Below are 89,950 nucleotides of genomic sequence, written 5' to 3'. Positions count from 1 at the left end.
GGACTCATAGCTCAGCTGGATAGAGTACTCGGCTACGAACCGAGCGGTCGCAGGTTCGAATCCTGCTGAGTCCGCCATACATCAAGAAGCCCGCTCAATTAGAGCGGGCTTTTTGTTTTTCTGGCGCGCTGAATTGTCACGGATGTCCATCTACGCTGTTCTGTAGATGCTCCCGGAAGGGAGCGGCGCTGCCAATCGAACCGGCACACGACCAATGTGCTTTTCACGCCAGAGCGACCGTCGCACTGATGGCTTCGAGCGTTGTCACAGCTTTAGCGCGCAAACGATTGTTCTGGCCAAAAATTTAAGCGATCCGACAGCTTACACAGTGTATGATTGCGCCCGTCAGCCCCGCCGGGGCTTGTGGAATCCCACCATGGACTTACCCAGTAGTTACTCGCTAACACGCTTCATACAGCCAGATCTGACCGATTGATTCTCCCGGCGTGCTCCGCTGCTGGGAGTGGAGTTCGCCTATGACCGAAATCGAAGTAAAGAAAGCCCAAGACAGCCTGCAGGATCGCCTGGCCCAGGTGATCGAACTGCTGCAGCGCCAGCGGGTGGTCGAGGACCTGACGCACCGTCAGGAAGGTCATCACCATGACCTGGTGGAAAACCTCGTCCACCGCCAGAACCTTGTCGAACTGCAGCGCAAGCTCGACGACCTGCACCCCGCCGACATCGCCTATATCCTCGAAGCCTTGCCTCTGGACGACCGCCTGACGGTCTGGCAGCTGGTGCGCTCGGATCGCGACGGCGACATCCTGCTCGAAGTCTCCGACGCCGTGCGTCAGACCCTGATCGCCGACATGGACGATCACGAGCTGCTGGCCGCCGCCAAGGAGATGGACGCCGACGAACTCGCCGACCTGGCGCCGGAGTTGCCCCGCGACGTCGTCCACGAGCTCATGGAAACCCTTGATGCTCAGCAGCGCGAGCGCGTGCGTTCGGCCCTGAGCTACGACGAGGAGCAGGTGGGTGCGCTGATGGACTTCGAGATGGTCACCATCCGCGAAGACGTCAGTCTCGAGGTGGTATTGCGCTACCTGCGTCGGCTCAAGGAGCTGCCGGGGCACACCGACAAGCTGTTCGTCGTCGATTACGATGGCATTCTCAAGGGCGTGCTGCCGATCAAGCGGTTGCTGGTCAACGACCCGGACAAGAAAGTCGCGGAGGTCATGGCCAATGACCCGGTGACCTTCCACCCCGAGGAAGATGCCTACGACGCCGCCCTGGCCTTCGAGCGTTATGACCTGGTTTCCGCCCCCGTGGTGGACAAGAACGAGCGCCTGATCGGCCGTCTGACCATCGATGAAATGGTCGACCTGATTCGTGAAGAGAGCGAGAGCGAAGTGCTCAACATGGCCGGTCTGCGCGAGGAGGAGGACATCTTCGCCTCGGTCTGGCGCTCGCTGCGCAACCGTTGGGCTTGGCTGGCCATCAACCTGATCACCGCATTCGTCGCCTCGCGGGTGATCGGCCTGTTCGAGGGCTCCATCGAGAAGCTGGTGGCGCTGGCGGCATTGATGCCGATCGTGGCGGGTATTGGTGGCAATTCGGGCAACCAGACCATCACCATGATCGTGCGCGCCATGGCCCTCGACCAGGTGTCGCCGGGCAATACCAGCCGCCTGATGCGCAAGGAGCTGGCGGTGTCGCTGCTCAATGGCCTGATCTGGGGTGGCGTGATCGGTGTCGTGGCGTTCTGGCTTTACGGTAGCTGGTCGCTGGGCCTGGTGATGACCGCGGCGATGACCCTGAACCTGTTGCTGGCCGCCTTGATGGGCGTGCTGATCCCGATGACGCTGACGCGCCTGGGGCGTGATCCGGCGATGGGGTCGAGTGTGATGATCACTGCGGTCACCGACAGTGGCGGCTTCTTTATTTTCCTCGGCCTGGCCACGCTGTTCCTGCTGTAAGCGTTAGGTGAAGGCCATGCGCAACCCCCTGTAGGAGCGGCACAAGGCCGCTCCTACAGTAGGGGTGTGCGTGACTCAGCAACCAGATGCAAAAAAGCCAGCTTGCGCTGGCTTTTTTGTGGGCGATGTCCCGGCCTGGATCAGGACGCGTCGGCGGCCATTTCCACATCGTGAGCGATGAGGGCGACCAGCGCATTCTGCTGGCGGTGGGACAGCTGGCGGAAGCGCTGCAGCAGTTCACGTTCGTGGAGGCTGAGCTCTGGGCTGTCCAGGCGCATGCTCAGTTCGTCACCCAGGGCACCTTCCTGGATAAGGCTCTGCTCCAGGCGGGCGATGATTTCGGAGTTCATGCTGCGGTGATGGTTGCGCGCTACCTCGGCAATGCGCTCACGCATCCCGTCTGGCAGGCGGACGACGAACTTGTCAGCGGTGCGGCTCGAATAGATAGCCTGTTTCATTGGGCGCATATAAATTGACCGGTTGTTCTGGTTCAGGGGGAGCGGTTCGCAAATTGGCCGCACGGTGGAAGTACGACCGCGGCGACGACAAAATGTTCAACCGTGATTTGATTTTGGTTCTTCATCTTGCCTCAGGGTCGCCGTTTCCTTGGCGTCAATTCTGTGACAAATAGTGATCTCGATAAAGGCTTTTTGCCAGTACCAATTATCAGAAATGAGCACTGGTTTGAAAAGTTTCACATTCATCGAATTGCACCGGCGTCAGACAAATGCCGTCAAAATCTGGTAAAAGACGGTAAAGGTCTGGGGAAAATCCTGGAATACGCTGGTTTCCCACACATTGAGCATAGTGGCTATGCAATATGACGCAAGCGGTGGGGCGGCCTCAAGGGGGCGCCTGATATTCCTCATGGGACCGTCGGGTTCGGGAAAAGATTCCCTGATCGATGCGGCGCGTGAGCGATTGTTCGCCCAAGGCGTCGAGGTCGCCCGGCGGGTCATCACGCGCTCGGCGGAGGCCAAGGGCGAAGCCGCGCTTGGGGTGAGTGTCGAGCGCTTCGAGGCGATGCGCGAGGCGGGGGCATTTGCCCTGGATTGGCAGGCGAACGGCTTGAGCTATGGCATCCCCGCACAGTTGGACGCATGGCTTGCTGCGGGGCGGTCGGTGCTGGTCAATGGTTCGCGTGCCTACCTGGCCAACGCCCGGCAGCGCTATCCCGACTTGGTGGCCGTGGGGCTGACGGTTTCCCAGCAAGCGCTACGGCAGCGATTGCTGGCCAGGGGGCGGGAGAGCAATGAAGAGATCGAGCAGCGCCTGGCCCGCAACTTCAGGTTGCAGGCCTATGATCCCGGCGTGCATGTCGTGGACAACTCCGCTTCGCTGGCCAGCGCGGTCGAGGCGTTGCTCGCGCTGTTGCGCAGCGAAGGCGTGATCGCAGACGCGGCGGGGAAAAAGCCGACGTGCAAAATGCCCGATTGATACATGACAAATGCCCACACGCTGGTTAACATGCTCGCCGTCCCCGCCGCACAGCGTCTGTTGTCGGCTCCAGTGTCTCAGTAGCTCAATTGGATAGAGCATCCCCCTCCTAAGGGGAAGGTTGGCAGTTCGAACCTGCCCTGGGACGCCATCTCCCCCCATTCCCCTTGTCTTCGTTCAACGAGCCTGAACGCTTGCCTGCGGCTGCCGCGTCGTGCGGCTGTAGCTCAGGGCGAAGTGTGCCGCCAGCCCGAAGATCAGCCCCCAGAACGCGGCGCCAAGACCGAGCAGGCTCATGCCCGATGCGGTGACCAGGAAGGTGATCAGCGCCGGCTCCCGCTGTTTCTCGTCACTCATGGCGCCCGCCAGGCCGTTGGCAATGGCACCGAACAGTGCCAGGCCGGCGAGGGCGGCGATCAGTTCCCTCGGCAGGGCGGCGAACACCGAGGCCAGCGTGGCACCGAAGCTGCCCATCAGCAGGTAGAAGGCACCGCAGGCCATGCCGGCGATGTAGCGCTTGTCCGGGTTCTCGTGGGCCTCGCGGCCGGTGCAGATGGCGGCGGTGATCGCCGCCAGGTTGACGCCGTGGCAGCCGAACGGCGCCAGCAGCAGCGAACCCAGGGCGGTGACCGAGACGATCGGGCGTGCCGGCACCTGGTAGCCGGAGGTGCGCAGCACGGCGATACCGGGCACCGACTGGCCGGTGAGTGACACCAGGGCCAGGGGCAGGCCGATATTGATGATGGCCTGCCAGCTCCACTGCGGGCTGGTCCAGGTCGGGACGGTCATTTCCAGCACCAGGGCCTGGGTGTCCAGCTGGCCCAGGCCGGCGGCGAGGCCGCAACCGACGATCAGCACCGAAAGAATCGCGTAGCGCGGCGACAAGCGCTTGAACAGCAGGTAGCTCGCCAGCATCGACAGTACCAGCACGGGCTGCAGGCGGATCGAGCTGAACAGCTCGGCGCCGAAGCGGAACAGGATGCCGGCCAGCATCGCCGCGGCAATGGCCTTGGGCAGGCGATTCATCAGCTTGTCGAAGGCGCCGCTCAGGGCGATCACGGCAATCAGCAGCGAGGCGACGATGTAGGCGCCCACCGCCTGGGCCAGTGACACACTCGGTAGCATCGACACCAGCAGCGCCGCGCCGGGCGTGGACCACGCGGTGATCACCGGCACCCGCAGTTTCCAGCTCAGCAGCAGGCCGGTCAGGCCGCTGCCGATGGAGATGGCCCAGATCCACGAAGCGGTCGCGGCGTTGTCCAGGCCTGCCTGGTCGGCGGCCTGGAATACGATGATCAAGGGGCCTGCGTAGGAGATGATCACGGCGATCAGGCCGGCGACCAGGGCGGAGAGGGAAAAATCCTTTCTGAGGTTGTCCATGGCGAGTCCAGGTGAGTTGATTGATTCGATTGAGTCGATTCAAATTGAATCTATACGGTAACGAGACCTGAATTCAAGTGGGGCAGCTCCCACGCGGGTGATGCTTACAACTTGAATCGCTCGGAGGATCGACTCAAGTTGGCCTGTGTGTTCAAATTTCAATCATTTTCAGCCCGGTAGCCGTCTCATGTGGGTTCCACGGATCAGCGAAAGCAATCAGCCTGTCTACCTGTCCATTGCCGATGCGCTGGCGCACGATATCGCCAGCGGCGCGCTGCGGCGTGGCGAGCGCTTGCCGACGCTGCGCGAACTGGCGCAGGCGCTGGATGTCACGCCAGGCACCATCAGTCGCGCCTACACCGAGGCGTCGCGCCGTGGACTGACCCAGGGCGAGGTGGGGCGTGGCACCTACGTCCTCGACCGGATCGCCGAGACGGGCGAGGCCCCCATTACCGCCCGAACTGCACCTGCAGCCCGCGGCGAAGCACTCGACCTGTCGATCATCAAGCCCTACGGCGAAACCCTGCAGTACTGGTTGCGTAACGCCTTGACCGAGCTGGCCAATACCTCACGGCTGGAGCAGGTGCTGGACTACGCCCCCGACGGCGGCCATCCGGCGCATCGCGAGGCGGGCGCACAATGGTTGCGCCAGTGGCTACCGGGTGCGCAGTGGCAGCAGGTGGTCATCACCAGCGGCGCCCAGCATGGGTTGATGGTGGCGATCAGCGCCCTGACCGGAGCGGGCGACCTGGTGCTGTGCGAGTCGCTGTGCTACCCGGGCATCATTTCCGTGGCCCATGGCCTGGGCCGCCGTCTGCGTGGCGTGCCGATGGACGAGCAGGGCATCATCCCCGAGGCCTTGCGCGAGATCTGCCAGCGCGAGCGGCCCGCCATGCTGGTGTGCGTGGCGACCTGCCAGAACCCGACCACGGCAATCATGTCCAACGAGCGCCGCGCCCAGATCGCGGCGCTGGCGGAGGAGTTCGATTTCCTGCTGCTGGATGATGACATCTACGGCTTCCTCGCCACCGACCCGCAGACCCGGCCGCTGGCGACCTTCGCCCCGGAGCGTTCAATCTACCTCACCAGCCTGTCCAAGTCGGTCATGCCGGCGCTGCGCATCGGCTACCTGTATAGCCCGCCGAAGCTGCTGTCACGCCTGACCGCCATGGTGCGCAGCACGGTGTGGATGCCTTCGCCGTTGACCGCGCAACTGGCCAGCCATGTGATCGGCGAAGGGTTGGACAGCCAGTTGATCCGCATGCACCGCGCCGAGGCGGCGGCACGTCAGGCCATCGCCCGTGAAGTCTTCGCCAGTGTGTCGCTGCAGAGCCAGCCGCACAGCTATCACCTCTGGCTCAACCTGCCCGAGCCGTGGCGCAGCGACGAGTTCGCCCTGCTGGCGCGGGCCAATGGCGTGGTGGTCATGAGCGCCAGCCAGTTCCAGGTGGAACGCACGGGCGATCCACGTGGTGTGCGGGTCGTGCTGATGTCGCCGACCAGCCGGGAGGAGTTGCGCTTCGCCCTGACCCAGCTGGCCAGCCTGCTCGAGTCAGGGGATCCGAAGCGCTTTTACTGACGTATGGCGGGCGCTAGTGTCCTGTCTCGGAAATACGTTCTCTTTTGGCGAGTGGCTTGGGTGTTCGGGCAAGGCGCCGCGACGAGTCATAGCAGGGCTATGGCGAGGAGTGGCAACGCAGGCCGGGCGCCCAAGACGCCGCCAAAAGTGAACAGCTTATTTCCGAGACAGGACACTAGAGCTCGGCGGTGTACTTTCGCTCGATGTCGCGCTCATCCGCCGAGGTCATGCTGCCCTGGGCACGTTGCGCCTGCTGCTCGAGCTTGGCCTGGGTCTTCATCTCGGCCTCTTCCTGCATGCGTTGGGCGATCTGTTGATCGATTATCATTTTCCTTTCTGGCGGTAGGGCGTCGTATTCCTCCTCGCTCAGGCCAAGCTCCGCGAGCAGCTTTTCCTTGATCTTCTCCGCTGGTGACTTGGCCATGTAGTCGCGAAATTCCTGCAAGGCGCCGGTGCCTTCCTGTTTGCCTACGCTGGCCTGCTCACGCCTTGCCGCGTCCGGGTTCTGCAACATGACCATCAGCTTGGCGAAGGCTTCCTTGCGGTTGTCTTCGGCCTGTTGCTCGGACGTGCTGCCTTGACTGTCCTGTTGCGCCGAAGCCTTGCCGCTGGCGATGACCTGTTGGAACGGGACCAGCGAGGCCGCGGACTGATCGTTGCCGGTGCGCTGTTGTTGTTGCACGGCCTGCCAACCCAGGCCGTTCGCGGTAATAAACATGATTCCTCCTTGGACGGATCTGAAGACACGACGAAAGGGGCAAAAGCTGTGCCAGCAGTGGTACCGGGGCGAAATAGGCCGTTAGGACTATTCCGGCAGCCTGTTGCTCGGAATATGCTTGGCCGGCAGAGGAACAGGATTGCCGCTTGCGGCAAATACAAGCATGTGTCGGCAGCACCGGGTGCGGGGCGCAGTTGCTGGACAACAGGGAGCGCGTCCATGAGTCAGGCAACAAAGCCGTTACCGGCTGGATTCACCGAGCAGCAATTGCACACCTTGTTCGATCTGATCAGCGACGGTATCTGGGACTGGGATGCCAACAACGGCTATGTCTACCGCAATCCGGGCTGGTACGCGATGCTGGGCTACGCCAGCCATTCGCTGGACAATTCCGTGCTGACCTGGGAAAGCGTGATTCACCCCGAGGATTATCCACGGGTGATGGCGCATTTCGAGGCTTACATCAATCAGCGCAACGAGCGTTATCTCATCGAGTACCGTTGCCGCTGCCAGGATGGCAGCTACCTGTGGATCGAGGACAGCGGCCATGTCATAGCCCGCAATGCCGACGGTTCGGTGGCGCGCATGCTCGGCGCCCACCGCAATATCGACGCGGGCAAGCGCCTGGTAGCGGAGCTCGAGCAGCGCAACCTGTCCCTGGAAGGCCTGGTGGCCGAGCGCACCCGCGAACTGTCGTGGGTCAACCAGCAGTTGCAGCGCCAGCTCGACGAGAATCGCGAGTTGGCCGAGCGCGACGCCCTGACCCGTACCGCCAATCGCTACCGCCTGGAAAAGACCCTGGAGCAGGCGTGCGAGCGTGCCCGGCGCTTCCGTGAACCGCTGGCGTTGATCGCCATGGACCTGGACGACTTCAAGCCGATCAACGACCTGCACGGCCATGCCCGTGGCGATGCGGCGTTGGTCGAGGTCACCGAGCGGATCCGCCAGTGTCTGGGAGAGCAGGACTTGTTGGCACGCTGGGGCGGCGATGAATTCGTGGTGGTCTTGCCACGGACCTCGCAGGAACAGGCACGCGAAGCGGCGCAGCGGATTCAGGAGGCCTTGGCCGAAGTGGCGCCGATTGGCCTGTGCCAGCTGACCATGAGCTATGGCGTGGTGCAGTGGCGGGAAGGAGAGGAGCGGCACGACCTGCTGGCCCGTGCCGACAAGGCGCTGTACCGGGCCAAGGCAGCTGGCAAGAACGCTGTCGCCGAATGAAAAAAGACCCGCGGCGCCAGGGGCGCAGCGGGCCAAATCGGCGATTGCCGCTTCAGTGTCAGGTCAGATGTGCAGGGCGTGGCCCAGGGCGCGCAGCGCTGCTTCCTGCACCGCCTCGCCCAGGGTCGGGTGGGCGTGGATGGTGCCGGCGATGTCTTCCAGGCGTGCACCCATCTCCAGCGACTGGGCGAAGGCGGTGGACAGTTCCGACACCGCCACGCCCACTGCCTGCCAGCCGAGGATCAGGTGGTTGTCACGGCGGGCCACCACGCGCACGAAGCCGGTCTTCGATTCCAGGCTCATGGCCCGGCCGTTGGCGGCGAAGGGGAACTGCGCGACGATGCAGTCCACGCCCTGCTGGCTGGCTTGTTCCGGGGTCTGGCCGACCACCACCACTTCCGGATCGGTGAAGCACACCGCGGCGATTGCGCTGGGCTCGAAGCGTCGGCTCTTGCCGGCGATGATCTCGGCGACCATCTCGCCCTGGGCCATGGCCCGGTGCGCCAGCATCGGCTCGCCGGCCACGTCGCCGATGGCCCAGACGTTGCGCATGCTGGTCTGGCAGCGCTCGTCGATGGCGATGGCCGCGCCGTTCATCTTCAGGTCCAGGCTTTCCAGGCCGAAGCCCTTGGTGCGTGGGCGGCGACCCACGGCCACCAGCACCTGGTCAGCCTCCAGGCGCAGTTGCCCGCCCTGGCCGTCGCTGGCCAACAGGCAGCCGTCGGCATAGCCTTCGACACTGTGGCCCAGGTACAGGGCGATGCCGAGTTTCCTGATCGAGTCGGCCACCGGCGCGGTGAGTTCCGCGTCGTAGGTCGGCAGGATGCGTTCGCGGGCTTCCACCACGCTGACCTTGGCGCCGAGCTTGCGGTAGGCGATACCCAGTTCCAGGCCGATGTAACCGCCGCCGACCACCACCAGGTGCTGGGGCAGCGCCTTGGGCGCCAGGGCCTCGGTGGACGAGATGATCGGCCCGCCGATCGGCAGCAACGGCAGTTCGACGCTGTTCGAGCCGGTGGCCAGCAGCAGGTGCTCGCACTGGATGCGCTGGCCGTCGACCTCGACGCTCTTGCCGTCGAGGATCTTCGCCCAGCCATGGATTACCTTCACGCCGTGCTTTTTCAGCAAGGCGGCGACGCCGCTGGTGAGGCGGTCGACGATGCCGTCCTTCCACTCGACGCTGCGGCTGATGTCCAGGCGCGGCGAGGATACGCTGATGCCCAGCGGCGAAGGCTCGGTGTAGCGGCTGGCCTGGTGGAACTGCTCGGCCACATGGATCAGCGCTTTCGAGGGAATGCAGCCGATGTTCAGGCAGGTGCCGCCCAGGGCCTGGCCTTCGACCAGCACGGTGGGGATGCCCAGCTGCCCGGCGCGGATGGCGGCCACGTAGCCGCCGGGGCCGCCGCCGATGATCAGCAGGGTGGTGTTGATGAGCTCTTGCATGATCACTCCACGAACAGGCAGGCAGGCTGTTCCAGCAGGCCGCGCACGGCCTGGATGAACAGTGCGGCATCCATGCCGTCGACCACGCGATGGTCGAACGAGCTGGACAGGTTCATCATCTTGCGCACGACGATCTGGCCGTCGATCACCACCGGCCGTTCGACCATGCGGTTGACGCCGATGATCGCCACTTCCGGGGTATTGACCACCGGGGTGCTGACGATGCCGCCCAAGGCGCCGAGGCTGGTCAGGGTGATGGTCGAGCCGGTCAGTTCCTCGCGAGTGGCCTTGTTGTTGCGCGCGGCGTGGGCGACACGGGCAATCTCGCCGGCGTTGCTCCACAGGTTGCCGGCCTCGGCGTGGCGCAGTACCGGCACCATCAGGCCGTTGTCACCCTGGGTGGCGATGCCGACATGTACCGCGCCGTGGCGGGTGATGACCTGGGCTTCGTCGTCGTAGGTGGCGTTGATCTGCGGGAAGTCGCGCAGGGCGACGACCATGGCGCGCACCAGGAACGGCAGCAGAGTCAGCTTGCCGCGGCTGTCGCCGTACTTGGCGTTGAGTTGCTGGCGCAAGGCTTCCAGGTTGGTGACGTCGATTTCCTCGACGTAGCTGAAGTGGGCGACGCGGCGCTTGGCGTCCTGCATGCGCTGGGCGATCTTGCGGCGCAGGCCGATCACCGGTACCTGCTCGCTGTCTGTACGCTTGCCGTAGCCCCCTGGTGCCTGACCGGCGCCGGTCTGCGGCTTGCTGATGAAGGCATCGAGGTCTTCATGCAGGATGCGCCCGGCCGGGCCGCTGCCATGCACGTAGCGCAGCTCGATCCCGGCGTCCAGGGCGCGCTTGCGCACGGCTGGGGAGGCCAGTGGCTTGTCGTGGGCTTCGCGCGGCACGATAGGCGCGGCGGCATGGGTCGCGGCAACCTGGGGTTGTGCTTCGATGCGTGGCTCGGGTTGGGCCACGGCCTTGACCGGCGCAGGTTCCGGCTCCGCCGGCTTGGCCTGGGGCACGTCGACATGGTTGCCGCTGCCTTCGACCTCGATGCGGATCAGCTCGCTGCCGACCGCCATCACCTCACCGGGCTGGCCGCCCAGGGCCAGCACCTTGCCGCTGACCGGCGAAGGGATTTCCACGGTGGCCTTGTCGGTCATGACATCGGCCACCACCTGGTCCTCGGCGATCATGTCACCGACCTTGACGAACCATTCCACCAACTCGACTTGCGCGATGCCTTCACCGATATCCGGCATCTTGATGACGTGCGTGCCCATTCAGACCTCCATGACCCGTTTCAGTGCCGCGCCTACCCGCGAAGGGCCGGGGAAGTAGGCCCATTCCTGTGCGTGAGGGTAGGGGGTGTCCCAGCCGGTGACGCGCTCGATGGGCGCCTCGAGGTGATGGAAGCAGTGCTCCTGGACCAGCGACACCAGTTCGGCGCCGAAGCCACAGGTACGGGTGGCCTCGTGCACGACCACGCAGCGTCCGGTCTTCTTCACCGACGCGACGATGGTTTCCAGGTCCAGCGGCCAGAGGCTGCGCAGGTCGATGACCTCGGCGTCGACGCCGCTCTCCTCGGCGGCCACCTGCGAGACATACACGGTGGTGCCGTAGGTCAGCACGGTGACGTCGTTGCCTGGGCGGGTGATCACCGCCTTGTCCAGCGGCACGCTGTAGTAGCCATCAGGCACGGCGCTGTGCGGGTGCTTGGACCACGGGGTTACCGGGCGGTCGTGGTGGCCGTCGAACGGGCCGTTGTACAGGCGCTTGGGCTCGAGGAAGATCACCGGGTCGTCGCATTCGATCGAGGCGATCAGCAGCCCCTTGGCGTCGTATGGGTTGGACGGCATCACGGTGCGCAGGCCGCAGACCTGGGTGAACATCGCCTCGGGGCTCTGGCTGTGGGTCTGGCCGCCGTAGATGCCGCCGCCGCAGGGCATGCGCAGGGTCAGCGGCGAGATGAACTCGCCGGCCGAGCGATAGCGCAGGCGGGCCATCTCCGAGACGATCTGGTCGGAGGCGGGGTAGAAGTAGTCGGCGAACTGGATCTCGACCACCGGGCGCAGGCCGTAGGCACCCATGCCCACGGCGGTGCCGACGATGCCGCTCTCGGAGATCGGCGCGTCGAACACGCGGGACTTGCCGTACTTGGTCTGCAGGCCTTCGGTGCAGCGGAACACGCCGCCGAAGTAGCCAACGTCCTGGCCATAGACCACCACGTTGTCATCGCGCTCGAGCATGACATCCATGGCCGAGCGCAGGGCCTGGATCATGGTCATGGTGGTGGTGGACATGGCGTTTTCCAGATGGATGCTGTTGTTGTGATCGTTCATCTCAGACCCCCAGTTCCTGGCGCTGACGGCGCAGGTGGTCGGGCATTTCCTTGTACACGTCCTCGAACATCGAGGCGGCGCTGGGGATATGGCCATTGCTCAGGGTGCCGAACTGCTCGGCGTCCTTCTGCGCCTTGATCACCTCGGCCTCGAGCTCGGCGGTGACCGCCTGGTGCTCTTCCTCGGACCAGTGGCCGAGCTTGATCAGGTGCTGCTTGAGGCGGGCGATCGGGTCGCCCAGCGGGAAGTGGCTCCAGTCGTCGGCCGGGCGGTACTTGGACGGGTCGTCCGAGGTCGAGTGCGGGCCGGCACGGTAGGTGACCCACTCGATCAGTGTCGGGCCCAGGCCACGGCGGGCGCGTTCGGCGGCCCAGCGCGAGGCGGCGTAGACGGCGATGAAGTCGTTGCCGTCGACCCGCAGCGAGGCGATGCCACAACCCACGCCACGACCGGCGAAGGTGGTCGACTCGCCACCGGCAATGGCCTGGAAGGTCGAGATCGCCCACTGGTTGTTGACCACGTTGAGGATCACCGGGGCGCGGTAGACGTGGGCGAAAGTCAGGGCGGTGTGGAAGTCGGACTCGGCGGTGGCGCCGTCGCCGATCCACGCCGAGGCGATCTTGGTATCGCCCTTGATCGCCGAGGCCATGGCCCAGCCGACCGCCTGGACGAACTGGGTGGCCAGGTTGCCGCTGATGGTGAAGAAGCCGGCTTCGCGCACCGAGTACATGATCGGCAGCTGACGGCCCTTGAGCGGGTCACGGGTGTTGGACAGCAGCTGGCAGATCATGTCCACCAGCGACACCTCGCGGGCCATCAGGATGCTCTGCTGGCGGTAGGTGGGGAAGCACATGTCGGTGCGGTTCAGGGCCAGGGCCTGGCCGCTGCCGATGGCTTCCTCGCCCAGGCTCTGCATGTAGAAGGACATCTTCTTCTGGCGCTGGGCGACTACCATGCGGCTGTCGAAGATGCGCGTCTTGAGCATGGCGTGCATGCCCTGGCGCAGCACCTGCGGCTCGATGCCCTCGGCCCAGGGGCCGACGGCGTCGCCATGCTCGTTGAGCACGCGCACGAGGCTGTAGGAGAGGTCCGCCGTGTCGGCAGGCTCCACATCGATAGGGGGTTTACGGACTTGACCGGCGTCGTTCAGGCGCAGGTAGGAGAAATCGGTCTGGCAGCCTGGCCGGCCTGTAGGCTCGGGCACATGCAGACGCAGGGGGGCGTACTCGTTCATGCTTTTTACGCTCGCTCGAATGTTGTTTTTGTGAGCTTTGAAGCGGCCGCCGCTGACTGCCGGCTCGTGACTGGCAGGTCAGCGTCTTTTTACATCATAGGGGGATGGCAGGAGAATTTTTCTCTCAAGTTCATTGCCTTTGTCCGGCGGCGCAGATAAACATTCCGTACAAACACAAAAACCAGGTCAATTTCTCTCATGCGTAAACTGGATCGAACGGATATCGGCATCCTCAACAGCCTGCAGGAAAACGCCCGGATCACCAATGCAGAGCTGGCGCGCTCGGTCAACCTGTCGCCCACGCCGTGCTTCAACCGGGTCAAGGCCATGGAGGAGCTGGGGGTGATCCGCCAGCAGGTCACGCTGCTGTCGCCCGAAGCGCTGGGTCTGGATGTGAATGTGTTCATCCACGTCAGCCTGGAGAAGCAGGTCGAGCAGTCGCTGCATCGCTTCGAGGAGGAGATTGCCGAGCGCCCGGAGGTCATGGAGTGCTACCTGATGACCGGGGATCCGGATTACCTGCTGCGGGTGCTGCTGCCGAGCATCCAGGCGCTGGAGCGTTTCCTCGACTACCTGACGCGCTTGCCCGGGGTGGCGAACATTCGCTCCAGCTTTGCCTTGAAGCAGGTGCGCTACAAGACCGCGCTGCCGTTGCCGGCCAATGGCATGACGTTGCGTGAGCAATGATCCGGGCGCGGTGCCTGGGGTGCTTGATATTTTAAACACCCCCGGCCTATGTTGTGTGCGTCGCCATTCCCGGCATGCGAACACAACAAGAAGGACAGCGTCATGACGACCGAAGGCCCACGCAACCAGGCAGCGTTCCTGAAGGGCATCGATGAAATCGAGTGCGTCACCCCCGACCTCAACGGCGTGCCCCGCGGCAAGGTGATGACCGCCGAGGGCTTCCTCGAAGGTCGTCGCCTGCAGATGGCCCGCGGCGTTCTGCTGCAGTGCATCATGGGCGGCTACCCGGCGGCCAAGTACTACGGCAGTGACGACGGCGACCTGGCGTTGGTGGCCGAGCCTTCGCAGATCCACCGCCTGCCCTGGAGCGACGAGCCTCGGGCACTGGCCATCTGCGACGCGGTGGAACTCGACGGCACGCCCTCGGGGCTGTCCAGCCGTGGGCTGCTCAAGGCGGTGATCGCCCGCTATGCCGAGCGCGGGCTGGCGCCGGTGGTGGCGACGGAACTGGAGTTCTTCGTCTTCGCCGCCAACAGCGACCCGAGCCAGCCGTTCCAGCCGCCGCTGGGCAAGGACGGACGCCGGGAAATGGGCCACTCGGCCTTCAGTGTCAGCTCCAACAACGGCCTGCGCCCGTTCTTCAGCGAGGTGTACCGCTGCATGGCGGCGCTGGGCCTGCCGCGTGACACCTTCATGCACGAGATGGGCGTTAGCCAGTTCGAGATCAACCTGCTGCACGGCGATCCCTTGCTGCTGGCCGACCAGACCTTCCTGTTCAAGCACCTGCTCAAGGAGGTCGCGCTCAAGCATGGCCTGACCGTGGTGTGCATGGCCAAGCCGCTGGCGCACACCCCTGGAAGCTCCATGCATATCCACCAGAGTCTGGTCGACAGCGCCAGCGGGCGCAACGTGTTCAGCGACGAGCAGGGCAGGGCGACCGACACCTTCCACCATTTCATCGGTGGCCTGCAGGCCTGCCTGGCCGACTTCACCGTGCTGTTCGCGCCGAACGTCAATTCCTACCAGCGGCTGTGCCACCCCTATGCGTCGCCGAACAATGCCTGCTGGTCCGAGGACAATCGCGCAGCGGGCCTGCGCATCCCGGCCAGTTCGCCTGCGGCGCGGCGGGTGGAAAACCGCCTGCCGGGCGCCGATGCCAACCCCTACCTGGCCCTCGCCGCGAGCCTAGCCGCCGGCCTGCATGGCATCGAGCGGCAGCTTGCGCCGACGCCGGCGATCCAGGGCGAGTTTGAAGTCCCCGAGCACCTGAGCCTGCCTTGCACCCTGCACGCCGCGCTGGAGCGCCTCAAGCGCAGCAACCTGGCGCGGGAACTGTTCGGCAGGGAGTTCATCGAAGGCTACATCGCCACCAAGACCCTGGAGCTGAGCGATTTCTTCGATGAGATCACGCCCTGGGAGCGCCGCGTGCTCGCCGCGCAAGCCTGAGCGCGACACGACCGCTACTGGATGCGCCCCCGGCGGCCGATTTCGCCGTCGGGGGCCTGCGCCGCGGTGGATTTGCTTTTATGCTTGGCAGCAACCCCGCGCCACCAGATCAAGGAGCTTGACGGGACGTATGCGAAATATCTGGAAGCCGTTTCAGTCGTTGTACTTCGCCGCCCTGATGATGCTGATCGGTTCGGGCCTGCTCAGTACCTACCTGGCCCTGCGCCTGGCCGCCGACCATGTCGACAGCCTGTGGATTGGTGCGTTGATGGCGGCCAACTACTTCGGCCTGGCGGTGGGCGGCAAGGTCGGGCACCGCCTGATCGGCCGGGTCGGGCATATCCGTGCCTACGCCACCTGTGCCGGCATCGTCGGCGCGGCGGTGCTCGGGCACGGGCTGACCAGCTGGCTGCCGGTGTGGATCGGGCTGCGGATGATCGTTGGCCTGGGAATGATGTGCCAGTACATGGTCATCGAGAGCTGGCTCAACGAGCAGGCCGATGCCAAGCATCGCGGCGCGGTGTTCAGTGGCTACATGATCGCCTCGTATCTTGGGTTGGTGCTTGGCCAGTTGATCCTGGTGGTGCATCCGCAGCTGGGGCCTGAGTTGCTGATGCTGGTGGCGATGTGCTTTGCCCTGTGCCTGGTGCCGGTGGCCATGACCCGGCGCATCCACCCCGCGCCGTTGCGGCCGGCGCCGATGGAGCCGAAGTTCTTCATCAAGCGCGTGCCGCAGTCGCTGTCCACGGTGCTCGGTTCGGGTCTGATCGTCGGTTCGTTCTATGGCTTGGCGCCGTTGTATGCGTCCAGTCAGGGGTTGTCCACCGAGCAGATCGGCCTGTTCATGGGCAGCTGCATCTTTGCCGGCCTGCTGGTGCAGTGGCCGCTGGGCTGGTTGTCCGACCGTTATGATCGCGCCGTGCTGATCCGCAGCGTGGCGATCGGCCTGGCGCTGGCCTCGGCGCCGCTGGCGATCCTGCCAGGCGTGCCGTTGGCGCTGTTGTTCGGTATCGGTTTCGTCATATCGCTGTTGCAGTTCTGCCTGTATCCGCTGGCGGTGGCGTTTTCCAACGACCATGTGGAAAGCGAGCGGCGGGTCTCGTTGACGGCCATGCTGCTGGTCACCTATGGCGTGGGCGCCTGTATCGGGCCGTTGGCGGCGGGGGTGCTGATGAAGCTGCTGGGCGCGCAGATGCTGTACGCCTTCTTCGTGTTCTTCGCCCTGGTGCTGGTCTGGCGCATTCGGCCCAAGGCGGTCACCGGGCTGCACCAGGTCCAGGATGCGCCGCTGGGGCACGTGGCCATGCCGGCGGCGGGCTCGCCCTTGTCGGCGGCCCTTGACCCTCGGGTGGACGAGCAGACCGTGCAGGAGGTGATGCAGGCGCCGGTGGCGGCGGAGGATACCGAAGAGGAGGCCGGCGCGGAGCGCGAAGGCGAGGTGAGCAAATCCTAGCCTGTTGGTGTTGGGCCTGAATGAAAAACGCCACCCATTGGGTGGCGTTTTTCATGTCCTGGCGACGCTCAATAGTCGTCTTTGTCGAACCGCCGCGCCTCGCGCTGCAGCTGGTAGACGAAACTCTCGATCTTGCGCTGCGCCTGGCCGTTGAGGTTGTGGAAGCGCACCCCGGCGAAGGTAGTGTTGATGCGTTCCTCGAAGTGCAGGTGGCGCAGTTCGACCAGGGTGTCGGTCAGCCCCAGTGGGGTGCTGGCCTTGAAGCGTTCATAGACCTGGCCCAGTTGCAGGCGGTCCTCGACGTTGCCGTCGAAACGCAGCTTGCAGCCGGTGGCGGAAATGTCCAGCAGCTTGCCGCGCAGGGCACCGTTGCCCTTGAGGTGGGTACCGTCAAGGACGATGTCGACCAGTTGCGACAGCTTCAGCGCGGCGCGAAAGGCGTTGCGGCGCTGGTGGTAAGTCACTTCCTCGGGCAGCGGGCCACGGTAGCAGCGGTTGCCGTCGATCTCGCCGATGGTCAGCGCGGTGTTGGATTCCCAGGCGATGCGCACACCGTCATGGAAGCCTTCGACACGGAACGGTTCACCGTTCTCGATGTACTTCTCGCCGTCGCGGGGGATCATTTCATCCAGCGCCAGGACGCCGCTGTCCCGGTCGACATGCACCACGTAGCTCTGAAACCGCTGGCTGCGCTCATGGAAGCTGATGATCAGCGGGTCGTGGCTCTCCAGCAGCTGGCGCAAGTTGGCCGTGATCTCCAAAGGGGTGCTCAGCACCTTTGGTGGCTGGGGAGCATCGGATTCATTGAACACGGGTAATCAATCTCCAGGCAAATACGGCACACGCAAGTAACGGCATTATGCCAGTATGTTCCGTGCCTTGATCAGGGTCAATCAGACTTGGCCGATGGCCCTGGGCTTGTCCATTGGCGAGGTGGCGCCGCGGCTGTCATAGAGCGACGGAGAGTCGCCGCCCATGAGGATTCTGATCTGGTTGGCCGTGGCGTACTGCTGCATCTGGATGATCCGGCCATTGTTCTCGTTGACCTTCTGGCAGGCATCCATCAGCTGGGTGAGCTCATTGAGCTGCTGCATGATGAGTTCGCCGTTGGCCGACTGGTCGGCCACCGCCTGCACGCCCGCGCGGTCGGCGCTGAGGCCGAGATCGATGAGCAACTGGTTGCGCCGTTGTCCCTGCTGCTCGAGCAGCACGACCAGCGACTGCTTGCGCGCAAGGATATGCTCCAGCGCCATGATTTCCCGGCCATGCAGGGAAACTGCCTCCTTTTGCAGAAGGTCGAGCAGTTCCTGGGTCGGCGCGATGTCGTCTTCGATCAGTTGCAGCAGGGTGATGTCGTGCATGGCTAACTCTTGGCGTTTTGCGTCCTTGAAGTCAGCGCCCCTGGAGGTCAGCGCTGGGCTTCGAAATCAAGCAGTTTGCTGGCGACCCGGTCGGCATCGACCTTGTAGCTGCCATCTGCGATGGCCTGTTTCAACTCGGCCACGCGGGCGCTGTTGACGGTCGGCTGATCGCGCAGCTTGTCGCTGATCTTCTGCAATTGCTGGGCCTCTGGGCTCAGGTGTACCGCTTCTCCGCTGGCACTGGCGTGCTTGGGCGCTGCGCTGGCCTCGCCGGATTTGTCGGCGTTGCCCGGCGCGGCATTGCCGCGAACGCCGCCCGTGACGGACGGAGAATTGTTGAGACGACTGAAGTCGATGACCATGTTCAGAACCCCTGGGAATTAGGACGCATGCCTTGCTTTCGGCCTACCCGAGCAAAACTTTAGGCGTGAATGCATCACCGCCTCTCGGCACACGTGCGCAACCCGATCTGTGACACAGTTTAGGGGGCGCGGTTCCACATCGCCAGCGTTGCGTCACTATCCCGACGCAGTGCAGCCCTACATGGCCACCTCGACCTGCCCCGGGCCCGTGACGCGGGCCTTGACCACGCGTTTCGAGTTCAGGTTGCGTACCCGGATCTGCGTCTGCAGGCCACCTTTGTCCAGGGCCTCGCCGGGCATGCGTACGCTCAGGCTGCCGCTACGGGCGATGATCACCACGTGATCACCCTTGCGCACCACATCGGCCTGCTCCAGGTGCTGTTGCGTCAGCACCTGGTCGAGCACCGTGGGTCGCAACAGCTTCAAGCCCACGGCCTGGTCAAGCTGGGTCAGGTAGCCGACGCCGAGGGTGCCCACATCGCGTTCGCGCAGGGCCACATCGCCTTCACCCACCACGCTTTCACGTTTCAGGGGGCGAGTCATGACCACCACGTCGCGCATCAGGCGCACCTGGGCGGGGACGAATACCGTCCAGGGCGCCGTGCCGTCGCAGCGGACCCGTACCGTGACCCGTCCCAGGGGCGTCGAGCCTTCCAGCGAGGCGTCCAACTGCTGGCTGCACAGCGGCATGCGCAGGCGTGGGTCGAGGTTGTTGACCTGGATCTCGTAGCGGCCTGGGGTCTGGGTGGTCGCCAGGTAATCCTCCACGGTGAATTCAAGAAACCCTTGAGTGACACCGATAAGCTGTTCAGGCAAGGTAAAAGAGTCCGCCAGCGTACGAATGCCGGGTGCCAGCAGGCACAGGGCGGCCAGTGAGCCGGTCAACAGGCGCGTCAGTCGTCGGAAATTTGTCGTTTTCGTGTACATGGCGTTCAAAAAAGCAAAGCCCGTGCCGATTCGGTACATAGGCAATCGTTGAAGGAGTCTGGCATGGCTGGAGTGATGGATTCGGTCAACCAGCGCACGCAACTGGTGGGGCAGAATCGCCTGGAGCTGCTGTTGTTTCGCCTCAATGGCGATCAGCTCTACGGCATCAATGTGTTCAAGGTGCGGGAGGTGCTGCAGTGCCCGGACCTGACACTGCTGCCCAGGTCCCACCCGGTGGTGCGCGGCGTGGCCAACATTCGGGGGGCGACCATCCCGATCCTGGACCTGTCGATGGCCACCGGCCTTCCGCAGTTGAAGGAAGAAACGCGCAACAGTTTCGTGATCATCACCGAGTACAACACCAAGACTCAGGGCTTCCTGGTGCATTCGGTCGAGCGCATCGTCAACATGAACTGGGAAGAGATCCATCCGCCACCCAAGGGTACCGGACGCGATCACTACCTGACAGCCGTGACCCGGGTCGACAACCGCATGGTCGAGATCATCGATGTGGAGAAGGTGCTGGCCGAGGTGGCGCCTTCGTCCGAGTCGGTGTCCGATGGCGTGATCGATGCCGAAGTGCAGGACAAGGCGGTGATGCTGCGGGTGCTGACGGTCGATGACTCGTCGGTGGCGCGCAAGCAGGTGAGCCGTTGCCTGCAGACCGTGGGGGTCGAGGTGGTGGCGCTCAACGACGGTCGCCAGGCCCTGGATTACCTGCGCAAGCTGGTGGACGAGGGCAAGCGTCCGGAGGAAGAGTTCCTCATGATGATCTCGGATATTGAAATGCCGGAAATGGACGGCTATACCCTCACGGCGGAGATCCGCAGCGATCCGCGCATGCAAAAACTGCACATCTGCCTGCATACTTCGCTGTCCGGGGTATTCAACCAGGCGATGGTCAAGAAAGTCGGTGCCGATGACTTCCTGGCCAAGTTCAGGCCGGATGACCTCGCCCAGCGCGTGGTCGATCGGATCAAGGCAAGTCATTGAAACGGCCGGGGCCCGTCCCCGGCGCTAGCGATTTAAGAAGAGGCGGCAGCATTGTCTACGGGTAATTTGGATTTCGAACAGTTCCGGGTCTTCCTGGAGAAAGCCTGTGGCATCCTGCTGGGCGAGAATAAGCAGTACCTGGTCTCCAGCCGTCTCAACAAGCTGATGGAGCAACAGGGCATCAAGTCGCTGGGCGAACTGGTGCAGCGCATCCAGACCCAGCCACGCAGTGGCCTGCGCGAACAGGTGGTCGATGCCATGACCACCAACGAGACGCTGTGGTTTCGCGACACCTACCCGTTCGAGGTGCTCAAGAGCAAGGTGATCCCGGAGTTCATCAAGAACAACCCGGGCCAGCGCCTGCGCATCTGGTCGGCGGCCTGTTCGTCCGGTCAGGAGCCGTACTCGATCTCGATGTCGATCGACGAGTTCGAGCGCACCAACCTCGGCCAGCTGAAGATGGGGGCGCAGATCGTCGCTACCGACCTGTCGGGTGCCATGCTCAACAACTGCAAGACCGGCGAGTACGACAGCCTGGCCATCGCCCGCGGCTTGTCGCAGGAGCGCCTGCAGCGGTACTTCGACCCAAAGGGGCCGGGGCGCTGGGCGATCAAGTCGCCGATCCGCAGCCGCGTCGAGTTCCGTTCGTACAACCTGCTCGACAGCTATGCGCCGCTGGGCAAGTTCGACATCGTGTTCTGCCGCAACGTGCTGATCTACTTCTCGGCCCAGGTCAAGAAGGACATCCTCATGCGCATTCACGGCACCCTCAAGCCCGGTGGCTATCTGTTCCTGGGGGCGTCCGAGGCGCTCAACGGGCTGCCTGACCATTACCAGATGGTCCAGTGCAGCCCGGGGATCATCTACCAGGCCAAGTAAGGCTGGGCGAAAAAAGGCCGGTATCCTGCGATACCGGCCTTTTTGTTTTCGCTGCGGGCTTGCCTGTGATGGCGTGTCAGAACGCGTAGCGCAGCCTGGCCGAGAACACGTCGGCATCGAAGCCCGATTTGCCCACGTAGTCATAGCTGACGCCGACGCTCACCGCACCCAGTTTGTAGTCCGCACCCAGCCCGGCCTCGTAGCTGTTACGCGCCACGCTGGCGCCATGGCTGACGAAAGGTGTGGTGCCCAGCACGAAGGTCGCGGTGTTCTGCACAGGATCCGCGGCAAAGTCGTGGTAGGCCATGACTTTCACCTGCGGCTCCAGGATGCCGGCGCCGAGCGGCAGTTGGCTGGCCACGCGCACGCCGGCGCCCAGCTCGATGGCCTCGTAGCGCTGCGCCTCGACCTTGAGTGCGGCGGCCGAGCCTTTCTCGTTGAAGCGGTCGATGTCGACGCGGCTGTAGCGCGCTGCCAGGCGCGGCTCGACCAGCAGTCGCGGATTCAGCTGCCAGCTGTAGCCGCCGACCAGGTTCAGGCCCAGCAGGTTGCTGTCATAGTCCGACTTGGCCCGTGTGCCCGCGACCTCTCGCTTGCCTTGGTTGTCGTTGAAACCGTAGGTCAGGCTGGCGTCGACGAAGTAGTTGTCCAGGGTGTAGCTGCCATACAGCGAGAAGGCGTGGCTCTGTACCTGGGTCTTGTTGCCGCGTTTGCCGTTGACGTCAGTGTCGATGAAGCTGTAGGCCGCACCGAGGGTGAGCTGGTCGTCCAGCTGGCCATCGGCGCCGACCGCCACGCCGCGGCTGTAGGCGTTGTAACCGGCAATGCCATCGCGCTGCTGCTGGCTGGCGTCGCTGTACAGCGACTGCATCCACACGCCGGAGGCGCGGCGTGCCTCGTCGGCGCGAGGGGCGCGCAGGCTGCTGGAGCGGTTGTCGATGGCGTTGCCGATCAGTCGCTGGCTGGCCATGGCGGCCTGGCGGGCGCCGTCGCTGACGTCCGGCGCCAGTTGCTCGGCGAGCCTGGCCAGTTGCGCCTCGTCGGCGCTGGCGGCGGCGAGGAACAGTGGGTCCTGGTTGCCCAGGCGTGCCAGCAGGCCGGCTTCGGCCAGGTTGCCCAGGGCACGCTGTGCATTGCTGTCGCCACCCTGTTGGGCGACGATCTGCTCAAGGTCCTCGGTCGGCTTGGTGCTGACGGTGACGTAGACCTTGTTGTCATCGAGCGTGCTGCTCAGCACGTTGAGCATGGCCGAGGTGCTGGCGACCAGGGGCTTGGCGTTGACCTGCAGGCCGTTGGCGTCGAGGACCTGCACCTGGCCGGCCTCGAGCAGCAGGTAGCGGCTGCCGCTGGCCTCGAAGTCGGTGTCCTCCGGCTCCAGCAGGATCCGCGCGTTCTGGGCGAACTCGGCGATGCCGCTGACCTTGAGCACTGCCGTGTCCGGGTCGGTGCTGCTTGCCAGCCACAGGCCCAGCGCCGAGTTATCGGCAATCCTCAGGTTGCCGTCGAGGGTGGTGTGAAGGCTGTGCAGGGTGAAGGTGGTGGGTGGCTCGCTGCTGTCGCCCACATCGATCCAGCCACCGTTTGCCAGGCGGATGCTGTTGCTGCCGGGGGGGGCGTAGGCGACGCCATAGGTGCTGTCGCCTTCGACCTCGATGTTGGCCAGGCCGACAAGGTCGCCGTAGATCTTGCTGCCCTGGCGCATGATCAGCTCGACCGGGCGGTTGCTGGCGGTGGCGTCGATGGCGACTTTGGCCCAGATCTCGCCGCTGTTGAAGATGTTCAGGTCACCGTTGGCCTTGTACCCGGGTTGCAGGCCGGGGCCGTCAAAGGCGGTATTGCCAATGCGGATGGCGGTGTCGCCGGCCACGATCCTGCCGCTGTTTTCGATATGGCGTCCCAGGCTGTCGAACAGGGTCGCGCCGTCGAGCACGATGGCTTGGGAGCCTTGGTCGCCAGCGAAAATCTGGCCCTGGTTGTCGATGCCGGCCAGTACGGTCGGCCGGTTGGCGGCATCCGTGGTGGCGTGGATGGCGATGGCGCCCGGGCCCGTCGCGCTGATCTCGCCGCGGTTGACCACCCGCTCTTCCAGGTTCGCCCCTGCCAGGTTGATGGCCCGTGAGTTGCGGCCGGTGGCGATGATGCGGGCGCCTGCGGTATTGATCAGGCCGCCGTGGATGCGGCTGATGTTGCTACCGGGGCTGGACAGGTCGATGCCGTAGGTGGGGCCGCCATTGTTGTACGAGAAGCTGGTGCCGGCCTTGAGCAGCCCTTCGTTGGTCAGGTCGTCGTCGACGGTGCTGGCGCTCAGGCGCAGGGCGGCACCGTCGAGGCTGGTGCTGACAACATTGCCGCGGTTGGTCAGGAAGCCGCCGATGTTGGTGCCGCTGATACGGATACCGTCGCTGCGATGGATCAGGTCGACAGCGTTCGTGTCGTTGTCGTTGATTGCACTGCCAAGCGTCATGTTGCCCGCCACCAGGCTGTTCGCGAGGGCGATCGCGTCCTGCTGGTAGCCGGTGAAGCTGCCGGTGAACTCGAGGTCGTCGGCAAAGGACTGGTGGTCACCCCTGTAGCCGGCATGGGTGAGTGCAATGGTCTGGGGCAAAGCCAGGGCGGGGGCGGGAATGGCGCCGATCAGGAGGGCCAGGAGGGTCTTGCGCAGGTTAAGCGGTGGCACGGTTTCGTTCCTTTGAAATCGTAATGAAAGCGGCGCGCATCCATGCGGGCGACAACCGTGATGGCGTGGGCTGGTGCGCGAGGACGCGGATGCTATCGCGATTGGTGGCTAAATGACATGTCGAATTGACGTCAATTTTTTGTTTTGCCGCTTTTGCCGCCTGGCAATTGCCGCTTGCCGAGTTCGATGCGGAAGCACATTGCCGCTTTTCTGGCATCGCCAGTGTCCTGATATCTGGCTAGCCCCCGCTTTACTGGGGTTGCGCAGGTTGGCACAGCCCTTGCTAAAGCCTAAGCCAACGAAACTCTGGTCAACCTTTGAAGGTTTCCCCGATATGAGCATCAGCTTCGACAAGGCGCTTGGCATCCACGAAAAGGCACTGGGCTTCCGTGCCCAGCGTGCCGAGGTGCTGGCCAACAACATCGCCAACGCCGACACGCCCAACTACAAGGCGCGCGACATGGACTTCTCGTCGGTGCTCGCCGCCGAGGCCGACAAGCAGCAGAAGGGGCGCATCGCCCTGGACCGCACCAACAGCCGCCACATCGAGGCCGAAGGCCTGGCGATGATGGATGACACCCTGCAGTACCGCACGCCGATGCAGCCGTCGATCGACCAGAACACCGTGGATGCGCAGATCGAGCAGTCGAACTACGCGGAAAACGCCGTTGGCTTCCAGGCCAGCTTCACCCTGCTCAACAGTAAATTCAAAGGGCTGGTATCGGCCCTGCGTGGAGAGTGACCATGTCCCTTGCCAGTGTCTTCAACATCGCCGGTAGCGGCATGAGCGCGCAGAACACGCGCCTGAACACCGTTGCCTCGAACATCGCCAACGCCGAGACGGTGTCCTCGAGCATCGACCAGACCTACCGCGCCCGCCATCCGGTGTTCGCCACCACCTTCCAGAACGCGCAGAACGGCATGGGCCAGTCGCTGTTCGAGGAGCAGGGCGAGGCCGGACAGGGCGTCCAGGTCAAGGGCATCATCGAGGACCAGAGCAACCTCGAGGCGCGCTACGAGCCCAATCATCCGTCGGCGAACAAGGACGGCTACGTCTATTACCCGAATGTCAACGTGGTCGAGGAGATGGCCGACATGATCTCCGCCAGCCGTGCGTTCCAGACCAACGCCGAGCTGATGAACACCGCCAAGAACATGATGCAGAAAGTGCTGACCCTGGGTCAGTGATAAGGAATCCCGACCATGGCAGTCGAAAACCCCAGCGTGAACCTCAATGATGTGCTGACGAAGTCCGGGGTCAGCACCGGCACCAAGAAAACCACCACCGAGCCTGTCGACAAGAACGCGCTGGGCAAGGATGCGTTTCTCAAGCTGCTGGTCACCCAGATGCAGCACCAGAACCCGCTGGATCCCCAGGACAACGGTCAGTTCATCGCCCAGCTGGCGCAGTTCAGCAGCCTGGAAGGCATCCAGACCCTGAACAGCTCGGTCAACTCGATCATCAGCGGCATGGGCTCGTCCCAGGCGCTGCAGGCTTCCTCCCTGGTAGGGCGTTCGGTGATCGTGCAGAACGACAAGGCCCTCTTCGATCCGAAGGAAAGCCTCAATGGCCAGGTGGTCGTGCCGCAGAACATCACCGACGGCAAGGTGACCATCAAGGACAAGGATGGCAACGTGGTCAAGACCATCCAGTTGGGCGAGCAGAAGAAAGGCACAGCCGATTTCATCTGGGACGGCACCAACGACAAGGGCGAAAAAGTCGCAGCGGGTACCTATACCTTTACCGCCACCACCACTGTCGACGGCAAGTCGCAGGAGATGTACACGATGCTGCCGGCCAAGGTCACCAGTGTCAGCTTCCAGAACGGCGGCGAGATGATGCTCAACCTTGCCGGGATCGGCAAGCTGGGCATCTCCAAAGTACAAACCATCGGAATCTAAGGCCGCTAGCACGGCATAAGGAGTGAATGCATGTCTTTCAATATCGGCCTTAGCGGTCTCTACGCCGCCAACAAGAAGCTGGACGTCACCGGCAACAACATCGCCAACTCCGAGACCGTCGGCTTCAAGTCGTCGCGCGCCGAGTTCGCCGACGTCTATGCCGGCGCCAACCGCCTGGGCGTGGGCAAGAACCAGGTCGGCAACGGCGTGCGTCTGGCCACGGTTTCCCAGCAGTTCGGCCAGGGCGACGTCAACAACACCGGCAACGTACTGGACATGGGCATCCAGGGCCAGGGCTTCTTCGTCCTGTCCGACAACGGCTCGCTGAGCTATACCCGCGCCGGTGCGTTCCAGACCAACAAGGACGGCTATGTCGTCACCTCCGATGGCTTGGGCCTGCAAGGCTATGGGGTCGATGCCAATGGCAAGATCATGAAGGGCGTGCTGACCGACCTGCGGATCGATACCTCGGCAATGGCGCCGAAGGCGACCACCCTGATCGACCAGGGCATCAACCTGAACTCCTCGGCCCCCGACATTCCGCTGGAAGTCCCGGACAATTCCACGCCGCCCAAGATGGTGCCGAACAAGCCGTTCGATCCGAAGGATCAGGCCACCTATACCAAGTCGTTCCCGACCAAGGTGTACGACAGCCAGGGCAACGAACACGTCATGGAGCAGTTCTACCGCAAGACCGGCGAGAACCAGTGGACCATGTACACCCTGGTGGATGGCCGCAACCCCTACGACCCGAGCAAAACCACGCCGCTCATTGGCAACATCGACTTCAACCCCGACGGCAGCGTCAAGGCCATGACCGCCAGCCCTGACAACGTGCCGACCACGCCGGTGGGGACGTTCGACTGGAGCGTGGTCAACAATACCTTCACCATGAAGGGCTGGATCCCGGCCGCCAAGGACGCCGCGGGCAACTGGGGCTCCAACGGCTCGGTGGGCAACGCCGACGGTATGCGCCTGTCGATGAACAGCACAACCTCCTACAACCTCGAGACCGCGCGCAGCTCGCAGTCCCAGGACGGTTATGCAACGGGTGTCCTGTCGAACCTGTCGATCGACTCCACCGGCGTGATGTTCGCCAGTTTCAGCAACCAGCAGTCCCGCGCCATCGGCCAGGTAGCCATCGCCAGCTTCGCCAACGAGCAGGGCCTGCAGCAGGTGGGCGGTACCCGCTGGAAGGAAACCTTCGCCTCGGGTATTCCAGGTATCGACGCGCCAAAGACTGGCACCCTGGGCTCGGTGGAGTCCAACTCGCTGGAGGCTTCCAACGTCAACCTGACCAAGGAGCTGGTCGAGCTGATCAAGGCGCAGAGCTTCTATCAGGCCAACGCCAAGACCATCTCCACCGAAAGCACCATCATGCAGACCACCATCCAGATGACCTGATGGTCGCTGGCTGAACGTTTGTCGACGAACCCCTTTGCACGAAGGGGTTCGTCGTTTTCGAGGAGAGGCTCCATGAAAAAGCTGGTCGCTGCCGCTGTTGCGGCATTCTGCCTGCTCCAGGCGCAGGCCGCGATGGCCCCCTGGTGGCGCTGGGAAAGCCAGGCCGACGGGCGCCTGGTATGTTCGCAATGGTCGCCAGGCGAGGGCTGGAAACGCTTTGCCGGGCCGTTCGACAATGCTGGTTGCAGGTCGCTTTGACCCAAGGCAAAAAATGATGGCTTGAGGCCATCGATTGGCGGATTTGCTTCAGGTATGATCCGCGCCATCTCACCCGTTCGGGTGACTGGCAAGCGTCATTTTCCAAGGATCGGAACTCTTGAAAAGCAGTAAGGATACTGGCGCGAGCGTGCTGCCGGCTGCGCTTCGCGTGGCCTTGAAGAAGGGCCTGGTCGGCGCCGCCCTGTTCTCCGGCGTGATCAACCTGCTGGCGTTGATCGGCCCCCTGTTCATGCTCGAGGTCTATGACCGGGTCATCCCCAGTCGCAGCCTGCCCACCCTGGTGGCGCTGGGGTTGCTGGTGGCGGGTGCGTACCTGGTGTTCGCCGTGCTCGACATCATTCGCTCGCGAGTCATGTCGCGGATCGCCGGCATGGTGGATGGGGCGCTTTCGACGCAGGTGTTCAGGGTCATCGCCGGCACGCCGCTGAAGATCGCCCTGAACCAGGACCCGCTCAAGCCCGCCCATGAGCTTGAACAGATCCGCGCCTTCATCGCCGGCCCCGGGCTCATGGCGTTCTTCGACTTGCCGTGGATGCCGGTATACCTCGCGGTCAGCTTCTATATCCATCCGTCACTGGGCTGGCTGGCGCTGGGCATGATCGTGCTGATGGTGCTGCTGACCTGGCTCACCGACCGTGGTACGCGCCAAGCCATGCGCGACAGCGCGATACTGGCGAGCCAGCGCAATCGCCTGGGGCAACAGGCTCATGTTGGTGCCGAAGTGCTCGCCGCGATGGGCATCACCGAGCGCGCCGCCGCCCGCTGGCAGGTACTGCAGGAGCAGTACGCCACGTTGCAGCGGCGCAGCGCCGATGTCGGCAGCTTCTATGGTGGTATCACCAAGGCCCTGCGCCAGTTGGTGCAATCGGCGTCCCTGGGTGTGGGTGCCTGGTTGGTGATCGGGGGCGATCTCAGCGGCGGTGCGATTGTCGCCGCCTCGATCATCGTTGCCCGCACCCTGGCCCCGGCCGAGCAGATCATCGGCACCTGGCGCAGCCTGGTGTCCGCGCGGCTGGCCTGGCAGCAGTTGCGCGGCGTGCTGGCGATCTTTCCGGCACCCGCGCACAGGACTGCGCTACCAGGTGCTCGCAGCCAAGTCCAGGTGAGCGGCCTGTGCGTGGCGCCGCCGGGTGTGCAGCGTCTGGTGCTGCAAGGGGTGAATTTCAGCCTGGCTGCCGGCAGCTCGCTGGCGGTGATCGGCCCCAGCGCCTCGGGCAAGTCGTCACTGGCGCGGGCCTTGGTCGGCGCGTGGCCGGCGCTGCGTGGCCAGGTCTGCCTGGATGGCGCGGCGCTGGATCTCTGGCCGGATGCGGCGCGGGCGGCCATGACCGGCTACCTGCCGCAGAGTGTCGATCTGTTCGAGGCGAGCGTGGGGCAGAACATCGCGCGTCTGGATCCGCAGGCCGACGACGCGGCGATTGTCACGGCGGCGCGTCAGGCCGGTGTCCATGAGCTGATCCTGCAACTCCCACAGGGCTATGACACGCCGGTCGGTGAGGGCGGTGTCAATCTTTCGGCAGGGCAGCGGCAGCGTATCGGTCTCGCCCGCGCGTTGTATGGCGAGCCGTTCCTGGTGGTGCTCGACGAGCCCAATGCCAACCTCGATGCCGAGGGTGAACGGGCGTTGGCCCGGGCGATCGAGGGGGTCAAGGCGCGCGGTGGGGTGGTGGTGGCCATCGCCCACCGTTCCGGGCTGCTGGCGGTGATGGACCAGGTGCTGGTGCTTGAGCAGGGGGCGCAGGCGGCATTTGGCCCGCGCGATACCGTGCTGGCGCGACCGGTGGCGCTCGCCGAGCCGCGAGTGGCCAAGGGAGGTGTGCAAGCATGATGCGGATCGATGATGAGCAGGGGCTGCTGCGTTCGCTGCGTGGCCACCTGTGGGCCGGTGCCGGGGTCGTGGTGGTGTTGCTGGGCGGTGCGCTGTTGTGGTCGGCCGTCACTGAACTGGCCGGCGCGGTGATTGCGCCGGGGGCGGTGGCGGTGCAGGACAGCGTGAAGAAAGTCCAGCATCCCAGTGGTGGCGTGGTGGCGCAGTTGCTGGTTGGCGAGGGGCAATCGGTACAGGCCGGTGACGTGCTGCTGCGACTGGATGCGACCTTGCAGGAGGCCAGTCATGCCATCGTCGCCAAGGCCCTCGACCAGGCCTTGGCGCGCCAGGCTCGGCTTGAGGCGGAGCGCGATGGCCTGGCGCGGGTGGACACGCCGTCGCGGCTTGTCGCGCGCGAGGGTGAGGCACAGGTGCAGGCGGTGTTGGCCAGTGAGCGGCAGTTGTTCGTCGACCGCCGCCAGTCGCGGGATGGTCAGAAGCAGCAGTTGCGCGAGCGCATCGAGCAACTGACCCAGACCATCGCCGGTCATGACCTGCAGCAGCGCACAAAGGGCGAGGAGATTCGTCTGATCGACGAGGAATACCAGGCCGTCAAGATCTTGCAGAAGAAGGGCCTGATGACCCTCGACCGGGTCAATGCCCTGGCCCGCGGCATCGCTCGCCTGCAGGGTGAGCGTGGGCAGTTGGTCGCGGCCATCGCCGAGGCGCGGGCGCGCATTGCCGAAACGCGTCTGGAGCTGTTGCAGGTGGACCAGCGGTTCCGCGAGCAGGTCTCCGGCGAGCTGCGTGACCTGATGGCGCAGCAGGGCGAATGGGTGGAGCGCGAGGTTGCTGCGGCCGATCAGCTCAAGCGCGTAGAAGTGCTGGCGCCCAGTACCGGACGGGTCCAGCAGTTGGCGGTACACACCGTGGGCGGTGTGATCTCGCCGGCCGAGACCTTGATGCAGATCGTCCCGCTGGATGACGAACTGTTGGTCGAGGCACGCATCAGCCCGCAGGACATCGACCAGGTCGTGCTCGGCCAGGAGGCGTTGCTGCGCTTCAGTGCGTTCAATCGCGCGACCACCCCCGAAGTGCTCGGGCGGGTGGTGCGTCTTTCCGCCGACCTGGTAACCGACCCGCAGAGCGGGCTCGGCTTCTACCGCGCTGGCATTCATATCGACAAGGCCGAGCAGCGCAAGCTGGACGGCCTCACGCTGGTGCCGGGCATGCCGGTGGAATCGATGATCCAGACGGGTCGTCGCACCGTGCTGTCCTATCTGCTCAAGCCAGTAGGCGACCATGCGCAACGGGCATTCAGGGAAGGATGAGCGCCAACCGGAGGGTGGGCGTAGTCATGCAGGGATTGTTCAACCATTGGCAAGGAATGAGTAGACATGGCTGTTATCCAGGGAACCGAAGGCGCCGACAATCTGGTCGGCACCAGTGCGGACGATCAGATTTTTGGCAAGGGTGGCGATGACATCATCAATGGCGGTGATGGCAACGACACGCTATACGGTGGCGCGGGTGCCGATCGCTTTATCGGTGGTGCGGGCAACGACACAGTGTCGTACACCGATGCCGGCGCCGGCATCACGCTGAACTTCAAGACCGGCGTGCATACTGGCATTGCCGCTGGCGACACCTTTGAAAGCATCGAGGTGTTCCAGGGCTCGAACTATGCCGACACCTTCATCAGCGATGTGCGCGCGCAGACGTTCAATGGCGGTCTGAACGACACGATGGACTATTCGCTGTCCGAACAGGCGGTGACGATCACGGTCGATGGGCTGGGTGGCGCCGGCCAGGGTGGTGATGCGCAGGGCGACAAGTTCACCGGCATGTACAGTGTCATCGGCAGCAGCCAGAACGACACCTTCATCATGCAGGCGACGGGTTCCAGCAAGAGTTTTGCCGGTGGTGCGGGCAACGACGTGTACTACCTGCACGGCGCTGCCGGCGTGTTCGAGCAGGCCGGTGGCGGCATCGACGAGGTGCGCACCTCCCTGGCCAGCTACACCCTGACCAACGAGGTGGAAAACCTCACCTACATCGGTAGCGGCAACTTCACCGGTGCCGGCAACGCCAGCGACAACACCATCACCGGCGGCAGCGGCAACGACGTGATGCGTGGCGGCGCTGGTGCCGACCGCTTCATCGGCGGCGCGGGCAACGACACCGTTTCGTACACCGATGCCAGCGCCGGCATCAGCCTGAACTTCAAGACCGGCGTGCACACCGGCATCGCCGCCGGCGACACCTTCGACAGCATCGAAGTGTTCCAGGGGTCGAACTACGCCGACACCTTCATCAGCGATGCGCGCGCGCAGACCTTCGAAGGCGGCTTGAACGACACGATGGACTATTCGCTGTCCGAACAGGCGGTGACGATCACGGTCGATGGGTTGGGTGGTGCCGGCCAGGGTGGTGATGCGCAGGGCGACAAGTTCACCGGCATGTACAGTGTCATCGGCAGCAGCCAGAACGACACCTTCATCATGCAGACGACGGGTTTGAGCAAGAACTTCACCGGTGGCGCCGGTAACGACGTGTACTACCTGCATGGCGCCGCTGGCGTGATCGAGCAGGCCGGCGGCGGCATCGACGAGGTGCGCACCTCCCTGGCCAGCTACACCCTGACCAACGAAGTGGAAAACCTTACCTACATCGGTAGCGGCAACTTCACCGGTGTCGGCAATGCCAGCGACAACATCATCACCGGCGGCAATGGCAACGATGTGATGCGCGGCGGTGCTGGTGCCGACCGTTTCATCGGCGGCGCGGGCAATGACATCGTGTCGTACACCGATGCCAGCGCCGGTATTACCCTGAACTTCAAGACCGGCGCGCACACCGGCATCGCCGCTGGCGACACCTTCGACAGCATCGAAGTGTTCCAGGGCTCGAACTACGCCGACACCTTCATCAGCGATGCGCGCGCGCAGACCTTCGAAGGCGGCTTGAACGACACGATGGACTATTCGCTGTCCGAACAGGCGGTGACGATCACGGTCGATGGGTTGGGTGGTGCCGGCCAGGGTGGTGATGCGCAGGGCGACAAGTTCACCGGCATGTACAGTGTCATCGGCAGCAGCCAGAACGACACCTTCATCATGCAGACGACGGGTTTGAGCAAGAACTTCACCGGTGGCGCCGGTAACGACGTGTACTACCTGCATGGCGCCGCTGGCGTGATCGAGCAGGCCGGCGGCGGCATCGACGAGGTGCGCACCTCCCTGGCCAGCTACACCCTGACCAACGAGGTGGAAAACCTCACCTACATCGGTAGCGGCAACTTCACCGGTGTCGGCAATGCCAGCGACAACATCATCACCGGCGGCAATGGCAACGACGTGATGCGCGGCGGCGCCGGTGCCGACCGTTTCATCGGCGGCGCGGGCAATGACATCGTGTCGTACACCGATGCCAGCGCCGGCATCACGCTGAACTTCAAGACCGGCGTGCATGGCGGCATCGCCGCTGGCGATACCTTCGACAGCATCGAGGTGTTCCAGGGCTCGAACTATGCCGACACCTTCATCAGCGACGCGCGCGCGCAAACCTTCGATGGCGGCCTGAACGACACGATGGACTACTCGCTGTCCGACCAGGCGGTGACGATCACCATCGACAACACCGGCGGCAAGGGCCAGGGCGGCGACGCCGAGGGCGACAAGTTCACCGGCATGTACAGTGTCATCGGCAGCAGCCAGAACGACACCTTCATCATGCAGGCGACAGGTTCGAGCAAGAGCTTTGCCGGTGGTGCGGGCAACGACGTGTACTACCTGCATGGCGCGGCCGGCGTGTTCGAGCAGGCCGGTGGCGGCATCGACGAGGTGCGCACCTCCCTGGCCAGCTACACCCTGACCAACGAAGTGGAAAACCTTACCTACATCGGTAGCGGCAACTTCACCGGTGTCGGCAATGCCAGCGACAACACCATCACTGGTGGCAGCGGCAACGACGTGATGCGCGGCGGTGCTGGTGCCGACCGTTTCATCGGCGGCGCGGGCAATGACACCGTGTCGTACACCGATGCCAGCGCCGGCATCACGCTGAACTTCAAGACCGGCGTGCACACCGGCATCGCCGCCGGCGACACCTTCGACAGCATCGAGGTGTTCCAGGGCTCGAACTATGCCGACACCTTCATCAGCGATGCCCGCGCGCAGACGTTCGAAGGCGGGCTGAACGACACAATGGACTATTCGCTGTCCGACCAGGCTGTGACGATCACCATTGAAGGGTTTGGTGGTACCGGCCAGGGTGGTGATGCGCAGGGCGACAAGTTCACCGGCATGTACAGTGTCATCGGCAGCAGCCAGAACGACACCTTCATCATGCAGACGACGGGCTCCAGCAAGAGCTTTGCCGGTGGCGCCGGCAACGATGTGTACTACCTGTACGGCGCGGCCGGTGTGGTCGAGCGTGCTGGTGGCGGCATCGATGAGGTGCGTACGACGCTGGCCAACTACACCCTGACCAGTGAAGTGGAAAACCTCACCTACATCGGCTCTGGCAATTTCATCGGTTACGGCAATGCCAGCAACAATGTGATTGTCGGTGGCGCTGGCAATGACACCTTGTTTGGCGGTGCCGGTGCCGACCGATTTGTCGGTGGCGCGGGTATCGACACTGTTTCGTATGACGACAGCACTGCGGGTATCCTCCTGAATCTCAAGACCGGCGTGCATGGCGGCATTGCCGAGGGCGATACCTTCGAGGGCATCGAGAAGTTCGTCGGCTCGTCGTTGGGCGACGTCTTCGTGGTCAACGATCAGCCAAATGACTTCAATGGCTCGCTAGGTGTCGATCTGTTGACGTTCGCCGGTGAGGGCGCGGGCGTCACGCTCGACCTGAATGCCACTGGCAACGACCTCTTTACCAGCATCGAGAGCTTCGAGGGCACCGCATTCAACGATACCTTCGTGGGGACCACTGCGAACGAGAACTTCATTGGCGGTGCGGGTGCGGATGTGATCAATGGTGGGGCCGGTCGGGATTCGGCCTGGTACATCTCGAGCAATGCTGGCGTGTCGATTGATCTTGCCGCAGGCACCGTGGCGGGAGGGCATGCCGAAGGTGATGTGCTGAGTGGAATCGAAGGGCTGGCGGGCTCCGCGTTCGCCGATGTGCTCAATGGCGATGCCGGTGCGAACACGCTGCATGGCGCCGAAGGCGATGATGTCATCAATGGCGGTGCGGGCAATGACGTCCTCTACGGGGATGGCATCTACTCCACCGAATTCGGTGCCCTGGCGCGCCCGGCGAACACCCAGGTCGCCCAGGCAGATGTCGTCAATGGCGGTGACGGCGACGACACCATCACCGGTGCGCTGAACGACACGGGTTCCGTCTACCATGGCGATGCCGGCAACGACACCATCCAGACCACCAACGGCAAGGCGTATGGTGATGATGGCAACGATCGCCTGGTCGGTAACGGCTTTGCCTACGAACTCTATGGTGGTGCCGGCGCAGACCGCCTGGACATGATGTCGGCCGGCTACGCCTTTGGTGGCGAGGGCAGCGATGTCTACACGATCTACTCCAAAGCGGGGGTGGTGATCCAGGATACCGGTAGCGCAGGTGTCGACGTGGTGGTGCTGAAGAACATCCAGACCTTCCAGGATGTCGTGGTGCAGAATGATGGCGTCAATGCCTTCATTTTTTCCAAGGCTGACTGGAATGCCGGCAACCTCGATTCGGGGGTGATGCTCAGCAACTGGTACGCCGGCTCGAACACCATCGAGTCGTTCCAGACCAACAACGGTGACACCTTCACCATCACCTGACAGGCAAGCGTCGCCTGACGGCGGCCGCAGGCGGCCAAGCCTTGCCGCTGTCAGGCACCCGCCGCCGAGATTTTGTCTCTCTGTCAGCGTGCTTTTCGGCAAAGGCCCCGTAAACCGGGGTCTTTGTCGTTTCTATGGCAATTGGCGCGAAACTTGCTCGAAGCTTGGTATAGCCACGGCGACCGGCAATCGATCGCCCGTGCAGCGGAGGATGACTGTGGACAAGATGCTTTACGTGGCCATGACCGGCGCCAGCCAGAACGCGCTGGCGCAGAAGGCCCATGCCAACAACCTGGCGAACGTTTCCACCAACGGCTTCCAGCGTGATCTGGAGCAGGCCCGTTCGATGCCGGTGTTCGGCGACAGCTTTCCGGCGCGTGCGTTTGCCATGAGCGAACGGCCGGCCACCGATTTCAGTGCCGGCCCGCTGGTGGAAACCGGTCGCGAGCTTGATGTGGCGGTCAGCGGCAACGGCTTTATCGCCGTGCAGGCCCCCGATGGCAGCGAGGCCTACGTGCGCACTGGCGGCCTGAACATTGACGCCCTTGGTGTGTTGCGCGCCGGCAATGGCATGGCGGTAATCGGCAATGGCGGTCCGATCGCCATACCACCAGAGCAGAAGGTCGAGATCGGCGATGACGGCACCATCAGCATCCGCGCCATGGGCGAGGACCCGCGGGTGATGGCCGAGGTCGACCGGATCAAGCTGGTCAACCCTGACATCAAGGGCATGACCAAGGGCCAGGACGGGCTGATCCGTACTGCCAGCGGTCAGCCGGCCGACATGGACGTGAACGTGCGCGTGGTGTCGGGCTTCCTCGAGGGCAGTAACGTCAATGCCGTGGAGGAGATGACATCGGTGCTGGCGCTGTCCCGACAGTTCGAGTTGCACGTCAAGATGATGAAAGCGGCCGAGGAAGGCGATCAAGCCATGGCTCGGGTTTTGCAGATCGGTTAATCACATTTGAACGGGTGCCGTAAAACAGGCGCACGAGGAGAACACTAAATGCTTCCGGCTCTTTGGGTCGCTAAAACCGGCCTGTCCGCCCAGGATACCAACCTGGCGGTCATCTCGAACAACCTGGCCAACGTCTCGACCACTGGTTTCAAGCGTGATCGCGCCGAGTTTCAGGACCTCTTGTACCAGATCAAGCGCCAGCCAGGTGCGCAGTCCACCCAGGACAGCGAGCTGCCTTCGGGCCTGCAGGTCGGTACCGGTGTACGTATCGTCGGCACCCAGAAGAACTTCCAGACCGGCAGCCTGCAGACGACCGAGAATCCGCTGGACATGGCGGTCAACGGTCGCGGCTTCTTCCAGGTGCTGCAGCCTGACGGCACCGTCTCCTATACCCGCGACGGTACCTTCCACCTGAACTCCGACGGCCAGGTCGTAACCGCCAACGGCTTCGCCCTGGAACCTGCGGTCGTCGTACCGCCGGATGCCCAGACCTTCACCGTCGGCCAGGACGGCACGGTGTCGATCACTACCCCCGGCAACCCGGCCGCGCAGGTCATCGGCAACATCCAGACCGCCGACTTCATCAACCCGGCGGGCCTGCAGGCCATCGGCGGCAACCTGTTCCTCGAGACCGCCGCCAGCGGTGCGCCGCAGATTGGCACGCCAGGCCTGAACGGCTTCGGCCCCACCCTGCAGAAAACCCTGGAGGCGTCCAACGTCAGCACCGTGGAAGAGATGGTCAACATGATCACCACCCAGCGTGCCTACGAGATGAACTCCAAGGTCATCTCCGCCGCCGACAAGATGCTGTCGTTCGTCACCCAGCAGCTGTAAGCCCTGGCGGCCCGATCAAGGCGGGCCGCTGATCATCCGCTCGCTGTTGCAGCGCCTGTTTCACCATGAGGTAAGTGTCATGAGCCGTCTGTTGTCCGTATTCGCCCTGGGGGGGGTGGTGTTGCTGGCTGGTTGCGTTGCGCCGACGCCCAAGCCAAACGACCCGTATTATGCGCCGGTCCTGCCGCGCACCCCGTTGCCGGCAGCGGCCAACAACGGCTCGATCTACCAGGCCGGCTTCGAGCAGGGCCTGTACACCGATCGCAAGGCGTTCCGGGTCGGTGACATCATCACCATCACCCTCAACGAGCGTACCTCGGCGAGCAAGAACGCCGGTTCCCAGATCCAGAAGAACAGCAAGGCCGATATCGGCCTGACCTCGCTGTTCGGCACCGTGCCCAACACCAACAACCCGCTGGGTAGCGGCGACCTCACGCTCGAAGCCGGTTACAGCGGCGACCGCTCCACCAAGGGCGACAGCAAGGCCACTCAGGGCAACACCCTGACCGGTTCCATCACGGTGACCGTGGCCGAGGTGCTGCCCAACGGCATCATCGCCGTGCGCGGCGAGAAGTGGATGACCCTGAACACCGGCGAGGAACTGGTGCGCATTGCCGGCCTGATCCGTGCCGACGACATCGCCACCGACAACACCGTGCCGTCCACTCGCGTGGCCGACGCGCGCATCACCTATTCGGGCACCGGCTCGTTCGCCGATGCCAGCCAGCCCGGTTGGCTGGACCGTTTCTTCATCAGCCCGCTCTGGCCCTTCTGAGTACGGATGACCATGTTCAACGCTAGGCGGTTGATTGCCGCGACCCTGCTTCTGTCCTGTGCGTTCGGTGCTCACGCCGAGCGCCTGAAGGATATCGCCAGCATTTCCGGCGTGCGCGCCAACCAGCTGATCGGCTATGGCCTGGTGGTGGGCCTCAACGGCACGGGTGACCAGACCACCCAGACACCGTTCACCCTGCAGACCTTCAACAACATGTTGTCGCAGTTTGGTATCAAGGTGCCGCCGGGGTCGGGCAACGTGCAGTTGAAGAACGTTGCTGCTGTGTCGGTGCATGCCGACTTGCCGGCATTCGCCAAGCCCGGCCAGGTGGTCGACATCACCGTGTCTTCCATCGGCAACTCCAAGAGCCTGCGTGGCGGCAGTCTGTTGATGACGCCGCTCAAGGGTATCGACGGCAACGTCTATGCCATCGCCCAGGGCAATCTGGTGGTGGGCGGCTTCGATGCCGAAGGTCGCGACGGCTCGAAGATCACCGTCAACGTTCCGTCGGCTGGTCGCATTCCCGGCGGTGCCTCGGTCGAGCGCGCGGTGCCGAGCGGATTCAACCAGGGCAACAGCCTGACGCTCAATCTCAATCGTCCGGACTTCACCACTGCCAAGCGCATCGTCGACAAGGTCAACGAGCTGCTCGGCCCGGGCGTGGCCCAGGCCGTCGATGGCGGTTCGGTGCGGGTCACCGCGCCGATGGACCCGAGCCAGCGCGTGGACTACCTGTCCATCCTCGAGAACCTCGAGATCGATCCGGGCCAGGCGGTGGCCAAGGTCATCATCAACTCGCGCACCGGGACCATCGTCATCGGTCAGAACGTCAAGGTGTCGCCGGCGGCGGTCACCCACGGCAGCCTGACCGTGACCATTACCGAAGATCCGATCGTCAGCCAGCCGGGACCGTTCTCCAATGGCCAGACCGCGGTGGTGCCGCGTTCGCGGGTCAATGCCGAGCAGGAAGCCAAGCCGATGTTCAAGTTCGGCCCGGGCACCACGCTGGATGAGATCGTCCGTGCGGTGAACCAGGTCGGCGCGGCGCCGAGCGACCTGATGGCCATCCTCGAAGCGCTGAAGCAGGCCGGTGCGTTGCAAGCCGACCTGATCGTGATCTGAGGACGCCAGGGATGAATTCGAAGAGTCTTGTTTCCAGTCAGGCCGACAGCGGCGCCTACACCGACCTCAATCGCCTGGGGTCGCTCAAGCGCGGGGATCGCGACAGCGAGGGCAACATCCGCAAGGTGGCCCAGGAGTTCGAGTCGTTGTTCATCAGCGAGATGCTCAAGGCGTCGCGCAAGGCCAGCGATGTGATGGCTGACGAAGACAGCCCGATGAACAGCGACACGGTCAAGCAGTACCGCGACATGTACGACCAGCAGATGGCGGTGAGCATGTCGCGCGAAGGGGGCGGTATCGGCCTGCAGGACGTGCTGGTGCGCCAGCTGTCGAAGAACAAGGCCGCGCGTCCGAACACCAGTCCGTTCCCACGGATCGAAGGGCAGGCGCCGGCGTTGTGGGCCTCGAAAGTGGCCGAGCCCGCGCACATGGTCGAGAGTGGCGCTGCGCGTAACGATGTGGCTGCGCTCAACGCGCGGCGCCTGGCGCTGCCTGGCAAGCTCACCGATCGCTTGCTGTCCGGCATCGTGCCGTCCGCTGGCAATGCCGTCGCCAACGCCACGGCGCTGCCTGGGCGTGGCGATATCCCGCCCGGTGGCGTGGCCGTCGGCGACTGGGAGCCGGCCCGCACCTTCGCGGCGCCAGGTGGCAACCTGCAGATTCTCGGTCGGGCCGTGGCCCAGCCGCCGTTGGCACCGAAAAAGGCCTTCGCCGACAGCGACGCCTTCGTCGCCACCATGCTGCCGATGGCCGAACAGGCCGCCAAGCGCATCGGTGTCGATCCGCGCTACCTGGTGGCCCAGGCCGCGCTGGAAACCGGCTGGGGCAAGTCGGTCATGCGCAACCCGGATGGCAGCAGCAGTCACAACCTGTTCGGCATTAAGGCCACCGGCAGCTGGCAGGGCGGCGAGGCGCGGGCGATCACCAGCGAGTTCCGCAACGGCCAGTTCGTCAAGGAGACTGCGGCGTTCCGTTCCTACGACAGCTACCAGGACAGCTTCCACGACCTGGTGAGCCTGTTGCAGAACAATTCGCGCTATCAAGATGCGGTGCGGGCGGCCGATAAACCAGAACAGTTTGTGCGGGAGTTGCAGAAGGCCGGTTATGCCACCGACCCCAACTACGCCAGCAAGATCTCGCAGATCGCAAAACAGATGAAGTCGCAGCAGAGCTACGCAATGCTCGGTACCACCACGAAACTTTAAGGGCAGGAAACCATGGCGAGTTTGATCAATATCGGTATGTCTGGCCTGGGCGCCGCCCAGTCCGGGATGTACACCCTAGGTAACAACATCGCCAACGCCGATGTGGAAAGTTACTCTCGCCAGCAGATCGTCCAGAAGACCAAGGGTGGCCAGCAGGTCGGCCAGGTGTTCATCGGCACCGGCACCACGCTGTCCGATGTGCGCCGGGTGTACAACGCCTTCCTCGAGAACCAGCTGCGTTCCACCACGTCGCTGTCCAGCGACGCGAACGCCTACCTCAACCAGATCGGCCCGCTGAACAATGCCCTGTCCAGCGCCGATACCGGTATCACCGCGGCGCTCAAGAGCTTCTTCAGCGCGATGCAGGACGCCTCGGCCAAGCCCACCGAGGATGCCTCGCGGCAATTGCTGCTGACCAGCGCCCAATCGCTCGCCAAGCGCTTCAACAGCCTGTCGGCGCAGTTCAACCAGCAGAACAGCAACATCAACACCAACATGGCGGCGACGGCCGACCAGATCAACAAGCTGACCGCGACGATCTCCGAGTACAACCAGCAGATCGTCAAGATGACCGCCATCACCGGCAAGCCCAACGACCTGCTCGACCAGCGCGACGGCGCGGTGCGCGAGTTGAACAAGCTGATCGGCGTGGACGTGGTCGAGCGTGACGGCAACTACGACATCTACCTGAAGAACGGCCAGTCGCTGGTGCTGGGCAACACCACCCAGACCCTGGGCGTGGAGCCTGCGGCGACCGACCCGTCGCGCATGAACCTGGTGCTCAATCGCGGCTCGACCAAGATGGACATCACCGACAGCACCACCGGCGGCGAGCTGGGCGGTCTGCTGCGCTACCGCAAGGACACCCTGGACCCTGCGCTCAACGAGCTGGGCCGTGTGGCCCTGGTGGTGGCCGATGCGATCAACAGCCAGCTGGCCCAGGGCATCGACAAGAACGGCGAGTTCGGCGCGACCCTGTTCGGTGACATCAACAGCGCCGCCGCCATGGCCGCGCGCAGCGTGGCCAAGCTGGGTAACAGCCCCGGTTCCGGCAACCTCGATGTGAACATCAAGGACACCGGCAAGCTGACCACCAATGACTACCAGGTGACGTTCACCAGCGCCAACGAGTTCACCGTACGCCGCCTGCCCGACAACACCGAGATGGGCAAGTTCGACATCACCGCCAATCCACCACCGGTGATCGATGGCTTCAGCCTCAACCTGCGCGGTGGCGCGCCGATCGCTGGCGACAGCTTCAAGATCACCCCCACCCGCAATGCCGCGGCCAGCATCGAGACGGTGCTCACCGATCCCAAGCGCCTGGCGATGGCCAGCCCACTGACCGCTACCAGCGGCTCGGGCAACAAGGGCACCGGGCAGATCAGCCAGCCCACGCTGACCTCCGAGCTGGACATCTATGATGCCGCCCAGCGCGCCGACCTGCAGACGGGGCTCAAGTACTCGACGCCGGTCAAGCTGGTGTTCGGTGACGAGAAGACCTCGCCGCAGACCTACACCATGTTCGATGCCAAGGGCAGCCCCATCGGCAGCGGCACGATCATCCCCGGCCAGGAAAACAAGCTGCAGCTGTCCGTGCCGATGGTCGATGGCAGCGGCAACCCGATCAACGACGCCAGCGGTACGCAGAAGAAGTTCACCTTCGAGATGACCGTCGCTGGCGCCCCGAAGGGCGGTGACAACTACACCGTCTCGCTGACCGGTGCCGGCTCGGCCGACAACCGCAACGCCCAGTCGGTGATCAACCTGCAGACCAAACCCACCGTCGATACCGGTGCCGACGGCAAGGGCATCAGCTTCACCGATGCCTACGCCAAGCTGGTGTCCAACGTCGGTGGCAAGACCAACCAGGCCGAGATGGACAGCAACGCCACCCAGGCGCTGCAATCCTCCGCCCTGACCAGCCGCAACTCGAGTTCCGGCGTGTCCGTGGACGAAGAGGTCGGCAACCTGGTCAAGTTCCAGCAGTACTACACCGCGTCGTCGCAAATCATCAAGGCGGCCCAGGAAACCTTCGCCACTTTGATCAACAGCCTTTAAGGAGCCGTAGACCGTGCGCATCTCCACCCCGCAGTTCTACAACAGCAGCAGCGCCAACTACGAGCGCACCTTCGGCAACGTCAACAAGACGACGCAGGAAGCCAGCGATTTCATTCGCGTGCGCACCGCCGCCGACGATCCGGTCGGCGCCGCGCGCCTGCTGCAGCTCGAGCAGCAGCAGAACATGCTCGGCCAGTACAAGGGCAACATCACCAACGTGCGCAACGCGCTGGGCAGCAGCGAAAGCACGCTCAATGCCATTGGTACCGTTCTTCAGCGGGTCAACGAACTGGCCGTCAGCTCTGGTAACGCGAGCTTTACCGACGCTGACCGCAAGGCCAATGCACAAGAGCTGGCCTCGCTGGAAGACCAGCTGTTTTCGTTGATGAACAGCAAGGATGAGAACGGCAAGTACCTGTTCTCCGGCTCCAAGGGCGATACCCAGCCTTACGTGCGCAACTCCGACGGCACCTACAGCTACCAGGGCGACCAGACCAACCTGATGCTGCAGGTCGGCGACATGCTCAGCCTGGCCGCCAACGAGACCGGCTACAGCGCCTTCGAGCAGGCGCTCAACACCAGCCGCAGCGAGACCCGCCTGACCGCGCCGGCCACCGATGACGGCCGGGTCAGCCTGTCCAACGGCCAGGTGTCCGGCAACACCACCTATAACGACCGTTTCCGCAGCGGCGAACCCTACAGCGTTCAGTTCACCAGCAGCACCGAGTACAAGATCCTCGATGCCGGCGGCAACGATGTGACCCTGGAAGCCAGCCAGGGCGGCAAGTTCGATCCCAATGGCACGAACATGGCCATCAGCTTCCGTGGTGTCGACCTGCGTCTGAAGATCAGCTTCAAGCCGGGTGACGAAGCCAACCCGGATGCGGCCATCGCCGGTCACACCTTCAACCTGAGCTCAAAGGCCGACTCGATCGCCGGCACCCGCAGCCCGGGCAACACTTCGTCGGCGCAGATCACCGATGCAAACATCAGTGACCCGGCCGCCTACAAGGCCGCGTTCCCTGGTGGTGGCGCGGTGCTGAAGTTCACCAGCGCCACCGATTTCGAACTGTATGCTTCGCCGATGACCGCCGACAGCCGTCCGATCTCCAGCGGCACGCTCAGCGGCACCACGGCTACCGCCGCCGGTGTGACGTTCGACCTGGCCGGTGCCCCGAATGCCGGCGATTCGTTCGCGGTCAAGGTGGACACCCACCAGAACCAGAACATCCTCAACACCATCAGCCAGTTGCGCACCGCGTTGAATACCCCGCAGGACAACGATCCGGTGGCCAAGCAGAACTTCCTCGCCGCCCAGGATGCGGCGCTGGGCAATATCGCCAGCGGCATGAACCAGGTGTCGTCGTCGATCTCGTCGATCGGTGGCCGCGGCCAGGCGCTCGATGTACAGGCTGAAACCAACGAGGCGCTTGCCGGCGAGAATACCAAGACTCAGAGCTCGATCCGCGAGAGCGACCCAGCCGAAGTGATGCTGCGCCTTGAAATGCAGAAAAACATGCTGCAGGCCTCGATGCAGTCCTTTGCCAAGATTGCCGGCCTGTCGCTGGTCAACTACATCTGATCGATCCTGCCCAAGGCAACGGCCTTTTGCCGTTGCTTTGCCCGTTACCCAGCGCAACGCTGGGCAGCGGGCTGGTCTGAGCCAGAGGCCTGGCTGTTCGAACCATTGCCTGAGTGAGCCTCCGTGGACGCACAACCCCTTGTCACTATCGCCATTCCAGCGTTCAATCCCGACTTCTTCCGCAGTACGCTGAACAGCGCGTTGACCCAGGACTATCCAAACCTGGAGGTCGTGGTATGCGATGACAGTGCCGGAAGTGACATCGAGGCCATCTGCCATGCCTTGAGCGAGGGCTCGAACCGCATCCTGCGCTACGTGCGCAACCCTCGCAGGCTTGGTTTTGCCGGCAACTTGATGGCGTGCCTGGAGCAATCATCGGGGGATTACATCAAGTTCCTCTGTGATGACGACACGTTGCTCGGGTACTGCGTCGGCCTGCAGGTCAATGCGCTGGAAGGCCGGCCCGGGGTCAGCATGGTAATAGGCCAGCGGCTGGTGTGCGCCGCTGACGATGTGCTCCTGCCGTCACGCCCGCTCAACTTCATCATCTCTCCTGAAAGCGCGGTATTGAAGGGTACGGATCTGCTCGACAGTATCGCCGACAACGTACCGAATCTGTTCGGCGGTATCAGTCACGCTTTGTTCCGCAGGGCGCAGGTCGAAGAGTATCTGCCGACGCTGGTGCAAGAGGGTCATGGGTTCATTGCGCGACTGGATCTGGCGTTGTACACCTGCCTGTTGCGCCGCGGTGACTTGTGCAGCCTTGAGCAGATCCTCAGTCTCGAGCGCGTTTACCCGGGCCGGCTCAGTCATCAGTCCTCAATGATCGAGGCGGCCAAGGTCGAGACCGAATGGTTGCGGCAAATGCTCGCGGCCCGCACGGGTGACGCGGCACCAGCGGTCGGCTGGGTGCGTTACCTGCCGCTTGCATCCTATCCCGCAGGAGAAGGACAGGCGTGGGAAGAGGTTGACATGCGTGCGGCCTTTTCCAAGCAAATGGCCAATTACAATCAGCAGGTCGGTACCTACAGTCTCGATTTCACCGAGCTCTATGAGCAGTGGCTGGCGCACCGTGAACTATCGCCGGGCCAGGCCCGCCTACTGCCCAAGCGACTGGAGCAATGGCCTGTCCTTCCGCGTATCGTCGCCGTGGTGTTGTGCAACGAAGGTGAGGGGGAGGCATTGCGTGCCACTCTGGACAGCCTGGCGGCGCAATCCTATGCAGCGAGTCGTATCCTGATGGTCGCCCCGGCAGTCGTCGAGGGGCTGGCTGAAGAGGTGCGCTTCATCCGGCGGCGTGGTCACGGTTTTGCCGAGCTTGAGCAGTGGCTCGATGGCAACGAGCAGGCCGAGTGGGTCTACCTGCTGCGAGCCGGTGACCGGCTGCATCCTCATGCGCTAGTGATCATGGCCGAGCGCATGGCGCTGCGTGCCGACTGTGCCTGCCTGTACAGCGACGAGGGCAGTCATGACGGGCTGGCGCCTTCCCACCCTATCCTGAAACCCGACTTCAATCTCGACTTGATGCGCAGCCTGCCCTATGTGGGGCGCCTGCTGGCATTTCGGTGTTCGGTATTGCGTAACCTGGGTGGCTTCGATGAGCGTTTCGCTGCCCTGGCGCCCCACGACCTGCTCTGGCGCATAGTGGAGCAGCACGGCTTGCAGGCGGTGGAGCACGTCGCAGAGGTGCTGGTGCATTGCAAGGAAACCTACGCGCACTGGCTGGGCCACCCGGAAGGAGTGGGGCAGGCTGTGCAAGTGGTAGAGGCGCATCTGCAGCGCCTTGGGGTTGGTGCGCAGGTTGCCGGTGTCGAGGGTGGCATGGTCTCTCGCGTGACCTATCTGCATGACCACACAGCGAGCGTTTCGATCCTGATCCATGCGGGCACGCAGTTGTCGGTGTTGATGCGTTGCCTGCAGTCGTTGCTGGCCAATACCGCCTATGCTGGTTTCGAAGTGCTGCTGGTGGCTGACGAGCAGACTCCTGCCGATGTACTCGACTGGCTCTCGGCAATGGCTGGCATGGGCAGTGAACAACTGCGTGTGATTCAGGTCACGGGTCGGGGCCGGGCGCAAAGTCTCAACCTGGCATGCCAGCAGGCGCGCGGTGACTATCTGCTGTTGCTGGAAAACACCTGTGTGGTGTACGAGTCGCAATGGCTGCAGGAGTTGATGCAGCATGCCCAGCGACCGGAAGTCGGCGTGGTCGGACCCAAGCTTTTCTCCAGCGATGGCAACGTGGTGTCTGCAGGTCTCGTGCTCGGGCTTAACGGCCTGGTGGGCAGTGCATTCGTCGGCTGTGCAGTGAATGCCGAAAGCTACATGAATCGTCTGGGCATGGTGCAGAACTGGAGTGCCCTGAGCCTCGATTGCCTGGTAATACGGCGGGAGCTGTTCACCGAGCTGGGTGGCCTGGATACGGCATCCCTGGAGGAGTCGCTGTTCGATGCAGATCTATGCCTGCGGGTTCGTGAAAAAGGCTACCTGGCTGTTTGGACACCTTTCTCGAAGGTGGTCAGATTCCCCTCTGCGCCGCACGAGGGAGAAGTGGTGCAGCTCGGATCCGCCGACAGCGATGTCTTCTTCGAACGCTGGCTGCCGTGGATAGCCCGGGACCCGGCATACAACCGCAACCTGAGCCTGAAACTGGCGAATTTCAATTTCGAGCCCGGCCTGCGATCGGGCTGGGACCCCTTCATGGCGCGGGCGATGCCGTCAGTGCTTGGTTTGCCGAGCAACACCTCGGCGATTGGTCACTACCGCGTGGTTCAACCGTTTACTGAGCTCGAGCAGCGCGGTTGGATCCAGGGGCGGATCAACTACAGCACGCCGGGTCTGATCGAGCTGGAGCGGGAGAGGCCTGATGTGCTCATTCTGCAATGTCGCTACATGCCGCACAGCATCAGGGAGCTGAGCCAGCTCAAGCGCTATTCTGGCGCACGGCGCATCTACGAGCTCGATGACTACGTGATCGAGCCTTCGCAGAAGAATGACCATGTGCGCAACCTGCCAGGGAATATTCGCGAGCTGGTCCGTGAGGGCGTCGGCCTGTGCGATCGGGTGGTAGTTTCCACCGAGCCTTTGGCCGATGCGCTTTCCAGCATGCACGATGACATCCGGATTGTGCCGAACATGCTCTCGGCCCCCTTGTGGACTGGATTGACCAGTGAGCGCCAGACAAGCGCCAGGCCGCGTGTCGGTTGGGCTGGGGGGACCAGTCACCGTGGTGATCTGGAGTTGTTGCTGGAAGTCATCAAGACACTGGCCAATGAGGTCGACTGGGTGTTCTTCGGCATGTGCCCGGAAATGCTGCGACCCTACGTCAAGGAGTTCCACCCGGGCATCTCGTTTGCAGACTATCCGCGCAAGCTGGCCAGTCTCAATCTTGACCTCGCTCTGGCACCTCTCGAACAGAACCTGTTCAACGACTGCAAGAGCAACTTGCGGTTGCTGGAGTATGGCGCATGTGGTTTTCCGGTGATCTGTACCGACACCAAGGCCTATGCGGGCTATCTGCCGTGCACCCGGGTGAAGGACAACAGCAGCGGGCAATGGCTGGAGGCGATTCGCATGCACCTTGCAGACCCGCAGGCCAGCTACCGGCAGGGCGACGCCCTGCGCGAGGCGGTTTTGCGCGACTATTTACTGACACCGCATCACCTGCAGCATTGGGCCAATGCCTGGCTCGCGGACTGAATCTGGTAGCTGCGGGATGACCGCGCGCCGAACCGACACTTTGAAGAGGGCACTATGGCCGAAATCACAACTGCACCGTGCACCGAGGTGACTGTCGTATTGCTGGGGCAGGGGCAGGCCGACTACCGGGCTCGTGCGCAGCACTATTACCAGAGGGCCGGCGTCCAGTGCTTATTGCTTGACGTGCAGCCTAAAAAGCAGGCAGCGCAGCGTTACAGTGAGCTTCTTGGGCAATTGTTGCAGCAGGTGACCACTCCCTACGTGGTGCTTGCCCACGAGTCTGACTTTGCGCTGGTTCCAGCCCTGCAGGCCGCCGTTGTTCAGCTGGAGGCGCAGTCGAGTGCCATTGCAGCCCAAGGCCATGCGCTGGGCTTCAGGACGGGCAATGCCCGGCTGACGTACCACAAGGTGGGGGGAGCAATGCCTGCACTGGAGGGCGAGGGAGGGCTGGCGCGTCTACGCCAGTATGGTCAGGCGCGCCGTCAGGCATGGCGTGCCGTCACCCGACTGCCAGCCTTGCAGGCGGCGCTGGATCAGACCCCGGCGGGCGATGATCCGGCCGTGTTCTGTCTGGGGTTGTCATATGCGATCCTCGCCCAAGGCGAGGTCGCCCTGCTCGAACAGACCGATGTGCTGTGCAGCCTGGAGGCCGAGGGCTGCGATCAGGTCTTGCGCGAGGAGCGCATGAATCGTGCATTGTTCGTTCTTCGTCAATGGGATGCCCAGGGGCAGGCCCTATGCGTTGGCGATGGTGAATTTGCAGTACTCCATCGCTTCGTTCGCGGGACCTATGATCACGGCGAGGCGCCCCTGTTGTTCACTTCCACCTGGAGCAGCGTGATCGATGATCCTGAACGGCTTTTCGAGCCGCGCCAGTATGTCGAGATGCCTTACTACAGTAGCGCCCTGTTTACCCAACTGGCAGCGCTGGAGTTTCTCTGCCATGCCTTGCCGGCTGGCAAGGCGCAGCACGCAGCACTGGAAGGCCGCTGGGTACGCCAGCGTGATCTGTTGCAGGTGCATCCCAATGACACGCCCGCCAGTTTGCAATTGCGTTACTGGCAAGCGCTGGCGCTCGGACTGTTCGACCCGCACCTCTGTCAAAAGCTGGTGGAGACGTTGGACGCAGAACGCGATGGTGATCAATTGCGTGAGATACGCAATTGGCTCGAGCGTTTGCGACAAGTGCCGGGGGTTGATCGCCAGCCGCGCTTGCAGGCCACCCCGTCCGGGCAATTGCTGGCGAGTATTGGCGCGGCGACCCCTGACGCGACGGCGCGTCAGCAGGTGTTGAATCACCTGTCCAGCCATCCCGCTGCGCAGATCGCCTTCGTGGTACTGGATCTGGTGAACGATGATGCGGCGTTGCAGGCTACTTTCGACAGCCTGCTGGCCAGCGGTATTCGCGACTTCAAGCTGGTGGTCCTCAAAGGTGGCAAGCCGCCGGTGATCACCACTGCGCGCGATACCTTGCACTTTATCCAGGTCAATGACGGCAACTGGTTGGCGCATCTGAACCAGGTGGTGCGCCAGTTGCCGAGCGAATGGTTGCTGTTGTTGCAGGCAGGAGACGAACTGCAGGCGGGCGGATTGCTACACCTTCTGGTGGAACTGGCCGAGTCGCCTGCTTGCCAGGCGATTTGCGCCAACGAAGTGCAGCGTGACGAGGAGGGGCGTCTACATGCCGTGATGCGTCCTGGCGCGGACCTGAATCTGCTGCGTAGCCAGCCAGGCCTGATGTCCCGGCACTGGCTGTTGCGTCGTCAGGCGGTGGTCGATCTGGGTGGTTACAGCGAAGCCCATCGGCAAGCCCTGGAGTTCGACTTGCTGCTGCGACTGATCGAGGCGCAGGGGGTCGGTTGCCTTGCGCACCTGGATGACTATCTCGTCATCACGCAGCAAGCTGCGGCGGCACTGATGGATGCGGCGCAGGGTGCGCTCAATCGTCATTTGACCCAGCTGGGGTATCGCGCCCAGGTGAGCGAGCAGCCAAACAAGGGGTTGCGTATCGATTTTCGGCATGCGGCAACACCGCTGGTGAGTATTCTGGTGGCCAGTACGGGTGACCATGCCGAGCTCGAGGCCTGCTTGACCAGTGTCCTGCAACGTACCCGATACCCGCGTTACGAGGTGCTGGTGGTGTGTGCGGAGAAGGAAGTGGAGGCGTTGCAGCATCTTGGGGGGCGCGTACAGGTGTTGGTGGGCGAATCTGCTGGCTCGCGCAGTGCCTGGCTGAACCAGGCCGCAGGGCAGGCGCGCGGTGAGTACCTGGTGCTGTTGTCGGCGCAATGCCAGGTCATCACGCCAGCCTGGATCGAAGCGTTGCTCAATGAGGCACAGCGCCCGGAAGTGGGGGTGACGGGGGCGGCGCTGCGTACCGTCGATGGCGCCCTGGCACATGGCGGCTATGCCCTATTGGAAGGGCCGCAAGTGGCAGTGCCTTGGCAGGGCCTGTCGGGCGAGGAGTGCCGCAATGCCCGCTGGCCGGAGGCCGTGCGCGGTTGTGCTGCCGTTTCGGCTGACTGCCTGATGGTCCGCCAGGAGGTCTTCGCCCATTGCGGTGGCTTGCAGATCATGGAGGGGGCCGACCTTGACCTGTGCCTGGCGGCGACTGAAGCCGGCCAGTTGGTGGTGTGGACGCCTCAGGCGCAGTTGCAGGTGAGCGCGTTGCCTGTACTGGACGAGGGCCTTGCGCTCGAGCTGCAGGCTCGCTGGCCGGCGGCGTTCAGTGGTCGAGACGTACAGGTTCCTGCGTTGGCCTGGCTCGACCAACTCCGCCAGGGCTTGTAAGCCAGGCGGTTTATTGACGGGGTGCGGCGCCAGTCGCCGTATCCCCGTTTCGCGTCACCTTCTCCTCCCGGCATGCTTCGATGCTGCGCAGTTGCATCCCTTCTCCCGTCCTTCGGCAAAATCTCCAAAACCCTTCGTGCGACTGAGTGTTGACGAAATGAGGGCTGAGGCTTTCCGTCGCGAATCGACAATAGCGACACCCATCCCATCCGCAACCCAGCCCGAGTTGCTCCAGGCAATCAGTGGTCGCCTGCGTTTTGTGCTAAGCGAATCCAGCGACAAGATCGAGGCAGTAGGAGTTTTCATAAAGATCTATGCGTTTATGCATTGATTAAAAATGCCATAATGCATATTATGCTATGACCAGCGCTTGTGAGGTGCTGGGGTGCGATCAATCATCTGTGATTGGCACGGAGCTCGCGCAGAAAATACAAGGAAAATTGATGATGAAGAAAATGTTGAGCCGGTTATCTGTTCTGGGCATCGCTTTAGGGGTGGCTTTCTCTGCACAAGCAGGTGAACCGCAATTAGGGTACTGGAAGCTGACCACCTTTCATGTTTCCAACGGTGCTGTCGCCACCATTCAAATGCTCTGTTTCAAGCCCGATAAGACCTGGTATTCCACTACTGAAGCCAAATGGAATGGTGCATGGTTTGCGAGCGGAGATGAAATCCATTGGTATGGCAGCGTTCCGTTGGCCGGTTATGGCAACGTAGCGACCATTGGCATGGGAGAGCTGTTGGGGCCTGCCAGTATGTCGGGGAAGTATGCTGAGTGGTCCGCCCCAGGTAGTACGCCCTACAGTTTTGACAGGCATTACACGTATACGCTGACTTACCAGCAAGCAGAATGTCCTCCCCCCAAGCTGTAAGCGTTAGCGCGGGGTAACCTCAGCTGGATCTGCGGGTTCAGATTGTCTATACCAGGCTCATTGATCTAGGGGGCGCTTGGTCGCTTGGGGTGTCGATAATGGGCGAAGGGTACCTTGATACGCATTGTTTCGCGGCTCGAGGGTGCCCTGTAGGTGGCGATTTATTGACAGATTCAGGTTGTTGGATGATTTGCGTATCAAATGATTTGGAGCTATCTGTCCAGCATGCTGCGTACCGGGGGAGAGCCCCTGGCCCTTTAAGTAATTCCTGAAGCGCAAGATGGCGTTGAGTGGCGTGGCCGACATACATCTTTCCTTTGCACTTCGTTGAGCAGGGCAACGGTATCGCCGTTCCAGGCGGGTGAGACGCGGTTGCCGGTTCTGCACTGCTCTGCATCAAGAAACCTTTCACCGGGTAGAAGGCGTTCAAGCAGGGTGATGTGGCATCCAATGAGCACGAAGACGGCCAGCCGGTGGGCGATTCGGTCAACGTGCTGGTAAGGATAAGTGACCTGCACGATGCCGATTGCGATGGCATTGCATGGTTGCTGAATCTTGATGGCACGACGGTGCAGCCCGGGAGCCCTTTGACAATCAATTGAGCTGATTGAGCTATCCAATGTCCGGCATCCAGCCGGGCATTGGCATTCAGGCTTGTCGGGAGATTTCCTGCGAGCGAATCGCTCGGTGGTACTTTGCCTAGGCGCGAGTTGGCAGTCTTTTTGCTAAGTCTGCCCAAGTAGCTGAATTGGTCAGTATTTTGTCAGCCCGTCCAGGGCCGCGGCCTTCCAAGGTAAGTCGACAATGAAAACAGTCATCCTGGCCGGCGGCCTGGGTACACGCATCAGCGAAGAATCACACCTTCGCCCCAAGCCAATGATCGAGATCGGCGGCAAGCCGATCATATGGCACATCATGAAGATCTACTCCCATCATGGGATCAACGATTTCGTGATTTGCCTGGGCTACAAGGGCTACGTGATCAAGGAATATTTCGCCAACTACTTCCTGCACATGTCCGACGTGACTTTCGACATGTCGGAAAACCGCATGCACATTCACAACCGCAACGCCGAGCCGTGGCGAGTAACGCTGGTGGACACCGGTGAGAACACCGCCACCGGCGGGCGGATCAAGCGCGTGCGTGACTACGTGGGCGACGACACCTTCTGCCTCACCTATGGCGATGGCGTGGCCGACGTCGATATTCCGGCGTTGATCGACTTCCACAAGAGCCACGGCAAGCTGTCGACGGTAACGGCGGTGCAGCCGCCTGGGCGCTACGGCGCGCTCGATGTGCGGGGCGAGCAGGTGCGGGGTTTCCAGGAGAAGCCACTGGGCGACGGTGGTTGGATCAACGGCGGTTTCTTCGTGCTTGAGCCTGGCATTTTCGACTACATCGACGGTGACGAAACCACCTGGGAATACGAACCCATGCGCGCGCTTGCGCAGGACGGCCAGTTGATGAGCCACACCCACCGCGGCTTCTGGCAAGCGATGGACACCCTGCGTGACCGTAACTACCTCGAAGAGCGCTGGAAATTGGGAGAGGCGCAATGGCGGGTATGGCCGTAAGCCGTGAATTCTGGGCCGGGCGTCGGGTATTCCTGACCGGCCATAGCGGCTTCAAGGGTGGCTGGCTGGGTTTGTGGCTCAGCGAGCTTGGTGCTGAGGTGTACGGATATTCGCTTGCCCCGCAGACCCAGCCGGCATTGCACCAGAGCATTCGCCTGGCTGAGTGCCTGGCGGGCGAGTTCGCCGATATTCGCGACGCCGAGCAGCTGCGTCGCAGCCTTCAGGCATTCCGTCCCGAAGTGGTCCTGCACCTCGCCGCGCAACCGCTGGTACGGGAGTCTTACCGGACCCCGGCGGACACCTACGCCACCAACGTCATCGGCACCCTCAACCTGCTCGAGGCCGTGCGCCAGTGCGACACGGTGCGCGCTGTGCTGGTGGTGACCAGCGACAAGTGCTACGAAAACCGCGAGTGGCTATGGCCCTATCGTGAGCAGGACGCCCTCGGTGGTCACGACCCATACAGCAGCAGCAAGGCCTGTGCCGAGCTGCTCTGCGCCTCATGGCGTGATTCCTTCCTGCGCGAGCGCGGTGTCGCGCTGGCGACCGCCCGCGCCGGCAATGTGATCGGCGGCGGCGACTGGTCGGCGGACCGGTTGCTGCCGGACATCCTGCGTGCCTGGGATGCGGGCGATTCGTTGACCCTGCGCTATCCGGGCGCGGTGCGTCCGTGGCAGCACGTGCTCGACCCGCTGCAAGGCTATCTGCTTCTGGCCCAGGCGTTGGTCGAACAGGGCCAGGCGGTTGCCCAGGCTTGGAACTTCGGCCCCGACAGCGAAGGCACGGCCACCGTTGGCGAGGTGGTCCAGGCCATGGCCGAGCAGTGGTCCGGCGATGCGCGCTGGGCGGTCGAATCGCTCGACCAGCCCCATGAGGCGGGGCTGCTCACCCTCGATTCATCCCGGGCCCGCCAACTCTTGGGCTGGCGCCCGAGCTGGGGCTTGCCGCAGGCCCTGCAACGAACCCTCGATTGGCATCGTGCCTGGCGCGACGGCCAGGACATGCAGCAATACAGCCGTGCACAGATCGCGGAACATGAAGGCGAAAACAATGACTGATCAAACGGCGCAGCAGTTGCGCCAGCAAATTGCCGAGCTCGTGGGCCGCTATGCGGAGCTGGAACTGGCGACCCCGCAATTTGTACCCGGGCAGCATGCCATACCGCCGTCGGGCAAGGTCATCGGGGCGCCGGAGTTGAAAGCCATGACCGAGGCGGTACTCGATGGCTGGCTGACCACCGGCCGTTTCAACCAGGCCTTCGAAAAGCGCCTGGCCCGCTATCTCGGCCGACGCGGCGTACTGACTGCCAACTCAGGGTCATCGGCCAACCTGCTGGCGTTTTCCGCGCTCACCTCGCCGCGTCTGGGCGACCGTGCCATTCGCAAAGGTGACGAAGTCATCGGTGTCGCTGCCGGTTTCCCGACCACGGTCAACCCGATCCTGCAGTTCGGCGCGGTGCCGGTGTTCGTCGATATCGAGATGGGCACCTACAACATCAACCCGGCGTTGATCGAGGCGGCTATCGGTCCGCGTACCAAGGCAATCATGCTGGCCCACACACTGGGCAACCCGTTCAACCTCAAGGTCGTGCGCGAACTCTGCGACCGCTATGGTCTGTGGCTGATCGAGGACTGCTGCGACGCCCTGGGTGCCACTTATGACGGTCGCCAGGTTGGCAGCTTCGGTGACCTGGGAACGCTGAGCTTCTATCCGGCGCACCATATCACCATGGGCGAGGGCGGGGCCGTGTTCACAGACTCGCCTTTGCTCAAGCGCATCGTCGAGTCGTTCCGCGACTGGGGGCGGGACTGCTATTGCGGTCCAGGTGAGGACAACACCTGCAGCAAGCGCTTTTGCTGGCAGCTTGGCGACCTGCCGCAAGGTTACGACCACAAGTACACCTACTCGCACCTGGGCTACAACCTGAAGATCACCGACATGCAAGCCGCCTGCGCCTTGGCACAGATGGATCGGGTGGATGACTTCATCGCCGCGCGCAAACGCAACTTCGCCTGGCTCAGCGATCGCCTCGCCGGGTGCGCCGAACAGCTGATCCTGCCCCATGCGACTCCCAGCAGTGATCCCTCCTGGTTCGGCTTCCCGTTGACCCTGCGCGACAATTGCGGCACCGATCGCCTGGACCTGCTGCGCCACCTTGATGCAAACAAGGTCGGTACGCGTTTGCTGTTTGCCGGCAACCTGACCCGCCAGCCCTATATGAAGGACCAGCAGTACCGCGTAGCCAGCGACCTACATGTCACTGACAAGGTGATGAAGGACACGTTCTGGACAGGTTTGTGGCCGGGGCTCGGCGAAGAGCATCTTGAGCACGTTGCCAGCACGATCGAACAGTACGTGCGCAGGTTGCGCTGATGAACTGCTTCGAACAGACGCGTTTCAAGCTCAATCGTCCACCGATGCAGAGGCTCGAAGGATAGTTCATGGCCAGCCGCACTTACCCGCCGTTGCACACGGCACCGAAGCGTCCGTACTACATCTACGCTCCGGATTACCGTCAGACCTCGGCGGGCATTCGTGTGACCCACCTGATCTGCCATCTGCTCAATCGTTGCGGGCAGGATGCGTATCTGCTGTTCGCCAAGCAGACCAATCCGCTGTGGCATACGCCCCTGCTGACTGACATCCTGGAGCAGCAACATGCTGAGGCGGGGCGTCAACCGATCGTGGTGTATCCGGAGGTGGTGCGGGGCAACCCTGCCAATGGGCAATCGGTCGTGCGGTACTTGCTGAATGTGCCAGGATTGCTGGGGGGCGACAGCGAGTTCCCCGCCACCGACATGATTTTCGCGTATGGCGAGAACCTGCTTCCTGAAGGGCTTGGTGACGACCACATTCTGTTCATGCCGCCCATCGATACGTCGATTTTCAACAACCAGGCTAACAGTTTCGATCAACATCGAAAGGGCTGGTTGCTGTATCCAGGGCGTTACATCGATGCCTTGCAGCAGTACCCAGAGCTGGCTGCGAAATGCACCATCATCACGAGCAAGTGGCCCGCTACGCCGGAGGAAATGGCTGAGCTTTTCCGGCGCAGTGAGCGCGTCTACTGTTTCTCATCCACGGCCATTGCGCTGGAAGCAATGCTATGCGGTTGCCCGGCAGTGATCCTCAAGTCACCCTTTTTTGACGGTGTGCCTATTGGTGGTGGCGAGTTCGGTACTCACGGTCTGGCCTTTGAGGATTCTGATGAAGCAGTCGCCCAGGCCGTTGCCGGTCTGGATATTGTTTCGCAGACCTATGCCAGGCTGCAGAATCGCTTCTGGGAACAGTTTGATATCTTCATTGCCAAGACACAGGCGATGTCGATCCAGCCTCGTTTGCTCAATGACGTTTCCGTGGAACAGGGTGCTGCGACGCCAGCGTTTGCGCATAGCCAGATGGTCAGGCAGTGGCTGCGCCAGCGTACCCCCAATGATGCCCAGGCTGAATTGATCATCCAGCGCCTGGAGGCATGCCAGCAAGCATTGCCTCGTTTCGATTTTATTCTCGTGCCGGATGGCCAGCCAGGTGCGGTTGAAGTCACGCGTCAAAGCTTGCTGGAGCAAGGTTACCCATTCATTGGTATCCATCTGCCGGGCGATGCCGACGCTGAAACCCTTAACGAAGTCGCGCTGAATCAATGTCACGGACAGTGGTTGTGCTTCGTTCGTGCCGGGACGACGTTCACGACGTTCGGGTTGGCCCTCCTTGCCCTGGAATTGCTGGCATCGGCGAATGTGCGCGCGTTCTATACCGATGAGGTCGTCCGCCATCCTTCCGGCGATATGGAAACGATACTGCGACCGGACTTCAACCTCGACATGCTGCTGAGCGCGCCTGCAGACATGGCGTATCACTGGTTTTACAAGCGGGAGGTATTCCTCGACGCAGGTGGTTTTGACCCGGCATGTGCCGGTGCGATCGAGCTTGCCCTGCTACTGTGGTTGATCGAGGGCAGTGATGGCGTGGACGGCCTTGCGCATGTCAGTGAGCCGGTATTCATCACCGATGCCATCCGGCCGGCTCATAGTCCGCAGGCGCAGGCTGTTGTGGCGCAGCATCTGAACCGTCGTGGGTATTCGCGCGCAAGGGTGCAGAAGCACCTTCCAGGCATTCATCGAATCCATTACGGCCACGAGGATGAGCCGCTGGTCTCGATCATCGTGCCCATTGGTGGGCAAGCTGGACAGATCCAGCACTGCATCACCTCGCTGATGGAAACAACCACCTATCCCCGCTATGAGATTCTCCTGCTGGACGGTGGCGAGGCTGATTGGGCCACGCGGGTCTGGCTCGATGGTCTTGCGTCCCAGCAAGTGGGTGGCATCAGTGTGCTGACCGGCGCTGGTGCGGTGGCCATGCAGCGTGCTGTCCAGCATGCCCGAGGTGATTACCTGCTCATGTTGAGTAGTGACACAACGGTGGTCCACAGCGACTGGCTGGATGCATTGCTCAACCACGCGCAGCGTCCGGAGGTGGGGATTGTTGGCGGCAAGTTGCTGCACCCTGGTGGCACGGTGGAGCAGGCCGGCATGGTGCTTGGACTCAACGGTGCGGCAAGTACTGCCTTCAGTGGCCAGACCAATGGTTTGGGCTATATGCGCCGCCTCGAAATGGATCAGAACTACAGCGCGGTTTCCGCTGCCTGCCTGATGATCCGGCGCTCGCTTTTCGAGGCGTTGGGTGGCCTGGACATGCTGCAATTCAACGGCTCTGGCGCAGCCATCGACTTGTGCCTGAAGTCGATGCAAGCGGGCTATCTCACCGTCTGGACGCCTCACGCTGTTCTGTTCTGCGAGGGGCGTGATGCGTCCAGGCAGGAGGCTGCGACCAGTGACGAAGGGCAAGTGCAGCAAGATGCGCTGTTGCGAAAATGGTTGCCTCTTATTGCTCATGACCCGGCGTACAACCGCAACCTGTCTCTGCAAGGCTCTGGTTTTACGCTGGAAACCGATCCCGGGCTCGCCTGCCGTTATTTAAGCTGGCGTCCGCTGCCCGTGGTGTTGACGATGCCTGCGGATTTCGAAGCCAGCGGACATAGCCGCATCATCGATCCCGCGCTGGCCATGAGGAGCAACGGTCAGGCCGATATCCGTCTGGCCCTTCGCAATTATTCGCCGGTAGAGCTCGAACGTTTGCAGCCTGACGCATGGGTCATGCAGCCGCCTCGCCTCGAGACGCAGGTCGAGGCATTGCGGCAAAACGCACGGTTCACATCGGCATTCAAGGTGCTGGAGGTCGATACTCTGTATTGCACAGAGACTGGGGATTCACTGTCGGCGCCGGTTGACGGAGCGCTGCGTCGCTTGTCTGCCATGGCCGACCGGTTGCTGGTGGCGACGCCGGGATTGGCCGAAGCGTTGCGCGATACCTGCGCGGATATTCGTGTAATCCCTGATCGCTTGAGTCCGGCTCGCTGGAGCGGGTTGCGGAGTCAGCGGCGGTTCAGTACTCGTCCTCGCCTCGGGTGGGTTGACGGAGGGGGCGCGCAGGAGCAGGCATTGTTACTGGAGATCGTCCAGCAGTTGCACGGGGAAGTCGACTGGGTATGTCTGGGTCAGTGTCCGTCGCTTCTTCGCCCTTATCTTAGCGAGCAGCATGATGCGGTGTCGTTCGATGAATATCCGGTAAAGCTTGCCTCCTTGAATCTGGACCTGGCCATCGCGCCCTTGGCTCCGGGCTTGCTCGGCGAATGCCGAAGCCCGTCGCGCCTTTTGGAATATGCCGCGTGCGGAGTGCCTGTGGTCTGCAGTGACGTTTGGTCCCTGCAAGGGCTGGCTGTGATACCGGTCAGGAACATTTCCAGGGACTGGGTTGAAACCATTCGGATGTACCTGGCGGAGCCGGAGGCCAGCGCCAGGTGTGGCGATGCATTGCAGGAAGCGGTCCTGACGCAGTGGATGCTGGATGAGGACCATATCCAGACGCGACTAAAGGCCTGGCTCCCCGGCTGACGGGCGGGTACGCAACAGGCCGCGATTATCCACACAACATTTACAGGATCGGTGCACTGCAAGGTCATCATCCACTTGCGGTAGTCCAGACGGACCAAGATCTGGGCGCCGACATCCATTCAGTCATGCGAGTGAGCAGGGGAGCTTTAATGAAAACCATCAGCCAACGTGACAAAGATCTGTTCGAAAACCTGTTCGTGCTTGAACTGGCCAACAATCACTGGGGCAGCCTGGAGCGGGGGCTGAAGATCATTCGAGATCACGGCGCTATCGCACGCTTCAACAATGTCAAAGCTGCGATAAAACTGCAGTTTCGCGACGTCGATGAATTCATCCACCCGGACTTCAAGGGTACGACAGAGCTGCGCTATGTGAAGAAGACCGAGGACACTCGACTGAGCAAGGCCGAGTTTGCCCGGATGGTTGAGGAAGTCCGCAATCTGAGTTGCATTCCCATGGCTACCCCGTTCGACGAGGCCTCGGTAGACCTGTGCGTCGAGTTCGACATGCCGATTCTCAAGATTGCCAGTTCTGACATGAATGACTGGCCATTGATCGAGAAGATCGCCTCCACGCGCCGCCCGACCATCATCTCGACTGGGGGGGCATCGGAGAAGGACCTCGATGACGTAGTTCGATATTTCGAGAAGCGTGACATCCCGCTTTCGATAAACCACTGCGTTTCGCTCTACCCCAGTGAAGATGATGAACTGCACCTGGATCAGATCGACTATCTGCGCAATCGCTATCCAGGTCACGTGATTGGCTTGTCTACCCATGAGTATCACGACTGGCATTCGTCGATGCTGATCTCCTACGGCAAAGGGGCCCGTACCTGGGAGCGTCATATCGACATACAGTATGAGGGCGTTCCGGTCTCCAACTACTGCTCGCTGCCGGAACAGTGCGACAGTTGGTACAAGGCATTCCACAAGGCCAAGGAAATGTGCGGGGGCGTGAGTGCCAGCCGGCGCATCATCTCGCGCAAGGAAACCGAGTATCTCAACGCCCTCGTGCGTGGCGCCTATGCGCGACGTGACCTGGAGCCTGGTTATGTGCTGACGCGCGACGAATTCGAAAAGGATTTCTATCTGGCCATCCCGCTGCATAAAGGGCAGCTGTCGTGCCGTGAGGTGATGAATGGCGAGCGTCTCTTGCAGTCGATCAAGGCCAACGAGCGCTTGACTATCGAGCATATCGACGGCCCCTACAGCGAAACGCCCGCGCTCAAGAACCTGATCCTGAACAGGGGGCTTTGAGCATGAAGCGTGTTTCCGAGCAGATCGCTCAGTGGTTGGTGCAGCAGGGTGTCGAACAAGTCTTCACTGTCACTGGCGGCGGCGCCATGTTCCTCAACCAGGCGCTTGGTGGGCATGAAGGCCTGCGTTGTACTTTCATGCACCATGAGCAGGCATGTGCCATGGCTGCTGAGGGGTACGCACGGGTCACCGGCAAGCCTGCGGTGGTGATGCTGACCACCGGGCCGGGTTCGATCAATGCTCTCAATGGTGTGCACGGCGCATTCACCGACTCGATTCCGATGATCGTGATCTCTGGTCAGATCAAGCGTGAAACCTGTGTTTCCTTCCAGGACGTGCCGGGCTTGCGGCAGTTGGGCGACCAGGAGGGGCCGACCATCGCGATGGCCAGTCCGGTTTGCAAATATGCCCGGATCGTGCGCAGCGAGAAAGACCTTGAGGATATGCTGCCCACCGCCTACGCCGAGGCAGTTGGCGGACGTCCGGGTCCGGTATGGCTTGATATTCCCCTGGACATCCAGCAGTCGACCGCGTCGATCAATATTCCTGCCCCGGTTCTGACTCGGCCTGCTCCGGCCGAAGGTCTGAGGGTCGCCTGCACGCAGATCGTCCGTCGCTTGCTGCAGTCGCATCGACCACTGATCCTGGGTGGTACGGGGGTTCGGCTTTCGGCAACGGAGAAGCGCTTGCTGGCCTTGGTCGAGCGCTACCGTATCCCCCTGGCCACTGCGTGGACTCACGACCTGATTGCCAGTGACCACCCGCTGTTCGCCGGGCGCCCTGGCACCATCGGTACGCGCTCTGGCAACTTCTGTCTGCAAACCGCTGATTTCGTGCTGGTGTTGGGGTCACGGCTGAATGTGAGGCAGACGAGTTACAACTGGCAGGCCTTTGCGAGAAACGCCTGGGTCGCTCAGGTGGATATCGATGCTGCGGAACTGAACAAGCCCACCGTTCGTCCAGACCTCGGGGTTGTCGCAGACCTGAATGATTTTCTGGATATGTTCGAGGAGGAGCTGGCGCGTTGCGTCCTGCCGAACTTCTCCGCTTGGGTGCAGTGGTGCAAACGTATCGGCGAGACCTACCCGGCTATTGCGGAGCATCGCCAGCAAGCAGGGGCGGCGCTCAATCCCTATGTCATGGTAGAGCGTATCTTTGCTCAGATGCGTCCCGACGACATTGTTGTCTGTGGCAATGCTTCTGCGTGCATCCTGCCCTTCCAGGTGGGGGCGCTACAGTCTGGTCAGCGTTTGTTCAGCAACTCCGGCTCGGCCTCCATGGGGTATGACTTGCCGGCGGCCCTTGGTGCGGCAGCGGCTGCTGCCCAGGAGAATGGGCGGCGGGTGATCTGCTTCGCGGGCGATGGCAGCCTGCAGATGAATATCCAGGAGTTGCAAACGCTGAAAACCGTCGCGGCCAATCTCATCGTGATTGTTCTGAACAACCGTGGTTATCTTTCCATCTGGCAGACGCATGAGAACTTCTTCGGTCGCGTGATTGGCGCAACTCCCGAGTCGGGAGTGGAGTTCCCGGATTTCACCGCCGTTGCTCGCGCTTATGGTTTGCGGGCCGAATCGATCCATGGTGAGGAGGATCTGCGTCGGCTCGATGAGCTCTTGGGCTGTAATGGGCCGCTGCTCATCGACTTGCACGTTGATCCTCGGCAAGAGTTCGTGCCGCGCATCAAATCTCGCGTCGATGCTAACGGTGCATTCGTGACGCCAGAGCTGGACGACATGCACCCGTTCCTTGAGCAGGCGACACTCGAGCAGTTACGCAACGAGGCCCTGGCCATACGCGCAATCCCCCATACCGTCACTGACTCAGGAGCCAACGGCAATGGTTGACAAGACTTATCGCACTGCTGATTTCAATGCCCTGCGTGAGCAGGCGGCCGGTTTGCCACAGACACATATCGAGCCAGGCAGCGTCATCTGGATTTTTGGCGCGGGCAACTTCGGTCGAAGCCTGGCGGCGGCGATGCAGAAGCAAGGTATTGTCGTGGCGGGCTTTGTCGAGACCGCTCCCCGTGTGGCAACCGTGCTTGACCTGCCTGTGCTGGACTGGCAGGCATTGGCGCGGGAGCATTCGGGAGCGCGGCTGGCGCTTGGGATCTTCAATCGCGATACGCCGTATGATGAGCTGCTGACGATTGCCGCCGAGGCAGGTTTCGCACCGCCGTTGATGCCGTGGATGCTGTACGAGCAATTTTCCCAAGATCTTGGCTGGCGATTCTGGCTCAGCGCCCGTTCGTTCCTGTTAGAGGCAATGGGACGAATTGCTGGAGTGGCCGAGCAATTGGCTGATGAGCAAAGCCGGGAAATCCTGTATCGCATGTGCGCGTTCCGTCTTGGCCTGGATATGGAATACGCCAGCTACCTTTCCAGCGAGGCGCGCTACATCAATGAATTGACCTTGCCTGCGTTGCGGGGCCGCGGTATCACCTACGTGGACTGCGGTGCCTATGATGGTGACAGTTACGAAGAGCTGATAGCGTGCCCCGACATTACCTGCAAGCAAGCGTTTTTGCTGGAGCCTGATGCGGAAAACTTCAGTCGTCTGGTAAGGCAGGTAGCGCTTGGCGGTACCAACGCCGTTTGCTTGCCCATGGCCGCTGCCCAGACCTACAGTATCCTGACATTCAACGCCGGACAGGGAGAAGCTTGCTCCCTGAGTCAGGATGGTGCTGGCACTTCGATCGCAGCGGTGGCCTTGGATCAAATGCTGCCCTGTATGCCGGTTGACCTCATCAAGCTCGATGTCGAAGGGGCAGAGGCTCAGGTACTGAGGGGAGGCGAGCAGATCATTCGTCGCAGCCGTCCAACGCTGATCGTATCGCTCTACCATAACCCGGAAGATCTCTGGGAGTTGCCGGAGCTGCTGTTCGAATTCTGCCCGAACTACCGTTTCTATATCCGCCAGCATTGCCCGAATACATTCGAGTCGGTCCTCTACGCTGTACCCAACCCATGAACGTATTGCTGACCGGGGGGACGGGATTTTTCGGGCGCGCATTGTTGCGGCATTGGCAGGTATGTGCAGATGCCGGCGCCCAGGTACCCAAGGTTACTGTACTAAGTCGGATGCCGTATGCATTCCTTGAACGGTGCCCTGAGTTTGCGGGCCAGCCTTGGCTGCGCCTGCATGAGGGGGACATTCTGGTACCGGATTCGCTGCCGGTATCACGGAATTTTACGCATGTGCTGCATGCGGCTGCTGACTCGACAACCGGGCCTGCCCTCGGCCCGCTGGAGCGCTATCTGCAGATCGTCGACGGAACCCGGCATCTGCTGGACTATGCCGTTGCCAATCGTATTCCGCGTTTCCTGCTGACAAGTTCTGGTGGCGTTTATGGGCCTCAGCCGCAAGGCATGGGGAGCATCGTGGAAAGTTACAATGGCATGCCGGATCCGCTCGAGCCAGGACATGCATACAGTGTGGCCAAACGTTGTGCCGAGCATCTTTGCGCCCTGTATGGCCATCGGCACGGGCTTGATGTTGTGATTGCCCGCTGTTTTGCCTTCGTCGGGCGTGACTTGCCTCTGGATGTGCATTTCGCCATCGGCAATTTCATCAGGGATGCGCTTGGCTCACCCATCATTGCAGTGAATGGCGATGGTACGCCCGTGCGTACCTACATGGATCAGCGAGATCTGGCGCACTGGCTAGAGGTGCTCCTGAGTAGCGGGAAGCCAGGGCATGCCTATAACGTAGGCTCTGATGAGGTCATTACGATCGGTGAGCTGGCACACTTGGTTCGCGACACACTCGCGCCCGGGAAGCTTGTGCGCATTGCTCGGCGTGAAGAGTCGCCTGGAAGTTTCCGGAGTCGTTACGTGCCAGCAATCAGCAAGGCGCGTGATGAACTGGGGCTATCCCTGCGTTACAGCCTGGCAAGGTCGATACGGGATGCGGCGGAGCATGTGGGTCGTTGACCGGTACGTAATGACTCTCTTCTTCTTTGATGTATCAGGAATGCAAGCATGAATAACGACTTCCCTGCTTCGTTGCGACGTGAGCGCGTGGCTCAACAGTGCATCTGCTGTGGTGGTGTGCAACTGCAACGGTCGCCGGCTGTTCTCATGCCGTTCGTTTCCCATCGGGCGTTAGGGCTGGCGCCTGTTCTCATTGATGAGCAGTGGGGCCTGAAATCCATTCCCCAAGGTATGGCGTATTGTCTGTGCAATACACTTCATTGTTCACAATGTGAATTGTTGTTCTTGGATATTCGTTTTTCCGACCGCGAGATGGCCTGCCTGTATGACGGCTACTACGGTGAGGCATACGAAGCACTTCGAGAACACTATGAGCCCGGCTTCAAGGCGCGAAATCTTGCCTTGAGGGCGCCTAGCGAGCTAATGGGGCTGACGATCGATTACGTTCTGCAGTACCTCAGCCCCGTGCGCATCCTCGATTGGGGGGGGGGAGATGGCACGAACACTCCGTTCAAGGGGGATGGGTACCAGACTGACATCTTCGATATCGACCGCAAACCTACCGTGGTGGGAACTCGCAGCGTCGCAAAGGGCGATGTTGAAGGCGTCGCTTACGATCTCATTGTCTGCCGCCAGGTGCTTGAGCATGTTCCCTATCCAACGGATGTGCTTGCCGAGATCCGTCAATGCATGGGGGATGAGACTTTGCTCTACGTGGAGTTGCCGCATGAGGCGCTCATGGTCGGCAACCAGGCGCTTTCACCGTCGCAAAAGCGGCATTGGCACGAACATATCAACTTTTTCTCACCCGCTGCGCTCGCTAACCTCTTCCTGGCCTGCGGTTTCAAATTGTTGAATGTGCAATCGACCCCTATAGGGAGTGACCCACGATTGAGCTCAGCCTCTCGGATTCTGCAGGCCATGGTAAGGAAGGCATAAGTACTGCGGGCAATGTCGCAGTGGCATTGGCGTTGAAATGAAGGCCGGCGGTGCAATGCCGCCGCCTGACGCAGTGAGGTCTTCGGGCGCTTCAATAGCGCAGGTGGCATTGCGTGGATTACAGGATTGGTCGTATAACCGTGACCTGGCAGTCAAAACGTGCATCACACGTGCATTGAGTCTGCGGGCAGCCATGTCGACATGCCAGGCCAGGCGTTTGGTTCTGGTCGCCAGCCCCGTGATTTTTCGTCATTTCCATTGGGAAGCCACAATGATTGGCATTAAAAGCATCGCCAGTTACGTACCTGTGGAGGGCGTCGACAACTACGCCCAAGGTGCGAAATTCGGCAAGGATCAAGAATTCATTTTCGGCAAGATCGGTTCGACCTTCCTGCCGCGCAAGGGCGATACCCAGGAAACCTCCGACCTGTGTGTCGAGGCCGCGAAAAATCTGTTCGCTGCCAATCCGGCACTGGACCCGGCGTCCATAGATGTCGTCATTGTCGTCACCCAGAACGGTGACGCGGAAGGCCTGCCGCACACGGCGGCCATCGTTCAGCACAAGCTTGGGCTGTCGACCGCCCTTGCCGCGTTCGACATCTCGCTGGGCTGCTCGGGCTATGTCTATGGGCTGTACGCGATGAAGGGCTTCATGGAGGCCGCAGGCCTGAAGAACGGCTTGTTGCTGACCGCTGACCCTTATTCGAAGATCGTCGACCCAGAGGATCGCAATACCACCATGCTGTTCGGCGATGCCGCCACTGCCACCTGGATGGGGGAGGGTGCGATCTGGCAATTGGGCAAGTCGCTGTTTGGCAGTGATGGTGCCGGTGCCGAGCATCTGCGTACCACCGATGGCAAATTCTTCATGAACGGCCGCCAGGTCTACAACTTCGCCCTGGTCAAGGTGCCTGCGCACTTGCATAAGTTGCTCGAGGCCAGTCAATTGAAGGCCGAGGATGTCGACCTGTACTGCCTGCACCAGGGCAGCGCAGCGATTGTCGATGCCGTTTCCGCGCGGTTCTGTGAAGGCGAGCACAAGGCCAGGTTCGTCAAGGATATGGTCGAAACCGGCAATACCGTTTCGTCGAGCATCCCGCTGCTGCTGGAGAAGCATGTGCTCGGATCGCAGCACCAGCGCGTCGCCCTGAGTGGTTTTGGCGTGGGCCTGTCCTGGGGGTCGGCCATTATCGAGCGCGCCACTTGACCGAAAGTGGGTGTTCAGCAGAAGCGCCGACCACAAGTGGTCGGCGTTTTTTTTTGTTCTGGGGTTGAGTTTCTGGCGTCAAATCCCTGAATTCATTGAGGGTGGCAGGGTGCCAGTAAAAAATTTGAGAATTCGCCCTAAAGCAAACTGCCCTGGCGACGATAAACATTACGAAGGTTCTCTAGGCCAACCACCCGGCGAATTGCCAAGGCCGGAAGCCGTAGTACCCAATCCAACGAGGAATTCGTCATGGCTTTGACTGTAAACACTAACACCACCTCTCTGGGCGTTCAGAAGAACCTGAACCGTGCTTCCGACGCACTCAGCACTTCGATGACCCGTCTGTCCTCCGGCCTGAAAATCAACAGCGCCAAAGACGACGCCGCCGGCCTGCAGATCGCTACCCGCATGACCTCGCAGATCCGTGGTCAGACCATGGCTATCAAGAACGCCAACGACGGTATCTCCATCGCCCAGACCGCTGAAGGCGCGATGCAAGAGCAGACCAACATGCTGCAGCGCATGCGGGAACTGGCCAACCAGTCGCGAAACGACTCCAACAGCACCCTGGACCGTGAAGCACTGGACAAAGAGTTCCAGTCGATGCTGAAGGAAATCGACCGTATCGCCAGCAGCACCGAGCTGAACGGCAAGAAGCTGCTCAACGGTAGCTCCGGTGTCATGACCTTCCAGGTTGGTTCCAACATCGGTAGCGACAACCAGATCACCATCAGCCTGAGCTCCTCGATGAGCACCGGCACCGGTGGCGCTCTGAGCGGTCTGAACGGCAAGGCCATCACTGGCACCAGCGCCAACATCGAAGCCAACTTCACTGCTGCCATGAGCGCCATCGACGACGCTCTGCAGGCAATCAACACCTCGCGTGCTGATCTGGGTGCTGCCCAGAACCGTCTGACCAGCACCATCAACAACCTGCAAAACGTCAACGAGAACGCCGAAGCTGCTCGTGGCCGTGTACAGGACACCGACTTCGCTGCTGAAACTGCCCAGCTGACCAAGCAGCAGACCCTGCAGCAAGCTTCGACCTCGGTTCTGGCCCAGGCCAACCAGCTGCCGTCGGCAGTTCTGAAGCTGCTGGGCTAATCTGCCTGATAGCTGATGGCGGGGGAGTGCTCTCCAGGCGCTTCCCCGCCTTTTCATTGTGAGGTGCTGGACATGGACATGAGCGTCAAGCTGAACCTGTCTTACCCGGCTGCACGCACGGCCGAGCAGGTTGCTGAAAAACCGGTTGCGCGGTCGCCAGGCACTTCCGGTGACGGCGAGAAGCAGCAGGATCCGGGCAAGGTGCAGGGCGCCGACAAGGTGCAGGCTGCAAATGATGTCAAAGGTGCTGTCTCGGAAATCGAGAAGTTCTTGAAGGAAACGCGACGTAACCTGGAATTCGTCACTGACGAAGAATCCGGTAAGATCGTGGTCAAGGTCATCGCCAGCGAAACGGGCGAGTTGATCCGACAGTTGCCCTCCGAAGAGGCGCTGCGGATTGCTCACAGCCTGAGCGATGTCAAGAGTGTTCTGTTCGACGCCAAGGTCTGAGTGGCGGCGAACACCATCATGTAATTCAAGTTGGCCTTGCAGGAGCGGGGCTGACGCATTGAAGAGAGGAGCAACAGCATGGCAAGCCCGATTACTACCAGCACGGGTGCAGGCTATGGGCTCGACATCGCCAACATCGTCAAAGTGTTGGTGAATGCCGATACATCGGCCAAGGCCAATCAGATTGCCCGGCAGACGAGCAACAACTCGGCGATGATCTCCGGCATCGGCTCCCTGCGCAGCGCCCTCACGGCGTTCCAGGATGCGATGAAGAAGCTCAACGACAAGGATGCTCCTTCTTTCAATGCATTCGCCGGCACTTCCGCTGACGAAAAAGTGGTCAAGATCAAGTCTGGCAACACTGCGGTTGCCGGCTCGTACGATATCAAGGTCGAGCAATTGGCCACCGGCTCCAAGGTTGCCAGCCAGAAGTTTGCGGGTGGCGCTGGCACGGCGATCGGTGCTGGCGAGCTGGTCATCAGCCAGGGTGGCAAGGACTACAAGCTCAACGTTGCCAGCGGTGCGACGCTGCAGAGCGTGCGTGACCAGATCAACAAGGAAATGAGCACCAAGGGGATCACCGCCAACATCATCAACGAGGCGGGTGGTTCGCGACTGGTGTTCAGTTCCACCACGACCGGTGCGGGCAGCGACATTTCCGTCGGTGGTATTCCGGAATTGGCAATCAATGGTACCCAGCCGATTTCAGGTAGCGGTGCTGGCTACATCAGTGCAGTGGCTCAGGATGCGAAGTTCTCCATTGACGGCCTGCCACTGACCAGCCCGACCAATACCGTGGACAAGGCGATCAGTGGCCTGACCCTTGAGCTTACCGGTACCACCGCGCCGACTTCCGCCACCGGCGTCAAGGTAACTGTGGCGCTCGACAACCAAGGGCTGCAGAAGTCGGTGCAGTCGTTCGTCGATGCCTACAACACCCTGCAGAAGGCTATCACTTCGCTGGTGACGCCAGAGAAGGACGCGAGTGGCAATGTCAAGAGTCTTGGTCCGCTGACCAACGATCCGACCACGCGTTCGTTGGTGAGTGACGTGCGCAAGGTGCTGGCTGATGTAGGCGCCGGTGACAAGCTGACCACCCTCAGTCAGCTGGGTGTCAATACCAAGAATGATGGTACGCTTGAGTTCAACAGCACCAAGTTCAATACTGCGCTGAACGACAAGAAGCTCGGCCCGGAAATCCAGGAATTGTTCTCTGGTGCCAATGGCCTGTTCGAGCGAATGAACAAGGCGATCGATCCGTACAATGCGTCTGGTGGTACGCTGGATTCGCGCAAGAACAACCTCGACAAGGCGACCAAGGATCTGCAGAACCAGCAGGCTGCACTGGATCGTCGTACCGAGTTGCTGACAGCGTCGCTGACCAAGAAGTTCTCCGCGCTCGATGCGGCCCTGGCCAAGATGAAGAAGCAGGGCGAGCAGATCACCTCGATCTTCGAGGCGATCAACGCCCAGGCCAAGAAGTCCTGATCGATCGAGCATGACAAAAGCCCGGCGGCGCCTCACAGGCGTGCCGGGCTTTGTCTTTTCCGGCTAAAGTTTTTTGACGCGGCGGCGATACAAGAGGTATATGCACCTTTTCGCTGCAACGAGGTAGATCCATGAACCCGATGTTGGCCCTTCGGCAATACCAGAAAGTCAATGGCGTGGCACAGACGTCCGAGGCCAGTCCGCACCGCCTGGTGCAGATGCTCATGCAGGGCGGTCTCGATCGCCTGGCCCAGGCCAAGGGCGCCATTGCCCGCAAGGATGTCGCCCAGAAGGGCATTCTGATCGGCAAGGCCATCGATATCATCGGCGGCCTGCGCGAGGGCCTTGACCTGGAAAACCACGCCGACAGCCTGACCGACCTGGACAACCTGTACACTTACATGAGTCGTCGCCTGGTCGAGGCCAACGTCAAGAGCGATCCTGCGATCATCGACGAAGTCGCGCGCCTGCTGATCACGGTCAAGGAAGGCTGGGATGCGATCGGCGAACAGCAGCCGGCGCCCTGAACCAGGAGGTTGTCATGAGTGAGGTGATCGAGCGTATCGACCAGACCCGCGAGCTGCTGCTCGCCGCCCTGGCCAGTCGTGACTGGGAGGCGGTTGGCGAGCTGGATCTGGAGTGCCGCCTGTGCGTCGACGATGTGCTGGCCGAGGCGCTGTCGAACGAGGATGAGGTGCGTGCCAGCCTGGAGCAGTTGCAGGCTGTCTATCGGCAGCTAATCGAAGTTGCAAGTGGTGAGCGTCAATCGGTAGTCGACGAGATGGCGAAGATACGTCAGGCGGAAAACGCGACAAAGGTATACCATTTGTTCACCTGACCACAGGTGACACAAAAATCAGCGCGCCATAAATTTGACTGTGTGCCGTTTTTTGACTTTACTAGTGGCTGTTTTCGAAATTCAGACGTCCGAACACTGACCATTCAGTCGGAATGATGTCGTGCACGCCTTCGGGCGCCGATATGACTAGGGAAGTTGCTATTGCATGTGGCGTGAAACCAAGATTCTCCTGATCGATGACGACAGCGAACGCCGCCGCGATCTGGCGGTGGTCCTGAATTTTCTCGGCGAAGAAAACCTGTCCTGCTCCAGCGACGACTGGCAGCAGGTGGTCGAGGGTTTGTCTTCCAGCCGTGAAGTGCTGTGCGTCCTGATCGGTACCGTAAATGCCCCGGCCAGCGTGCTGGGGCTCCTTAAGACAGTGGCTGGGTGGGATGAGTTCCTTCCGGTTCTGCTTCTGGGTGAAATTTCTTCCGCGGACTTCCCCGAGGACCTGCGCCGCCGTGTGCTGTCCAACCTCGAGATGCCGCCGAGCTACAGCCAGTTGCTCGACTCCCTGCACCGTGCCCAGGTCTATCGCGAGATGTACGACCAGGCCCGCGAGCGTGGTCGCCAGCGCGAGCCCAACCTGTTCCGCAGCCTGGTGGGCACCAGTCGTGCCATCCAGCATGTGCGGCAGATGATGCAGCAAGTGGCCGACACCGATGCCAGTGTGCTGATCCTCGGCGAGTCAGGCACCGGCAAGGAAGTGGTGGCGCGCAACCTGCACTACCACTCCAAGCGTCGCGAGGCGCCGTTCGTGCCGGTCAACTGCGGGGCGATTCCGGCGGAGCTGCTTGAAAGCGAACTGTTCGGCCACGAGAAGGGCGCCTTTACCGGGGCGATCACCAGTCGTGCCGGGCGCTTCGAGCTGGCCAACGGCGGCACGCTGTTCCTCGACGAAATCGGCGACATGCCGCTGCCGATGCAGGTCAAGCTGCTGCGCGTGTTGCAGGAGCGCACCTTCGAGCGGGTCGGCAGCAACAAGACCCAGAGCATCGACGTGCGCATCATCGCCGCGACGCACAAGAACCTCGAGACCATGATCGAGGACGGGACCTTCCGCGAGGATTTGTATTACCGGCTGAACGTGTTCCCGATCGAGATGGCGCCATTGCGTGAGCGGGTGGAAGACATCCCGTTGCTGATGAACGAGCTGATCTCGCGCATGGAGCACGAAAAGCGCGGCTCGATCCGCTTCAATTCCGCGTCGATCATGTCGCTGTGCCGCCACGGCTGGCCGGGCAACGTCCGCGAGCTGGCCAACCTGGTCGAGCGCATGGCGATCATGCACCCGTACGGGGTGATCGGCGTGGCGGAGCTGCCGAAGAAGTTCCGTTATGTGGATGACGAGGATGAGCAGCTGGTCGACAGCCTGCGCTCCGATCTCGAGGAGCGCGTGGCGATCAACGGCCATGCGCCGAACTTCGCCAGCCACGCCATGCTGCCGCCCGAGGGGCTGGACCTCAAGGACTACCTCGGCAGCCTGGAGCAGGGGCTGATTCAGCAGGCGCTGGACGATGCCAATGGCATTGTCGCCCGTGCCGCCGAGCGCCTGCGCATCCGTCGCACCACGCTGGTGGAGAAGATGCGCAAGTACGGCATGAGCCGCCAAGGTGGTGAGGAACAGGCGGACGACTGATCCTGTCTTGCCTGGTCGCAATGGTCGGGGGCTGTGATAGCCCCGGCCATTGCCTCCGATCAACGATCCCGCATTCGATTATCCCCATCTCCGGCACGGCTATTGCTACACCGCAGGCAACATACCGTTTTTATGACGGTCAGCCATGCGAGAGAGCACGATGCCCCAGGCCGCCCACCGTTCCCATGCCGCCGATCCGCGCGGGCACACCCCGCTCGAGCAGGAAAGCCGGCAGGGTCTTGAGCAGGCGTTCGCCCTGTTCGATCAGGTTTCCAGCCAGCTGAGCCAGTCCTACACCATGCTCGAGACCCGGGTCAGCGAGCTCAAGGGTGAGCTGGCGGTGGTCAGTGCGCAGCGCATGGCCGAGCTCGATGAGAAGGAGCGCCTGGCCAATCGCCTGCAGAACCTGCTCGACCTGCTGCCGGGCGGGGTGATCGTGATCGACGCAGAAGGGTGTGTGCGTGAAGCCAATCCGGCGGCCTGCGAGTTGCTCGGCGAGCCATTGATCGGCATGCGCTGGCGCGAGGTGATCGCCCGCAGTTTCGCGCCGCGTGACGATGACGGTCATGAGGTCTCCCTGCGTGACGGGCGTCGGTTGTCCATCGCGACGCGCTCGCTGGATGCCGAGCCGGGGCAGTTGGTGCTGCTCAACGACCTGACCGAAACCCGCCGCATGCAGGATCAGCTGGCGCGGCACGAACGCCTGTCGTCCCTGGGCCGCATGATCGCCTCCCTGGCGCACCAGATCCGCACGCCGCTCTCGGCGGCGATGCTCTATGCCGGCCACCTGGCCGAACCGCAGCAGGTATTGACGGACGAAACCCGGCTGCGTTTTGCCGGTAACCTCAAGGAGCGTCTCCACGAACTCGAGCACCAGGTTCGCGACATGCTGGTGTTCGCCCGCGGGGAATTGCCGCTCAATGACCGCATCAGCCCGAAGGCGTTGTTCCAGGCGCTGCAACAGGCAGCTCATGCCCATGTCGAGGGGCATGCGGTGCGCTGGCAGTGCGACAGTCGCCTGGGGGAGTTGCTGTGCAACCGTGACACCCTGGTCGGCGCCTTGCTCAACCTGATCGAGAATGCCCTGCAGGCCAGCAGCGGGCCGGCGAAACTCAAGGTGCACCTGTCGCGTCGCGACGACAACCTGCGCGTGTGCGTCAGCGATGCCGGCAGCGGTATCGACGAGCAGCTGCTGGCGCGCCTGGGCGAGCCGTTCGTGACCACCAAGGCGACCGGCACCGGCCTGGGGTTGGCGGTGGTCCAGGCGGTGGTGCGCGCGCACCGCGGTACCCTGCAGCTACGCTCCAGGCTTGGCCGTGGCACCTGTGTCATCGTGCTACTGCCGTTGATCGATGGTCGTGGGGAGGTCAATCAATGAGCGTCAAGGTGCTGCTGGTCGAGGATGATCGGGTCCTGCGCCAGGCGTTGGCCGATACCCTGGAGATCGGCGGTTTCTGCCACCGTGCCGTCGGCAGTGCCGAGGAGGCCTTGCTGGCGGTGGCTGAAGAGTCGTTCAGCCTGGTGGTCAGCGACGTGAACATGCCGGGCATGGACGGTCATCAACTGCTCGCCCAGCTGCGTCGGCAGCACCCACAGCTACCGGTGTTGCTGATGACCGCCCATGCGGCGGTGGAGCGGGCGGTGGAGGCCATGCGCCAGGGGGCTGTCGATTACCTGGTCAAGCCTTTCGAGCCCGCGGCGCTGAACGGCCTGGTGGCGCGTCATGCCGTCGGCAGCGCTGCCGGCAGCGATGACGAGGGGCCGGTGGCGTGCGAGCCGGCCAGCCGGCAATTGCTGGAATTGGCGGCACGGGTTGCGCAAAGCGACTCCACCGTGCTGATCTCCGGCGAGTCGGGAACCGGCAAGGAAGTGCTGGCGCGCTATATTCATCAGCAATCGCGGCGGGCGGACCAGCCCTTCGTGGCGATCAACTGTGCGGCAATCCCGGACAACATGCTCGAGGCGACCCTGTTCGGCCATGAAAAGGGCGCCTTCACTGGGGCGATCGCCGCCCAGGCGGGCAAGTTCGAGCAGGCCGACGGTGGCACCTTGTTGCTGGACGAGATCTCCGAGATGCCGCTCGGCTTGCAGGCCAAGCTGCTGCGGGTGCTGCAGGAGCGCGAAGTCGAGCGCGTCGGTGGGCGCAAGCCCATCGCCCTGGACATCCGCATCCTTGCCACGACCAACCGCGACCTGGTGGGGGAGGTGGCGGCCGGCCGTTTCCGTGAAGACCTGTACTACCGCCTTTCGGTATTCCCCATGGCCTGGCGCTCCCTGCGCGAGCGTCCTGCCGATATCCTGCCGCTGGCCGAGCGGCTGCTGGCGCGCCATGCCCGCAAGATGCGCCATGCCCAGGTGTGCCTGTCCAGCGAGGCGCGGGCGTGCCTGCAGGCGTATGCCTGGCCGGGTAATGTGCGGGAGCTGGATAACGCCGTGCAGCGGGCGCTGATCCTGCAGCAGGGTGGTGTGATCGAGGCGGCGGATTTCTGTCTGGCCGGCGCCATTCCATTGTCGGCGCCGAAAGTGGCCACTATTGAGCCATTGTCCGTTGAGCCGGTTGCCGAGGTTGGCGGGCTGGGCGACGACATGCGTCGTCATGAGTTCCAGATGATCATCGATACCTTGCGTGCTGAGCGCGGCCGTCGCAAGGAGGCTGCCGAGCGCCTGGGGATCAGTCCGCGCACCTTGCGCTACAAGCTCGCGCAGATGCGTGACGCGGGCCTGGATGTCGAGGCCAGCCTGTTCGGTTGATGCGTCGTTTTGAATGATTTTCGGGTTGGCTGGCACTCCTCTTGCTAGTTCCAACCCATTCGCTGCACGAGTGTCAAAAAAAGTGCGGCAGCCGGAGAGAGAAGTCCATGACCCAAGGTGTTGAATTCAATCGTCTGATGTTGGACATGCGTGCCATGCAGGCCGAAGCCATGTCCCAGCCCAAGGCTGTCGCCGCGCCTGAACTGGCGCCAGGCCAGAGCAGCTTTGCCGACATGCTTGGCCAGGCCATTGGCAAGGTGCATGAAACGCAGCAGGCCTCCTCCCAGCTGTCCAACGCTTTCGAGATCGGCAAGAGCGGGGTCGACCTGACCGATGTGATGATCGCCTCGCAGAAGGCCTCGGTGTCGTTCCAGGCCCTGACCCAGGTGCGCAACAAGCTGGTACAGGCGTACCAGGACATCATGCAGATGCCGGTATAAGGGCGAGAGTGAGTCATGGCCGAAGCAGTCGTCGATAACGCCCCCGCCAAGAGTGGTCCGCCAGCGGCCAAGCCGCCGCTGTTCGGCATGGCGTTCCTGGAAAACATCTCGCAGATGCCCATGCTGCGTCAGGTCGGCCTGCTGGTCGGCCTGGCCGCCAGCGTGGCCATCGGTTTCGCCGTGGTGCTGTGGTCGCAGCAGCCGGATTACCGGCCGCTGTACGGCAGCCTGGCGGGCACCGACACCAAGCAGGTGATCGATGCCCTGACCGCCGCCGATATCCCCTATCGCGTGGAGCCGAACTCCGGCGCCCTGTTGGTCAAGGCCGACGACCTCTCCCGTGCGCGCCTGAAGCTGGCCTCCGCCGGTGTCGCGCCAAGCGATGGCAACGTCGGCTTCGAGTTGCTCGACAAGGAGCAGGGCCTGGGCACCAGCCAGTTCATGGAAGCCACCCGCTACCGTCGCAGCCTGGAAGGCGAGCTGGCGCGTACCGTGTCGAGCCTGAACAATGTCAAGGCCGCCCGCGTGCACCTGGCGATCCCGAAAAGCTCGGTGTTCGTGCGTGACGAGCGCAAGCCCAGCGCCTCGGTGCTGGTCGAACTGTACCCGGGCCGCGCCCTGGAGGCGGGCCAGGTGATGGCCATCGTCAACCTCGTGGCCACCAGTGTTCCGGAGCTCGACAAGTCCCAGGTGACCGTGGTCGACCAGAAGGGCAACCTGCTTTCCGACCAGTTGCAGGACACCGCCCTGACCATGGCGGGCAAGCAGTTCGACTACAGCCGCCGCATGGAAGGCATGCTCACCCAGCGCGTGCACAATATCCTCCAGCCGGTGCTGGGCAACGACCGCTACAAGGCCGAGGTGTCGACCGACGTCGACTTCAGCGCCGTCGAATCCACCTCCGAGCAGTTCAATCCAGACCAACCGGCGCTGCGCAGCGAACAGTCGGTCAACGAACAGCGTGCCAGCAGCCAGGGCCCGCAAGGTGTGCCGGGCGCCCTGAGCAATCAGCCGCCGGCCGGCGCCTCCGCGCCCGAAAACGCCAAGGCCGCCGCCACGCCGGCCGGTGCCATCCAGCCTGGTCAGCCGCTGGTGGACGCCAACGGCCAGCAGATCATGGACCCGGCCACCGGCCAGCCGATGCTCGCGCCGTACCCGAGCGACAAGCGTCAGCAGAGCACCAAGAACTTCGAGCTGGACCGCTCCATCAGCCACACCCGTCAGCAGCAAGGTCGCCTGACCCGCCTGTCGGTGGCCGTGGTGGTGGACGACCAGGTCAAGCTCGACGCGGCCACCGGCGAAGCCACCCGCACTCCGTGGGGTGCCGAAGACCTGGCGCGCTTCACCCGCCTGGTGCAGGACGCGGTGGGCTTCGATGCCAGCCGTGGCGACAGCGTCACCGTGATCAACGTGCCGTTCGCCGCCGACCGTGGCGACGAGCTGGTCGACATTCCGTTCTACTCGCAGCCGTGGTTCTGGGACATCGTCAAGCAGGTGCTGGGCGTGCTGTTCATCCTGGTGCTGGTGTTCGGCGTGCTGCGTCCGGTGCTCAACAACATCACAGGTGGCGGCAAGCAGGCTGCCACGGACAGCGACATGGAGCTGGGCGGCATGATCGGTCTGGATGGCGAACTGGCCAACGACCGCGTCAGCCTGGGTGGCCCGACAAGCATTCTGTTGCCGAGCCCGAGCGAGGGTTACGAGGCACAGCTCAACGCAATCAAGGGCCTGGTGGCCGAAGACCCGGGCCGCGTGGCCCAGGTCGTGAAAGAGTGGATCAACGCCGATGAGTGACAATCGAGCCATTACCGCCAAGCTGAGCCGCGTCGACAAGGCGGCCATCCTCCTGCTCTCGCTCGGCGAGACCGATGCCGCGCAGGTCCTGCGCCACATGGGGCCCAAGGAAGTGCAGCGGGTCGGTGTGGCCATGGCGCAGATGGGCAACGTCCATCGCGAGCAGGTCGAGCAGGTGATGAGCGAGTTCGTCGAGATCGTCGGCGACCAGACCAGCCTGGGCGTCGGTTCCGACGGCTATATCCGCAAGATGCTCAACCAGGCTCTTGGCGAGGACAAGGCCAACGGCCTGATCGACCGCATCCTGCTCGGTGGCAACACCAGCGGCCTGGACAGCCTCAAGTGGATGGAGCCGCGTGCCGTGGCCGACGTCATCCGCTACGAGCACCCGCAGATCCAGGCCATCGTGGTCGCCTACCTCGACCCCGACCAGGCTGGCGAGGTGCTGAGCAACTTCGACCACAAGGTGCGCCTGGACATCGTCCTGCGCGTGTCGTCGCTCAACACCGTGCAGCCGGCGGCGCTCAAGGAGCTCAACCAGATCCTCGAGAAGCAGTTCTCCGGCAACTCCAATGCCGCGCGCACCACCCTGGGTGGCATCAAGCGCGCCGCCGACATCATGAACTTCCTCGACAGTTCCGTGGAAGGCGCGCTCATGGACTCGATTCGCGAGATCGACAGCGACCTGTCGGAGCAGATCGAAGACCTGATGTTCGTCTTCAACAACCTGGCCGACGTCGACGACCGTGGCATCCAGGCGCTGCTGCGCGAGGTGTCCTCGGACGTGCTGGTGGTGTCGCTCAAGGGCGCCGACGAGCGGGTCAAGGACAAGATCTTCAAGAACATGTCCAAGCGTGCGTCGGAGCTGCTGCGCGACGACCTGGAGGCCAAGGGGCCGGTGCGGGTCAGCGACGTGGAAACGGCGCAGAAGGAAATCCTCACCATCGCCCGCCGTATGGCCGAGGCCGGCGAGATCGTGCTGGGCGGCAAGGGCGCCGAGGAAATGATCTGATCAGCGGGGCGACGCGGTCCCTTGTAGGAGCGGCCTCGCCGATGCGTCGGACCGGCCGGAAAGGGCAGCAAGGCTGCCCCGACAATTTTGCGGTGACATCGAGATCGAGGGCTGCTTTGCAGCCCTTTCGCGGCACAAGGCCGCTCCTACAGGGGGCGCGTTGGTTGCAGATGGCTTTTGAGTACCTGAAAACATGTCCACCACCGAACACCCCAGCGACCTGATCCGTGCCCGCGACCTCGAGGGCGTGGATGTGTGGGCGCTGCCAAGCTTCGACCCCGAGCCCGAGCCGCAACCCGAGCCGGAGCCTGAGGTCATCGAGGAAGAAGTCGAGGAGGTGCCGCTGGAGGAAGTCCAGCCGCTGACCCTCGAAGAGCTCGAGGCCATCCGTCAGGAGGCCTACAACGAAGGCTTCGCCACTGGCGAGCGCGAAGGCTTCCATAGCACTCAGCTTAAGGTTCGCCAGGAGGCCGAAGTGGCCCTGGCGGCCAAATTGGCCAGCCTCGAACAGGTCATGAACCATCTGCTCGAGCCCATTGCCGAGCAGGACACCCAGATCGAGAAAGCCCTGGTGCAACTGGTTGCCAGCATGGCCCGCCAGGTCATCGGTCGTGAGTTGCGCAGCGATTCGAGCCAGATCACCCACGTCCTGCGTGAGGCGCTGAAACTGCTGCCGATGGGCGCCGACAACATCCGTATCCACCTCAATCCGCAGGATTTCGAGCTGGCCAAGGCCTTGCGCGAGCGTCATGAGGAGAGCTGGAAACTGCTCGAGGATGAGTCGTTGCTGCCGGGCGGCTGCCGGATCGAGACCGCTCACAGTCGTATCGACGCGACCATGGAGACCCGCATCGAAAAGGCCGTGACGCAATTGTTCGACCAGTCTCACGACCAGGCCCTGCACCCTGCTGCTGCGGATATATCCGTCGAGCTGGACGTGCCGGCGGGTGAATCCGATGCGCCTTGACCGCACCAGCTTCGGCAAGCGCCTGGAGGGCTACGCCGACGCGATGAAGCTGCCCGACCAGCCGATCGTCGAAGGGCGCCTGCTGCGCATGGTCGGCCTCACCCTCGAGGCTGAAGGCCTGCGCGCCGCGGTGGGCAGTCGCTGCCTGGTGATCAACGACGACAGCTATCACCCGGTGCAGGTGGAGGCCGAAGTCATGGGCTTTGCTGGCAGCAAGGTGTTCCTGATGCCGGTCGGCAGCATTGTCGGCCTTGCTCCCGGTGCGCGCGTGGTGCCGCTGGACGACAGCGGTCGCTTGCCGATGGGCATGAGCATGCTTGGCCGGGTGCTCGACGGCGCCGGTCGCGCTCTGGATGGCAAGGGTGGGATGAAGGCCGAGGACTGGGTGCCGATGGACGGCCCGATCATCAACCCGCTCAACCGTGATCCGATCAGCCAGCCGCTGGATGTCGGTATCCGCAGCATCAATGGCTTGCTCACCGTCGGCCGCGGCCAACGCCTGGGCCTGTTCGCCGGTACCGGTGTCGGTAAGTCGGTGCTGCTGGGCATGATGACCCGCTTTACCGAGGCTGAGATCATCGTGGTCGGCCTGATCGGCGAGCGGGGTCGGGAAGTGAAGGAGTTCATCGAGCACATCCTCGGCGAAGAGGGGCTCAAGCGCTCGGTGGTGGTCGCCTCGCCGGCGGATGATGCGCCGTTGATGCGTCTGCGCGCAGCGATGTATTGCACGCGCATTGCCGAGTATTTCCGCGACAAGGGCAAGAATGTCCTGTTGCTGATGGACTCGCTGACCCGTTTCGCCCAGGCCCAGCGCGAAATCGCCCTGGCCATCGGCGAGCCCCCCGCCACCCGCGGTTATCCGCCGTCGGTGTTCGCCAAGCTGCCCAAGCTGGTGGAGCGGGCCGGTAATGGCGAGCCGGGCGGTGGTTCGATCACCGCGTTCTACACGGTGCTGTCCGAGGGCGACGACCAGCAGGACCCGATCGCCGACTCGGCGCGGGGTGTGCTTGACGGTCACTTCGTGCTGTCCCGGCGCCTGGCCGAGGAAGGGCACTACCCGGCCATCGACATCGAGGCCTCGATCAGCCGGGTCATGCCCCAGGTGGTCGATCCCGATCACCTGCGTCAGGCGCAGAAGTTCAAGCAGCTGTGGTCGCGCCTGTCGCAGAGCCGCGACCTGATCAGCGTCGGCGCCTATGTGGCCGGTGGCGATCCGGAGACGGACCTGGCCATCGCCTTGCAACCCAAGCTGGTGGACTTCCTGCGCCAGCGCCTGGATGAGAACGTCGGCATGGCACAGAGCCGTGAAGAACTGGCTGCGGTGTTCGCGCCGCCGGCGGGCTGATAGACCATGGCCCAGCCCAGCCGAGCGGCACGCCTGGTGCCGGTGGTGGACATGGCCGAGGAGGCCGAGCGCAAGGCCGCCCAGCGCCTGGGGCATTTCCAGAGGCTGCTCAGCGATGCCCAGGCCAAGCAGGCCGAGCTCGAGAGTTTTCGCGAGGCCTATCAGCAGCAGTGGATCAATCGCGGCAGCCAGGGCGTCGACGGCAACTGGCTGGTCAACTATCAGCGCTTCCTCGGGCAGCTGGAGACGGCGATGACCCAGCAGCGCCAGAGCATGGCCTGGCACCAGAACAACCTGAACAACGCCCGCAACACCTGGCAGCAGGCCTATGCTCGGGTCGAAGGGCTGCGCAAGCTGGTCCAGCGCTACCTGGATGAAGCGCGCCGGGCCGAGGACAAGCGCGAGCAGAAGTTGCTCGATGAGCTGTCCCAGCGCCTCCCGCGCCAGAGCCACCCCTGATCGACCTGACTGGCGCCTGTCGCCAGCGCCTGCTAAACCTTCAGAAGTCGCATTCGCCATCATCGAAGGAATCGCTCGCATGGCAGTCGAAACTGATTTTTCACAGGATGGGAAAAAGCTGACGATCAAGGTCAAGGGTCGTTTCGATTTCGGCAAGCATCAGGAATTCAGGGACGCCTACGAGCATCAGCGCCCGCGCCCGGATTCGGTGGTGGTCGACCTGAAGGAGGCCACGTATCTCGACAGCTCGGCGTTGGGCATGTTGCTGTTGCTGCGCGACCATGTCGGTGGCGAGGATTCGGATATCCGTGTGGTCCATGCCAGCCCTGATGTGCGCAAGATCCTGGCGATCTCCAACTTCGAAAAGCTGTTCGACATCAGTTGAGCGTGGCCATGTCCGCCGATCAGCCGTTGACCGTGCTGGTGGCCGAGGACGGCGCCGCGGACAGGCTATTGCTGGCGCAGATCGTCCGGCGCCAGGGGCATGAGGTGGTCACGGCCGAGAACGGCGAGCAGGCAGTGAAGTTGTTCGCCGAGCGGCGGCCGCAGCTGGTGCTGCTCGATGCGCTGATGCCGGTGATGGATGGCTTCGAGGCGGCGCGGCGGATCAAGTCGCTGGCCGGCGAGGCGCTGGTGCCGATCATCTTCCTGACTTCTCTTAATGAAGAGGAGGGGCTGGTGCGTTGCCTGGAGGCCGGGGGCGACGATTTCATGGCCAAACCCTATAGCGCCGTCATCCTGGCAGCTAAGATTCGTGCCATGGATCGCTTGCGTCGCCTGCAGGCGACGGTGCTGGAGCAGCGCGACCAGATCGCCCGCCATCACCATCACCTGCTCAACGAGCAGCGGGTGGCCAAGGCGGTGTTCGACAAGGTCGCCCACTCCGGTTGCCTGGGTGCCTCGAACATCCGCTACCTGCAATCGCCCTACGCGCTGTTCAATGGCGATCTGTTGTTGGCGGCGTTTACCCCTTCGGGCGACATGCATGTGCTGCTGGGGGATTTTACCGGCCATGGCCTGCCGGCCGCGGTCGGCGCCATGCCGCTGGCGGAGGTGTTCTATGGCATGACCGCCAAGGGCTACGGCCTGGTCGAAACGCTGCGGGAGATGAACGCCAAGCTCAAGCGCATCCTGCCTGTGGACATGTTCTGTTGTGCGCTGTTGCTCAACCTGAGTTTCCAGCGAGAAACCGTGGAACTCTGGAACGGTGGCATGCCGGATGGCTATCGGCTGTCGGCGCAAGGCGAGGTGCTCGAGGTGTTGCCTTCGCGTCACCTGCCGTTGGGCATCCTGTCGCCCGACCAGTTCGACGATACCACCGAGGTGAGGCCGCTTGCGGCGGGAGAGCGATTGTTCCTGTTGTCCGATGGCGTGGTCGACACCGGGGATGCCCGGGAATGCCTGTTCGGCGTGGAGCGTCTGTTGGAAGTGCTGGCGGCCAACCGCGATCCGGTGGTGTTGTTCGACGAGGTCATGCAGGCACTGGCGGGCTTCGGCGGCCAGTCTCGTGACGATATCAGCCTGTGCGATATCCGTATGCTGGCGCCTGAACATGTAGTGCCGCAGGCGGTGGTGTACTCCGACAGTGGTCGTTCCAGTCCGCTGGACTGGTCGATGCAGTTCGAGTTGCGGGGCGAGAGCCTGGGGCGCTTCAACCCGGTTCCTTACCTGGTACAGCTGTTGCAGGAAATCCACGGGCTCAGGCCCAGCAGCGGCAAGTTGCACAGTGTGCTCAGCGAGCTGTACTCCAACGCGCTGGAGCATGGCGTGCTGGGGCTGGACTCGGCGCTCAAGCGCGACGCCAAAGGCTTCGCCGAGTACTATCGCCTGCGCGCCGAGCGCTTGGGGCAGCGGGTGCACGGCAGCGTCGGCATTGCCCTGCGGGTGGAACCTCAAGGTGCGGGTGGGCGTCTGATCATCGAGGTCCGCGACAGCGGCGCAGGCTTCGACGTGGAGCGCCTGTCGGTCGCCACGCCGGTGGAGCAGGGCTTCAGTGGGCGAGGGGTGAGCCTGGTGCGGCGGTTGGCCGGCAATGCCCAGTGGTTGGAGGGTGGACGCTTGGCGCGCGTGGAGTTTCAATGGTGAGCCGGATTGCGCGGCTCGGGCCTAATCAGGCTTGATCAAGGAGTGAGCAAGTGGCGGACATGCATATTGATCAGAAGGTGCTGAGTGACTTGCGGGAGGTCATGGAAGATGGCTACCTGCAGTTGCTGGAAACCTTCCTGGAAGACTCCGAGCGGCGCCTGAGCCAGCTGCACGAGGCCAAGGATGCCGACGAGTTGGGTCTTGCCGCACACAGTTTCAAGGGCAGCAGCAGCAATATGGGGGCCGTGGGCCTGGCCGAGCTGTGTCAGCAGCTCGAGGAGCGAGTGCGTCAACAATCCTTGTATGGCATCGAGGACCTGATCAACCGCATCGACCAGGAATACCTGGAGGTCCAGCGCTTCTACCGTGGCGAGCGTCAGCGAATCGCCGCCGAGTAAAGCTGGCGCGAGTTTTGCTTTTCTTCGCACAGACGCACTTTACCAGTTCTGCCGCGGAGACCTTTCAATGCCTGTCGCATCCAATCCATTGTTGCAAGCCGGCCTCGTCAACACGGCGTCGCGCCCGGCTGCCGGAGTGGCCGACAAGCCGCTGCAAGCCCCGGCCAGCCAGGGCGTTGGCTTCGACCAGGTCATGGCTCGCCAGGGGCGCGACAATGCCCCTTCCCGTGACGTCAAGGTGACCAAGGACGCCACCCCGGCCAAGCCCAAGGAGCAGACAGCGCCCGCCAATGGCGGCAAGCCGCAGGATGCCAGCAAGCCAGTCGTTGCCGATGACGGCAAGAACTTGCCTGCGACGGCTGACGCCAAGCCGGCCGGGGAAACGGACGAGTCGGCTGATAGCAGCAATACTCCCTCCCTCGATGCCAATCTGGTGGCAGGGCAGATCACCGATGCCCAGGCCGGCGCGCAGTTGATCCAGGCCCAGGCCGAAGCGGTCGCGCCGGTTTTGCAGGCGGCGGTGCAGGCGCCGCAACCCGCCGTGCCGGCTCCGCCGGTCGGTGAGGAGGTCCTCAAGGACGCAAACTTCGATCCGGACGCCGACCCACTGGCCGATATGCCGACCTTGCGTCTGGCGTTGGAGCACGAGGCCCAGGCCAAGGGTACGACTTCGGCGCATGCCGCCAGCGCGCGCCCGGAAAATGGCCAGGCGCCGGCCGATCCGGCCGCGACTGCCGTCAATACCTTGGCGAATGTGACAGAGAAGGCCGAGTCCGAGGCCGGGCACTCCGAGCGTGGCGACAAGGCGTTCGCCGGGCTGATCGACGATGGCCTCAAGGACATCAAGGAGGCCAGCAGCGACACGCGTGTGGATGACTTCGCCAATCGCCTGGCAAACCTGACGCAAGCGGCGACGCCCAAGACCGCCAACGCCGTGCCGGTAGCGCCGAACCCGCTGCAGCAGCCTCTGGCGATGAACCAGGGGGCCTGGACCGAAGGCCTGGTGAATCGGGTCATGTACCTGTCCAGCCAGAACCTGAAGTCGGCGGATATCCAGCTTGAACCTGCCGAGCTGGGTCGCCTGGACATTCGTGTCAATGTCGCGGCGGATCAATCCACCCAGATTCACTTCGTCAGCGGTCACGCCGGGGTGCGCGATGCTCTCGACAGCCAGGCCTTCCGTTTGCGCGAGTTGTTCGCCCAGCAAGGCCTGGCGCAGCCGGACGTCAGCGTGGCCGATCAGTCCCGCGAGCAGCAGCAACAGCAGCAGGCGCAGCAGGGCGGGTCGAACCTGTCCGGCGTCGCGGCGCGCCGCGCCGAGGCGGCCGGGGAGGGCGGCGAACTGGTCGATGCCGCGCATCCCGTCGAGCAGCAGACGGTGATCGGCAGCAGCATGGTCGACTACTACGCCTGATCTTCCCCCGGCCCTGGCCATGCCCCGTCGGGCGGGTACTTTCCCGCGACGGGGTGGGTACTTTCCGACACGAGCAGATTTGGCATAACACTTGCTCAAGCCACGTCATCCTTCCTTGAAACCCCGATGGACGACGGATTATTGGCATGGCGAAGAGTGACGCAGTGAAAGACCCCGCCACTAAAGGCAAACTCAAGTTGATCCTGCTGCTGGTGCTGGCCCTGCTCCTGGCGGTCGGCCTGTCGGTAGGCGCTACCTGGTTCTTCATGCACAAGAGCGAGTCGGCGCCAGCGCCCGACGCCGCGCAGAGCAATGTCAAGCTGCCGGCGATCTACGAGCCGCTGGCACCGGCCTTCGTGGTCAACTTCAACCAGAACGGCCGCCAGCGCTACATGCAGGTGAGCATCACCATGCAGGGGCGCAGCCAGGCCGACCTCGAAGCGCTCAAGGTGCATATGCCGGTGATTCGCAACAACCTGGTGATGATGTTCTCCGGCCAGGGCTTCGACACCCTTGCCGCCAGCCCCGTCGGGCAGGAGATGCTGCGCCAGAAGGCCACCGCGGTGGTACAGGAAGTGGCACAGAAGGAAGTCGGCAGGCCGGTCGTCGACCAGCTGCTGTTCACCAATTTCGTATTGCAGTAGGAGCACATAGATGGCCGTGCAGGACCTGCTGTCCCAGGATGAGATCGACGCCCTTCTGCATGGGGTGGACGATGGGCTGGTACAAACCGAGAGCGCTGGCGAGCCCGGCAGCATCAAGAGCTACGACCTGACCAGTCAGGACCGTATCGTGCGGGGTCGCATGCCGACCCTGGAAATGATCAACGAGCGTTTCGCCCGTTATACCCGTATTAGCATGTTCAACCTGCTGCGTCGCTCCGCCGACGTGGCGGTGGGCGGCGTGCAGGTGATGAAGTTCGGCGAGTACGTGCACTCGCTGTACGTACCCACCAGCCTCAACCTGGTCAAGATCAAGCCGTTGCGTGGCACCGCGCTGTTCATCCTCGACGCCAAACTGGTGTTCAAGCTGGTGGACAACTTCTTCGGTGGCGACGGCCGTCACGCCAAGATCGAGGGTCGCGAGTTCACCCCGACCGAGCTGCGCGTGGTGCGCATGGTTCTGGACCAGTGCTTCGTCGACCTCAAGGAAGCCTGGCAGGCGATCATGCCGGTCAACTTCGAGTACATCAACTCCGAGGTCAACCCGGCCATGGCCAACATCGTCGGCCCCAGCGAGGCGGTGGTGGTCTCGACCTTCCACATCGAGCTCGACGGCGGTGGCGGCGACCTGCACGTGACCATGCCGTATTCGATGATCGAGCCGGTGCGCGAAATGCTCGACGCCGGCTTCCAGTCCGATCTGGACGACCAGGACGAGCGCTGGGTCAAGGCCCTGCGCGAAGACGTGCTGGACGTCAACGTGCCGGTGTCGGCCACGGTCGCCCGTCGCCAGCTGAAGCTGCGTGACATCCTGCACATGCAGCCGGGCGACGTGATTCCGGTGGAACTGCCGGAGCACCTGGTGCTGCGCGCCAACGGCGTGCCGTCGTTCAAGGCGCGGCTGGGTTCGCACAAGGGCACCCTGTCGCTGCAGATCATCGACCCGATCGAACGCCGCTGACGGCGTGCCGGTCGCTCCAACGTATTGAATGCCTGTCGAGGAAATCATGGCTAACGAAAACGAGATCAATTCTCCCGAGGAACAGGCCCTGGCCGATGAGTGGGCTGCCGCCCTGGAAGAGACCGGTGATGCCGGTCAGTCCGACATCGACGCGCTGCTGGCCGCCGACGCCGCTTCGGCCGGCGCCGGCCGCCTGCCAATGGAAGAGTTCGCCAGCTCGCCCAAGCCCAACGAGCATGTCAGCCTCGATGGCCCCAACCTGGATGTGATCCTGGATATCCCGGTGAGCATTTCCATGGAAGTGGGCAGCACCGAGATCAGCATCCGCAACCTGCTGCAGCTCAACCAGGGTTCGGTGATCGAACTCGACCGCCTGGCCGGCGAGCCGCTGGACGTGCTGGTCAATGGCACGCTGATCGCCCATGGCGAGGTGGTGGTGGTCAACGAGAAGTTCGGCATCCGCCTGACCGACGTGATCAGCCCCAGCGAACGTATCAAGAAGCTGCGCTGAGTGAAGGGCATGGTTCGGGGCATCACGGCTGTCGGGGCGTTGCTGGTCAGCGAGGCGGTGATCGCCGCCGCCGTGCCTGCGGCTGCATCGACGGCGGCGCCCGGTGGATTGGGCGCGCAGCTGGCGCAAACGGTGATCGGCCTGCTGTTGGTGGTGGGGCTGATCTTCTTCCTGGCCTGGCTGCTGCGACGCATGCAGGGCAGCGCGCAGCAGGGCGCCCAGGTGATCGAGGTCATCGGCACCCGGGCCATCGGTCCGCGTGATCGGCTGCTGCTGGTGCAGGTTGGCAAGGAGCAGATCCTGATCGGCCATACCCCCGGCAGCATCGAGGCCCTGCACGTGCTGGCCGAACCCGTGGATGTGCCCGCCTCGGCGCGCCAGGCCACGCCGGAATTCGCCCAGCGGCTGCTCGAGCTGATGGGCAAGGACCAGAAGGACAAGAAGTGATGAGCGGCGCAGTGCGCTTTCTGTTGACCCTGGCGCTGCTGCTGGCCGCGCCGCTGGCCCTGGCCGCCGATCCGTTGTCGATTCCGGCCATCACCCTGTCCAGTGGGGCGGACGGGCAGCAGGAGTATTCGGTCAGCCTGCAGATCCTGCTGATCATGACGGCGCTGAGCTTCATTCCGGCGTTCGTCATCCTGATGACCAGCTTCACTCGCATCATCATCGTTTTCTCGATCCTGCGTCAGGCCCTGGGCCTGCAACAGACCCCGTCGAACCAGTTGCTTACCGGCATGGCGCTGTTCCTGACCATGTTCATCATGGCGCCGGTGTTCGATCGGGTGAACAAGGACGCCTTGCAGCCCTACCTGGCCGAGCAGATGACCGCCCAGCAGGCGATCGACAAGGCCCAGGTACCCTTGAAGGACTTCATGCTGGCACAGACCCGGCAGAGCGATCTCGACCTGTTCATGCGTCTGTCCAAGCGCACCGATATCGCCGGGCCCGACCAGGTGCCGCTGACGATCCTGGTGCCGGCGTTCGTCACCTCCGAGCTCAAGACTGCATTCCAGATCGGTTTCATGATCTTCATCCCGTTCCTGATCATCGACATGGTGGTCGCCAGCGTGCTGATGGCCATGGGTATGATGATGCTGTCGCCATTGATCATCTCGCTGCCGTTCAAGATCATGCTGTTCGTCCTGGTCGATGGCTGGGCGCTGATCATGGGCACCCTGGCCGGAAGTTTCGGCGGTGTCTGACGCCGTCAAGGAGAGCCTCGCATGACACCCGAAGTCGCCATCGACCTGTTCCGTGAAGCGTTGTGGATGACCACCATGATGGTCGCCATCCTGGTGGTGCCGAGCCTGTTGGTCGGCCTTGTGGTGGCCATGTTCCAGGCCGCGACGCAGATCAACGAACAGACCCTGAGCTTTCTCCCGCGCCTGCTGGTGATGCTGGTCACGTTGATCGTCGTCGGTCCGTGGCTGACGCAGAAGTTCATGGAGTATTTCATCGGCCTCTACACCAGCATTCCGCAGCTGGTCGGTTGACGCCACGATGCTGGAATTGACCGACACGCAGATCGGCACCTGGGTCGCCACCTTCATCCTGCCGCTGTTCCGGGTGACCGCCTTGCTGATGACCATGCCGATCATTGGCACCAAGATGCTGTCGGCCCGGATACGCTTGTACGTCGCTATTGCCATTACCGTGGTGATCGTGCCGGCCCTGCCGCCGCTGCCTGAAATCGATCCGTTGAGCCTGCGCGGCGTGCTGCTGTGCGCCGAGCAGGTGATTGTCGGGGCGCTGTTCGGTTTTTCCTTGCAGCTGCTGTTCCAGGCTTTCGTCGTCGCGGGGCAGATCGTCGCGGTGCAGATGGGCATGGCCTTCGCCTCCATGGTCGATCCGGCCAACGGCGTCAACGTCGCGGTGATCGGTCAGTTCATGACCATGCTGGTGAGTATGTTGTTCCTGCTGATGAATGGCCACCTGGTCGCGTTCGAGATCCTTACCGAGAGTTTCACCACGTTGCCGGTGGGGCACGCGCTGATGGTCGATCATTTCTGGGAAATGGCTGGGCGCATGAGCTGGGTGCTGGGGGCCGGGTTGTTGCTGATCCTGCCGGCAATCGCCTCGCTGCTGGTGGTCAACATTGCGTTTGGCGTGATGACCCGCGCGGCCCCGCAATTGAACATCTTCTCCATTGGTTTCCCGCTTACGCTGGTGCTGGGCATGGTGATCTTCTGGATCGGCCTGGCGGATATCCTTTCACACTACCAGGCACTGGCCAGCGAAGCGCTGCAGTGGCTGCGTGAGCTGGCACGGGCGCGCTGAACATGGCGGAAAGCGAAAGCGGTCAGGACAAGACAGAGGAACCCACCGACAAGCGCAAGCGCGACGCGCGGGAAAAAGGTGAGGTCGCCCGCTCCAAGGAATTGAACACGGTGGCGGTGACCCTGGCTGGCGCCGGGGGACTGCTGGCCTTTGGTGGGCACCTGGCTGAAGAATTGATGGCGCTGATGCGCATGAACTTCAGCCTTACCCGCGAGGTGGTGGTGGACGAGGGGAGCATGGCGGCGTTCCTGCTGGCCTCGGGCAAGATGGCCATCTGGGCGGTGCAGCCGGTGCTGATCCTGCTGTTCGTGATCGCATTCGTCGGCCCGATCGCGTTGGGTGGTTTCCTGTTTTCCGGCAGCTTGCTGCAGCCCAAGTTCAGTCGCATGAACCCTTTGTCGGGGATCAAGCGCATGTTTTCGATGAATGCGCTGACCGAGCTGCTCAAGGCGCTGGCCAAGTTCTTCGTGATCCTGATCGTGGCATTGGTGGTGTTGGCCGGGGATCGCCAGGCGCTGCTGGCGATTGCCAACGAACCGCTCGAGCAGGCGATCATCCACTCGGTCCAGGTAGTGGGCTGGAGTGCGTTGTGGATGGCGGCTGGGTTGCTACTGATTGCTGCGGCCGATGTACCGTTCCAGCTGTGGCAGACCCACAAGAAAATGAAGATGACCAAGCAGGAAGTGAAGGACGAGTACAAGGACAGTGAGGGCAAGCCCGAGGTCAAGCAGCGTATTCGCCAGCTGCAGCGCGAGGCGTCGCAGCGTCGGATGATGGCGGCGGTGCCGGATGCGGATGTGATCATTACCAACCCGACTCACTATGCCGTGGCCTTGCAGTATGACCCCGAGAAGGGGGGCTCGGCGCCGCTGCTGGTGGCCAAGGGGACCGATTTTGTCGCCTTGAAGATGCGGGAGATCGGGGTCGAGCATAACGTGCAGATACTTGAGTCGCCGGCCCTGGCGCGGGCTATCTACTACTCTACCGAGATGGAGCAGGAGATTCCGGCGGGGTTGTACCTGGCGGTGGCGCAGGTGTTGGCCTATGTGTTCCAGATTCGGCAGTATCGGGCGGGCAAGGGGAAGGCGCCGGAGCCTTTGAAAGAGGACTTGCCGATTCCTGATGATTTGCGGCGGGATAGTTGAGTTGAGTTGAGTTGAGTTGAGTTGAGTTGAGTTGAGTTGAGTTGAGTTGAGTTGAGTTGAGTTTGGTTTGGTTTGGTTTGGTTTGGTTGTGGTTGTGGTTGTGTTGAAAGTTGTATGCGCATTCATTTGTGATGTCGACGCTTATTCACCTTTCCGCCCTTACGGCGGGTAACTTTTTGAAGGATCAAAAAGTCACCAAAAAATCCT

At 62.7% G+C, this 89,950-nt stretch carries 75 protein-coding genes and 2 tRNA genes; 65 read left to right on the top strand and 12 right to left on the bottom strand.

Translation table 11 applies throughout. The features are described 5' to 3' along the window. Both HU735_RS19795 and mgtE read left to right on the top strand, forming a co-directional pair. A tRNA-Arg gene (locus HU735_RS19795) sits at nt 1-77 on the top strand. Between the two features lie 399 nt (nt 78-476). After that, nucleotides 477-1,919 (top strand): magnesium transporter, encoded by a 1,443-nt coding sequence (gene mgtE / locus HU735_RS19790; RefSeq protein WP_186714880.1) that lies wholly within the window; start codon nt 477-479, stop codon nt 1,917-1,919. A gap of 140 nt (nt 1,920-2,059) precedes the next feature. Here the strand turns inward: mgtE and HU735_RS19785 are convergent, their stop codons facing one another. Next, complete coding sequence (locus HU735_RS19785; protein ID WP_003254499.1) at nt 2,060-2,386, bottom strand: Arc family DNA-binding protein; 327 nt, start codon at nt 2,384-2,386, stop codon at nt 2,060-2,062. A gap of 346 nt (nt 2,387-2,732) precedes the next feature. Here HU735_RS19785 and phnN point away from each other — a divergent pair, with 346 nt between their 5' ends. Beyond that, nucleotides 2,733-3,356, top strand: a complete 624-nt coding sequence (gene phnN, locus HU735_RS19780) for a phosphonate metabolism protein/1,5-bisphosphokinase (PRPP-forming) PhnN (RefSeq protein WP_186714879.1) — start codon at nt 2,733-2,735, stop codon at nt 3,354-3,356. Nucleotides 3,357-3,430: 74 nt separating this feature from the next. Continuing rightward, nucleotides 3,431-3,507, top strand: a tRNA-Arg gene (locus HU735_RS19775). Between the two features lie 26 nt (nt 3,508-3,533). Here the strand turns inward: HU735_RS19775 and HU735_RS19770 are convergent. Further along, entirely contained in the window at nt 3,534-4,736 is a 1,203-nt protein-coding gene (locus tag HU735_RS19770) for a benzoate/H(+) symporter BenE family transporter (protein ID WP_186714878.1), read from the bottom strand. A gap of 187 nt (nt 4,737-4,923) precedes the next feature. On the opposite strand from HU735_RS19770, the gene HU735_RS19765 reads away from it, so the two are divergent. After that, the gene (locus HU735_RS19765; RefSeq protein WP_186714877.1) at nt 4,924-6,315 is read left to right on the top strand and encodes a PLP-dependent aminotransferase family protein; all 1,392 of its coding nucleotides are present in this window, start codon (nt 4,924-4,926) and stop codon (nt 6,313-6,315) included. Between the two features lie 175 nt (nt 6,316-6,490). On the opposite strand, the gene HU735_RS19760 is transcribed toward HU735_RS19765, so the two are convergent. Then, a complete protein-coding gene (locus tag HU735_RS19760) occupies nt 6,491-7,033 on the bottom strand; it encodes a hypothetical protein (RefSeq protein WP_186714876.1) in 543 nt (180 codons plus the stop codon). A gap of 219 nt (nt 7,034-7,252) precedes the next feature. On the opposite strand from HU735_RS19760, the gene HU735_RS19755 reads away from it, so the two are divergent. Further along, nucleotides 7,253-8,251 (top strand): diguanylate cyclase, encoded by a 999-nt coding sequence (locus tag HU735_RS19755; RefSeq protein WP_186714875.1) that lies wholly within the window; start codon nt 7,253-7,255, stop codon nt 8,249-8,251. 63 nt (nt 8,252-8,314) lie between these two features. Here the strand turns inward: HU735_RS19755 and lpdA are convergent, their stop codons facing one another. The 4 genes from lpdA to HU735_RS19735 are packed head-to-tail and all read right to left on the bottom strand — an operon-like array spanning nt 8,315 to nt 13,258. Next, nucleotides 8,315-9,694, bottom strand: a complete 1,380-nt coding sequence (lpdA, locus tag HU735_RS19750; RefSeq protein ID WP_186714874.1) for a dihydrolipoyl dehydrogenase — start codon at nt 9,692-9,694, stop codon at nt 8,315-8,317. A gap of 2 nt (nt 9,695-9,696) precedes the next feature. After that, a complete protein-coding gene (locus tag HU735_RS19745) occupies nt 9,697-10,965 on the bottom strand; it encodes a dihydrolipoamide acetyltransferase family protein (protein ID WP_186714873.1) in 1,269 nt (422 codons plus the stop codon). Further along, the gene (locus HU735_RS19740; RefSeq protein ID WP_186714872.1) at nt 10,966-12,024 is read right to left on the bottom strand and encodes an alpha-ketoacid dehydrogenase subunit beta; all 1,059 of its coding nucleotides are present in this window, start codon (nt 12,022-12,024) and stop codon (nt 10,966-10,968) included. 1 nt (nt 12,025) lies between these two features. Next, nucleotides 12,026-13,258, bottom strand: coding sequence for a 3-methyl-2-oxobutanoate dehydrogenase (2-methylpropanoyl-transferring) subunit alpha (locus tag HU735_RS19735; protein ID WP_186714871.1), 1,233 nt, complete (start codon nt 13,256-13,258; stop codon nt 12,026-12,028). 198 nt (nt 13,259-13,456) lie between these two features. On the opposite strand from HU735_RS19735, the gene bkdR reads away from it, so the two are divergent. From bkdR to HU735_RS19720, 3 genes are all read left to right on the top strand, one after another. Further along, complete coding sequence (gene bkdR / locus HU735_RS19730; protein WP_028691050.1) at nt 13,457-13,945, top strand: Bkd operon transcriptional regulator BkdR; 489 nt, start codon at nt 13,457-13,459, stop codon at nt 13,943-13,945. 204 nt (nt 13,946-14,149) lie between these two features. Next, on the top strand, nt 14,150-15,391 hold the full coding sequence (locus HU735_RS19725) for a glutamine synthetase family protein (protein ID WP_186714884.1): 1,242 nt from the start codon (nt 14,150-14,152) through the stop codon (nt 15,389-15,391). Between the two features lie 130 nt (nt 15,392-15,521). Then, nucleotides 15,522-16,844: an MFS transporter gene (locus tag HU735_RS19720; RefSeq protein ID WP_186714870.1), complete on the top strand. Its 1,323-nt coding sequence runs from the start codon at nt 15,522-15,524 to the stop codon at nt 16,842-16,844. A 68-nt stretch (nt 16,845-16,912) separates the two neighbouring features. On the opposite strand, the gene HU735_RS19715 is transcribed toward HU735_RS19720, so the two are convergent. The 4 genes from HU735_RS19715 to flgA all read right to left on the bottom strand — a co-directional run bounded on the left by HU735_RS19715 (nt 16,913) and on the right by flgA (nt 19,494). Next, on the bottom strand, nt 16,913-17,656 hold the full coding sequence (locus HU735_RS19715; RefSeq protein WP_186714869.1) for a flagellar brake protein: 744 nt from the start codon (nt 17,654-17,656) through the stop codon (nt 16,913-16,915). 81 nt (nt 17,657-17,737) lie between these two features. Continuing rightward, on the bottom strand, nt 17,738-18,205 hold the full coding sequence (locus HU735_RS19710) for a flagellar protein FlgN (RefSeq protein WP_050706716.1): 468 nt from the start codon (nt 18,203-18,205) through the stop codon (nt 17,738-17,740). A gap of 47 nt (nt 18,206-18,252) precedes the next feature. Further along, entirely contained in the window at nt 18,253-18,567 is a 315-nt protein-coding gene (flgM, locus tag HU735_RS19705; RefSeq protein WP_050706715.1) for a flagellar biosynthesis anti-sigma factor FlgM, read from the bottom strand. A gap of 177 nt (nt 18,568-18,744) precedes the next feature. After that, on the bottom strand, nt 18,745-19,494 hold the full coding sequence (flgA, locus tag HU735_RS19700) for a flagellar basal body P-ring formation chaperone FlgA (RefSeq protein ID WP_186714868.1): 750 nt from the start codon (nt 19,492-19,494) through the stop codon (nt 18,745-18,747). Between the two features lie 63 nt (nt 19,495-19,557). Between flgA and HU735_RS19695 the strand changes: the two genes are divergently transcribed. Then, the gene (locus HU735_RS19695) at nt 19,558-20,487 is read left to right on the top strand and encodes a chemotaxis protein CheV (RefSeq protein ID WP_050706714.1); all 930 of its coding nucleotides are present in this window, start codon (nt 19,558-19,560) and stop codon (nt 20,485-20,487) included. Between the two features lie 51 nt (nt 20,488-20,538). Next, nucleotides 20,539-21,366: a protein-glutamate O-methyltransferase CheR gene (cheR, locus tag HU735_RS19690; protein ID WP_050706713.1), complete on the top strand. Its 828-nt coding sequence runs from the start codon at nt 20,539-20,541 to the stop codon at nt 21,364-21,366. 76 nt (nt 21,367-21,442) lie between these two features. On the opposite strand, the gene HU735_RS19685 is transcribed toward cheR, so the two are convergent. Continuing rightward, the gene (locus HU735_RS19685) at nt 21,443-24,043 is read right to left on the bottom strand and encodes an autotransporter outer membrane beta-barrel domain-containing protein (protein ID WP_346655372.1); all 2,601 of its coding nucleotides are present in this window, start codon (nt 24,041-24,043) and stop codon (nt 21,443-21,445) included. Nucleotides 24,044-24,377: 334 nt separating this feature from the next. Here HU735_RS19685 and flgB point away from each other — a divergent pair, with 334 nt between their 5' ends. From flgB to flhB, 54 genes are all read left to right on the top strand, one after another. Continuing rightward, nucleotides 24,378-24,785, top strand: a complete 408-nt coding sequence (gene flgB / locus HU735_RS19680) for a flagellar basal body rod protein FlgB (protein WP_050706712.1) — start codon at nt 24,378-24,380, stop codon at nt 24,783-24,785. 2 nt (nt 24,786-24,787) lie between these two features. After that, nucleotides 24,788-25,231, top strand: coding sequence for a flagellar basal body rod protein FlgC (gene flgC, locus HU735_RS19675; RefSeq protein WP_050706711.1), 444 nt, complete (start codon nt 24,788-24,790; stop codon nt 25,229-25,231). Nucleotides 25,232-25,246: 15 nt separating this feature from the next. Continuing rightward, on the top strand, nt 25,247-25,945 hold the full coding sequence (gene flgD, locus HU735_RS19670) for a flagellar hook assembly protein FlgD (protein ID WP_186714867.1): 699 nt from the start codon (nt 25,247-25,249) through the stop codon (nt 25,943-25,945). A gap of 30 nt (nt 25,946-25,975) precedes the next feature. Next, nucleotides 25,976-27,349 (top strand): flagellar hook protein FlgE, encoded by a 1,374-nt coding sequence (gene flgE, locus HU735_RS19665; protein WP_186714866.1) that lies wholly within the window; start codon nt 25,976-25,978, stop codon nt 27,347-27,349. Nucleotides 27,350-27,421: 72 nt separating this feature from the next. Further along, the gene (locus HU735_RS19660; RefSeq protein ID WP_186714865.1) at nt 27,422-27,607 is read left to right on the top strand and encodes a hypothetical protein; all 186 of its coding nucleotides are present in this window, start codon (nt 27,422-27,424) and stop codon (nt 27,605-27,607) included. A 118-nt stretch (nt 27,608-27,725) separates the two neighbouring features. After that, a complete protein-coding gene (locus HU735_RS19655) occupies nt 27,726-29,456 on the top strand; it encodes a type I secretion system permease/ATPase (protein ID WP_186714864.1) in 1,731 nt (576 codons plus the stop codon). Further along, on the top strand, nt 29,453-30,766 hold the full coding sequence (locus HU735_RS19650; protein WP_186714863.1) for an HlyD family type I secretion periplasmic adaptor subunit: 1,314 nt from the start codon (nt 29,453-29,455) through the stop codon (nt 30,764-30,766). Before HU735_RS19655 ends, HU735_RS19650 begins: the two co-directional genes overlap by 4 nt. Before the next feature lie 66 nt (nt 30,767-30,832). After that, nucleotides 30,833-35,236: a calcium-binding protein gene (locus HU735_RS19645; protein WP_186714862.1), complete on the top strand. Its 4,404-nt coding sequence runs from the start codon at nt 30,833-30,835 to the stop codon at nt 35,234-35,236. A gap of 217 nt (nt 35,237-35,453) precedes the next feature. Further along, nucleotides 35,454-36,194, top strand: coding sequence for a flagellar basal body rod protein FlgF (locus HU735_RS19640; protein WP_186714861.1), 741 nt, complete (start codon nt 35,454-35,456; stop codon nt 36,192-36,194). A gap of 48 nt (nt 36,195-36,242) precedes the next feature. After that, entirely contained in the window at nt 36,243-37,028 is a 786-nt protein-coding gene (flgG, locus tag HU735_RS19635) for a flagellar basal-body rod protein FlgG (protein WP_050706704.1), read from the top strand. Nucleotides 37,029-37,107: 79 nt separating this feature from the next. After that, nucleotides 37,108-37,803, top strand: coding sequence for a flagellar basal body L-ring protein FlgH (gene flgH / locus HU735_RS19630; RefSeq protein ID WP_050706703.1), 696 nt, complete (start codon nt 37,108-37,110; stop codon nt 37,801-37,803). A gap of 6 nt (nt 37,804-37,809) precedes the next feature. Next, entirely contained in the window at nt 37,810-38,925 is a 1,116-nt protein-coding gene (locus tag HU735_RS19625) for a flagellar basal body P-ring protein FlgI (RefSeq protein ID WP_186714860.1), read from the top strand. An 11-nt stretch (nt 38,926-38,936) separates the two neighbouring features. Beyond that, entirely contained in the window at nt 38,937-40,130 is a 1,194-nt protein-coding gene (gene flgJ / locus HU735_RS19620; RefSeq protein ID WP_186714859.1) for a flagellar assembly peptidoglycan hydrolase FlgJ, read from the top strand. 12 nt (nt 40,131-40,142) lie between these two features. Further along, nucleotides 40,143-42,191 carry a flagellar hook-associated protein FlgK gene (gene flgK / locus HU735_RS19615; protein ID WP_186714858.1) on the top strand — a complete coding sequence of 683 codons (2,049 nt, stop codon included), beginning with the start codon at nt 40,143-40,145 and terminating at the stop codon, nt 42,189-42,191. 13 nt (nt 42,192-42,204) lie between these two features. After that, nucleotides 42,205-43,773 carry a flagellar hook-associated protein 3 gene (locus HU735_RS19610; RefSeq protein WP_186714857.1) on the top strand — a complete coding sequence of 523 codons (1,569 nt, stop codon included), beginning with the start codon at nt 42,205-42,207 and terminating at the stop codon, nt 43,771-43,773. Nucleotides 43,774-43,896: 123 nt separating this feature from the next. After that, nucleotides 43,897-47,469 (top strand): glycosyltransferase, encoded by a 3,573-nt coding sequence (locus tag HU735_RS19605; RefSeq protein WP_186714856.1) that lies wholly within the window; start codon nt 43,897-43,899, stop codon nt 47,467-47,469. Nucleotides 47,470-47,523: 54 nt separating this feature from the next. After that, nucleotides 47,524-50,259, top strand: coding sequence for a glycosyltransferase (locus HU735_RS19600; RefSeq protein ID WP_186714855.1), 2,736 nt, complete (start codon nt 47,524-47,526; stop codon nt 50,257-50,259). 443 nt (nt 50,260-50,702) lie between these two features. Next, nucleotides 50,703-51,131 (top strand): hypothetical protein, encoded by a 429-nt coding sequence (locus HU735_RS19595; protein WP_186714854.1) that lies wholly within the window; start codon nt 50,703-50,705, stop codon nt 51,129-51,131. An 804-nt stretch (nt 51,132-51,935) separates the two neighbouring features. Then, the gene (gene rfbF, locus HU735_RS19590) at nt 51,936-52,706 is read left to right on the top strand and encodes a glucose-1-phosphate cytidylyltransferase (RefSeq protein ID WP_186714853.1); all 771 of its coding nucleotides are present in this window, start codon (nt 51,936-51,938) and stop codon (nt 52,704-52,706) included. Continuing rightward, nucleotides 52,688-53,764 carry a CDP-glucose 4,6-dehydratase gene (gene rfbG, locus HU735_RS19585; protein WP_202888869.1) on the top strand — a complete coding sequence of 359 codons (1,077 nt, stop codon included), beginning with the start codon at nt 52,688-52,690 and terminating at the stop codon, nt 53,762-53,764. Before rfbF ends, rfbG begins: the two co-directional genes overlap by 19 nt. Then, nucleotides 53,757-55,079, top strand: coding sequence for a lipopolysaccharide biosynthesis protein RfbH (gene rfbH, locus HU735_RS19580; RefSeq protein WP_186714851.1), 1,323 nt, complete (start codon nt 53,757-53,759; stop codon nt 55,077-55,079). Before rfbG ends, rfbH begins: the two co-directional genes overlap by 8 nt. A gap of 68 nt (nt 55,080-55,147) precedes the next feature. Beyond that, nucleotides 55,148-58,660, top strand: coding sequence for a glycosyltransferase (locus HU735_RS19575; protein ID WP_186714850.1), 3,513 nt, complete (start codon nt 55,148-55,150; stop codon nt 58,658-58,660). A gap of 149 nt (nt 58,661-58,809) precedes the next feature. Beyond that, nucleotides 58,810-59,919, top strand: coding sequence for an N-acetylneuraminate synthase family protein (locus HU735_RS19570; protein WP_186714849.1), 1,110 nt, complete (start codon nt 58,810-58,812; stop codon nt 59,917-59,919). A 2-nt stretch (nt 59,920-59,921) separates the two neighbouring features. Continuing rightward, nucleotides 59,922-61,766: a thiamine pyrophosphate-binding protein gene (locus tag HU735_RS19565; RefSeq protein WP_186714848.1), complete on the top strand. Its 1,845-nt coding sequence runs from the start codon at nt 59,922-59,924 to the stop codon at nt 61,764-61,766. Then, a complete protein-coding gene (locus HU735_RS19560; RefSeq protein WP_186714847.1) occupies nt 61,759-62,892 on the top strand; it encodes an FkbM family methyltransferase in 1,134 nt (377 codons plus the stop codon). The genes HU735_RS19565 and HU735_RS19560 overlap by 8 nt, the downstream gene beginning before the upstream one ends. Beyond that, nucleotides 62,889-63,854 (top strand): NAD(P)-dependent oxidoreductase, encoded by a 966-nt coding sequence (locus HU735_RS19555; protein WP_186714846.1) that lies wholly within the window; start codon nt 62,889-62,891, stop codon nt 63,852-63,854. The genes HU735_RS19560 and HU735_RS19555 overlap by 4 nt, the downstream gene beginning before the upstream one ends. 48 nt (nt 63,855-63,902) lie before the next feature. Further along, nucleotides 63,903-64,793: a class I SAM-dependent methyltransferase gene (locus tag HU735_RS19550; protein ID WP_186714845.1), complete on the top strand. Its 891-nt coding sequence runs from the start codon at nt 63,903-63,905 to the stop codon at nt 64,791-64,793. A gap of 271 nt (nt 64,794-65,064) precedes the next feature. Then, nucleotides 65,065-66,000, top strand: a complete 936-nt coding sequence (locus HU735_RS19545; RefSeq protein ID WP_186714882.1) for a ketoacyl-ACP synthase III — start codon at nt 65,065-65,067, stop codon at nt 65,998-66,000. Between the two features lie 249 nt (nt 66,001-66,249). Next, entirely contained in the window at nt 66,250-67,104 is an 855-nt protein-coding gene (locus tag HU735_RS19540) for a flagellin domain-containing protein (protein ID WP_186714844.1), read from the top strand. 72 nt (nt 67,105-67,176) lie between these two features. Continuing rightward, entirely contained in the window at nt 67,177-67,554 is a 378-nt protein-coding gene (locus tag HU735_RS19535) for a flagellar protein FlaG (RefSeq protein WP_186714843.1), read from the top strand. A gap of 78 nt (nt 67,555-67,632) precedes the next feature. After that, a complete protein-coding gene (fliD, locus tag HU735_RS19530) occupies nt 67,633-69,042 on the top strand; it encodes a flagellar filament capping protein FliD (protein ID WP_186714842.1) in 1,410 nt (469 codons plus the stop codon). A gap of 131 nt (nt 69,043-69,173) precedes the next feature. Continuing rightward, complete coding sequence (fliS, locus tag HU735_RS19525; RefSeq protein WP_186714841.1) at nt 69,174-69,569, top strand: flagellar export chaperone FliS; 396 nt, start codon at nt 69,174-69,176, stop codon at nt 69,567-69,569. A 14-nt stretch (nt 69,570-69,583) separates the two neighbouring features. Beyond that, nucleotides 69,584-69,880: a flagellar protein FliT gene (locus HU735_RS19520; protein WP_186714840.1), complete on the top strand. Its 297-nt coding sequence runs from the start codon at nt 69,584-69,586 to the stop codon at nt 69,878-69,880. Nucleotides 69,881-70,046: 166 nt separating this feature from the next. Then, a complete protein-coding gene (gene fleQ / locus HU735_RS19515) occupies nt 70,047-71,522 on the top strand; it encodes a transcriptional regulator FleQ (protein WP_186714839.1) in 1,476 nt (491 codons plus the stop codon). 160 nt (nt 71,523-71,682) lie between these two features. Further along, nucleotides 71,683-72,900 (top strand): ATP-binding protein, encoded by a 1,218-nt coding sequence (locus HU735_RS19510; RefSeq protein ID WP_186714881.1) that lies wholly within the window; start codon nt 71,683-71,685, stop codon nt 72,898-72,900. Further along, the gene (locus HU735_RS19505) at nt 72,897-74,273 is read left to right on the top strand and encodes a sigma-54 dependent transcriptional regulator (protein ID WP_186714838.1); all 1,377 of its coding nucleotides are present in this window, start codon (nt 72,897-72,899) and stop codon (nt 74,271-74,273) included. The genes HU735_RS19510 and HU735_RS19505 overlap by 4 nt, the downstream gene beginning before the upstream one ends. 107 nt (nt 74,274-74,380) lie before the next feature. Next, nucleotides 74,381-74,713, top strand: a complete 333-nt coding sequence (fliE, locus tag HU735_RS19500; protein ID WP_050706674.1) for a flagellar hook-basal body complex protein FliE — start codon at nt 74,381-74,383, stop codon at nt 74,711-74,713. Between the two features lie 15 nt (nt 74,714-74,728). Next, nucleotides 74,729-76,507: a flagellar basal-body MS-ring/collar protein FliF gene (gene fliF, locus HU735_RS19495; protein ID WP_186714837.1), complete on the top strand. Its 1,779-nt coding sequence runs from the start codon at nt 74,729-74,731 to the stop codon at nt 76,505-76,507. After that, nucleotides 76,500-77,519 carry a flagellar motor switch protein FliG gene (gene fliG, locus HU735_RS19490; RefSeq protein ID WP_023631000.1) on the top strand — a complete coding sequence of 340 codons (1,020 nt, stop codon included), beginning with the start codon at nt 76,500-76,502 and terminating at the stop codon, nt 77,517-77,519. The genes fliF and fliG overlap by 8 nt, the downstream gene beginning before the upstream one ends. A 193-nt stretch (nt 77,520-77,712) precedes the next feature. Then, nucleotides 77,713-78,486: a flagellar assembly protein FliH gene (fliH, locus tag HU735_RS19485; protein ID WP_186714836.1), complete on the top strand. Its 774-nt coding sequence runs from the start codon at nt 77,713-77,715 to the stop codon at nt 78,484-78,486. Next, nucleotides 78,476-79,831 carry a flagellar protein export ATPase FliI gene (gene fliI, locus HU735_RS19480; RefSeq protein ID WP_186714835.1) on the top strand — a complete coding sequence of 452 codons (1,356 nt, stop codon included), beginning with the start codon at nt 78,476-78,478 and terminating at the stop codon, nt 79,829-79,831. Before fliH ends, fliI begins: the two co-directional genes overlap by 11 nt. Nucleotides 79,832-79,837: 6 nt before the next feature. Then, complete coding sequence (gene fliJ / locus HU735_RS19475) at nt 79,838-80,290, top strand: flagellar export protein FliJ (RefSeq protein ID WP_050706671.1); 453 nt, start codon at nt 79,838-79,840, stop codon at nt 80,288-80,290. Between the two features lie 79 nt (nt 80,291-80,369). Beyond that, the gene (locus tag HU735_RS19470) at nt 80,370-80,675 is read left to right on the top strand and encodes an STAS domain-containing protein (RefSeq protein ID WP_050706670.1); all 306 of its coding nucleotides are present in this window, start codon (nt 80,370-80,372) and stop codon (nt 80,673-80,675) included. 8 nt (nt 80,676-80,683) lie between these two features. After that, complete coding sequence (locus HU735_RS19465; RefSeq protein ID WP_186714834.1) at nt 80,684-82,375, top strand: fused response regulator/phosphatase; 1,692 nt, start codon at nt 80,684-80,686, stop codon at nt 82,373-82,375. A gap of 50 nt (nt 82,376-82,425) precedes the next feature. Further along, the gene (locus HU735_RS19460; RefSeq protein ID WP_050706668.1) at nt 82,426-82,773 is read left to right on the top strand and encodes an Hpt domain-containing protein; all 348 of its coding nucleotides are present in this window, start codon (nt 82,426-82,428) and stop codon (nt 82,771-82,773) included. Nucleotides 82,774-82,840: 67 nt separating this feature from the next. Then, complete coding sequence (locus tag HU735_RS19455; RefSeq protein WP_186714833.1) at nt 82,841-84,187, top strand: flagellar hook-length control protein FliK; 1,347 nt, start codon at nt 82,841-82,843, stop codon at nt 84,185-84,187. Nucleotides 84,188-84,333: 146 nt separating this feature from the next. Further along, nucleotides 84,334-84,831, top strand: a complete 498-nt coding sequence (fliL, locus tag HU735_RS19450; protein ID WP_050706666.1) for a flagellar basal body-associated protein FliL — start codon at nt 84,334-84,336, stop codon at nt 84,829-84,831. A gap of 10 nt (nt 84,832-84,841) precedes the next feature. Further along, nucleotides 84,842-85,810, top strand: a complete 969-nt coding sequence (fliM, locus tag HU735_RS19445) for a flagellar motor switch protein FliM (RefSeq protein WP_050706665.1) — start codon at nt 84,842-84,844, stop codon at nt 85,808-85,810. A 46-nt stretch (nt 85,811-85,856) separates the two neighbouring features. After that, a complete protein-coding gene (gene fliN, locus HU735_RS19440) occupies nt 85,857-86,321 on the top strand; it encodes a flagellar motor switch protein FliN (RefSeq protein ID WP_186714832.1) in 465 nt (154 codons plus the stop codon). Then, on the top strand, nt 86,322-86,768 hold the full coding sequence (fliO, locus tag HU735_RS19435) for a flagellar biosynthetic protein FliO (protein ID WP_186714831.1): 447 nt from the start codon (nt 86,322-86,324) through the stop codon (nt 86,766-86,768). Beyond that, nucleotides 86,768-87,523: a flagellar type III secretion system pore protein FliP gene (gene fliP, locus HU735_RS19430; protein WP_186714830.1), complete on the top strand. Its 756-nt coding sequence runs from the start codon at nt 86,768-86,770 to the stop codon at nt 87,521-87,523. The genes fliO and fliP overlap by 1 nt, the downstream gene beginning before the upstream one ends. Nucleotides 87,524-87,544: 21 nt before the next feature. Then, entirely contained in the window at nt 87,545-87,814 is a 270-nt protein-coding gene (gene fliQ / locus HU735_RS19425; protein WP_050706662.1) for a flagellar biosynthesis protein FliQ, read from the top strand. Between the two features lie 7 nt (nt 87,815-87,821). Beyond that, nucleotides 87,822-88,598 (top strand): flagellar biosynthetic protein FliR, encoded by a 777-nt coding sequence (fliR, locus tag HU735_RS19420; RefSeq protein ID WP_186714829.1) that lies wholly within the window; start codon nt 87,822-87,824, stop codon nt 88,596-88,598. A gap of 2 nt (nt 88,599-88,600) precedes the next feature. After that, a complete protein-coding gene (flhB, locus tag HU735_RS19415) occupies nt 88,601-89,743 on the top strand; it encodes a flagellar biosynthesis protein FlhB (RefSeq protein ID WP_050706660.1) in 1,143 nt (380 codons plus the stop codon). Nucleotides 89,744-89,950: the final 207 nt, after the last annotated feature.

This window comes from Pseudomonas sp. BW16M2 (assembly GCF_014268865.1).
Classification (GTDB): domain Bacteria; phylum Pseudomonadota; class Gammaproteobacteria; order Pseudomonadales; family Pseudomonadaceae; genus Aquipseudomonas; species Aquipseudomonas peradeniyensis.
Note: the sequence above shows the minus strand (reverse complement) of the source record. Positions and strands in the feature narration are given on the sequence as shown.

Bases quoted from the DNA above. Each gene is read 5' to 3' on its own strand.
- mgtE (WP_186714880.1), top strand. From the start codon at position 477: ATGACCGAAATCGAAGTAAAGAAAGCCCAAGACAGCCTGCAGGATCGC.
- HU735_RS19785 (WP_003254499.1), bottom strand. From the start codon at position 2,386: ATGCGCCCAATGAAACAGGCTATCTATTCGAGCCGCACCGCTGACAAG.
- phnN (WP_186714879.1), top strand. From the start codon at position 2,733: ATGCAATATGACGCAAGCGGTGGGGCGGCCTCAAGGGGGCGCCTGATA.
- HU735_RS19770 (WP_186714878.1), bottom strand. From the start codon at position 4,736: ATGGACAACCTCAGAAAGGATTTTTCCCTCTCCGCCCTGGTCGCCGGC.
- HU735_RS19765 (WP_186714877.1), top strand. From the start codon at position 4,924: ATGTGGGTTCCACGGATCAGCGAAAGCAATCAGCCTGTCTACCTGTCC.
- HU735_RS19760 (WP_186714876.1), bottom strand. From the start codon at position 7,033: ATGTTTATTACCGCGAACGGCCTGGGTTGGCAGGCCGTGCAACAACAA.
- HU735_RS19755 (WP_186714875.1), top strand. From the start codon at position 7,253: ATGAGTCAGGCAACAAAGCCGTTACCGGCTGGATTCACCGAGCAGCAA.
- lpdA (WP_186714874.1), bottom strand. From the start codon at position 9,694: ATGCAAGAGCTCATCAACACCACCCTGCTGATCATCGGCGGCGGCCCC.
- HU735_RS19745 (WP_186714873.1), bottom strand. From the start codon at position 10,965: ATGGGCACGCACGTCATCAAGATGCCGGATATCGGTGAAGGCATCGCG.
- HU735_RS19740 (WP_186714872.1), bottom strand. From the start codon at position 12,024: ATGAACGATCACAACAACAGCATCCATCTGGAAAACGCCATGTCCACC.
- HU735_RS19735 (WP_186714871.1), bottom strand. From the start codon at position 13,258: ATGAACGAGTACGCCCCCCTGCGTCTGCATGTGCCCGAGCCTACAGGC.
- bkdR (WP_028691050.1), top strand. From the start codon at position 13,457: ATGCGTAAACTGGATCGAACGGATATCGGCATCCTCAACAGCCTGCAG.
- HU735_RS19725 (WP_186714884.1), top strand. From the start codon at position 14,150: ATGACCGCCGAGGGCTTCCTCGAAGGTCGTCGCCTGCAGATGGCCCGC.
- HU735_RS19720 (WP_186714870.1), top strand. From the start codon at position 15,522: ATGCGAAATATCTGGAAGCCGTTTCAGTCGTTGTACTTCGCCGCCCTG.
- HU735_RS19710 (WP_050706716.1), bottom strand. From the start codon at position 18,205: ATGCACGACATCACCCTGCTGCAACTGATCGAAGACGACATCGCGCCG.
- flgM (WP_050706715.1), bottom strand. From the start codon at position 18,567: ATGGTCATCGACTTCAGTCGTCTCAACAATTCTCCGTCCGTCACGGGC.
- flgA (WP_186714868.1), bottom strand. From the start codon at position 19,494: ATGTACACGAAAACGACAAATTTCCGACGACTGACGCGCCTGTTGACC.
- HU735_RS19695 (WP_050706714.1), top strand. From the start codon at position 19,558: ATGGCTGGAGTGATGGATTCGGTCAACCAGCGCACGCAACTGGTGGGG.
- flgB (WP_050706712.1), top strand. From the start codon at position 24,378: ATGAGCATCAGCTTCGACAAGGCGCTTGGCATCCACGAAAAGGCACTG.
- flgC (WP_050706711.1), top strand. From the start codon at position 24,788: ATGTCCCTTGCCAGTGTCTTCAACATCGCCGGTAGCGGCATGAGCGCG.
- flgD (WP_186714867.1), top strand. From the start codon at position 25,247: ATGGCAGTCGAAAACCCCAGCGTGAACCTCAATGATGTGCTGACGAAG.
- flgE (WP_186714866.1), top strand. From the start codon at position 25,976: ATGTCTTTCAATATCGGCCTTAGCGGTCTCTACGCCGCCAACAAGAAG.
- HU735_RS19660 (WP_186714865.1), top strand. From the start codon at position 27,422: ATGAAAAAGCTGGTCGCTGCCGCTGTTGCGGCATTCTGCCTGCTCCAG.
- HU735_RS19650 (WP_186714863.1), top strand. From the start codon at position 29,453: ATGATGCGGATCGATGATGAGCAGGGGCTGCTGCGTTCGCTGCGTGGC.
- HU735_RS19645 (WP_186714862.1), top strand. From the start codon at position 30,833: ATGGCTGTTATCCAGGGAACCGAAGGCGCCGACAATCTGGTCGGCACC.
- flgG (WP_050706704.1), top strand. From the start codon at position 36,243: ATGCTTCCGGCTCTTTGGGTCGCTAAAACCGGCCTGTCCGCCCAGGAT.
- flgH (WP_050706703.1), top strand. From the start codon at position 37,108: ATGAGCCGTCTGTTGTCCGTATTCGCCCTGGGGGGGGTGGTGTTGCTG.
- HU735_RS19625 (WP_186714860.1), top strand. From the start codon at position 37,810: ATGACCATGTTCAACGCTAGGCGGTTGATTGCCGCGACCCTGCTTCTG.
- flgJ (WP_186714859.1), top strand. From the start codon at position 38,937: ATGAATTCGAAGAGTCTTGTTTCCAGTCAGGCCGACAGCGGCGCCTAC.
- flgK (WP_186714858.1), top strand. From the start codon at position 40,143: ATGGCGAGTTTGATCAATATCGGTATGTCTGGCCTGGGCGCCGCCCAG.
- HU735_RS19600 (WP_186714855.1), top strand. From the start codon at position 47,524: ATGGCCGAAATCACAACTGCACCGTGCACCGAGGTGACTGTCGTATTG.
- HU735_RS19595 (WP_186714854.1), top strand. From the start codon at position 50,703: ATGATGAAGAAAATGTTGAGCCGGTTATCTGTTCTGGGCATCGCTTTA.
- rfbF (WP_186714853.1), top strand. From the start codon at position 51,936: ATGAAAACAGTCATCCTGGCCGGCGGCCTGGGTACACGCATCAGCGAA.
- rfbG (WP_202888869.1), top strand. From the start codon at position 52,688: ATGGCGGGTATGGCCGTAAGCCGTGAATTCTGGGCCGGGCGTCGGGTA.
- rfbH (WP_186714851.1), top strand. From the start codon at position 53,757: ATGACTGATCAAACGGCGCAGCAGTTGCGCCAGCAAATTGCCGAGCTC.
- HU735_RS19575 (WP_186714850.1), top strand. From the start codon at position 55,148: ATGGCCAGCCGCACTTACCCGCCGTTGCACACGGCACCGAAGCGTCCG.
- HU735_RS19570 (WP_186714849.1), top strand. From the start codon at position 58,810: ATGAAAACCATCAGCCAACGTGACAAAGATCTGTTCGAAAACCTGTTC.
- HU735_RS19565 (WP_186714848.1), top strand. From the start codon at position 59,922: ATGAAGCGTGTTTCCGAGCAGATCGCTCAGTGGTTGGTGCAGCAGGGT.
- HU735_RS19560 (WP_186714847.1), top strand. From the start codon at position 61,759: ATGGTTGACAAGACTTATCGCACTGCTGATTTCAATGCCCTGCGTGAG.
- HU735_RS19555 (WP_186714846.1), top strand. From the start codon at position 62,889: ATGAACGTATTGCTGACCGGGGGGACGGGATTTTTCGGGCGCGCATTG.
- HU735_RS19550 (WP_186714845.1), top strand. From the start codon at position 63,903: ATGAATAACGACTTCCCTGCTTCGTTGCGACGTGAGCGCGTGGCTCAA.
- HU735_RS19545 (WP_186714882.1), top strand. From the start codon at position 65,065: ATGATTGGCATTAAAAGCATCGCCAGTTACGTACCTGTGGAGGGCGTC.
- HU735_RS19540 (WP_186714844.1), top strand. From the start codon at position 66,250: ATGGCTTTGACTGTAAACACTAACACCACCTCTCTGGGCGTTCAGAAG.
- HU735_RS19535 (WP_186714843.1), top strand. From the start codon at position 67,177: ATGGACATGAGCGTCAAGCTGAACCTGTCTTACCCGGCTGCACGCACG.
- fliD (WP_186714842.1), top strand. From the start codon at position 67,633: ATGGCAAGCCCGATTACTACCAGCACGGGTGCAGGCTATGGGCTCGAC.
- fliS (WP_186714841.1), top strand. From the start codon at position 69,174: ATGAACCCGATGTTGGCCCTTCGGCAATACCAGAAAGTCAATGGCGTG.
- HU735_RS19520 (WP_186714840.1), top strand. From the start codon at position 69,584: ATGAGTGAGGTGATCGAGCGTATCGACCAGACCCGCGAGCTGCTGCTC.
- fleQ (WP_186714839.1), top strand. From the start codon at position 70,047: ATGTGGCGTGAAACCAAGATTCTCCTGATCGATGACGACAGCGAACGC.
- HU735_RS19510 (WP_186714881.1), top strand. From the start codon at position 71,683: ATGCCCCAGGCCGCCCACCGTTCCCATGCCGCCGATCCGCGCGGGCAC.
- HU735_RS19505 (WP_186714838.1), top strand. From the start codon at position 72,897: ATGAGCGTCAAGGTGCTGCTGGTCGAGGATGATCGGGTCCTGCGCCAG.
- fliE (WP_050706674.1), top strand. From the start codon at position 74,381: ATGACCCAAGGTGTTGAATTCAATCGTCTGATGTTGGACATGCGTGCC.
- fliF (WP_186714837.1), top strand. From the start codon at position 74,729: ATGGCCGAAGCAGTCGTCGATAACGCCCCCGCCAAGAGTGGTCCGCCA.
- fliG (WP_023631000.1), top strand. From the start codon at position 76,500: ATGAGTGACAATCGAGCCATTACCGCCAAGCTGAGCCGCGTCGACAAG.
- fliH (WP_186714836.1), top strand. From the start codon at position 77,713: ATGTCCACCACCGAACACCCCAGCGACCTGATCCGTGCCCGCGACCTC.
- fliI (WP_186714835.1), top strand. From the start codon at position 78,476: ATGCGCCTTGACCGCACCAGCTTCGGCAAGCGCCTGGAGGGCTACGCC.
- fliJ (WP_050706671.1), top strand. From the start codon at position 79,838: ATGGCCCAGCCCAGCCGAGCGGCACGCCTGGTGCCGGTGGTGGACATG.
- HU735_RS19470 (WP_050706670.1), top strand. From the start codon at position 80,370: ATGGCAGTCGAAACTGATTTTTCACAGGATGGGAAAAAGCTGACGATC.
- HU735_RS19465 (WP_186714834.1), top strand. From the start codon at position 80,684: ATGTCCGCCGATCAGCCGTTGACCGTGCTGGTGGCCGAGGACGGCGCC.
- HU735_RS19455 (WP_186714833.1), top strand. From the start codon at position 82,841: ATGCCTGTCGCATCCAATCCATTGTTGCAAGCCGGCCTCGTCAACACG.
- fliL (WP_050706666.1), top strand. From the start codon at position 84,334: ATGGCGAAGAGTGACGCAGTGAAAGACCCCGCCACTAAAGGCAAACTC.
- fliM (WP_050706665.1), top strand. From the start codon at position 84,842: ATGGCCGTGCAGGACCTGCTGTCCCAGGATGAGATCGACGCCCTTCTG.
- fliN (WP_186714832.1), top strand. From the start codon at position 85,857: ATGGCTAACGAAAACGAGATCAATTCTCCCGAGGAACAGGCCCTGGCC.
- fliP (WP_186714830.1), top strand. From the start codon at position 86,768: ATGAGCGGCGCAGTGCGCTTTCTGTTGACCCTGGCGCTGCTGCTGGCC.
- fliQ (WP_050706662.1), top strand. From the start codon at position 87,545: ATGACACCCGAAGTCGCCATCGACCTGTTCCGTGAAGCGTTGTGGATG.
- fliR (WP_186714829.1), top strand. From the start codon at position 87,822: ATGCTGGAATTGACCGACACGCAGATCGGCACCTGGGTCGCCACCTTC.
- flhB (WP_050706660.1), top strand. From the start codon at position 88,601: ATGGCGGAAAGCGAAAGCGGTCAGGACAAGACAGAGGAACCCACCGAC.